This window comes from Undibacterium sp. TC4M20W (genome assembly GCF_049340245.1).
In the GTDB taxonomy this organism is placed as follows: Bacteria; Pseudomonadota; Gammaproteobacteria; order Burkholderiales; family Burkholderiaceae_D; genus Undibacterium.
In genome coordinates, this window is sequence record NZ_JBMPPI010000009.1 from 57,672 (window position 1) to 167,488 (window position 109,817).

Sequence of the window (109,817 nt, forward strand, 5' to 3'; positions counted from 1 at the left end):
ATCAACAGCCCAAACGCAAAGGGTCCATACGTCCCAAGTTGCGATATGCCCATCAGGGTGGACAAAATCCGCCTATTATTGTTATTCATGGTAATGCACTGGAAGCGGTGGGTGATGTGTATAAACGCTACCTTGAAAAGCATTTCCGTGAGACTTTCTCGCTGACCGGTACTCCTTTAAGAATAGAAATGCGTTCTGGCAAGAATCCGTTTGACAAGTCATCGAAGTAAGCTCGTTCAGGTAAGCCTGCACGCAAGTATCAAAATGTAAGAAAATGCTTGGTTGCTCTCCTTTTGCAGTGAAATTTAAGCAAGAGATATGCAATTAAGATGAAAATAGATTACATTACTTTGTAATCAACTTCTGGGAATACTTGTATTCTGATAAGTAGTCCCCAACTCCTAATCACAACAACACAATGGAGCTGTTATGAGCAATAAAGGGCAATTATTACAAGACCCATTTCTGAACGCTTTGCGTAAAGAACATATTCCTGTATCAATTTATCTGGTCAATGGCATCAAATTGCAGGGCCATATCGAATCTTTCGACCAGTATGTGGTTTTGCTGCGCAATACTGTGACGCAAATGGTTTACAAGCATGCTATTTCTACCGTAGTGCCAGCACGCGCAGTCAGCATCAACACTGAGCCAGAGGCAGAGTAATTTTTGAGTAATGAAATAAAAAAGCCGTCCATGCGCGCCGCTTTGGTCGGCGTCGATTTTGGTAAGGACGACTTTGCCGCCAGCCTGGAAGAGCTCTCTCTGCTTTCGCAATCTGCGGGAGCAGAGCCGGTTACAACCATCACTTGCAAACGATCAAGCCCTGACGCTGCTTTTTTTGTCGGTAGCGGCAAGGCTGATGAGATTGCACATGCTGTTGCCGATGCGGCGTTAGACATAGTCATTTTTAATCATGCACTCTCTCCGGCGCAACAGAGAAATCTGGAGCGCCACCTGAAGGTCAGGGTGGTTGACCGCACCAGTCTGATATTGGACATTTTTGCTCAGCGTGCCCAAAGTCATGAAGGTAAAGTCCAGGTGGAGTTGGCTCAGTTGCAACATCTGGCCACGCGCTTGATACGTGGTTGGACGCATCTGGAAAGACAAAAAGGTGGTATAGGTTTGCGTGGGCCAGGTGAGACGCAGCTTGAGACTGATCGCCGCTTGCTGGGTGAGCGTGTCAAAATGCTCAAGCAGAAGCTCGATAAGTTACATAAGCAAAGGGAAACCCAGAGACGTTCACGTGGACGTAGCAATACCTTGTCGGTTTCTTTGGTCGGTTATACCAATGCGGGCAAGTCCAGCCTGTTTAACACTATGACCAAGGCAGGTGCGTATGCCGCCAATCAATTATTTGCAACGCTGGATACGACTTCCCGCCGCTTGTACCTTGGTGATGCGGGTAATATTGTTATTTCTGATACCGTTGGTTTCATACGTGAATTGCCGCATCAACTCGTTGCAGCGTTCAGGGCAACATTGGAAGAAACCATACATGCAGATTTACTATTGCATGTCGTGGATGCAAGTAGCCCGGTAAGGTTTGATCAGATTCAACAGGTCAACCAGGTACTCGAGGAAATTGGTGCAGATCATATACCGCAGATACTGGTGTGGAATAAGATAGATCTTGCTGGCCTGGAGCCTTCGGTCGAGGTGGATGAGTGTGATAAAATTCAGAGGGTTTTTTTGAGTGCCCGCACCGGAGCAGGTATAGGTTTGTTACGCGAAGCTATCGCCGAATTCGCATTGGCAAAAACGTCTGGTATTGCACAAGTGGTAACGCCAGAGGCGGCTGATGCCCGCTTTGATTTTCAGTAGTCCAACCCACTATTCATTGGATAGCGACAGAATGCTTGTTTCATTTCTCAAAAGAATTGGTGTAACCATGTCCATAAATGATCCGCAATGGGGGCGTGGTTCGCAAAACAATAATCAAAATAACAATAAGCCTGATGGCAAAAAACCACCTGAAGGCCCACCTGATCTTGATCAGTTATGGAAAGACTTTACTCAGAAACTGGGGCGTCTGTTCGGGCAAAATGGTGGCGATAATAATGGTGGTAATTTTTCACCAGATTCGTCCGGCGCTAAAATTGGCGCATCCCTGATTGTTGCTGTAATTGCCTTGGTTTGGTTGTCGAGCGGCTTTTTTATCGTGCAAGAAGGGCAGACCGCTGTCATTACTACTTTTGGTAAATTCAGTCATCAAACTTCTGCCGGTTTTAACTGGCGTTGGCCTTACCCTGTCCAAGGACATGAGATAGTCAATCTGTCGCAAGTCAGAACAGTGGAGATAGGCTACAAAAAAGGCTCCAGAGAGCGCGAATCCCTGATGCTGACCGATGATGAAAATATTGTTGATATTCAGTTTGCTGTTCAATATAAATTAAATAATGCTGCTGACTGGTTGTATAACAACCGCGATCAGGAAGAGATGATACGTCAGGTCGCTGAAGCTGTCGTGCGTGAGATCGTCGGTAAAAGCACCATGGATTTTGTGTTGTATGAAGGCCGTGAAAAAATCGCTCTTGATGTGAATGCAGGCATGCAAAAAATCCTGGATGCTTATGGTTCAGGTGTGCAGGTCGCCCAGGTGACCATGCAAAACGTGCAGGCGCCTGAGCAGGTTCAGGCAGTCTTTGAGGACGCGCAAAAAGCCAAGCAAGATAAAGAACGTCTGAAAAATGAAGGTATAGCCTACGCCAATGACGTGATTCCCAAGGCGCGTGGTGAAGCTTCCCGCATGATACAAGAGGCAGAAGGCTATAAAGCCAGTGTTGTTGCCAATGCTCAGGGTAATGCATCGCGCTTCCAGCAAGTATTGACGGAATATCAAAAAGCACCAGCAGTGACCAGGGACAGGTTGTATATGGAGGCTATGCAACAAATATTCTCCAATACCAGCAAAGTGATGGTGGATACCAAAACTGGCAATAATATGATTTATTTGCCTCTGGATAAGATGATTAATCAGGCAGATCAATCCGCTGCAAAATCGCCTGCGCCAGCACAAATAACTGCACCGGCCGTGGAGCAGATACCTACTGTGGAAATGCGTTATGGCAAGGATGGAAGATCAAAAGATAATCGCGACACACGTGAGAGGGAGGGTAGATAATGAATAAACTAGCTACTTTCATTATTGCGCTCTGTGCAGCAATTCTGGTTGCGTATTCGACTATTTTTGTCGTTGATCAGCGTTCACATGCCATCGTATTTGCATTGGGTGAAGTCAAGTCTGTGATCAGTGAGCCAGGTTTGCACTTCAAGTTGCCTCCGCCATTCCAAAATGTGTTGTTTTTGGATAAACGTATTTTGACTATAGACACCAATTCGGCAGATCGTTTCGTAACCTCCGAAAAGAAAAATATTCTGGTTGATTCTTATGTCAAATGGCGTATCAAGGACCCACGTCTGTATTTCGTCAGTTTTAATGGCGAAGAGCGCAGGGCGCAGGATAGAATGTCGCAAATCATCAAAGCTGCCTTGAATGATGAAATAACCAAACGTAAAGTGGGTGAGGTGATCTCTACTCAGCGCGGTAAGGTGATGGATGCCATCAAGAAAAAAGTTTCTGATGAGACCAAGCATATTGGTGTTGAGATTATTGACGTTCGCCTCAAGCGTGTGGATTATGTCGAGCAGATCAATAACTCGGTATATGACCGTATGAAGGCAGAGCGTACCCGTGAAGCAAATGGCTTGCGTTCTACTGGTGCGGCAGAATCTGAAGAAATTCGTGCTGATGCTGACAAGCAAAGGCTGGTGATCAAGGCAGAAGCTAACCGTGATGCGCAAAAAATACGCGGCGCGGGTGATGCAGAGGCATCGCAGATTTATGCGCAAGCATACAGTCAAAGCCCTGAATTTTATAAGTTCTATCGCAGCCTGGAAGCGTATACTGCGTCATTCAAGAGCAAGAATGATGTTTTGGTCGTAGATCCAAATTCTGAGTTCTTTAAATATTTTAAAGGCCCATCCTCAGTAGGCGGCAGTGTTCCTGCAGTAAAGGGTAAGTAATAAGGGTGGGTAGGTGTAGGGGTAAGTGTAAATAGCACCCCGCTAAATAATTGTAGTGACCGACAGCGATCTGCGCAAATTTTGTGCAGATCGCTGTTTGTCGGATAGCCTAAACTAAATTGTTGTTTTTTTGATTGTTCTTCATGCCGAATTGGCTTTTACCTGAAAATATTGCTGATATTTTGCCGTCCGAAGCACGCAAGATAGAAGAGCTGCGCCGTGTTCTCCTGGACAATTTCAGACTGTATGGCTATGAGCTGGTCATGCCGCCTATGCTGGAATACATAGAATCCTTGCTGACCGGTGCTGGTCAGGATATGGATTTGCGTACCTTCAAACTGGTAGATCAAATCTCTGGCCGCACCATGGGGCTGCGTGCCGATATGACCACGCAAGTGGCCCGTATTGATGCGCATCTGTTAAACCGCCGTACTGTTACCCGTCTTTGCTATGCAGGCAGTGTCCTGCATACCAAGCCGTCTGGCCTGCACGCCACGCGCGAGCCTTTGCAAATCGGCGCAGAAATTTATGGTCATGCAGGCCTGGAAGCCGATGCTGAAATTCAGGAACTGGTATTAGCCTGCCTGGCCTTGGCGCATGTCAAAGATGTGCGGCTGGATATGTGTCACGTCGGAGTTTTGCGCGCCTTATTGGCTGCCGATCCGCTGGCCAAGGCAGAAGAAAATACTTTGTATGCCTTGCTTGAGTCCAAAGACTTGCCTAGCATAGATAAGCTCAGTCAGAATTTTTCACCCGAAGTGCGTGCCGCATTGATGGCTTTGCCAGGTTTATATGGCGATATTTCCATTATTCAAAAAGCACGTGCAGTATTGCCCGCATTTGAAGGTATACAAACGGCGCTGGACGAACTTGAGCATTTAGTGCGTTTGACAGGTGCGGCCCATGTCACGATAGATCTCGCTGATTTGCGTGGCTACCACTATCATAGTGGAGTGATGTTTAACGTATTTGTGCCTGGTTTGCCAAATGCGGTGGCGCGTGGTGGCCGTTACGACCATGTGGGCGAGGCTTTTGGTCGCTCACGTCCGGCTACTGGATTTTCCCTGGATTTGCGTGAGCTGGCGCGTCTGCTGCCTTCTGCTGAGAGGAAGGATGCGATTCGCGCTCCGTGGGGGAGTGACCCTGCATTGCGTGAAAAAATCGCAGAGTTGCGTGGCGAGGGTGAAATCGTGATTCAGAGCCTGCCAGGGCACGAGAACGAACAAGACGAATTTGATTGCAATCGCGCACTCACTTTCGATGCGGGTAAATGGATTCTTCAAAATGTAGGTTGAGTGATGACACAAACTAAAATTGCAAAAAACGTAGTCGTAATCGGTACCCAGTGGGGCGATGAAGGCAAGGGAAAAATCGTTGATTGGTTGACGGACCACGCCCAGGGCGTTGTCCGTTTTCAAGGTGGCCATAATGCTGGTCATACACTGGTAATCGGTGGCCAGAAAACGGCCTTGCAACTGATACCTTCCGGCATCATGCGCGCTGGTACGGCTTGCTACATCGGTAACGGTGTGGTTTTGTCTGTACCTGACCTCTTGCGTGAAATTGACAAGCTGCAGGCAAATGGCGTTGAAGTTGCTTCCCGTCTCAAAATTTCAGAAGCTTGCCCAGTTATTTTGCCGTATCACACTGCACTTGATGCAGCACGTGAAATTGCCCGTGGTGCCGCCAAGATTGGCACGACAGGCAAGGGCATAGGCCCGGCCTATGAAGACAAGGTTGCCCGCCGTGCGATCCGCGTAGCTGATTTGCTCAATGAAGAACGCTTTGCTGAAAAGCTGCGTGAAAATCTGGATTACCACAATTTTGTGTTGACCAATTACCTCAAGGCGCCTGCAGTCGAGTTCCAGAAAACCCTGGATGACACGTTGGCCAATGTGCCGCGTATCCGCCCTATGGTGGCAGACGTATCCAGTGCCTTGTATGCAGCACATAAAGCCGGTGCCAGCCTGTTGTTTGAAGGCGCGCAAGGCAGTTTGCTGGACGTTGATCATGGAACTTACCCCTTTGTTACCTCCAGCAATTGCGTGGCTGGCAATGCAGCGGCAGGTTCTGGTGTTGGTCCTAACATGTTGCATTACATCCTGGGTATCACCAAGGCGTACACGACACGTGTAGGTTCTGGCCCATTCCCATCTGAATTGCCAACTGATGCCGGCGTAGGCAAGCACCTGGCCAGCGTTGGTCATGAATTTGGTACGGTGACTGGCCGTGCCCGCCGTTGCGGCTGGTTCGATGCAGCTCTGTTGAAGCGTTCTGTGCAAATCAATGGCGTGTCTGGCATGTGCCTGACCAAGCTGGACGTGCTGGACGGTCTGGAAACATTGAAGCTGTGTACTGGCTACAAAATCGATGGCAAAGTCGTTGATATCTTCCCGGTTGGTGCTGAAGAAGCGGCGCGCTGCGAAGCCATTTATGAAGAAATGCCGGGCTGGTCTGAGACCACAGTTGGCGCGCAAAGCATGGATGCTCTGCCAGTCAATGCCCGCAATTACATCATGCGTATTCAGGAGCTGGTTGGTGTTCCTGTCGATATGGTCTCTACCGGACCAGATCGCGAAGAAACCATCGTGTTAAGGCACCCGTTTATTTAAGAAGGAAAAATAAAAATATGAATATGCCTGCATCTACAGACAAGGACTTATGGGTTTCATGGGAAGCCTATCATCGTTCCATCGAGCAGCTTGCGCTGAAAGTGCATGAGTCTGGCTGGAAGTTTGATCAAGTCCTGTGTCTTGCCCGTGGTGGCTTGCGTCCTGGTGATATTTTCTCCAGAATTTTTGATGTGCCGCTGGCGATTTTGTCGACCAGTTCATATCGCGAAGAGTCGGGCACAGTGCAGGGTACTCTGGATATAGGAAAGTATATTTCCATGACCAAGGGTGCGTTGCAAGGTAGGGTTTTGGTCGTCGATGATCTGGTTGATTCCGGCGTTACCCTGGAAAAAGTGCTCGTGCATCTGCGTGAAAACTTCCCGGCAGTGACAGAAGTAAAATCAGCCGTGATCTGGTACAAGGCATGCTCATCAGTGGCGCCAGACTATTATCTGGACCATCTGGCGAACAATCCATGGATACATCAGCCTTTTGAAGAGTATGACAGTATCAGGCCGCATCAGTTGAATGCCTGGTTGAAAAAGGGCGCAGCTTAATTGGCAGTCATGAAAACGGAAGCGATTTGCTTCCGTTTTTTTATGGCGACACTATGCGATTATCCGGTGCTTTATTGTGATGGGTGTCTCGTGTTTCACGGAAGAGTGGGGAGGGCTTGTTTGTTCCCGCCAGACTTCATTTGATTTGAATAATGCAGATATGACGCGGTTTGCGCTAATGAGGAAAGAAAATGAGGCAAATGTGGAATTGAAAAAGCCCGCTGACTTTCATCAGCGGGCTCTCAAATTTGTGGTGCCCACGGAGGGACTCGAACCCCCACATCCGAAGACACATGGACCTGAACCATGCGCGTCTACCAATTCCGCCACGTGGGCAACGGAAGGAATAATTATAGAGTATTTGACTGGCTTTGGGGAAATATTTCGGAGAAAATTTCGCATTATGGTGCTGGCAGCTAGAAAGTCGCCTGCAGCTTGGGCAGGAAGTGCGGAGTCAGGGGATTTCTTGCTTATACTTGCAAAACTGAATGTGTGGAATGTGAAATTCGAAGTGGAATTGAAAAAGCCCGCTGATTTTCATCAGCGGGCTCTCAAATTTTGGTGCCCACGGAGGGACTCGAACCCCCACACCCGAAGGCACATGGACCTGAACCATGCGCGTCTACCAATTCCGCCACGTGGGCAACGGAGAACAATATTATAAATTAATTGAAGCATTTGTCAAGGTGAGCCACCTTGCAGATACAAGAATTGTTAGGCGAAAGAGGTTTGCTACAGTAAACTATGGCCTGATAAGATTTTGGTGCGAGCCAAATTAACTTTTTTAAGAAAAAATACAAAATTTGAACAAGCATTTATACCCCATCCCCAGTCGCGAAGAGATACTGGGTGTTCTACGTACTAACACGGCAAAAATGACGGCTACTGCAATTGCAGATGCGTTGTCAGTAAAACCTGAGGAGTTAGATGGCATGACACGACGATTAAACGCGATGGAAAGAGATGGGCAAGTCAAAGTAGATAAGGGTGGAAATTATTCCATCGCCAATCAGGATAATTTCATCAGCGGCAAAGTCAGCAGTCATCGCGAAGGCTATGGTTTTCTGATCCCTGATGATGGTAGTGAAGACCTGTTTTTGCCTGAGCGCGAAATGCAGAAGGTCTTGCACGGTGACCGTGTCATGGCGCGTGTTGTTGGCACTGACAGGCGTGGTCGTCTTGAAGGCGGCATACTTGAGATACTGGACAGGGCCAATACCCATGTCATCGGGCGCCTGTTAAATGAAAACGGCGTCTGGATAGTCGCGCCTGAAGACAAGCGCTTCAGCCAGGATATTTTATTGACTGGCGCACCAGGCAAAGCCAAGGCTGGCCAGGTCGTCAGCGTTGAGTTGACTGAGCAGCCGACCCGTTATGCGCAGCCAGTTGGCAAGATCGTTGAAATACTGGGTGATGTCGATGATCCTGGTATGGAAATCGAAATCGCTGTCCGCAAATTTGGCGTACCACATGAGTTTTCTGAAGCGGTTAAAAAAGCCGCTGCCAAATTGCCGTCAGAAGTCAGGGAAAGTGATCTCACAGACCGCGTCGATCTGCGTGATATTCCACTGGTAACGATTGATGGCGAAGATGCCCGCGATTTTGATGATGCTGTGTACTGTGAACCAGTCAAGATAGGCCGCAGCAAAGGTCACAGGCTGATCGTTGCCATTGCCGATGTGAGCCACTACGTTCAACCTAATGATGTGCTTGATGAAGAGGCACTGTTGCGTAGCACGTCGGTGTATTTCCCGCGCAGGGTAATACCGATGTTGCCAGAACGCTTGTCGAATGGCCTGTGCTCGCTTAATCCTGATGTTGATCGCCTGACGCTGGTGTGCGATATGGTCATTACGCAAGACGGTGAAGTCACGGCTTACCAGTTTTATCCTGCGGTCATCCATTCTGCCGCACGCTTCACCTACACTGAAGTGGCAGCAATACTTGGTAATACCAAAGGGCCAGAAGCCGCCAAACGCCTGACCCTGGTACCGCATCTCTTGCATCTGTATGAAGTCTTCCAGTCTTTATTGAAGGCACGCCAGGTGCGTGGTGCCATCGACTTTGAAACGACAGAAACCTATATCGTTTGCAATCCATCTGGCAAGATAGAAAAAATATTGCCACGCACGCGTAATGATGCGCACAAGCTGATTGAAGAATGCATGCTGGCAGCCAATGTCTGCGCTGCAAATTTGCTGGAAACTTACAAGCATCCAGGCACATACCGTATCCATGCTGGCCCGACTAAAGAGAAACTGACCCAGGTCAGAAATTTCCTGAAGCAAGTTGGTCTGTTCCTTGGTGGTGGCGACAAGCCAGCAGCATCTGACTATGCCGAGTTGATGAAGAAGGTCAAAGGCAGGCCTGACGCAACGCTTTTGCAAACCATGTTATTGCGCTCCATGCAGCAGGCCGTTTACAGTCCGGATAATATAGGCCATTTTGGTTTGTCTTATGACGCTTATGCTCATTTCACCAGCCCGATACGCCGTTACCCTGACTTGCTGACGCACAGGGCGATCAAGGCGATTTTGCAGGGTCGTAAATATGAACCCAAGGGCATAGACCTGACGCTGTTGAATACTTCTGTATCAAACGCCACCAGAAAACAGCAGATTGCTGACAAGGCCGCAGGCAAGAAGAAGGAAGAAAAAGAACAGACTATCTGGGATGCGCTGGGTGTCCACTGTTCTGCTAATGAGCGTCGTGCTGATGAAGCTTCACGTGATGTCGAAGCCTGGCTCAAGTGCTACTTCATACGCAACAAGGTTGGTGAAGAATTCACCGGCATGATCACTGGCGTGACACAGTTTGGTATCTTTGTTCAGCTCGATGAAATTTTCATCGAAGGTCTGGTGCATATCACTGAGCTGGGTGCTGATTACTTCCAGTATGACGAGGCACGCCATGAGTTGCGCGGAGAACGTACCGGCAAACGCTATCAGTTGACAGATAAAGTCACGGTGCAAGTCAGCCGGGTTGATCTGGATGCACGCAAGATAGACTTGGCCATAGTCCAGCCTGTATCACCACGCTCAGTTGGGCTGGTGGATACACGTGGTACAGCCACGAATGAAAAAAACCGCAAAGGTGCTGCCAGTGCCAAGAAAGCCTTGCAGGTACCTGAAGAAAAAGCCGTGGCAAATTATGGCAGAGGTGGCAAAGCTGCCCCGGCCAAGAAAGTAAAAGAAGAAAGTTTTTCTGGCGGACGTCGCCAGAAATCTTCGCCTGCTGCTGCCAGTGCAAAGAAAAAAGCACCAGCTGCTGCTAGTAAGTCAGCGAAGAAAAGACGTTAGTACCTCAAAGTACCTCAAAGAAATGCATGTAAAGAAAAGAATGAAATGAAAAGTAAAATGATTTTTGGTTTCCATGCGGTGACCTCCCGGATCCGTCATGAAGCCTCTTCTGTCGAAGAAATCTATGTAGATTCTTCGCGTGTCGATGGTCGTATGAAAGACCTGTTGCAAGCAGCAAAAGCTGCTGGCGTGCGCATCATCCCGGCGGATGATCAGCGCCTCAGCAATATTGTCGGTACACGCCGCCATCAAGGTGTAGTGGCCAAAGCCAGTGAATTGTCACTGGCACGTAACCTCGATGAATTGTTGGATGCGATTGACGGTCCACCATTGTTGCTGGTGCTGGATGGTATTACTGACCCACATAACCTGGGTGCCTGCCTGCGGGTAGCCGACGGCGCGGGCGCGCACGCAGTTATCGCCCCCAAAGACAGGGCAGTGGGCTTGAATGCGACTGCAGCCAAGGTTGCCAGTGGCGCTGCTGAAACAGTGCCTTACATCACCGTCACCAATCTGGCGCGCACCCTGCGTGAATTGAAAGACCGTGATATCTGGCTGGTTGGTACCTCAGATGAAGTCGAAAAAAATATCTACGATGTGGATTTCAAAGTTGGTTGCGCCATCGTCATGGGTTCTGAAGGTGAGGGCATGCGCCGCCTGACCCGCGAAACCTGCGATATGCTGGTCAGTGTCCCCATGTTCGGTTCTGTAGAAAGCCTGAACGTCTCCGTGGCGTCAGGTGTTTGTCTGTACGAAGCCCGCCGCCAGCGTCTGTAAGCCATAGTTTCTGTAAACCTGTACGTCTGGTGCCCGGTGATTTGGGTAGCGGACGCAGCTTTTTCAGAAATACGCTACTATCTTATTCCCCTCCGTCATATCCATATAAAGTTCATGTTTAGCCGCCTGAGAGAAGATATAGCCAGTATTATCAAGAAAGATCCTGCCGCCCGTAATGCTTGGGAGGTGATCACTTGTTATCCTGGTTTTCAGGCGATTCTCATGCATGGTTGGGCGCAATGGTGCTGGAAGCGTGGTTTGAAATGGCTGGGTCGTTTCATCTCCCATATTGCCCGTGTATTGACAGGTATAGAAATCCACCCTGGTGCGACCATAGGCCGTAGAGTATTCATTGACCATGGCTTTGGCGTGGTCATTGGTGAAACGGCAGAAATCGGTGATGACTGCACGATCTATCAGGGCGTGACACTGGGTGGTACGTCCTTGTCGCGTGGTGCCAAGCGCCATCCAACCCTGGAAGCAGGCGTCATCGTCGGTGCCGGTGCCAAAGTGCTCGGCGGTTTTACTATTGGAGCAGGTGCCAAGATAGGGTCTAACTCCGTGGTGCTCAAGCCAGTGCCTGCTGGTGGTACAGCAGTTGGTAACCCTGCTCACGTCATCAAAAAAGAAGTCGCCTCGGCAGATTCAGAAACTGCGCATTTGTTCACCGCTTATGGCGTGACTCAAAACAGTGACGACCCGATTTCCAAAGTCCTTCACAAGCTGATTGATCATGCTGCTGCACAGCAAGAACAGATAGAAAAATTGTCTGCGGCTTTGGCGCAATCTGGCATCGTCTGTGATGCCCGCTCTGAAGTTGGTAAACTAATACCGGAACAGATTAATAGTCTGGTTGACTGATTCTTAATCCTTCAAAGAATTAGTCATCAGCTCTAGTCTGATAGGCCAATTGATTGATATGAAGCCGAATCTCTGGCAATAACTCACTGGCCGTCAAGCCTATCGGCCCTGTTCCACTTTTTACCAGTTCATCTGCTGCATGACCATGCACCCAGGTAGCTATTCTTGCTGTATCCATGCTATTGCCAAGCTGTGCCAGTAAGGCTCCTGCCACACCCGCCAATACATCACCAGTACCACCGCTGGCCAGGGCAGGGTTGCCAGTCGTATTGATAAACAACTTGCCACAAGGGCCGCAAATAATACTGCCGGAGCCCTTGAGTATTACTACTGCATTGAATCGACTTGCCAGTTCTTGCGCTGCAGGCAGACGATTATTCTGTATCTCGGCGACGCTCTTGTTCAATAGTCTCGCTGCTTCCAGTGGATGCGGCGTGAGTATGCATGGAGTACTTCTATTGCGTAATAAGGCCTGCAATTTGCTGTCTGCAGCAATCAGGTTCAAGGCGTCGGCATCAATGACCAGTGCCTGCGCAGTTTGAATTGCACTGCTGAGTAAGGCATGCGCAGCGTTTGACGTGCCCAGCCCTGGGCCTATGACCACAGTTGCCTCTGCCAGACTGATGTCCCCGGCATGACGAAACATGATTTCTGGGTGCAGACTATCGTAAGCGGGTGCTTCTGCCAGCATGCTGCAGTAAATCCTTCCGGCACCTGCATACTGCGCAGCCCTGGCCGCAAGGATGGCAGCGCCGGCCATGCCCTTGGCACCACCAAGTACGACAACGTCACCAAAACTGCCTTTATGACTGTTTTGCTTGCGAGGCTTTAGAATTTGCAGCAGGGAAGTGCGTTCATTCAGATAGCTGTGGCATGCAGGAAAAAAATCGTCAGAAATATTGAGTTGATTGACAATGACATGACCCGCATAGTCTTTACCTGATCCTGTATGCAAGCCAGGTTTGTTGGCTATAAAAGTAATAGTATGGCTGGCCTGAACAAGCGCGCTGTCTTGACTCACTGGCTGCCCGGTATCGGCATTCAAACCACTGGGAACATCAATCGCCAGTACCGGGATAGTCTTTTCAGATGCGAGCTGGTTGATAAAGTTGATTAGCTTGACGATGTCCGCTTCTGGTGCCCGTTTCAGACCTATGCCGAATAAGCCATCAATAATCAGGCCCCAGTTTTCTGACGGCGTATCGAGTAATGTGTGAAGCTCTGCAAACTCCATTCCAGAGCCCCGCGCTCTTTGCAGCGCAGCCTGTGCATCTGGAGGGTATTTCTCAAATGCCCCGCACATGAGACAAACAACTTTAAAGCTCTGTCTGGATAATTGATGTCCGGCTTCATAGGCATCCCCTCCGTTATTGCCTGGGCCTGCCAGTATCAATATGGGATATTGCTTGTTCACGCAAATTTTTGCTGCCAGTTCTGCCGTCGCCAGCCCGGCTTTTTGCATGAGCGTGACTTCGCCCTGGCCCTCTCCCTGATGTGCGAGTGCACGGGCCTCTATTTCACGTATCTGTTCTACGCTATATAGTCTGGCTTCCCCGGTAAATACCCCGCATGACATGACTTACCTCTTTATCGGGAGCGGCGTAGTCTGGCTTAAAGACTGTATCATCTCCAGTCCACTCTGGAACAAGTTTTGCAGTGGCAGCAGCAGGTAGGGCATGATCAGGGCGACCATCAAAAAACCTACACCTATGGTGATAGGAAAGCCTATACCAAACAAATTCAATTGAGGTGCCGCGCGCGTCAATATGCCGAGGGCGACGTTGGTCACCAGCAGGGCCGCAACAATGGGCAGCGAGAGATGCATGCCCACGCTAAAAATTTGCTCCCCCCAGATTGCCAGCTTTTGATAATTGAGACCAGATTGATAGGTGGTTGCAATGGGCATGGTATGGAAGCTCTCAACCAGCGCCGCCAGCATGGAGAGATGCACATTCAGCGTCAGCATCAGCAAAGTTGATGTCAGTACCAGAAATTGCGCAATCGCTGACGATCGTCCCTGGGTCTGTGGATCAAAAAAGGTCGCAAAGCCCAACCCCATGGTCAAGCCAGAAACCTCACCAGCCATCTCTATGGCAGAAAAGACGACGCGCATGACAAAGCCCATTGCAAATCCTATGATGAGCTGCTGTGCGAGTACCAAAATACCATTCAGTGAAACTGGATCAAGATTGGAAATGGCTGGCAGGGTAGGGGCCACGATCAGCGATAAAACCACTCCCAGCGCGATCTTGATTTGTACCGGCACAGTGTTATTGCCAAACGGCGGGGCAACCGCAATCAAGCCCAGTATCCTGGTCAGAGGCCAGATAAAGGAATTGATGAGTGCAATAAGTTCATTGCTGGAAAAAGAGATCATGGAATTGCGATGCTACGCAAATCAGGCTGCCATGGTGGCGATGCTGGAAAACATCTGGCGCATGTAATCCATCAGGACGGAAAGCATCCAGGGCCCTGCAATAATGAGTGTGACAAAGATGCCTATCAGCTTGGGAATAAAAGACAGGGTGGTTTCATTGATTTGCGTGGCTGCCTGGAAAATACTGACAATCAGGCCTATGCCCAGCGCCACCAGTAACAAGGGGGCAGACACCATTAAGGTGACTTCCATGGCCTGGCGGCCTAATGTCATTACGCTATCGGGTGTCATAGTGAGCCTCAGTAAAAACTTTGTGCGAGTGAACCTATCAACAACTGCCAGCCATCAACAAGCACAAAGAGCATGAGCTTGAAGGGCAGCGATACGATGGAAGGCGAGACCATCATCATACCCATGGACATCAGCACACTGGCAACCACCATGTCGATGATGAGGAAGGGAATGAAGATGGCAAAACTGATTTGAAAAGCAGTTTTCAGTTCACTGGTAATAAAGGCGGGGATCAAAATTCGCAAAGGTACGTCTTCCGGCCCTTGCAACTCAGGGGTATTGGATAATTTCACATACAGGGCAAGGTCAGTCTGCCTGGTTTGCTTCATCATGAATTGTTTCAACGGGGTTGCTCCCTTATCCAGAGCAACCTGCATGGTGATCTTGTTTTCAGTAAATGGCTGATAAGCTTCGGCATAGATTTTGTCAAACACAGGCCCCATGACGAACAGAGTCAGAAACAGGGACAAGCCCACCATCACCTGATTCGGTGGCGCAGACTGGGTACCCAAGGCTTGCCTGAGCAAAGACAAGACGATGATGATGCGGGTAAAACTGGTCATCATCAGCAAGGCCGCCGGCAAGAAGCTGAGTGCCGTCAGGAATAGCAGCGTCTGTATGCTGAGTGAATAGTTTTGTCCACCACCAGGTGCGGGCGTGCTGGTGATAGCTTGCAAGCCACCATTGGCCTGTGCCATGGCAGCTTCTGGCAAGGCCAGTCCGCACAACAAGAGAGCCAGCCAGATGAAGGGCAGATGAGAGCGCAAAATTTTCATGCGATGTAATTACCTGTTATCAGACGGCTCTGTAGATTGCTCAGGGGTTCGCCCAGCATTGCGTTTTTCCAGCGTGCGTTTGAGCCAGGCAGAAAAAGGATCATTTGCGGCTATTTGCGCTGATTGATTCAGCAATTCTTGCTGTTTGGGCATGCTGCCCAGATTACTGATATTGCTTGCGGTCACGCCAAGGATCAGCCATTGGTCGCCTACTTCAACTACCATCACCCGTTCGCGATTGCCTACGCTGATGCCGCCAATGATTTTGACCGGAATTTTATTTCCTGCATTCATGGGGCCCAGGCGGCGCATGAGCCAGGCGGCCATGACCACCAATCCCAGTACTAAAAGTAATGCTGTTGCAATTTGCAAAAAACCACCGCTAGGTGACACTGGAGCAGTCTCGGCAGCAACAGCAGAGCTGCCAAGTGTGGCTAATATTAGCGGTACAAAATAAGACAATTTCATCCTCATTTGTTGAGCTTGCGTATGCGTTCTGCAGGCGTCACGATATCGGTCAGGCGAATACCAAACTTGTCGTTGACCACAACTACCTCGCCCTGGGCAATCAGGCAGCCATTGACCAGCACATCCATAGGCTCACCCGCCAGGCCATCAAGTTCTACTACAGAACCCTGTGCCAGTTGCAGCAGGTTTTTGATGGCAATCTTGGTTCTGCCCAACTCTACCGTCAGTTGAACCGGGATATCCAGAATGAAGTCGATGTCATTATGAGTTTCAGGTGCGTTACTGCTCTTGCCGCTGAACTCTTTAAAAATGGCAGCACTGGCCGGTGGTGCCTCAGCCTTTTCGGCTGCCGCAGCTTCGGCTCTTTCCTGCTCTGCAATTGCAGCGCCCCAATCATCTTCACTGATGGGTGAATCGCCGTTGTCATCCATGATTTTCTCCTTGTGCTACTTCCTGTACGCTGGAGCTGATCAGCTTCTCCACACGCAAGGCATATTGCCCGTTAAACACGCCGTATTTACACTCCATGACTGGAGTGCCATCGACTTTTGCTGAAATAATTTCTGGTACTGAAAGCGGAATGATATCGCCTTCCTTCATATTCAGTATATCGCCCAGAGTGACGCGCGTGGTGCCCAGATCTGCAACTATTTCAACTTCTGCTATCTGTATCTGTTGCGTCATCAGACGCACCCAGCGTTTATCCACCTCCAGGGTTTCGCCTTGCAGGCTACTGGTCAGGATATCGCGTATGGGCTCTATGGTGGAATAGGGCATGCATAAATGCATTTCACCACTGACTGGCCCCAGTTCTATCGTGAAGGTGGTGGATACCACGACTTCATTCGGAGTCGCAATATTGGCGAACTGGGTATTCATTTCTGAGCGTATATATTCAAACTCGATGGGATAGACAGGTTCCCAGGATTTGGAATAGGTTTCAAAAATGATTTCAAGGATGCGGTGAATGATACGTTGCTCAGTCTGGGTGAAATCGCGACCTTCAACACGGGTATGGAATCGGCCATCACCACCAAACAGATTATCCACCAGCAAAAATACCAGGCCAGGATCAAGCACGATCAGGGAAGTGCCGCGCAAGGGCTTCATGTGCACCAGATTCAGATTCGTCGGTACCACCAGGTTACGGATGAATTCACTGTACTTTGATACTCGGACAGTACCAACTGATACCTCGGCACTGCGGCGCAGAAAATTGAACAAACCTATGCGCAACAAGCGGGCAAAACGTTCATTGATAATTTCCAGCGTTGGCATACGTCCACGGACGATACGCTCTTGCGTGGCAAGATTGTAGGGCCGGACACCTGAGGTATCCTCCAGGGATTGCGAGTCGTCCTGATCTCCCGTGACACCCTTCAAAAGGGCATCAACTTCTTCCTGGGAGAGAAAATTATCTGACATGATTTTATTGGACTACAAAAGACGTAAAGAAAACACCACTGACTTTTTGTGGCTCTCCCTTGGCGGTAAATGGCTGGGCAACTTTTTCGATAATGTCATTGACCAGTTTTTCCTTGCCTTCGGACGATAAAATTTCAGATGCATCCTTGCTTGACAGCAGGAGCAATAGTCGGCTGCGCACTTGCGGCATATTGGCCTTGATCAGATTGACCTGTTCTTCATCCTGCACTTGCAGTGTCATGCTGATTTGCAGGTATTTGTCGCCATCGTTTGATTGCAGGTTGACTGTAAATGGTTCGAGAGCAAGAAATACCGGGGCTTTGGCTGGTTCTGCCTTATGTTCTTTTTCTTTGTTGGCAGGGGCTTTTTTAGTCAGGAAAAAAGCTGCGCCGCCACCTGCTGCGACCAGTAAGACGACAACCGCGGCGATGATGATCAGGAGCTTTTTCTTCGACTTTCCTGCTGGAGCATCACTTGCTTCCGCTGCTTTGGCTGGTGCTTTCGCCATGGTTTTCCTCTCTGTAGGCAATAAATGCCATGATTTTTACGTATTATGCTTGATGGCAGGCATTTAACATCCGGGAAAAAGAGGGCGTATTTCAGCTTATCTCTGATGTTTGCAAATGAGTGAACTCACTGCATTGCCTGGATCAGCCTGTTCATGATCATTCTACATGCATGTACCAAGTTTTTTCCAGAGAGTAGAAGCTGATGTTGCTGCGTATGAGCAATACTTTTGTGTCAGAGCGTGAAATAAGGGCTGCAACAATGGGCCGGTGTGCAAATCCGGCCACCATTGCATGGCTTTAGCTCAAGAAAGAGTGTTACTGGCAAACATTCAGGCAAAGGTATCTACCAAGCCGTTATTTGTCTGTATCCTGGCCGGCGCTGTACTTGTTGTGCTGATTGTATTGTCTGGCAAGTCAACGCCAGTTCTTGCTGAGCCCAGGCTGCGTGGCTGTTGTTGCGCGAAATTTTGTCCCTGGCCTGCCGCCTGTGAATTAACAGAGAAACCTGTCAACTGTACGCCCGCATCGCTGAGCATTTGTTTTAAGCGCGGCAGGGCTGCTTCCAGTGCTTCCCTGACTTCTGGCTGGGCAGAAGAAAAGCTGGCGCTGGCTTGTTCATTGCTGACCTTCAGCACGACCTGCAAGGGGCCGAGGTCCGGCGGGTTCAATGTTAACTCCGCTGATTGCAAGCCTTCACCCACCATCCAGACAACTTTTTGGCCTACTGCTTTATCCCAGCCATTGCTGCCTACACGCGGTGCAATTTGCTCTGCTGCCAGCACTGCGGCATTGAATTGCGTACTACTGACTGCATTGGCTGCAATCGCAGGTGGTGCCATGACTTGCTGGGCGTCTTTGGCAGTTGCACCCGTTTTGACTTCAGATATACGTTCTGCCATGGCATTTTTTGCCTGTGCAATATCAGTGGCAAACGATTTTGGTGTGTCCGCCGCGCTTGCTACAGTGCGGGCTTCCCCAGTTTTGTCGTTGGTGGCTTTAGCCAAACTCAGGTCGCTGATCTTGGCATCACTAACTGCCGTTTCAGAAGGCGTGTTTGCGCTGACTGTAGTTGCGCCCTTGCTTGTCAATGCATCTTTTGGTGCGGGAGAGGTGAGTTCCGCCGCGCGGCTAATGGCATCCGTCAATTTGCCGGCCTCTTTATCGAGAGGTGAAACTACCGCAGTTTGCCCATTCTCTGCGAGTCTGGTCGTGGTTTTGCCATCAGCCTTGCTGGCAATCATTTGCGCAGCAATTGCTGCGACATCAGCTTTGCTGGCAGGGTCCTCAGGCTTGATCTGTTCCTTGCCCGTTGATTTGCCATCAAGCTGGGGAGCAGCCAAATCTTGATTTTCTGTGCCTGATTTTGTCAGGTTGGCGACCGTATTACTGTCGATCAGATCGCTTGCAGTTACCGCTGCGTCTGCGCTGGCGACGGCTGCAAGACTATCATTTTTACTGGTATCAACATCGCTGGCAACAGGCTTTTTGGCTATATCAGCAGCCACAGGAGCAGGATTGAGGTTGCCTACCAAGGCGAGAATTTGTTCGCTGATACTGAGTTCATCTTCTTTTTTGACATCAGTCTCGTCTTCTTTGCTGACTGTGCCATCAGTACTTGCCGCGTCTGTTTTTGCTGCACCGGGATTGTCAGGTACATTATCGTCATTCTTTGCCAACTTATTGCCGGCATTCGCCTGGTTATTGGCGTTGCCGTTGTTGTTAACGTTATTGCTGGCGTTGTTATTTGTCGCGTTATTGTTGTTCTTGTTCGTCTGGGTAGATTTGTTAGCGCTGTTGGCATTGGCAGGGCGCGGCGCCTCCATCTCTGGTCTTTTTGATCCTGAGATTTCTTTATTCAGCATTTGATTGAAGCTGTTTTCGGCATTGCCAGACGAGTTGTTTTTGCTCGTTTTGGTGGCCGCAGCAGTTTTGTCTGTCGCTGTCAGTAGTGGATTAGCTTGCATTTGCGGTACCTGTAGATAAATTAGCGCTTATAAAAGAGGGCGCGCACTGCCATTTCATCGGTTTGCTTCTGATCTCGTTTCGCTTCTTTCTTTTGTTGCGCCGTTTGTGCCCGGTTTTGCAAAGTATCATAAGAAAGGCGTTTTTTTTCGCTTGCCTGCCATTCGGTTTTTGCCATGACGATGCGATGTTCTGCATCCATGACAACTTTCTTTTGTCCGTCTATGGCTGAGTCCAGCTTGGCCAGGAAGGACAAAAAATTTGTATATTGCGACACAGTCAGGCCTTTTGCTGCACCATCCTGCAATCTTTGCGCGTAATCATCGCGGTATTGCTGCAGCAAACTCAGTTTTTTCTCAGTGTCTTCATGCGCGCGTATGGCCTTACCCAGAAGTTTGGCGGCATCGTCAACTTCTCTTTCTGTAATTTCTATCAGTGTGCTAATTGGTGATTTCAACGCCATGGTGATTTAAGTATAGTCGTTGGCAGGATTTTCTATCCGCTGAATAGAGCCTGAAGTTGGCTCAAGCTTTCTGGAATGCTGCATTTTTCGGCGATATCTTGTTGCAAAAAGGCAACTATTCGCCCATTCAGGCGAATTGCCTCATCCAGCAAAGGGTCAGAGCCAGGAGAATAAGCACCGACGCTGATCAAATCCCGGCTACGTTCATAGCGTGAATATAATTGTTTCAGTCTTCTGGCCAGAGCCTGATGTTCAGGCGTGGTGATGCCATGCATGGCGCGGCTGATCGATTGCTCAATATCGATGGCCGGGTAGTGGCCGCTCTCCGCCAGGGTGCGGTTCAGGACAATATGGCCATCCAGGATAGCCCTGGCAGAATCTGCGATAGGATCTTGCTGGTCATCACCCTCGGTCAGGACTGTATAAAAGGCCGTAATTGAACCCCCACCAGATTTGCCGTTACCGGCACGTTCAACTAACACTGGCAATTTGGCAAATACAGACGGCGGGTAGCCTTTGGTTGCCGGCGGTTCACCGATTGCCAGGGCAATTTCCCTTTGCGCCATCGCATAACGGGTCAAAGAATCCATGATCAGCAGTACGCTGCGTCCCTGATCGCGGAAATACTCGGCAATGGTGGTTGCATAGGCCGCGCCTTGCAGACGCATCAAGGGTGGGGCATCAGCAGGTGCGGCCACCACGACAGAGCGGGCCAGGCCTTCAGTGCCGAGAATTTGCTCAATAAATTCTTTCACTTCACGTCCCCGTTCACCGATCAGGCCGACGACGATAATATCAGCGGCCGTATAGCGCGCCATCATGCCCAGCAAGACACTCTTACCGACGCCTGAGCCGGCAAACAGGCCCAACCTTTGTCCCTTGCCCACACTCAGCATGCTGTTGATGGCCCGCACACCCACATCCAGAGTATCGACGATAGGCGCGCGTTCAAGCGGGTTATAGATGCGTGCGCCCAAGGGGGCAGATTCATGCGTGCCAAGCGGCCCCAGGGTATCGAGAGGGCGGCCATTACCATCCAGGACGCGGCCCAGCAATTCATAGCCTACTGGCAGATGCCGGCTTCTGTCACTGGGGCGGCGGCGTGGGTGATTGGCAATTTCATGTGCTTCAGGCTCTGCCGGGAAAACCGGCGAACCAGGTGTCACGCCGTCAAGATCACTGTGCGGCATTAAAAACAGCCTGTCACCATCAAAGCCGACCACCTCGGCTTCTATTTTTGCACCACTTTGCAGATGAATGCTGCAGGCACTGCCGACTGGCAGGCGCAAACCTACTGCCTCCATCACCAGGCCAGTGACGCGGGTGACTCTGCCTGACATGGACGTGGTCTGCACATGAGAAACCTGCTCACGACCGAGATTGAGCTTGGATTTCCAGTCGTTGATGAAGGTATCAGACATGTGCGTCAGCCTTCTTTACGATCACTGATTTGCATGCTGTCCAGCAGTTTTTGCCAGCGGCTTGGATAACTGGCATCGACAAGATTATGCTGGGTTTCGAGTTTACAGCCGCCGCGTGCCATACTGGGGTCGACGATGATGCGCCAGCCATCTTCACTCAGTGTCTCACCGAGCTGATTTTTAACCATGGCTGCGTCTTCAGGGTTCAATAAAATATGCGCTGGTTGTTGTACGTTCGCCAGTTGTGCAATGGCATCTTCAACGATAGGTAATATGACAGTCGGGTCGCTATCAAGTTTGGCCTTGAGCATGGTTTTTGCCATGTCCAGCGCAAGATACATTAATTCACTGCCCATTTGCTGGGATGCAGAATGCAATTGCTCGGAGAATGCCTGCGCCAAAACTTGCAAAGAGTGGATTTCAGTTTGCACTTGCTCCATCGTTTCAGCATACGCGGTTTCTTGGCCATCTTTAAGGCCACGCTCGTACGCTTCTTTGTAACCCGCCGCAAAACCTTCCTGCTTCGCTGCTTCCCTTGCTCTGTCGGCTTCCATCCGGCTCTGAGCAGCCAGATTTGCATTGGCCACTCTGACTTCTTCTACCTGGGCAGGCCGGTTGTCCCCAAAAGATGCCATTTCCCAGCGCTGGAATGCGGTCATGTCAGCTTTGCGGGGCGTATTATTAGACATAGGCATCTTCGCCTTTTGCACCTAACATGATCTGGCCTTCGTCTGCCAGGCGTCTGACGATGAGCAGGATTTGCTTTTGCTGCGCTTCCACTTCAGAAAGGCGTACCGGGCCTTTGGATTCCAGATCCTCGCGCATCATTTCTGCAGCGCGTTGCGACATATTCTTGAAGATTTTTTCGCGCATATCCTGATTTGCACCTTTCAGGGCGACGATCAGCGAATCAGACTGTACTTCTCTCAACAGCAACTGTATGCCCTTGTCATCAATTTCAAGGATGTTATCAAAGACAAACATCTCATCCATGATTTTTTCTGCCATGTCGCCATCGTATTTGCGCAGGTTATCCATGACAGAGGCTTCATTCTCACCACTCATGAAGTTCAGGATTTCTGCAGCAGCACGCACGCCACCGATGGATTTTTTCTTCAGGCTTTCGTTACCTGTTAACAGCTTGGTCAGCACATCATTCAGTTCACGCAGGGCGGTAGGCTGGATACCATCAAGCGTCGCGATACGCAGCACGATGTCATTGCGCAGGCGTTCAGTAAACTGGTTCAGGATTTCGCAAGCCTGATCACTTTCCAGGTGGACCAGGATGGTAGCGATAATCTGCGGATGTTCGTTCTTGATCAGCTCTGCAACTGAGGGCGAATCCATCCATTTCAGGCTCTCTATCCCACTGGCATCTTTGCCGCCCAAAATACGGTTCAATAAAGAAGCTGCCTTGTCGTCGCCCAGGGCTTTGGTCAGCACATTGCGGATGTATTCATCCGAATCCAGGCCCACCGAAGAACTGAGGTCGGCGGCTGACTTGAATTCTTCCAGAACCTTGGCGATGGCCTCATGCGGGATGGCACCGATGGCAGCCATTGCTGCACCGATTTTTTGCACTTCACGTGGGCCAAGATATTTCATGACCTCGGCAGCACCATCTTCACCCAGTGCCAACATCAGGGTGGCGGCTTTTTGGACTCCATCTTCACTCATTGCTGACCCATGCCTTTACTACGTTAGCTACAATACGGGGATCGTCTTTTGCCAGTTGTTTTGCCATTTCCAGATTCATTTCATAGCTGGAACCATGTCTCGTGTTTTGCAATTCTGCTTCTTTCGACAAATTCACAATGGCAGCATCTTCTTCCTCTTTTTCTGCTTCTTCCTGAGCGCGTTTCTCGGCTTCGATGGCTTCCAGAGTTTCTTTGTCTTTACCCATCATCTTAAGTAACATGGGTTTCAGGAAGCCAAAAAACAAGTAGGCAAGGACGATGGCAACGCCTATGTATTTGGCGATTTCCTTAGCCATTTGCAATACATCGGGTTGCTTCCACAGTGGTAAATCTACTATAGGCTCTTTTTCAGGGCTGGCAAAGGGGCTGTTGACCACGTTCAAGGTATCGCCACGGTCTTTGTTGAAACCCATGGCTTCTCTGGTCAGATCAGTGATCTGGGTTTTTTCTATATCAGTCAGAGGGCGTGTCGTGGTTTTGCCGTTTTTATCTGTTTCTGTTTTGTAATTGATGACCACCGCGACAGAAAGGCGTTTCACCCCGCCCATGGGTTGCTGCGTATAGCGTATGGTCTTATCGACTTCAAAATTCATCGTGGAGTCTTTTTGCATCAGGCCAGCGTTGGAGGCCGCAGTTTGCGTATTGGCGGCACCGCTGGCAACGATAGGTGCTGTTGCCGGAACAGGTGGCTGATTGCTCAGTGCTCCTGGTATGCCGGATGGATTGCCCGCCTTGTTGTACGACTCGCTGGTTTGCTGGCTGCGTATGGCAGAAGCTTCAGGTGGGGAATTGGGCTTGTACGTTTCAGCAGCCTGTTCAGAGCGTGAGAAATCGATGTCTGCAGTTGCTTCAGCGCGCACATTATTGGCACCAACGATAGGTGAAATAATCGACTCTATGCGTTTGATAATGTTTTGCTGATATTCCTGCACATACTTAAGTTGTGAGGGATCAAGGCTGTTGTTCGCCATCTGCTTGGTCGGATCTGACAGCAGATTGCCATTTTGATCGACGATGGTGACGTTCTTGGCAGATAACTCAGGCACGCTGCTGGCAACCAGATGAATGATGGCGCTGACTTGCTGTTGATCCAGCACACGGCTGGGGTAAAGATTCAATAAGACCGAGGCAGTCGGTTTTTGCTGATCGCGTATGAATACCTGTGATTTGGGAATGGCCAGATGTACACGTGCAGTCTGGACTGCTGAGACGGCCTGGATGGAGCGCGCCAGTTCGCCTTCCAGCGCACGTTGAAAATTCACTTGTTCCAGAAACTGTGAGATACCCAGCTTCTGGTTTTCCATCAATTCAAATCCGACATTGCCGCCCTTGGGCAGGCCCTGTGAGGCCAGTTTCAGGCGTGCATCATGCACCTGGTTGGCGGGTACGAGGATGGCATTGCCGCCTTCAGAGTATTTGTAAGGAATGTTTAACTGTTGCAACGAGGCAACGATGGCGCCGCCATCCCTGTCATTAAAGTTGGAAAACAAGACTTTGTAATCAGGTTGCTGGCTCCATAGCCATACACCCACCATGATGGCAATGGTAATTGCCGCACCGACTGACAGCATGATGTTGCGCATGGTTGGCGTCTGCGGCAAGCCAAATATGCCCGGCAGGGCAGGTCCAGGCGGGGCAATTGCTATATTTTCTGCGGTTGCCATAGTTCACCTTGTGCTAAGTAATGTGTCAGTGGATTGCATGCTTGCTGTTCCAGATATGGTTTTTTCCTTGATAGCGATTTTCCACTTAATTACCAAAATCAAACGCAGGAAAAACGATGCCTTTACAGTTCTTTTCCAAGCTCCCATTTGCCATCTGGCTGTTAATGTAGCAAATGTGAAAGTCCACAAGATAGGTGATCAAATGAAAATGGGGGGCATAGACTCCAGCCGCATAGAAGCCATGGTTGCACAATTAAAGGCAACTGCGGCGAGGATGGAGGCAAGTTCAGGCCTGGGAGTAAGCCAGGCAGATAGCGCAGCACCGCCTGGCAGGCTGGATTTCGCAGAGGCATTAAAGGCTTCGCTGGAAAGTGTGAATCAGTCGCAGGTCAGTTCACAGCAACTGGGGCAAAAGTTTGCCATGGGCGATGATAAAGTCAGTTTGTCCGATGTCATGATTTCCATGCAAAAAGCCAATATCTCATTCCAGACCACCGTGCAGGTCAGGAATAAGCTGGTATCGGCGTATCATGACATCATGAATATGCAGATATAGCTTCCTGGCAAGACTTGCAGCAGACTAGTCCCTGACGCTTGTATCTGCATGGATTTAAAAAAATAAAGCCCGATTGTTGGAAATCGGGCCTTGTTTTTGCAATTATCTGGCTAACTATTTAGCTTATTTTTTAGCGTATGCCAGTCAACTTGGCATTGCGTTCCCGCTCCAGCTTCATGATATAGCGCTGTACGCTTGCCAGGACGCTATTTGACATGTTAATGAACTGGCAGCCCAAGCGCCGGTTAGACTTGCCATTCAACAGGACCAGATCCTGAGAATTGCGGATTTGCAATATCACATCCACCAGGCCTATAGTTGGCAAATCCAGTTTGCTATGCTCATAAATGGTGCCTATGGTGCTATCAAGGACTTTTCTTTCATCCAGTATGGCTATGCCACCACAACTGATATCTACCAGGGCAAGTTTCAATGTTTCCTGCCGTTCTTCCAGATGCACTGGTATCAGCGCCCGGATAGGCGTGGATAGCGGGGTGTTGATGCGATAATATTCTCGCCTTTGCAGGCGTATCATCGTTGTCGGGATCTCAAACTGCAGTGCAGGACGGTCTTCAAATTCTATGCGTTCAAGATTCGATGCAGAAAACTGTATGCTGATCCTGTCTAGCAGGCCTTCAAACGACACCCTGGGTGCTTCAATGATGCGTTGATTTGCCAATTGACCAGGAGCGCTGTCTATGGTCACCAGATTGCTGCTGTCATCGACGTCAAGTATGGAGGTAATGAATACTTCCGAGCCACTATTGATCAACATACTGATCAATTGCTTGCTTTCTTTCAGGCCGCGCAACAAACCGATGATTTCCCGGCGGGAATCAACTTGAAACGGGCTTTGATTTTCTGTACCCAGACTCGGAGGTGTCGATGGCATATTTTTATAGTCGTATTTAAAATGGGGGCTGTTATTTTATTGTCGCCCTGAAGTCTCCGAAATTGTCTCAGACTTTTCCGTATCAATATGGTAAAGCCAAGCGAGCAGTTCTGCAACTGCCCGATACAGGGCTGGAGGAATATCTCTGTCAAGATCGACTTTCATGAGCAAAGAAACCAGCTCTTTGGACTGATGCACATGCACCCCATGCTCTTTTGCCCTGGCAATGATTTCTTCGGCAATCAAACCTTTGCCCTTGGCAACTACTTTAGGCGCTGCATCACCATTCTGGTAAGCCAGCGCAACGGCATTTTGTACTGGTTTGACTGGAGGATCAGCTGCGCTCATTTTTATTCACCACAAAAGACATCAGCGGTGAACCGGCCACCTGCATGGCAGCTGCCAGTTCACTCGCGTGATCCTTCAGGGCGGAGACAGTGCTACTTTGCTCAGCCCGTAAGGACAGGCCCAGATTACTTGACTGCAGATTGATAGTGGCCGTCACTGGCCCAAGATTGGGCAGATCAAAGCGAACCACCGATTGCCAGTTTACATTCTCAATTTCCTGCTGATGCTGATTGCCCTGGCTTTCCTTTTTTATTTCCCATTCGATTTTTTGCCCGGGGAAAAGCTCTCCTTGCCATCGTACGATATTTTGCTCCAGAACATTTAATTGCTGGTGAATTATTTGGCCCATTTCTTTGTTGAGCTGGCCTGAAGCTGTAGCGGAGTTGCCGGCAGTGATGTCTGTGGAGCCAATTTGCGCTTGGGGCTCAGCCTTGATGTCGTTGATAGGCCGTTTGCCCTGTGCCCATTCTGCAACATGGGACTCATAAAAAAGTCCGCTGGTGTTGATCTGATGTTGAAGCTTGGTGGCTGTAGTAGCGGTGTCTTTTAATTCTGCTGGTGCTGCAAGCACTGGTGTCTGGCTTGCAATGCTCAGTTTCTCGCCCTGATTTGGGGCGGTTTGCAAAATTTGTGTAATGAATTTGCCTGTGCTGCTTAATGATGTCGGTGCGCTGCTCAGATGATCAGGTGTCGTATCAATGACATTATTGTTATTGATAATGGACTTGGAATTGACTTCAGCCGATTTGGCTGTGGCTACGTCCTGGATACCGATTTTGGGCGCGCTGACACCGGTGTCATTGGTGATTTTCTTACCTGCATCATTGACCGATAAGTTGACTATACTGGCCGTATCGGCTTTACTACCGGGTTCGGTGAGGACCGTTCTGTTGGCGGTTTGGGGCGTCGGTGTCTTAACTTCGTCCGTTGCTGCGCCAAGATAATTGTTTGCAGGCAGTTGTGGACGTTTTTCTGTGCCTGCCGCGTAATTTTGCGGGAGAGGGGCAGGGAAGTGTGGATCTGCATCACGTTCCAGCAGGAAGGTCGGACGAGGTTCGGTCGCTATGAGACGCAAAGGAATCTGGTCGCCCGTCTTGCTTCCTTCCGGCAGCATCATCTTGGCAGTAATTCCTGCTACCCGCACAGTAAAGCTGCCATCCATCAACTTCGACAAAACCTCACCCTTAAGTAGCTGCCCCGTGACTAGCTGCGCAAGCTTGGGAGTGATGTCCTGTCTGGTTTCGCTAATTGATAGTGCAGCGGTAGGTGCCTCGATATTGGCGACTTGTTTTGACAGACTATCGAGTGGGGTAGCCATAAAAATCAGGCTGTATTACCTGCACCATAAGCATTGGATAGTTTTCTGTTGGTGCTGGAGTTCTTCATCAGATCAGACAACTGCGCCATCCAAGGTTCGGTAATGTCGCGAATTTCTTTGTCATCAGCAAGGATTTGCTTGATGATGCGAATTTTTTTGTCGCGCATATCAGCAGGCAAGTCAAAAGGGATTTCGCTCTCACGTATGGTTTGGACACGTGTAGAACAGTCATTTTCCAGTTTTTCCAATAACTCCCAGTCGCCTGAGCGAGCTGCTTCCAGCATGTCGCCAGTAATGGTAGCGACATTTTCATACAATGAGATTAGTTCCAGACTATTCATCTTGATTCAAGCCTCAACAAAGTTGGCAGGACGAGGGGACAATGGGTCCATATTCATTTTCGGTGCTTCTGCGACAGCTTCATTGTTTGGGGCAATGGCTTCCCATGAAGTTTTTAAATCTCGCAAGAGGTTTTTTACTTCATTGAGCATGTCTTCGTTATTATCCAGATTGGCACGGATTAAACGGGCACTCATATATTCGTAAAGGGCATCAAGATTATTGGCTATTTCACCACCGGCTTTTTTGTCCAGGCTCGCACGCAGTCCATTTTCAATAATGGCAATTGCTTTGGAAATTGACTGACCTTTTGAGGCTATTTCACCATTGCTTAAGTGCTGCGATGCATTGGAGATCGCTACGATTGCTCCTTCAAAAAGCATCACGATCAATTTATGGGGACTGGCAGCAATCACGCCAGTCTCTATGCCTACTTTTGCGTAGGCATTTGCACCACGTACTTGAGATGAGCCAAACATAGCGATTAATCCTCTCTGATATTATTGATACTGCTAACTACATTCACTTCGTACTTGACGTCAGTGCTGCCAGTTGTTGTGAAAGAAATGAACTTGTATTATTCAAACTGCTTACAATAGAGTCCAGGGCTGTAAATTGCGCCCGGTAGCGTGCTTCTGTATCGAACAGGCGGCTATTCAAAATATCTCTTTGTTTGCCTATGTCCTTGATACTGCGGTTGATACCATCTGTAGCACTCGATATCGAGCCGGAAGTGCCAACCACAGTAGATAGCAAAGACGATACCTGGGATGCGTAACCCCTGGAAAAATTCACTGTTCCGCGGGCTCCCAGAGAGCCGCCACTGACCAATATTTTCAAGCCCTCGGTATCAGAGCCAGTGGCGCCTGTCAGGAACTGACCACTGCCAGCCGCTGTAATGCCATTCAATTTGCCCGCCACATCCACGCCAGCCGAGCCGTTGAGGACGGTGCCGGTAAAACTGGCTGCACCAGTACCGGTGCCATCTGCCAGACTTACATTCGAAGCACTGCCATACTTGGTTGATTGCAATTGCAACTTGCCGCCGCTGTTAATGGTGGCGGTGACAGTTGAACCATTGTCTTTGAAAGTAGAGTTTCCGTTGATTGAGGTTTGCAGCAAGGTTGCCAGCGAAGACGCTGTGTAAGTGCCAGCGGCCAGTGACACAAGAGATGTTTTCCCATCCAGGGTGACATTGATGGCAGTGCTGGCTGCAATAGTTGTGTTGCCGGTACTCAGGTCCAGATCGCCTTGCAAGCCACCTTGCGTAGCAATGGCCGTGATTTCCAGGCCATAAGCACCTTGCTTGGTTGCACTGGTAGAGCTGCTGTAACTGACCAGGCTGTCCGTCGCTTTACCAACGGAGGCAAACAAACCGCTGATTTCATTGTAGTTCGTCGATAAGGCAGCACTGAGTTTCGTCGAATCGACCGAAAGTGTGCCATCTTTTTGAAAATTGATGCCTATGCTGGCAAGGCTGGTGATATTCCCACCCAGGCCGTTGACAGCTGTGCTGAGTGTCGATCTGACCTGGCTTTGTACGTTCCTGGCGGTAGAGTCGCCAATCAGAATGCCACCTTTTTTGGTGCTGGCATCGTAACCGGTCAAGGTTTTTAACGTTGCCTGAAAGTCATTGTAACCTTTGACAAAGCCGTTAATGGCAGATTGTATGCCACTGGTATTGGCACTCAGGCCAAGGCTGGTCGTACCTACTTTACTCAGGTTCAGGGTAGTACCCTGTATGGCACCCGTTACTGCGTTGGACGTGCTGGAAATCGCAATACCATTGACTGTCAGTGCCGCATTCTGGGCAGTGGTGGTTTCAGTAAGATTTTGTGTGCCGGCAGGGTCGTAATTAACCAGACTCTGGATGGCGGCATCGCCCGTTGCAGAAATTTTAAGGCTGGAGGTCGCTCCAGTTTTGGCAGAAGTGAGCACCAGATGGTAAGGTGTGGCACTACCGTCACCAACAATGGCGGCAGTTGCGCCTACCTTTGCGGCATTAATTGCATCACGGATGCCTTGCAAAGAATTGTTGGCACCATCAATAGTGACTGTGCCGATTGACTGCGTCGCATCCTGGGTAAAGGTAGAGCCCGTATACACACCATTAGCAGAAGTGCCGCCAGCAATGGTGCCAAATTCAAAGTTGATGGTCGTGCTGGTGCCACTTCCTATACTGGCCGTGGAACTGAGCTGACCAGCGCTGGAAATGGTTTGCGCCTGTGCCAGCTTGGTGACATTGACGTTATAGCTACCTTGAGTAGAAACGCTGGTGGTGGTGGCAGACAAAATTGAGCTGTCGCCTGCAGAAGCAGTAAGCGACTGAAAAGTGCCTAGATTGCTGAGACCGGTAACATTGGACTGAAAAACGCTGAGCGCGCTGTTAAGCGTGCCATAAGCAGACAGCTTTGCCTGAAAACTGGCTTCTTTCTTCGCCAGTGTAGTCAGAGGCTGACTCTCCACCTGCATTAATTTGGTAATGAGACCGTTGACGTCCAGATTGGCGCCTAAGCCTGTCGATTGTATGCCCACATTGTTCCCCTTGTCAGACCGTACTGTACTAAATTATCGGCAAAGACAAACCAGACTTTAGAGGGGAATTTACATGCCAATTTAAAACTTAGATGCAGGACTGACTATATGATTAGCTAATTACGCTTGTTGTTTGATCAGTAAACCCTGTAGTTTATCCAGAGAGCGCGAGATTTCAAGGGCTTCCTCGGACGGAATCTGGCGTAAAACTTCTTTGGTTTGCAGATCAACCACCTTCACGACGACTTTATTACTATGTTCTTCCACACTGAATTCGAGTGATTGTGACAGAGACTGGATTGTCTTGTTGATATCATCGACAGCTTTAGTCACTTTATCGAATTCTGGCGGTGCGGATGCAGAAGAGGTTGCCTTGACGGCATCAATGGTTTGCGTTGACGTTGCGGCAGACCTTGAAACGGGGGAGCTGGTATCGGGGCCTACTGCACGGTCAGTGATCAGTTGTCCTGATGGAGATGCACTCCCTATCGACCGGATGTCCATGATCTTTTCCTTCAAGAAAAATACCCCTGATCAAACAAATGACCAGGGGGACATGCTTTATGCTTTAAGTATAGACCTAATTTACATAAGCCTACTTCTATTAGCCACGCAACAGGGCCAGAACGCCGTTTGGTAAGCCATTAGCCTGAGCCAAAATCGCTGTACCAGCTTGTTGCAACACTTGACCACGTGTCAGAGACGCTGTTTCTTGGGCGAAATCTGCATCACGGATACGGCTGCGGGATGCTGTCAAGTTTTCAGAGTTAGTCTGCAAACTTTCGATCGCGGAAGAGAAACGGTTTTGATACGCACCCAGAGAAGCGCGGGAACTATTGATAGACTGCAAGGCCGCATCAATGGTCGTCAGCGCGGCGGTGGCCCCGGCAGCTGTACCCAGGTTCAGAGAGGAAACACCTGCACCAACGGTCACCGAAGCAGAAGTAAAGGCACCTGTCAGATTGGCAGCTGTCAAACCAGTACCAGTACCGTTAGCCAGAGTGATACCAGCAGAACTAGTGGAGGTCAGGGACAGTGTTGAAGTGCTTACGTCAGTTGCACCTGTTGCAGATACGGTAATACCTGTATTTGCAGCGGCAGCGGCAGCGTTTGTGCTGGCTGTTACAGTGATGTTACGGCCATCGGCAGCAGCCAGTGCAACTGCACCAGTTGATGTGTTGAATGTTGCTGTAACGCCTGTTTGTGTGCTGATTGCATTAACTGCAGCAGCTACTTGAGCACCACGTTGTGCGCCGGAAGTAGATGCATTCAAGGCACCCAGATTTACGCCGTTAATAGTAATGTCGCCAGAAGCAATGGCTGTTGCGGAAGTGCTTGCAGTACCTGCAATAGTTGTTGAACCAACAGTTGCTGTAACACCTGTGCTGCCGCTGATTGCATTGATTGCTGCTGCTTTGGAGATGCCGCTAGCTGTAGAGTTGGAGAAAGAAACACCATCTGCTGCAGAGGCGCCAACTTGGTAGCCATTGATGGACAAGTCACCAGCAGCCAGGGCTGTAGTAGTCACTGCACCGGCACCGGCAACTGTTGTTGCGTAGCTGGAAGATGCACCAACACCCAGGGCGCTCGATTTTGCGCTGGAGATGGAAGCGATACTGATTTGATCGTTTGCTGTACCGTTGGCACCGACTTGGAAAGTTTGTGCAGAGAAGCTACCGTCAAGCAGGTTCACGCCGTTGAAGTTAGTACTGCTGGCAACGCGGTTGATCTCAGAAATCAGCTGACTTGCTTCGTTGTTCAGAGCGGCACGATCAGAAACGCTGTTGGAGCCGTTGGCAGATTGTACGGCCAGATCACGGATACGTTGCAAGTTGGAACCGATTTGTTGTAATGCGCCCTCAGCGGTTTGCGCCAGGGAGATACCGTCGTTCGCATTACGTGCAGCTTGATTCAAGCCGCCGATTTGAGAAGACAGACGTTCGGAAATAGCCAGACCAGCAGCATCATCTTTAGCGCTATTAATACGCAGACCGGAAGACAGACGTTGCAGGGATGTGTTCAGCGCAGATTGCGATGTAGTCAAGTTACGTTGTGCATTCAGCGATGCAATATTGGTATTAATAACAGCCATGGTAATTCTCCCTAAGTTATTCAAATTGGCGTAGTAGCCTGAAACTTTGGTCTTTCGTGCTGACTATTGGACCGCCGTTGTAAAGGGTATCGGTAGAGACTAAAAAAGTTTTAGCGTGTTTCTGAAAATAAATCTTATTTTTTTCGCTCAAGTTTTTTTAGCCATTCCGCTTGTCGGCGCTTTTTTAAAATACTTTAGGGTCTAATTTGATTTAGTTTTGGGGCTTTATTTAACACATGGAAACAAAATCATTGGCTATAAAATAAGCCTGAGCATGGTGGTTTCTGGTATTTTCCAGTCTGGACATGCAGTTTTAATCATTTTGCTTACTTAATTTGTAAGTCAGATGAGGCAATTGTAAAAAAGTTTAATGATAAAAAGCTGACCTGGGGACTGGACATGGCAAAAACGAGTTTTGATGCGCGAAAAGCAATGCGCGATGTTCATCGACTTTTCGATGCTGGTTCTGTATCCGATGCCAGGCAAGGCTGCCTGACTATCATCAGGCATTTTCCGCGCCACGCGGAAGCCCTATATGCCCTGGCCAGAATGGCTGGTGACGCGGATCAGAGTGACGAAGCCATGGGATATCTGAAGCTGGCTTTTGACGTCATGCCTCATTTTCCTGACAACAGGAAGATTGCTTTCGGCATATTCAATAAATACTTACTGGCGAAACAGTACCCCCAATTGGAAGAGGCCGGCCTTTGGCTATCAACTTATTTGCCACGGGACGGTATCGTTTGGGACTATATAGGTGTAGCCAGGATAGAGCAGGCCAAGTTTCCGCAAGCACTTGACGTGTTAAGCAAGGCTATTACCTTGTTACCAAATAACCCACACATACTTGCCAATATGGGCAACGTGCTGATTGCTCTTGAGCGTTGTTCTGATGCCATCGTGTATCTGGAGAAAGCACTGGCAATTCAGCCAGAGATGGTTGTTGGCCTCAATAATCTGGGAAATGCACTGCGTTTCATAGGCAAGACAGAGGAGGCAATAGCGAGTATATCGAAAGCAGTTCAATTAGACCCAGGTTTGCCCTATCTGTACAATAATCTTGGCCTCGCTTATCGCGAGCACGGTATGTATAGCGTTGCCATCACACAATACCGGTACGCCTTGCAACTGCAGCCAGAGCTGGTGCAGGTTTATCCTAATCTGATTGATGCACTGCGTCAGAACGGGCAAGTGCAGGAGTCCATAGAGTGCGGGCAGCATGCGCTGACGCTGACCCACGATATTCCTGAAATCTGGGGGGCTTATGGTGACACCTTGCGCGAGGCAAACCACTTGGATGCGGCGATCGAAGCTTATATCAAGGCCCTGTCTTTCAAGCAGGATAGCCTGTCTTCTTTCAATCGGAAAATATACACGAACCTGTTATTTTGTCTGAATTACCATCCGGATTTAACGCCTGAGGTGATTTATAACGCTTATCATGAATTTGATTTGCGTTTTACTGCGCCGCTCAAGGCAACATGGAAGAAATTTGAAAATGCCCGAGTGCCGGGTAGGCGTCTCAAGGTAGGTTATGTGACGCAAGCTTTTTATAATCATGTTTGCAAGTATTTCCTGCTGCCGCTGATAGAAGCGCATGACAAGGATCAGGTTGAGGTCTATGCCTATGCAAATCCACCTTTCGAGGATGAGGTGACTGATTACTATAAGAAGCAGGTAGATCACTGGGTGCCAACCCGGGATTTGACGGATGAGGCGCTGGCCGAGCGTATTCGTGCCGATGGTATTGATGTTCTGGTGGATGTGGCAGGCCATACCAATGGCAATCGTTTACCGGTCTTTGCGCGCAAACCAGCTCCTGTTTCCTTGCACTGGCTGGAATATGGTTATACAACTGGCTTGAGTGCGATCGATTATTACTTGACTGACAAGCCCACAATTACGGACAATTGCGCCCATTTATTTTCAGAGAAAGTATGGTGTCTGGATGGTCCTGCCTATGTATACAGGCCCGACACGCGCAAGGCAGAACTGACACCTTCGCCTTTTGAACAGACCGGCATGGTTACCTTTGGCAGTTTGTCACGTTCCACCAGGATTAATCACCGTGTTGTGCGTGTTTGGGCAACCATATTGGATGCGATGCCCAATTCCCAATTGATTATCAATAGTGGCGACTTTAAAGATCCTCAGGTGCAGGATGAAATGGCGTCACGGTTCATGCGTTATGGTATTGAACGCTCACGTTTGCACATAGGGTTCACCACGCCCTCCTGGGAAGTGCTGAAACATATAGATATCAGTCTCGATTGTTTCCCGCATAATTCAGGAACGACCTTGCTGGAGTCCTTATATATGGGCATTCCATTCATCTCGCTGGCAGACCGGCCTTCTGTTGGCCGTATCGGTGCAAGTATTCTGACTGCGATTGGTCATGAAGAATGGCAAGCGTATACTGAAGATGAATATGCGCAAAAAGCAATTATTCTGGCGCACGACCTGGATCGTTTGCGTAGCTTAAGAGCTGGTTTGCGCCAGGAAATGGAGCAATCCTTGCTCATGAACGAACCGGCATTCGCTCGTTCAGTCGAAAAAGCTTATCGCCAGATGTGGCAAATTTATTGTGAAGGACAGTAAGAGTGAAGGCAGTTATCTTAGCCGGTGGTCTTGGTACCCGTATTTCAGAGGAAACCCACCTCAAGCCCAAGCCCATGATAGAAATTGGCGGGCACCCCATACTCTGGCACATCATGAAGTCGTACTCGGCGCATGGTGTGAATGAATTCGTCATCTGTTGTGGCTACAAGGGTTATCTGATCAAGGAATATTTCGCCAATTATTTCCTGCACATGTCAGATGTCACCTTCGATATGCAGAATAATAGTATGGAAGTGCATGAGCACCATGCTGAACCCTGGAAGGTAACCTTGGTAGATACTGGGGAAGACACCATGACCGGTGGCCGTCTCAAGCGCGTCGCCCGTTATTTGCAGGGCGAGGAAGCTTTTTGCTTTACCTATGGTGATGGCGTTGCAGATCTGGATATTGCTGCTTCCATCGCATTCCATAAGCAGCACGGCAAGCTGGCTACCGTTACAGCAGTTCTTCCGCCAGGACGCTATGGCGCACTGGAACGTGACGGCAATCAGGTTGCCGGTTTTATCGAAAAGCCGCGTGGTGATGGCGGCTGGATCAACGGCGGATATTTCGTGCTGTCTCCCAAAGTACTGGATTTTATCGATAATGATGGCGTTAGCTGGGAAGCAGCGCCACTTGCCGAATTGGCAAAGCGACAGGAATTAATGGCATTCGAGCACAGTGGATTCTGGCAGCCCATGGATACCCTGCGTGAAAAAAATCTGCTGGAAGACTTGTGGCAATCTGGAAAAGCACCTTGGCGAGTATGGTAAATCACCCCACACAAACAAGCATCGTTGAGCCCGCCTTCTGGCGCGGGCGCCGTATCTTGCTGACCGGGCACACTGGTTTTAAGGGAGCCTGGCTGGCACACTGGCTATCTGGCATGGGTGCCGTGGTACATGGTCTGGCTTTGGCTCCGGCAACCGAACCCAATCTGTTCGATTTGCTGAAGATTGAAGACAAGGTCTGCAGTCACATTGGCGATATACGCGATATTCATGCTGTGACTGCAGCGGTGAATGCATGTCAGCCAGAGTTTATATTTCATCTGGCTGCGCAGGCCCTGGTGCGAGCTAGTTACCGTGAACCCTTGGCGACTTTTGCCAGCAATATCATGGGCACCGCCAATCTGTTGGAGGCAATCAGGGGGCGCATCGATGTAAAACTTGCACTGATCGTAACGACAGATAAAGTTTATCGCAATCTTGAGCAGATCCATCCCTATCCAGAAACCGCTGAATTAGGTGGCCATGATCCTTATAGTGCGAGCAAGGCTGCAGCAGAGCTGGTGCTGGCAAGCTATCGCGCTTCATTTCTGGCCGGGCAGGGCACTGCCGTGTTGGCAGCCAGGGCCGGGAATGTGATAGGTGGGGGTGACTGGTCTGAAGACAGATTGCTGCCAGATGCCGTAAAAGCCTGGCAAAGCGGGCAGACTTTGCAGATTCGCCGCCCCGACTCTGTCCGGCCATGGCAACATGTACTGGAACCGCTGTCAGCATATCTGTGTCTTGCCCAGTACGCCCATGCTAATCCACAGGCCAGCCATGCCTGGAACATAGGCCCCGATGATGCTGCAAGTGTCAGAACAGTGGTAGAGCTGGCTCAGGCTGCTTACGGCAGTGGGCAGACTGAATTTGCCACTGATATTGTTGGCCCGCATGAAGCGGGCTTATTGGCATTGGATGCCAGCAAATTGAGGCAGACTCTGGGAATTGTCCCTCGCTGGAATCTTGAGCAGGCGGTCAGTCGCAGCATGCACTGGTACCGTGATTTTGCGCAAGGCCAGCCTGCGGCAGAATTATGTGACCAGGATATCGCCGCTTTCATGGCAGGTAATGCATGATGAAAATCTCAGCCTCAGGCCGTTTTGAAATTTTATCGACGCCTCTGGATAGCCTGTACCTGTTACAAAGAAAAGTGCTGGGTGATCAGCGCGGCTATTTTCAGCGCATGTTTTGTGCAACAGATTTGGCTGAATTGGGCTGGCATGAACCTATAGCGCAGGTAAATCATACCTATACTTCGGTGAAGGGGTCGATACGCGGCATGCACCTGCAATTGCCCCCCAGTGCAGAAATGAAATTAATTACCTGCATGAAAGGCGAGGTCTTGGATGTCGCTGTAGATTTGCGCGCTGACTCAGCCACTTTCTTGCAATGGCATGCTGTGTTGTTGTCACAAGCGAATCAGCGCTCGTTTTTGATACCTGCCGGTTTCGCCCATGGTTTTCAAACCATGTCGGATGAGGTTGAAATGCTATATTGTCATAGCAAGCCGTATGTATCGGCAGATGAAATGGGATTAAATCCATTTGATGCCCGGTTGGCAATAGAGTGGCCTTTTGGGGTAACCGAGATGTCGGATAAAGACCGTAACTGGCCCATGTTAAGCAAAGAATTTCAAGGAGTGATTGTATGAAGTGCCGGCATTGCGCGCATGAATTGACGCAAACCTTTCTCGATCTTGGTTCAGCACCACCATCGAATGCCTATTTAAAACCAGAAGCCCTGAGCCAGGCTGAAATCTGGCTGCCTTTGAAAGTAATGGTTTGTGATGCTTGCTGGCTGGCACAAACCCTGGATTTTACCGGGCGTGAAAATTTATTCGATGCCGACTACGCCTATTTCAGTTCATTTTCTTCCAGTTGGCTGGCCCATGCGAAGAAATTTGTTGAAACGATGCATCAGGATTTGAGCTTGAATTCGCAAAGCCTTGTGATGGAAGTTGCGGCAAATGACGGGTATTTATTGCAGTACGTACAGGAGGCTGGCATCCCGTGTTTTGGTGTGGAACCAACTGCCAGCACCGCCGCGGCAGCAAGGGAAAAAGGCATCAATGTCATAGAGCGCTTCTTTGGTGTGGAGTTGGCGAAGGAGATATTGGCACGTGGTCAGCGCGTTGATTTATCGGTGGCAAATAATGTATTGGCGCATGTGCCTGACATTAATGATTTTGTCGCTGGCTTTAGCTTGCTCTTAAGCGAGCAAGGTGTCGCCAGTTTTGAATTCCCACATTTGTTGAATATGGTGGAGCAAAACCAGTTTGATACTGCTTACCATGAACATTATTCTTATCTGTCACTGCATGCGGTAAGGACAGTGTTTACAAAAAATGGTTTGCATGTATTCGATGTGCAGGAGTGGCCAACGCATGGCGGCAGCCTGCGTGTACTTGCGCAGAGAATGGACATCAGATATCGAGAAGAAAAAGCCAGTGTCACGCAAATACTGCAAGCAGAGCAGGCAGCGGGTATTCTCAGTACCGGCTTTTATGAGGCAGCACAGGAAAAGGCGGAATCTGCCAAGTTTGCATTGCTGGAGTTTTTGCTCAATGCAAAACGCAATGGCAAGCGCATAGCAGCTTATGGTGCAGCGGCCAAAGGTAATACTCTGCTCAATTTTTCTGGTGTCAGGCCTGATCTCTTGCCGTATGTTGTAGATATCAACACCCATAAGCAAGGTAAATTCATGCCTGGCAGCCATATACCTATTGTTGATATTCAGCATTTGCTGGCAGATAAACCAGATTTCATCCTTATTTTGCCCTGGAATTTGCAGGCAGAAATCATGCAAGACCTGGCCCAGGCAAAAAGCTGGGGGGCGCAATTCGTCGTTGCGATTCCTCAATTAACGGTGTTGTAAGAGCTCAGCATGATAGAGATACATCCAGATGCGCGAATTTCCAAATTGGCTGATATTGAAGATTCAGTCAGGGGGACGCGCATTATCATAGGTGCTTTTTCCAGCATAGACAGCTTTGTCAAATTCAAGCCTGCCGGTGGCGTGGCTGATGTTGTGATTGGTGAGCGCAGTGTCATCAATTCTGGTTGCGTCCTGTATACGGGCAACGGCATCGTGATAGGAAATGACGTCGCGATTGCCGCCAATTGTACTTTTGCGCCAGTCAATCATGCCTATCACGACAAAAGCCGGCGCATCAATCAACAAGGGTTCTTGCCTGGCAAAGGCGGTATAGTCATTGAAGACGATGTCTGGATAGGGGCAAATTGCGTGATACTTGATGGCGCCATTTTAAGGCAGGGCTGCGTCATAGGCGCAGGTTCTATCGTCCGCTCTGAGGTTGCTGCGTACTCCATTAATGTTGGCAACCCCTTGCAACAAATCGGGATGCGCAAATGAGCGAGGCTTTGCGCGCAACCCTGATAGGTGGCAAGGGTTTTGTCGGGCGGCATCTGCACCAGGCTTTGCAAGCAAAGGGGTGGAACAGTTATGTCGCAGAACGTGATGATCCGCGGCTGACGACGGATGACCTCGGTCATGTTTTTTATTGCGCTGGCCTGACGGCCGATTTCCGGCAACGCCCCTATGCGACAGTAGATGCTCATGTGCATTTGCTATCAAGTATTTTGCAACAAGCCAAGTTTGCAAGTCTGACTTATTTGTCGAGTACCCGTGTTTATGCTGGCGCTACGAATACGCAAGAAGACGCCGCATTGACCGTCCGCTCTCACTTGTCTGGCGATTTATATAATATTTCCAAGCTTATGGGTGAAAGCCTGTGCCTGCATGGTGGTCGCAATGTGCGGGTAGTTCGTTTATCGAATGTGTACGGAACAGGGATGCCAGAGCAGAATTTCCTGGCAGATATCTTGAATGCTGCAACAAAAACCAAACGGGTGGTATTTCGCAGCAGCCCTGATTCAGAAAAAGATTACATTTCCATCACAGATGTCGTGCGTTTTTTACCCATAATTGCCACACAAGGTGAGATTGGCATATACAATTTAGCCAGGGGCAGGAATACTACGCATGCCAGAATCGCAGCATTGCTGGAACAGTTCGGCGTCAGTTGTGAATTCGAAAATCATGCGCCATGCATCAGTTTCCCGCCTATTTCCACATTAAAGCTGGAGTCCTTGTCCGGGCAGCCGGAATTGGATATAACAAGTGAATTACCAGCGCTTTTTAATCATTACACAAAAAAACCATGAATCCGATTAAACAATTTGAAGCAGAACGCGATGCCCGCATAGAGCAATTGGGCAAAGACCTTGAGTTCCAGGCGCAGTCCCGCGATTGGCTGGAGCAGAGCATGCGTCGTCAGTATGTTTATAACTTTTCATGGTTGGGCCGACCGATCATACAAAACCCGATAGACATGATGGCGATGCAAGAGCTGATCTGGACGGTGCAGCCTGATCTCATCATAGAAACCGGTATTGCTCATGGCGGTTCTATTATTTACTCCGCTTCATTGCTGGAGTTAAATGCGGCTTGCGGCGGTAATCCTGATGCTAAAGTTATTGGTATTGATATTGATATTCGCGAGCACAATAAAGAAGCAATTCTGCAACACCCTATGTCCAGGCGTATACAGATGTTGCAGGGGTCAAGCGTCGCTACCGAGATTGTGGATCAGGTGAAGGCAATTGCACAAGGCAAGCAAAAAGTCTTGGTATTCCTGGATTCCAACCACACTCACGAACATGTATTGGCTGAGCTGCAGGCTTACGCACCGCTGGTAACGAAAGACAGTTATTGCGTCGTATTTGATACTTTTGTAGAAGATGTGCCGGCAGATGTCTTTGATAACCGTCCGTGGCAGCCTGGTAATAGCCCAAAGACTGCCGTTTTCGAATATCTGAAAACCCATCCTGAATTTGTGATCGACAAGGCCATGGATTATAAATTGCAGATTACCGTTGCACCTGACGGCTTCCTTAAGCGGGTCAGCTAGAAATAAAGCTCAAAAAACACGGAGAACATCGTTTTGTCCTCCGTGTTTTTTTTGTATCCGCTTTTACTCTTTTACTGATACTGATCAGCGATATATTTCTCCTGATTTGCTGATTGCAGATATCTTGATATCAGGCCGCCTTGATGACGCGGTTTTTGCCAGACTGTTTTGCCTCGTACATGGCCTTGTCGGCACGTTTAATCGTTTCTTCTTGCAGCTCACGTGGATTGCGTAAGGCAACACCCGCACTGAAAGTAATGAACAAGCGCTGATCGTTGGCCGTGAAGAAGTGTTTGGTCAATTCTCTTTGTACGCGCATCATGGCCTGGGCAGCTTCTTCCAGCTGCGTTTCTGGCATGATGATGACAAATTCTTCGCCACCGTATCGTGCTACTACGTCTATGGATCTCAGGGTTTGCTTGACGATACGTACCAGGTGAACCAGCGCCTCATCACCAGCAGCGTGGCCGTGAGTGTCGTTGAGCTTCTTGAAGTTATCAAGATCCAGCAGGGCTACGCAAAGTGGTGTGTTACGACGGTCAGACCTGTCGGCTTCACGTTCAAATACATCGTCCATGCCCCTGCGGTTCAGGCTGCCTGTCAGTTGGTCTTCCCTGACCAGTTCGCTCATGTGGGCAAGCTTGTTTTCCAGTTCCTTGATGCGTGCTTCTGCTTCGCTGACCTCTTTTTGGGCGGCGACTATCATGTCACGCGAACGCAGGGTTTCGCTCTGGACTTCCTTGGTTTCGTTGAGGATATTCCTGATCAGGTCGCTGACCTCAGAAACATTCTTGGCTGAACTCAGTTGTTGTGAGTAGGTGCCCATTTTGTGCTGATAAGCCCCAGTGCTGTCTGCCATGGCATTCAATCTGTCGATAAACGCCGTCATCATGTTCTTGACTGAGGTTTTTGACTCGTCAATACTGGTTTTTAGCACACCTTGCTTGTAGATGACATCTTTCAGGCTACGCGTGGCTTCTTGCAGTGCACGGTGATCAATCGGGCCAGCGATAAGATTTTGTACTACCTCGATCTGGCCACGTAACCAGTTATCGTTGTCGAGCAGATCGTGGATATTGGTCAGCAGCAGATCAAACAGACGCAGCAGCAATTCCTGTTGTTCAGCGCTGTCACCACTTTGCAGTTCAATCTGAAAGCACAATTGCTTGAGCCTGCCAGCAATCAGGTTCAGCTCACCTTCATTGCCAGCAACCTTGACTGCCGTGCCCAGGCTTTCCGACTCTTCGGCAAGTTGCGGGCTAGGTTTCAACAGTGAGGTGAGGGCAAGTGTCAGGGTGCGGTACAGCAAGTCCTTAAGTATGCGCAATCTGCCATCTTCAACCGGGCCATCATCAACCAGAGAGATGCTTTTGCTGGCAACAGGCGTTGGCAGCGGATCGACGAGACTGATGTTACTGGACGGTGCTGGCGGCGGTGCTGTAATACGTTCAGCGAGTTGAGTCAGGCCCCGGCCATAATCTTGCCAGTTGCCAGTTTTGATGGCACGGCTGAAGCGTTGCCCAAAAGTGGACATCTCACCTGTCGAAATCTGCAGGCTGTTGGCAAAATTGGCCAGCAAAATCTCGGCTGGCGGAATGACCGGCGCTGCCTCCACTTCAGGCGGGGCTTCTACCGGAGTATCTGGAATGCCAGCAATGTCGTTGTATAGCTTGCGGTAGGCTTCGGGTGTTGGCGCAATACGCTGTATCGCCAATTGTTTGAATGTCTCGCGCGCAATATCTGTGGGACTTTTAAACTGCGAATTATTTGGAGTTTTCGACATTTTGCTTTGCCAATGACCTTGCTAACAAGAGTATTGCCTACGACATTAATAGTGTCGTTTAATCTACAAGCTGATTTTTTATTGCATAGTGCGTTAATTCAGCATTGTGCCGCAATTTCATCTTCAATAGAATTCTTGACCTGTATTCACTAATGGTTTTTACAGAAAGTGACAATTCTTTTGCTATATCGCTGACGGACTTGCCAGACGCAATCAGGGTCATGGTTTGGAACTCACGGTCAGACAGGGTTTTGTGCAGCGCATCTTCATGTTCCTGGTTCAGGTTGTTTGCCAGTTCCTGGGCAAGTTGCGTGCTGAGGTATTTCAAACCTCTGGCTACCTGCCGTATCGCTTCCAGGATTTGCGCGCTGCTGCATTGCTTGTTCAGAAAACCAGAGGCGCCGGCTTTCAAGGCCCGTACTGCATACTGATCTTCTCTGTGGATGGAGAACATCAGGACTGCGATATGTGGTTTTTCGGACTTGATTTGCTTTAAAACCTCGATGCCATTTCTGTCTGGCAGGGCAATGTCCAGCAACAAGACCTCAAAATCGAGCTGACGGCTCAGGCGTATCGCCTCCAGGCCTGTTTCTGCCTCTGCGATGATCGCCATATCTGTTGTGGTTGAGATAATGCTCTTTATCCCTTCCCTGACCACGGCATGATCATCGACGACGAGTACATTGATTGCTGCTTTTTCTGTCATGCAAAATCCATTTTCTTATTCAGGTAACCCGGCATTAGCAAACATCCTATCAGTACTGATATTGAATGCTAACGGCAAGCAAACTATTCTTCTATTTTATAAGCTAAGTGTGGGCTTTCGGTGCCACAAAGAAAATTATTTTGATCAACTCCATTACAATGCAGGCATGAGCAAAGCATTTATGAAAGAAGCAGACCCTGACGACGAAGAGGAATTCGGTGCGCCAGCTATTCCTGCGGGTGTAAAAAACTATATGACGCCTCAGGGGCATCAGCGTATGAAGGACGAGTTTTTACATCTCATGGACGTGGAACGGCCCGAGATTGTCAATATCGTGCACTGGGCGGCCTCCAATGGTGACCGTTCTGAGAATGGCGACTATATCTATGGCAAAAAGCGTTTGCGTGAAATTGACAGGCGCATACGGTTTTTAACCAAACGCCTTGATATTGCAGAAGTCTTCGATCCGCGTATTCATCACGGTTCTGATCAAATCTATTTTGGTGCCACTGTCACCTATGAAAACCAGCATGGTGAAGCGCATACTGTAACGATAGTCGGTGTTGATGAATTTGACCCCCTGCAAGGCAAGATCAGCTGGATTTCCCCGGTGGCCAGAGCACTTATCAAGGCCAGGGTAGATGATACGGTGACATTGCGTACGCCAGGAGGGGTAGAGGAGTTGACCATACTTGAGGTCAATTACCCGGCATAAGATTTTTAATTTCCCTTTGAATCCACATGTCCCTTGCTTACTCCAAACTTAACCATCCTTTGCGTGTACCCTTGGCAGCGGAGGTGCATTCCAGGCCTTCATTACGCTTGCATGCCCCAGAGACGCTGACCCATCTGGCGATTTTTGCCAGGAATGATGCCCATCTGGGTGGTGACAACCTGCTGACGCAACAAGTCATACTGGGCGACTTTTGCCGTCATTTTGCGGTGGCTAGCCCCTCAGGTGATGCCAAGTATTTCTTCCATGATTTTGGTCGTTTCCGCCTTAAATGGGAATGCCATACAGAGTTTGCCACCTATACCTTTGTCGAAAACCAGGCAGAGCCGCAGGATAGCGCTCCGCATGAAACCGAATTGGCACAGGTATTTGCCAATGCCCCCATCCGTCATTTGCCTCAGCAGTGGCTGTTTGAATTGCAAGAAAAGGTCATGGTTGCCACCCATGTTGCCCTTATCCCTGCAGCCCAGGAGTTTCATCCACCTTCGCCGGTAAAGCAGATATTTGAGGGTGGGGTGGCGGTAGGCAGTGAAGTCTTGAGCCGTGGTGAAGTATGGACAGATTTTCTGATACAGGCAGATGGCTTTAGCCGCTTCGTCGTCAAGGACAATGGTTTTCTGGATCAGCAGGCGGGGCGCACGGTACAGCGGCTGCTGGAGATTGAGACCTACAGGATGATGGCACTGCTGGGTTTGCCGCATGCGCAAAATGCTTCTTTTGTGTTGAACGATATAGAGAGGGAACTGGTGACCCTGACAGCAGCGATGACCATGGCGGGCAATGGTCAGGGTGAAGCAAATTCGACAGACGCTGAACAAAGCTTGCTGCGGCAAATTATTGACCTGGCTGCCCGCACTGAAAAACTGGCGCTGGAAAACAGTTATCGCTTCGCGGCATCCAAGGCTTATTTTAAGCTGGTGCAGTCGCGTATCGCCGAATTGCGTGAGTTCAGGATAGAGGGGGTGCCCACGATAGGTGAATTTATGGACAGGCGCTTGGCACCCGCCATGAATACCTGCGAAGCCATTGTGCGCAGACAGGAAACGCTGGCAGAGCGCATTGCCAATACCAATGACTTGTTACGCACCAGGGTAGGCATCGTACAGGAGCAGCAAAACCGCAAGATATTGCAAAGCATGAATGCCAGGGCGGGTCAGCAATTACGCTTGCAGCAAGCGGTCGAGGGTTTGTCTGTCGTGGCAATCAGCTATTACATGACAGGCCTGGTCTATTATGCGGGTAAGGGCCTGAAGGCGATGGGTTTGCCTATCAATCCAGATATGCTGGCAGGCTTGTCTTTACCTGTGATTGCTGGCGTGGTCTGGTGGGGCTTGCGCAAGATGCACAAGACCATACACTAGCGATAAGTGTTAGCCGTGTTCTCTGGTAATGCGGGTAACACCATTCAAATGCTTGATGTTGCGCATGATTTTTGCGAGATGAGTGCGGTCTTCGATTTGTATCGTGAAATGAATATTAGTCATGTCATTGGCATCGCCATCTTCCATATTGACATGGCTGATATTCGCATCTGATTCACCTATCTCTGCAGCGATGCGGGCGAGGGCACCACGTTCATTGGTCACCGTTACGGCGATGCGGCAATCAAAACGGCGGTTCAGGTCTTCACCCCAGTTGACGTCGATCCAGCGGTCCGGTTCTTTGATATGCAGGCGCTTGGCATGCTCGCAATCATCTGTATGCACAACCAGGCCCTGGTCGCGCTTGAGCTGACCAACTATGCCATCACCAGGTATGGGCAGGCAACACGGTGCCAATTGCACCGACAAACCCTCACTGCCATAAATAATAACGGGGTCGCGCTTGTTGTTGATCTTGTCGCCAAATTGCTGGAAGGGGATGGACGGTGAGTCATCTTCCACCAGGTCCAGTATATGCCTTGCCACCAAAGCAGCCATGCGCTTGCCTATGCCAATATCGGTATGAATTTCATCCAGTGATTTTGCGCTGGATTCATTGAGCAATTTATCGACCAGGCTATCTGGCAGGTCGGGATTCAGGTTGACCGACACCAGGGCTTGCGCCAGCAATTGTTTGCCCAGTTCTGTCGATTCATTCAGGTTGATCGTACGCAGGTAATGGCGTATTGCCGACCTGGCCTTGCCAGTACGCACATAAGTCAGCCAGTTTGGCGTAGGGCGCGAATTGGGTGAAGTGATGATTTCGACGATATCACCATTCTTCAATTCAGAACGCAGTGGCACTGGTTCGTGATTGATGCGTGTGGCAATCGCCTGATCACCAATATCGGTATGGATGGTGTAAGCAAAGTCCAAAGCTGTTGCTCCGCGGGGCAGGGCAATAATTTTGGATTTTGGCGTGAACACATAAACAGAGTCAGGGAACAAGTCAATTTTGACATGTTCGAGAAACTCGGCAGAATCACCAGTCTGTTTTTGTATGTCCAGCAAAGATTGCAGCCAGGCGTGCGTGCGCTGTTGCAAGTCAGTCAGGCTGCCTTCTTCGTTCTTGTACAGCCAGTGCGCAGCAACACCCGATTCTGCGACATGATGCATGTCACGCGTGCGTATCTGGAATTCGACTGGCGTACCGTAAGGGCCAATCAGTGTCGTATGCAAGGATTGATAGCCATTGGTCTTGGGAATGGCAATATAGTCCTTGAACTTGCCCGGCATGGGCTTGTACAGAGCATGCAAACTACCTAGCGCATAATAACTGTCACGGAAATCACTGACCACAATACGGAAGCCATACACATCCAGCACCTGGGAAAAACTCAGGTGCTTGTCATGCATCTTGCGGTAAATACCGTACAGGGTTTTTTCGCGGCCATATACTTCAGCCTTAAGGCCAGCTTCGGACAGAGCCGTCTTTACCGCATCCATGATCTTGTTGACGACTTCACGGCGATTGCCACGTGCAGCTTTGACCGCTTTGGACAAGGTACGGTAACGCATAGGGTAAAGATGCGAAAACGCCAGATCCTGTAACTCACGGTAGATATTATTCAGGCCCAGCCTGTGTGCGATAGGCACATACACGTCCATGGTCTCACGCGAGATGCGGCGTTTCTTTTCCGCAGACATGAAGTCCAGTGTACGCATGTTGTGCAAGCGATCGGCCAGCTTGACCAGGATAACGCGCACATCTCGGGCCATGGCGAGCAACATCTTGCGGAAGTTTTCTGCCTGTGCCTCGATCTGGCTCTGGAATTCTATTTTTTCCAGCTTGGAGAGACCATCAACCAAGGTAGCGACTGGAGCGCCAAAGCGCTCGATCAACTCGTCTTTTTTAACGTCCTGATCTTCCATCACGTCATGCAAGAGCGCAGCCATGATGGCTTGTACATCAAGCTTCCACTCTGCGCAGATTTCTGCAACAGCAATGGGGTGGGAGATATAGGGTTCGCCAGACTTGCGTACCTGTCCCAGATGCATTTCATCAGAAAAGCGATAGGCTTCCTTGACCAGCTTCAATTCACTGGCCGACATGTATTCGCTGATGCGGTTGGTTAATGCAGTAATGGAAGCGACACCAGTATTCGTTGACGATGCACGAATATGGTCTATTTCATCCAGATGGGAATTATGTTTGTTGATGGTGTTAATGCTGCCAGGGGTATTAACCAGAGTCGCAGGGCTGCGTACAGCAGCCAGCGCGACTGAGCTTGAATCGGCCGGTTTGTTTTCCAGAGATGAATGACTATCATTGAGGTTCATTCTGTAATTCCCGGCCGGATAAGGCGTGAAGAAGGAGCGGCTAAGAATGCAGATGCGGCGGTTTACACCGGCACTTTTTTCAACATTTCTATACCGATTTTACCTTCAGCGATTTCACGCAGGGCAATGACCGTTGGTTTGTCTTTAGAGTCAACTTTAGGCGTGTGACCTTGCAGCAATTGGCGCGCGCGATAAGTGGCGCACAGTGTCAATTGAAAGCGATTAGGGATTTGTTTCAATGCATCTTCAATGGTAATACGTGCCATATTTTTTCCTTAATACTAAAATTCACTAAATTGGGTTTGCGAATTAATTCGCATTGGCGTGAATGCCAAGTTGGGTGAACAGCTCGTAGTGGCGTGTTGCCTGTTGTGCAAATCGGCAGCGCGTGGCTTTCACAATTGCATTCAATTCTGACAAGGCTGTTGCAAAGTCTTGATTAATAATAACATATTCGAACTCTGGAGAGTGCGCCATTTCACCGCCAGCAGCCAAAATGCGCTTGGTAATGACATGGGGCTCATCCTGGCCGCGCTTCCTCAGGCGTTCTTCGAGTGCAGGTATCGATGGTGGCAAGATAAAAATGCCAACTGCACCTGGGAATTGTTTCCTGACTTGCTGCGCGCCTTGCCAGTCTATTTCTAGCAAAACATCGGTGCCTGAACGCATCTGGTCTTCTATGGTAATGCGTGAAGTGCCGTAGTAATTACCAAATACTTCTGCGGATTCGAGAAATTCACCCTGCGCCTTACGCGCCAGAAAATCTTCCGGCGTTGTGAAATGGTATTCCCGGCCATCTTGCTCGCCCGGGCGCGGTGCGCGGGTTGTGTAAGAGATTGATAATTTGATCGCAGGTTCTTGCGCCAGCAGGGCATTGACCAGTGAAGACTTGCCTGCACCGGAGGGGGCTGCGACCACAAAAAGACTGCCTGCAGTCGTATTATTGGTTTTCATGGCATTCCTCCGGTAGGTTTAATTCAGGTCATCTCAAGTCATCAACAAGACAAATTTGAGCCGATACTTCCAGCCATTTATTGTCCCGCAACATTTCCCAAGAAAAAGAGTGCGGGAGTATAAGCAAATGCGCCTGTTTATTCAAGGTTTTGCACTTGTTCGCGCATTTGCTCTATGAATAACTTCAATTCCATGGATGCATCCGACAATTCTTTGGATGCTGCTTTTGAACCAAGGGTGTTCGCTTCGCGGTTCAATTCCTGCATCATGAAATCCAATCTTTTGCCAACCTGACCACCTTTTTTCAGGATATGTCTGGTTTCTGTCAGATGGGCTGACAGGCGCGCCAGTTCTTCTGCCACATCCACACGTATGCCATACATCGTCACTTCCTGGCGGATACGGTCCAGCGCTTCTTCGCGCGTGATTGTCTGGCCAGCATTGGTGCCGCTGGACTGCAAAGCCAGGCCCAAAGCTTCTTCCAGCCTGGTAGTAGCTTTTTGCTGGAATTGCTGAACAATTTGCGGCATCAGAGGCGTGATGCGGGTGACAATTTCTTCCATCGCAGCGATGCGGCTCAGCAGTACCTGTTCCAGCGCCGCACCTTCACGTTCACGGCTGATGATAAATGCATCCAGCGTCTTGTTGATGGTGTCATTGATAGCCGCCTGCAAAGATTCTGCATTGATTTCGCTTTCTTCTATGACGCCAGGCCAGCGCAGGATTTCATTGGTGCTCAGTGCCGCCGCGTCAGGGAACTGCTGCTTCAGATTGACCTGGAAGCTGGCAAGCTGCTCAAGCAAACTGGTGTTGAGGCTTTTATTATGTGTTTCTGTCAGTTTTTTACCAAAGCTGAAGCGGCATTCCACTTTGCCGCGTGCCAGCTTACGCGTTAATGCCTCGCGAAATTGTGATTCAACTGAGCGAAACTCGTCATTAATGCGAAATTGCAGGTCCAAAAAGCGGGAATTGACGCTTTTGATCTCTATGGTAATGGTGCCGGCATCTGTTTCATTGGTGCTGCTGGCATAACCTGTCATGCTGAAAATGCTCAAGGTAATTCCTTAAAAAGGCGTGAACTGTGTATTACTGTGCATTGGATTGGCTAAATTGTGCATTAGACACTAGGATATTCTTTACAAATACCGCAATAATCAACACAATCCGTTTTGTATAGTGAATTGGACGATTGATGGCCGCACAAAATAACGCACCTCTGCCAGATGGACTGGAAATTGCCGGATACCGCATTGTAAAGAAAATTGCGTCCGGTGGCTTTAGTATTGTATATCTGGCTTCTGATGAAGATGGCAACGCAGTTGCAATTAAAGAGTATTTACCCAGCTCACTGGCCTTACGCCAGCAAGGTGAGCTGGTGCCAGCAATCTCGAATGAGAATCTGCCGATTTACCGCATAGGATTGAAGTGTTTTTTTGAAGAAGGCCGCGCCCTGGCGCGCATCTCGCATCCGAATGTGGTCAGCGTTATCAATTTCTTCCGCGCCAATGAGACTGTCTATATGGTCATGGCCTATGAATCTGGCCGCTCATTGCAGGAACATATCCTGCGCCGTCGTGACAAGGGTGAAAAGCCGTTGGTATCAGAGCGCTTTATCCGCCGTATGTTCAATCAGGTCATGAATGGCTTGCGCGAAGTGCATACCAATAAGTTGCTGCATCTGGATTTGAAGCCGGCCAATATCTACCTGCGCCTGGATGGTACGCCGATCTTGCTGGACTTTGGTGCAGCCCGCCAAACCCTCAAAACTGACATACCCAAGCTCTACCCAATGTATACTCCGGGTTTTGCTGCGCCAGAGTTGTATTTGAAGAACGGCAATCTGGGTCCCTGGACTGATATTTACAGTATCGGTGCTTCAATTTTTGCCTGTATGGTAGGTGCACCGCCGCAGCCGTCAGACCAGCGCAAGACCAGTGACAAGATGGAAGGACACTACCGCAAGCTGGAGGGTTTATACTCTTCAGAATTGATAGAAGTAGTGCGCTGGTGTTTGCAACTGGATCCGCTGGAGCGGCCGCAAAGTGTGTTTGCCCTGCAAAAAGCCCTGGCGATTCAGGCACAACCGCAGCGAGAACTGACCTTTATGGAAAAAATGACATTAAAGTTCAAGACGCTGATTGCTGGAAGAAGAAAAAAAGTCGAAAGCGACCATACGACCATACAGGAAAGCACCCTGAATTAAAGCTGAACTAAGGCTGCATTAAGCTGGTGAGGCTGTTTTGGCTGTGCATGTTCGTCTGTTCGTCGCTGGCCAGGCTCTGGAGCAAATGTATGCGCTCCCAGGCCTGTTTGTATCAATAACCATTATAAAGTTTTAAAAATCTCATGCGTTTTTCCGTTTATCAAGAAAGTCATATTGGTGGCCGCAAGGTCAACCAGGATCGTATGGGTTACAGCTTTACCCGCGATTCGATTTTGCTTTTGCTGGCGGACGGCATGGGTGGTCACATCATGGGCGAAATGGCAGCAGCCATTGCCATGCAAACCATAGGTAACCTGTTCCAGCAACAGGCTCACCCTATGATAGGGCGACCTGAACGCTTCATGGAAGACAGCTTCCTGGCGGCCCATCAAGAGATACATCGCTACCGCGCCATCAATAATTTGCCAGAAACACCACGTACGACTATCGTTGCCTGCCTGATACAAAATGGTTATGCCTATTGGGCGCACTGTGGTGATTCACGTTTGTACTGGATGCGCCAAGGCCAGATTTTACTGCGCACCAAAGATCACTCCCGTCTGGAAACCCTGATTGCCCAGGGAAAGGTCGATCCGGCAGAAAGACATACCCATCCTGATCGTAACAAGTTGTTTAACTGCCTGGGCGCACCCAATGCACCTATCGTTGAACTGTCTCGCCGTGCAGTGTTGCAGCCTGGCGATTTGCTGTTACTGTGTTCTGATGGACTGTGGTCAGTCTTGCCCGATCATATGCTGGCGCAGCGCCTGCATGATCACACCATCGTGCGTGCCGTGCCTGAGTTGATACGCTCAGCCGTTGATATCGCTGGCAAGCAAAGTGACAATGTCACAGCGCTGGCCATGATGTGGGAAGGTGACGACCGCATGGATAATTCCACCATTATCTCTACCAATACCTTGCCTATAGGATCGGTCACGACCACCATACAGGCACCAGTCGATGCAGAAATTGAAACCACCGATGGTGATGTATTCAATGACGCCGAAATTGAAAAAGCCATAGCAGAAATTCGCAACGCGATACACAAATCATCACGTATTACTTCTAAGAACTAAATCATGTCAAACTCATTTCGCCCTAGCGGGCGTTCACCGGACGCACTGCGTCCGGTGGTTATCAGCCGCCATTTCACCAAGCATGCAGAAGGTTCTGTCCTCATCGAATTTGGTGACACCCGTGTTATCTGTACAGCGAGTATAGAAGACAAGGTGCCAGGCTTTTTGAAAGGCAAAGGGCAGGGCTGGATGACTGCAGAATATGGCATGCTGCCACGCTCCACCCATAGCCGTATGGACAGGGAGGCTGCCAAGGGCAAGCAATCTGGCCGCACCCAGGAAATCCAGCGCCTCATAGGCCGCTCCCTGCGCTCTGCCTTTGACCTGGAGGCCTTTGGTGAACGTACCCTGCATATCGATTGCGACGTGATCCAGGCTGATGGTGGTACCCGTACCGCTTCCATCACCGGTGCCATGGTCGCTGCCTATGATGCATTTGCCAAACTGGTAGAGCGCGAAGTCATCCCCGCCGTACCACTCCGCCATTTTGTGGCAGCCATCTCGGTTGGAGTGTATCAGTCTCAACCCGTACTGGATCTGGATTATCCAGAAGATTCACAATGCGACACTGACATGAATGTCGTCATGACTGAACATGGCCACTTTGTTGAAGTGCAGGGCACGGCAGAAGGTGAAGCATTTGACCGCATGACCATGAATGCCTTGCTGAATCTGGCACATGACGGGATTGCCGATCTGATCGCCTTGCAAAAAGAAGTATTGGGTTTGCAGGTCAGTTGATTGGAAGTATGAGTATAAGAGTAGATGAATATGAGCAAAAACCAGAAAATAGTCCTGGCCTCGAATAATCAGGGCAAGCTCAAAGAGTTTTACCAGATACTGTCACCGCTGGGTATAGACCTCAGGGCACAATCTGAATTTGAGGTGCCTGAAGCTGAGGAGCCTTATCCCAGCTTTGTCGAGAATGCCCTGACCAAGGCCAGGCATGCATCACGCCTGACGGGTTTGCCAGCGCTGGCCGATGATTCCGGCATCTGCGTGAATGCCTTGCAAGGTGCGCCTGGTGTGCTGTCTGCCCGCTTTGCAGGTGAGCCAAAATCTGATGTGCGCAACAACCAAAAACTCATCGCAGATTTGGCTGGCATGGCAGACAAGTCCGCCTATTATTACTGTGTGCTGGTTTTCGTGCGTTCAGAATCTGACCCGCAACCGGTCATTGCTGATGGCGTCTGGGCAGGAAAAATCATTGCCGATGCCCGTGGTGAAAACGGTTTTGGCTATGACCCACATTTCTTTATTCCGAGTTTGAATAAGACCGTGGCTGAACTTGCTGCAGCAGAAAAGAATCAATTGTCGCACCGTGGGCAAGCCTTGCGCGCCCTTGTAGAAAAATTGAAATGATACCCATCAAGCCCATAGCGGCAAGCCAGCCTGTACAAAAAAAATCACCGGACTTATCGAACATACCCGGTGACGTGGCCAGCCAGTATCTTGCACCAGGCAGCCTCAATCTGACGCAATTACCGCCGCTATCGCTGTACATTCATTTCCCCTGGTGCGTACGCAAATGCCCTTATTGCGATTTCAATTCGCATGAAGTTAAAGGCAGCTTTGATGAGTTAGCTTATCTGGATGCCATGCGTGCTGATCTGGAAGCGGCCTTGCCATTGATTTGGGGCCGCAAGATATACACCATCTTCATCGGTGGTGGCACCCCCAGCCTGATGTCAGCAGCAGGCCTGGATAGATTGCTTTCTGACGTGCGTACGCTGTTGCCACTGGACGGCAATGCAGAGATCACCATGGAAGCCAATCCCGGTACGTTTGAAGCAGAAAAATTTCGCTCTTATCGCCAAAGCGGCATCAACCGATTGTCGATAGGCATACAAAGTTTCAACTCCAAACACCTGGCAGCCTTGGGCCGTATCCATGATGGTGACGAGGCACGCAGGGCCATAGAAATCGCGCAGGCAAATTTTGACAACTTCAATCTTGACCTGATGTTTGCCTTGCCAGGCCAGACCATGAATGAAGTCAGAGAAGATGTGGAAACAGCCATTTCTTTCGCACCGCCACATCTGTCGCTATACCACCTGACGCTGGAACCCAATACCTACTTCGCCAAGTTCCCGCCAGCCATACCCGATGACGACCTCAGCGCAGAAATGCAAGACCTCATCCACGGGCGCATGGCAGCAGCAGGTTACGGCAATTATGAAGTCTCTGCCTATGCGCAAGCGGGCAGGGCATCAAAACACAATCTCAATTACTGGAACTTTGGTGATTACCTCGGCATAGGTGCCGGTGCGCATTCAAAAATATCCTTCCCACACCGGGTAGTGCGCCAGGCGCGTTACAAGCAACCCAAGGCTTATATGGACGCCATGGCTGCAGGTAATTGTGTGCAAGAGTCGCATGAAATCTCTGTGGATGAAATGGGTTTTGAATTCATGTTGAACGCGCTACGCTTGCAACAAGGGTTCAAGGTCAATTTGTTCCAGGAGCGCACCGGTATGCTGCTCAACAGCATAGAAAAAGAATTGCTGATTGCTGAGAATAAAGGTCTGCTTTACCGCGACCATGAAATCATTTGCCCCACGCCGCTGGGCAAGCAATTTTTGAATGACCTGCAACAGATTTTTCTCGGCAGCGAATAATTTATTTGTCTGATGAGAGTCAGACGCGGCCCTGATGCGAGCCCAATAAGGCATGGGATTTTTACCACATGCTTTATTGGTGAAATCTAAAATATCTCCTATCCTGATAGCTGAGTATCAGCACCCATATGCCTGTTGAAAAATCAACAGCCAGGCAGTTTTAAGCTGGAATTCTGGTAATTGTGTCAGATTGCACTCATCAAGTATCAAAATACCTCACCTGTCGCTTTAAATTGTGTTGCAATTGGTTAAGTCCCAAACTAATATCTCTACCAATTTTTGTAACATTTGACGTCCTTCTTTATGACTCTGGCTCGTGGAATAGGCACTTTATTGCCCGTGATGAATAGCAAGCAACAGTTGCTTGCACTTCAAGCTGATTTTGGCGCTTTGCCAATTGGCGATGTCATTGCTTTGCTCCAGTTTTTGCATGAAAAAGAAATCTTTTCCAGACTCTCTGGCATTTCTGTTCTAGTCAAAATTGCAGACCCTCTGCTGGTCCCGGCAGACATCGATACGCGCTTGCCACTGGCGCGTATCGTCCTTGGTGTACCTGCAAAATCCGCAGAAGACAAGGAAGTGCAAACCAGACTCAAGTATTTCAACTCACATGGCGCACGCGTCATCATTGATGATTTGCAGGCGCACGACAATGCGATATGGGAAGGCGCAAAGAAAATCAGTGTCGATTGCAGCAAGGACATTCCTGCCCACATCAAACCCTTGCTGTTACGCCTGCATGGCGGAGACCACCTGGCGCAGCATCTGCCCCATGCAGCCTTGCAAGAGCAGGCGCATGAAGCCGGGTTTAAATGGTTCTCTGGCGATTATGCTTTTCACCCACCCCTCAGCAACAAGGCAGCAGATGCCACTGCCAGAACGCGCTTGTTGAAATTGCTGGGCCTGGTCGCCCGCGATGCAGAATCGCGTGAACTGGAAGAATTATTCAAGCAAGATGCAACCCTGTCCTTCATGCTGTTCAAGCTCGTCAGTTCTGCCGCCTTTGCGCAAACCGTGCGGGTGTCCAGCTTTGGCCAGGCCATTAACCTGCTGGGGCGCAGGCAGTTGCAAAGATGGCTGCAATTATTACTGTATGCGCGCCAGCAAGATCGCAGCGGCAGCCTGAACCCCTTGATGCCGCGTGCCGCATTTCGTGCAAGCCTGATGGAGGCAATTTGTCTCAAACGTGGCGGCAGCAAGGATGAGCTCGATTGTGCCTTCATGGTTGGCATGTTTTCTTTGCTCGACAAACTATTCGGCAATCCCCTGGTCGAGGTGCTGCAACCTTTAAACCTGCATACAGAAGTGCTCGATGCTTTGTTGCACAAATCAGGTGCGCTAGGTAAAAGCCTGGATCTGGTAGAAAGGGCAGACCGTCCTCTCAAAGACTTTGATTCTGGCCTGATAGAAGAATTGGGCTTGAGTGCCGATGATTATTACGACTGCATGATCACTGCATATACATGGGTGAATCAGGTTTGCCAGGATATGTAGCCAATGACCAGGCAAGCTGCGATAGACGAACTCGAAGTCGGTGCCAGTCTCGGAGAGGCTGTCTTGTGCCTGCAAGGCCAGGAGCTTGATGCTGCTTTAAATCGCATAGTCAAAGAAGTTTTTCGTGACGCCAATGCGGCATTCCGCCGTGGCAAACTCGATGAACAAAAAACACAGGCTGATGTGCTGTGCATGGCGTCACCCGAAACCTATTACATCCTGTCCGGTAAAAAAGGGCAGATCAACGAACCTGACCTGGCAAAATTGAATACCCTTGCCAGTCTCACGGCCAAGCTGTTTTCCAAACGCGCAAAGCTGGACCAGGAGTTACAGGCATCCGCCCAGGCACAATGGCAACAGACCCAGATCATTGACCAGATTCATGAGTCCGTCGTTACCATGGATCTGGCAGGCTTCATCCTCAGCTGGAACGGTGGCGCAGAAAAGCTCTTTGGCTATGCGGCGCAAGAAGTCATAGGAAAAAACATCCTGTTCCTATACGACGATGAGGGTGAGTCGGATACGCATTTGTATGACAGCTTTCTGGAGCACGGTGGCCGCGAAATGGAAGTGCGCCGCAAGAAAAAATCGGGTGAAGTATTCTGGGCCAGTCTCAGCCTGTCACCATTGTGTGATGCCCAGGGCCTGCCCATAGGCATCATAGGCTATCTCAGCGATATCACTGCCCGCAAAGAAGCAGAACAAAAAATCAATCACCTCGCTTACTACGATGCGCTGACCAATCTGCCCAATCGCAGCCTGTTCCGGCAACTCGTCGATAATGCACTGTTGCACTCACAAAGAAACAGCAGCAGCGCTGCGATTATCTTTCCTGACCTGAACCGTTTCAAACTCATCAATGACACCCTTGGTCACGACATAGGCAATGAGTTGTTGCGCCAGGTCGCAGCCCGGTTCTTGTTAACCCTGCGCGAGAATGACATCGTAGCCCGCCTCGGCAGCGACGAATTCGCCATCGCCGTACTCGACATCAACCAGCATTTCCATGCCAGTCTCGTTGTGCAAAAACTCTTGCAGGCATTGAATGACGCCTTCATCGTCTCTGGCCACGAATTGCGCGTTGGCGCCAGCATAGGCATCAGCGTCTTTCCGCAAGACGGCAATGACGCCAATGCCTTGCTGCAAAAAGCCGACATCGCCATGTACAAGGCCAAGCGCAGCGCCGGCAATGTATCCGGCAGCTTTGTGTTCTACAGCGACAGCATGAACCAGAGCATCGCTGGCAGGCTGTATCTTGAATCCAGCATGCGCAAGGCACTGGAAAACCAGGAATTCTATTTGCAGTACCAGCCCAAGGTTGATATCAAAAGCGGCAAAATCATTGGAGCAGAAGCCTTGCTGCGCTGGCAACATCCAGAAAAAGGCCTGATCTCGCCAGCAGAATTCATCCCCGTTGCAGAAGAAACCGGCCTGATCCTGCAAATCGACGCCTGGGTACTCGAAACCGCCTGCGCCCAGGCCAGGGAATGGCAAGACAGCGGCATAGCGCCGTTCCGCATCGCGGTCAATGTCACAGCGAGAGAATTTACCAACAGCCTGCCACTGCGCGTTAAAGAGGCCCTGCAACGCTACCAGATATCACCACTATGGCTGGAACTCGAAATCACCGAGAGCATGCTCATGCACAGCACCGAGAGCGTCATCGCCATCATGGAGCAAATCACCGCCCAGGACGTCGTGCTGGCCCTTGATGATTTTGGCACAGGATATTCCAGCCTCTCATACCTCAAGCGTTTCCCGATAGATACGCTAAAGATAGACCGCTCCTTCATCCTCAACATTCCCACAGACCAGAACGACTGTGCCATCGCCAGCGCCATCATCATGATGGCCAAGCAACTCAAGCACAAAGTCATCGCAGAAGGTGTAGAAACCCGCGAACAACTGGCCTTCCTCATCAACGCCGGTTGCGACGAAGTGCAGGGCTTCCTCTACTCCAGACCCGTCAGCCCCCAGCAATTTCTTGCTTTGCTAGATAAAAATTTCCATTTCGAAATTTGATCCTTGCCCAAGCCCGCCACTCAGGTTATACTGTGCGGCTCGGAAGCTTGGCAGAGCGGTTGAATGCACCAGTCTTGAAAACTGGCGAGGTGTTATAGCCTTCGTGAGTTCGAATCTCACAGCTTCCGCCAACGAATACGAAAAAGCCCTTGATAATCAAGGGCTTTTTTATTTGTCTGATAGTTTTGATCTTATATAAGAAACTACAAGAAACGGCAAAAAAAGGCTTAGTTGCGGAAGCTACTTCCGCAACCCCCATATTTAACGGGTGGGTTTTACCTCTTCACCAAGCCTGCGATAGACCTTTTTAGTGATTTCCTGCTCAGTATGTCCAAGTAATTTACTTGCGTCACTGATATCTGCGATTTCGGTGGCGGCCTTGGCGCGGATATCGCGAAATTGAAAATTTGATATTCGTGTTGATAAAGCAATATCGCCATCCGAAGCAGCCTTTTGCACTGCGTTTGACCTGGCGGCCTCAAATCTAAGCCTTAAAGTGCCTTTGTTCAAGGGTTGACCATTTGGCAGTGTCACCAGGGCGGCCACCCGCATTTCTCGCGCATTTGACATCAAGCGCTCAAGAATGGCACCTAACTGTGACTGTTTTTCATCAGCGCCAAGCACAATGCGCAAATATTTCTTTGTTTTCCCCTGGCGAATTTCAAGAGCGCCGTTCCTGACATCAGATGTTTTCATCTTCAGCACGTCTGCAGGTCGCTGGCCCGTTAAATATGCCAGATCCATCAAATCCCTAAGCTCTGGCACTGCTTGCGCGCATACGGCCGCCCAGACATCCTCATCAGCATAATAGTCCCTGGGCGACTCCTTGTTTTTTCTCACGCCACGGCAAGGGTTTTCTTTTTGAGTGAAGCCCCATTCCCGCGCCATGTTGAAAATATGAGATAGAAGGGCAATCTCGCGATTAGCGCGCACTTTTGCAGACCGGGTGTCCCTGTACCGAGCAATGATGTGCGGCGTTACTGCATCAATCGGCGCGTCGTTAAACACCTTGCGCAATTGCTTCAGTGAGTCCAGATTATCTTTCTGCGTGCTGTACGCCTTCCCAGGCAAGATATCTTTCTCATACTGGTCAAATACGTGCTTCATCAGGCTTGTATCAAGAGGCGGCTCCACGCATTCCAGCTCTGCCCACTTTCGTTTTGCAGCATTCAAGTCAGTGCCCAAGGGTATTTCCTTGCGCGCACCAAGCTCGTCATAGCCGTTGTAAAAATAAGACGTCCATTGTTTGTCTGATGTTTTTGATTTTCTGACGCGCCTTATCATCTTGGGCGGTAAATCGCGTGACGTGGTTTTTGGTCTCATAGTTTAAATCAAGATAATTTAGAAAAGTCCGGCGTCCATGGTGCCGCCGGTGCGAAATCTTTAGGGTTGACGCCAGCCAGTTTCAGCCTGGCATACAACCTACCGATGACTGGCTCCCCATTGCGCTTGAGGTGATAGACCCAGCCATTACTTTTAAGCCACACGATCTGGTCATGCCTGCGCGGGCAGCCTGTAATACTGGCCAGCTCGTCACTGGTCAGTGTTTCAGACTCCACTTTTGTTTCAAAAATTGAACTCATATAAATCAATCAGCGTGGTGCAAAGCCATTATCAGCAAGGCCATCAGCAACTTTTAACGCACCTTCCTGCATCAAATAGGCCTCATCGATAGTTGCAGCAAGCTGTTTAAATTCTGAAAATCCGACACGCTTAAAAAATTGCGCCAAAGCCTGGGCCTGATCAGCACTCATGTACGAAGTAATTTTTACTATTCTCATTTCACTGTTCTCCCACGGTCTCATTCACGATTTGCGCCACTGTTTCAGCATCAATTCCCAGCTTTTCAGCCACTTCCCTACAGCGGGCCGCGTTAGCCTTGCCAGGTGCGTAAGTGACGACATAGGCCTGCAAAATCCGATGTTTAGCAACGATCATTTGCCACCTCTTATCGGGTTCACAGTGACACCACAAGCACCGAAAAAATCATAGGCGGCATCGAAAACAGCACCGGCCTCCTGGGCGATGGCGAAGTATTCAAACTTGCCCAGGTCAGTTTTTACTTTGACTTGAAAGCTCATTATTTCAGTCCTTTCGTGGTTATTTTTCACGCTGGAAAACCCAGCACTTAACAGAAGAAGAGGGCGTGGCAACCGGCGATTGTGCGCAGCGCAGGACGCTGTTAACCACCTTGTTAGCCTCGATAAACTTGCGGCGGCTGCTCGTTTTGAGTACCTTTTTCAGGTCGCGCAAGGGCGGCACCTGCTGGCGGCGCTCTGTGGCCACCTGCAAGAAATGATTTAAATTGACGGCGATCTGGTTAGAGTCGCGTGAATGATTCAGCACCGACATATCTCCGGCGTCCAGGTAGTCAAAGGCCTCCCAGAATTCCTGCACCAGTACATGGTCGTTATTGATAACCTGCTGGCGTTCCTCTGCCATGGTCACGATCTGGGCTTTTAAGGCGGCCTGCTGTGATTCAGACAGCTTCACCACCAGCGCCAGGGCATCTGCCAGCGCCAGCATCTGCGCGTGAGTTTCCACCAGGCGCGGCATCTTGATATTCTTGTTTTGGCGCAGCTCTTTGAGGTAGGCGGGTGTATTGGTGCCCACCAGCTCCATGATGGCTTTCTCGCGCTTGGTGGCAGCCAGGATGAAGCCTGAAACCTGTTCCACAGACATATACTTCAGCTTGTCCGCCGCCTCTCCGGACGCGGCCGTTTGTGTAGAGCGGTCAAAATACAAATGGACAATGCGCGACAGAATCGCCTCAGACGCATTCACCGGGTTGTTTTGGGATATCACGATAGAACCCCGGAAAGGCGGCTCGTAAGTCTCGTTGCCACCCGTCGCCATGCCCCTGGCGCGTGTGCTGCGGCCGTTGTAGGCGGTTTTCAGCTCGTCCCAATCAAATGACTTCACATGGCTTTTTTCGTCGCCCATGCGTTCCCGGTCAGATTCAATCAGCACCACCGGCAAGCCAGATACCTGGCTGAAATTACGTGCGCGGGCGGCCAGGCTCGATTTGCTAGGGTCAAAACCTTCATAGGCGTTGCGGCCAAACAGTTTCCAAAGGAATTCAATCAGCGTCGATTTGCCCGCGCCAGCTTCGCCCACCACCTCAAGAAAGGGGTATGACGATTGCTTAGACCTGATTTGCTCCGCAAACAGCGATCCAAACCAAAAGGTGAGGGCCACCAGCCCCTTGGCACCAAAAGCCGTCCAAATCAATTCCAGCCAGTCAGTGCGGTAATCATTGCGGTCGCGGTTGATCGTCAGGTGCACCGATTTATTCAAAGACTTGATCGACAGCTTGCCAATATCAAAAAAGTCTTCGCCGTTCACTTCATTCAATACGCCGTCTTTCATCGCCACGTCACCCAGCACATAGCAGCCATGCTCAAGGCTGTAGCCAATGTAATCAATCGTGTCCACGCGCTTGATGTTGTAAAGCTGGTCCGCAAGGATGCGGTCAAGCTGCTGGCTGCTGCCGCTAAACATCGCGCCTGCAGCCATACCCAACAGACGCTTTTTAAACTCTGCTGAACTCGCTATCTGCGCGGCCGTGAACGTGTTCTTAACCGGCTTACCGTCATGCGGGAAAGACACCCGGAAGTAGTACCAGCTCTCGTTAGTGATCAGGTTTTCTTGAAAATACAGCGCCCTGGGCAAGCAATTGGCAATTTGCCGCACCATGCTCGATGTCACCAGCGCCTGGTCGCGCAGGGCATACTCTGAAAGGCTTTTTGCCTCTTCGCTGTTGTCTTGCTGCTCCCTGGCCTTGTTATACCGCTCCAGATCGAGGCGGAACCAAAACAGCCGGTTACCAAAATCAAAATAGAATTCTGTCTGGTCGCCGTCATGCTTATAGATCAGCAAGGCTTTTTCTGTCGGCGTCCTGGCTAGCAGCAAATCACCGTGATAGCGGTATTCCTCAAAATCATCATCAGTCAGCAAGCCGCGCTGGTGCGCGTCATTCCAGTCCAGCTTGCCTTTTCCTTTTTGCGGGATCTGGGCGGCCTGGCACGTCCAGCCAGATGCCTGCGCCTTTTCAACATGCTTCTTGCTAAAGCTGCGTCCGGCGTTGTCACCATCCAAAGCCCACACCAGCGTGCAGTTCTGATCGCCGCGAGATACAGCCAAATTGCGTAAAGACTCGTCAGGGTAGTTATTGCAACTGCCCAGGGCAACGGCCGCTATGCCGTGATGCATCAGCGCCAAGGCGTCAAAAACACCCTCTACGAGCCACAATTCATCCTTGCCCTCAAGCACCACATTGTCAGGCTTCCACCACAGGCCGTAATACTTAGAACCAAACTTAAAATGCGCCTTCTTTTTGCCAAAGCGGTGCGGCTGATCGATGATCCTTTCCCAATAGCCATTCGCAAACGGAAAACGCACCGTCGCGCTACCTATCTTCAATTCCTGGTCAAAGTAATACTCCTGCGTATACATCCCCTGAACCTTGGCCAACTCAAAGCCACGGCCGTGCTGCATATAAGCGTCGGCCGCAATATTCGGGTTTTGGTTCTGTGGCGTCGGCTTATAACGGTCAGACCAGTTATCAAACAGATCCGCATACAACTCTTTGACATGGAAGGTTTCGCCGCAATTGTTCAGGCGACCGCAACGTAATACCCAGGGATGCTCTGCATTCGTGTACAGCTCTTTTTTCTTGCATGCCGGGCATTCGCCGCCGCGTAGCATGCCGCTTGAGCCTGGCTTGAATTTAAATTCAGCCAGGCGCAACGTAATTTCATGATGAAGTGATGAATCCATACGATCTATTCAAAGTCGCCAGCAGCGCGGCGTTTAAAGTCAGGCACGTTGGCCTTAAGTGGTTTAGAAGAGGGCACAGCAACAGGCTTGCCAAATAAATGCGCCGGAATTTGGCCGCACCAGCAGTGCGCAACCATTTCTAAGTAGTGTCGAATAAATGGCGACATCTGCTCAAATGGCACCGAAACATGCAAAGCGGTGTGCACCTGGCGTAACTCGTCATCTGTAGGTTTGGGTATAGGCATGATTTTTTGTGACGCGTCACGAAAATTTGTGCTGTTCTTCAATCAGCAACTGGCGGCCTTCTTGCAGCAGCCGCACATTGCGTGAATATTCCTGCTCGGCCTCCACGTCCCCCAAACGCTCTGCAATTCCCTGCAGGCGTTCGTTTTCTGTGACGCCCAGGCTGATGGCACCCATCAGGGCGACGTACACTTCATTAGGCAATCTCATTACGCTGCCCCCTTAAAAAGTTGAATTTCTGTTCCCGCTGACGGTCGCGATATTCTTTGGCGCGCTGGGCTGCACTTTTGGCATTTGGCTTGCGTGGGCGGCCCCGGCCGGGCTTGTTAAAAATGTCGCGGGTAAAATCATCACCAGGCTGTTGCATGCTCACCACTCCCCGGCAAGACCGCCCAGATCGTGGATAACTTCCCCTATCAGGCTGCGGTTATACAAACGGCTCATCGTTGGGCCGCGACGAGATGACGCCAGCAGCTTGTGTATCTCTCGCGCCAATACAAAACGGGTTGCAAATGTCAAACGCATGGTGGCCTCCAAAAGTTTTAGGCAAAAAAAGTCCCTCACGCCTGAAAACAGGCATGTTCATTCATCAAAAACGGGTTAGGGTAGGGCGGCTAGATTAGCGTCACCCGACAGATAAATTCAATGACAACTGATTCAAGGCAGACTGTCTGGCATGCCTTGAAATAGGTATCCTGACCTTATAGTCAGGCGTGGCCGACAGTGACAAGGTACGCAATACCTCTAGGCCAGCCACAAAAACATGGCCGCAATCCACGTTATTGCAGCGATACGTGATTTCTTTAAACATAGGTGACATCGTGCGGCTTTTGATGGCGCGTACACCCTGGGCGCAATGAGGGCAAGGCAAACCGATTACTCTCATTCTGTCGTCCTTTCAAAATCTTCAAGTGAAACTAAATTCATGGCGCGGCCACTGCCGGTCATTCTCTGCATACCCATGCGCAAAAAACGCTTAGCCAAAAATTCAGCCGTTTCATCAAGGTCACGCAGCCCCCATTGAACACGCACTTTTTCAAGTATTTCTAATTCAGCGTCCGTGAAATCGGTATGGAGTGAAGGCATCTTCTTGTTTCGTCTACTTCAAAATGACCTGATGGTGTCTGTCAAAGTAATTACTTTGCAGATAAGATTTCTGGGACTTGCTCACCCAGTAAAGCGATGGCTTCGCGCAAGACCAGCTCACGCATGAAGGCAGCAGGTTGATCGCCCTGATAAGCGGCCATGGCTTTGATTAACTCAAATTCATAGTCATCGAAGCGGATCATCATTTTATTGGTCTTGATGCGTCTTTTATCTGCGTACATGGCGGCCTCGCTTATTTGGATTTGGCAAGTTCACGCTCGTAGTCTGCAAGGCCGCGCAAATAAACCATGCGCGCAAAAGCAGAACGGGACCGTACTTCCAGGGCGGCGTATTTGTCTGTCTTTGCCATTTCTTCAGCAGACAGCCGCAAAGCGAGAGGGAGAGCCAAAGGAATTTTTGGCGCACGACTAGCAATAGAGGGCAGGCTCATAATGTATTATTAAGAGTAGTTACAGGGTGTAGCTACTATAGTAAAGAATAATTTACATGTCAACAGATAAAAATAAAGAATTATTTGGTTTTGGGGCTAGGCTCATAGAGGAGCGTCTAAAACTTGGCTTCACGCAGAAGGCGCTCGCCGCTGTTCTCGAAAAAACTTCTATGACTCAAATTAAATATGAGTCCGAGGAAACTAAACCTGATTTATTGTATTTGGCCGGGTTGCATAAACTCGGTGCAGATATCTATTACATCGTTACGGGGATTAGATCAGCGAACGCTATTGCAAAAGACGAGATAGAAGTTTTGGATGGCTACCGAGCGCTTGATATCAGAGGAAAAGCTGGAGTGTTGGGAATGATCACTGGTTTAAGTGCTCCCCAGGCTATCAGCGGAGTCAGTAATCTAGGCAAAGTTGGGCAGCAAATTGTTGGCGATATCACAGGGTCACAGGCTGTCAATCTGATAGGGAAAAAAACAAAGAAGTAGAAGCCGATAACAGCCAGACGATAGACATAGAAGCGAGTGTCGGCCAAGCAGTTTTAGGCCAATTCAATGAGGCGCCACGATTTACAACTATCCTGCATGTCAATGTTGACTCAGAAGAAGAGTCAGCGAAGCTACAAGTCCAGGCGAAAGGTGAAAGAACAGACATTACTGTCACCGCCCCACTTGTGGTTCACAATGTCGTCTGCAATAAGAAGGTAGTACAAGATTGTGACCGGTGCCAGCCGAGGGGAGTAAAACCGGGAATTTCAAAGCAAGGCCGGACGTATTTGATAGGGTTGTGTTCAGGAATACTTTTTACTTTGATAGAAATTGCTGTTATGCCGACTTTAGCTGAGCCTAAAGAAGAAAATCAACTATTAGACAGTTGCTACATCGACGATAGCCAATATTCAATCGGTAGTGTTGAAAAAATGAAAGATGGACAATATAAAGAATGCTCTGTAGAACCAAACCAAGCACCACTCTGGCGCACAATAAAATATAACCGATTGCATTGATCTATTCCATTTTGAGCAAATATGAAACTATTTAATTTTGATCATGGGTTTTCGCAACCAATTACATTAAAAATTGGACCATTTAATATTCAAATTTCGGAAATTCATTGCGACAACTTAAAACGATTACCGAAACGTGCCATTCGTAAATTAACACACGATGACCAATGGAATAGAAAAATGGAAACTGTCCCGCGCGCTCGAGGTGAATTTGTTGAGACCGCTGTGTTGCTAGATGTCCCTGATTCGCATTCTTTATTATTTCCAAATCCAATTGGACCAACACTAATTTATGATTTAAAAATCTTCCTTTCATTTCTGACTGGTCGTCGAGTGTACACCGAGGACGAATTGGAATGGGATCCGCGTCGTGAGTATGCTGATCCGTTAATGTTACCAGAAGAAATTTTTGGACAGGCAAATATGGCTTGGAAGAAAATAGCTGAATTTTCGGAGAAAGGATTTTCAGATGCAATTTTCTGCATCGTGCAAGCAAGTTATATGACTGACGTAATAGGTAAAGGGGCATATCTAAATGCAGCATTTGAAACCTTTTGTACATCCTGGGCGAAAGAAAATCGTAAAACGACTTTTCAAGATAGGAAGCTTCAGGAGACTGCTATGCAAAAAGTTGTCTCAAAAATTGACAATTCAATGCTGAATAAGGCGAGAAATTTAATGGTTAAATTTTTCCGTATTGAGGGTGTTTCTAATGACGTTACTGATGACATATTGGCTCGTTTTAAAAGTAGCGGGGCACCATCTGCTATCTTGAAGATGACCTGGTTTTTGCAAGAGTTGGAAATGTTTCCTAAAAAACCTACTGCTGAGCAAGAAAAACGGTTGCGAAGATTAAACACTATAAGAAACTCTATCGCACATAGCGGCACAATTCGACCTGAAAATGGACTCAGTCAAGAAGTAAATCTCAGAATCAGTGGAGCCTCGGTTCTTTTGATTATGGATATTGTGAGCTTTTATTTAGCCAATAATATCTTCGGGTTTCGATCAAGAATGCTTAACGATACTCATAACGATATCAAAATATTTTTTGAGAATGGTATTTTTAGAAATCAAGAAATTATTTCTGAAGATTTCGGTGCGTACTTAGATCGAGTTGAAACGCAATGGGTTGAAGAAGGTAAAGCGATTTGGTAATCGCTTTACCTATCATTACACTTTACCGTTGGTATAGTAAAAATGAATTACTTTTCAGACTCGGGATTTACGAAAACCCAATTTTGAGGAATTTTATGATCTTCACATCTTTCACATGTGAAAGTGCCGGAAATTAAACTGAATGATAAATAGATATTTAATTCCTTAACTCTTATTTTCGTCACAGCAAAGCCTTTTCTTTGCGGGAAGTCTGGCATCTTTATATCGGTAAGGTTGTAAATCGTTTCGTTTTGTTTATTGTTGGTTTTAGCGAATCGAAGGGTTCCTGTTGATCCGTGGATTTCAATTTTCCCTATGGTATTAGAATCCGTTGTATTTAAAACGTATGTGTCCTCTTTTTCACATCCCGCAATTGTAATTACGCATGCGATGCAAAGAAGTTTGAGAAATTTCATTTTTTGCCTTTCTATTATGTTGAAATTTTTAGTGAGGTAATATCGGCAATAAATATATTGCCAGGAGAGCCTTAGTTAGGTCTAACACTCATACATTTCTAATGTTCATTGGTGATTACACACTGCTAATATCCTACGCATTGAGAATTTATTAGAATCTGCAATTCTTCAATGGTTTTCCATGGACGTATTCGGTGCAGCATGCGATGGCAATTGGCACAAACCATTGCCAGGTCATCTAACTTAGTGTTTTTAGACTCAACCAAAGTTGATAGCGCACGACGATGGTGGCACTCTATAAAACCGTCGCCAAGCGGGCCATAAAAGCGCATGAAATCAAAACCACAGCCTTCACAAGCTAGCTTGCCAGTAGCCTTTAACACGCTTTCTTTCTTTTTCTTGATTAATTTTGCATTGCGTTCACGGCGCGTATGCATTTTTGTGATGATCCGACCTTCAGGAAATTCATCAATTTTTTCTTCTGTTTCTTCTTCGATGCTCGCTGGCCTGGATATTGTCTTAGCCCCCGCAATAATTGCCTACGCCGCCTGGGTCAATAAAGTTCTGTTTGATGCAAATTCATCCCAGATTATTTTCTCTAACTTCCCACCTCGCTGAAGTCCTGTACCTGTGTAATCAGGATCAAACCGCAGGTAATTGCAGAGCTTCATATAAACGCCATTGGCGTTTCTAAAACCATGTACCTGTGATGTCGCGGCATGTATCGGCAGCAAATTTAAGACTTCACTCAAAGCATGTACTTCTGGATTGGTGTCAGATTGTAGTGGTCTAATAATAACGGACACCGAGATAGGTGGGATAATTGACCTATTGAGGAAGAAGAAATGAAAGCCAAGAGAAGAACATTCGAGATTGCATTTAAGTTGCAAGTAGTACGCATGGTGACAGAACAGGGCTTAAGCGTGGGTCAGGTGTGCAAGGAATTCGATTTGGGTGAGACAGCGGTACGTCGCTGGCTAAGTCAGATTAATGTACAGAAACTTGATCAGGTTGGTGTGGGCAAGTCTTTAACACCAGAGCAGCTACGCATACGTGAACTGGAAGCCCAGAACCGGCAGCTTCAACAGGATGTTGATATTTTAAAAAAAGCGTCGGCCTTCTTTGCCAAAGAACTGAAATGAAATATCAGATCATCCATCAGTTGCAACAGAAGGCCATCTCGATACAAGCTGCATGCAAGGCAATGGAAGTGTCACGGTCAGGCTATTACGCCCATTTGAGGAGCCAGAAAAGCGACCCGCTAATTTGCACGACCAGTGTGCATCTGAAGGCCGTATTTGAAGTCAGTGGTGGGACCTATGGCAGTCGCCGGTTGCAAACCAGCCTGCAGAACAAAGGAGTAAAGGTGGGGCGTCACCGGATACGCACTCTCATGAAACGGCATCAAATGCAGGTAGTCTGGAAACGTAAATTCATTCACACCACCAACAGCAGGCATGATTTACCGATAGCGCCAAACCAGTTGAATCGGCAGTTTGAACAGAATGAACCGAACCGTGCTTGGGTAGCTGATATCACCTATATCCGTACCCGAAGCGGATGGCTGTATCTGGCGGCAGTACTAGACCTGCATTCACGCAAGATCGTTGGCTGGGCGATGGCACCGCATATGCATGCAGAACTCGTTTGTGATGCCTTGCAAATGGCACTGATTCAACGTGCACCTGCCACGGGACTGATCATGCATTCAGACAGAGGAAGCCAGTACGCCAGCGCCTCCTATCAACGCTTGCTGAAGGAGTATGGATGTATTTGCAGCATGAGCAGAAAAGGGAATTGCTGGGACAACGCCGTCATGGAGCGATTCTTTCTGAGCTTAAAGATGGAGCGCGTTTGGCGAAAAAATTATGCCAATCACACCGAAGCAATGCATGACATTGCAGACTATATCGTGAGCTTTTACAACAACGTCCGATTGCATTCTACCCTGGGTAATCTGCCACCCAGTGTCTATGAGCAAAAAATGGCAGGAAAAGAACCTATCCCAGTGTCCGAAAATACTTGACCACTGCAGATGTGTGAATTGGATTTACCCGGAAATAGAGTTCAAGAGCAAGTATAAGTTCGTCTCTCGACCAGTTCGGATTTTTCATTGTTTGCTAACAAATTTAATTTAACGAGTCTATGTTCTTTATATTGTTTATCAAAGAATACTTCTCAATCACTTTACTTAAAGCAATTTTCCTTTGTGCTTCTGAAGAATTTTTGACGCTTGAATCATATAATATTTGTGCTGCCATATTGTCATATGGAATCGCAAATCCTCCTTCAAGAACATCAACTACACAACGTAAGTACGGTTTCAATTTGCTGAAATCAATTTTTTCATTTATCCCTGACCTATCAAAGGTCTCATAAAGTTCAAACATTTTTGTTTTGAGCAAATAATCGGTATATAGCCTATCAGAGGGGGAAATTTTAGAAATGATATCAATATCTATTTTTTGTTCGTCTAAATAAAAACTTCCAGGAACCAATCCAGACGGGCGAAGAACAGATTCAAAAAAGGATTCAATATTTCCCCTTTTCTCAATATCTGCGATTTCTTTCTCGGCATTCTCTTTATTCGAAGATTTATAAAAGCTCTTAACTATTTCCTCTAGTTTCTCGCTCGACGAACTCAACTTTTCGATTAAATTGTTTGTCGCGTCGATCTGCGCGCTTACTCCACGGGACTTTAAAAGATGAAAAATCAGTCCTGCCCATTGCTTCCTAAGATGATCTTCAATGTCTTGAAAAACATTAAAACCCTCGACCGCATTGTTTTTCATGGATCTGTGTACGTCGTCCACAAAATTAAAAATATCGATAGCATGCATTTGCTTTTCTATCGAAGGGTATTCGATATCAGAAACAAATTCTTTTTTTTTGTTTTGAGAGTAAAGATGTCTATCTGATATTACATTATTTTTTACATAAGTAAATATTGGAATCCCATGGTGCCTAGCCGCTTCATATTCGGCATTTGTAATAGACTTTTTTTTATCTTGAGTGTACGACCCACCGAAACGCCCCCCAATAATTAATATGAAAAGCTGACAATGCGAAATTTCGTGAATACAAGATTCATGCGTATGAAGTTCAGGATGATAAAAAACGTCGCCGTTTTCGCTAAGAACGGGATCGAATCCATATGAGCGAATGAAACGTTTCAGTTGCTCGCGAATCTCTCCTAAATCGAAGCACGTAGAGCTAACAAATACTTTTGGAATAGCCATGAGCATCGTCCCTGAAATTAATAATTAATCATGTATTTATTAATTCTAGCGGACTTATTTGATTTGCATGTTAATTTTATTCAGCTTTTATGTTCTCTGTGTCGTCAACTTGAGTCTTTTTGGTCTCCATCTCCAATTGCGTAGTAAACCCCTGCGCCGTGACGCTGTGTGTAGTTTTGACGATGATCCAGTCCGTATCCCCGATAGGCGCTTTTAAGCTGGGGATGCGCACGCCCATCATGGGCGTAATGTCAGGTCTGCCTAGGGCCAGGTTAAATTGCAGGGTGGCTTTGCCACGCTTTACCCGGTTCATTTCTGCTTTTGCTGCTTGTTCGGCCGCTTCTTGATTGGGGTAGGTGTGTCGCAAGCGTTTGGGGTTGTCGTCTTCGCCTATCAGTTCGCTTTTTTCCTTCGCGTCGTTGGGGTCGTGCCATTGGGCGCGCACGCCGCTGTAGGCGTCGCGGCTGGCGGTGTGGTAGCGGTGTTTGTCGCCGTCGCGGCGTTCCAGGGTGATGGTTGGCAGGCTTTCTCCTTTGCTGTTGCTACCCTCATCGATGGGCAAGAATAGCAAGGCATCTTTTTTGACGGTGGCGACTGCATCAAATCGTTTGCCCAGCCGGTTTAAAAAATTGATGTCTGATTCATTTGTCTGATCTATGTGGTCGATGATTTTACTTTGCAGGCTTTGGCTGACCTTGGGTGTTAAACCATTGTCCTTGGCAATCTGCCCCACGATATCAGCAACGGTCTTTTGATCAAAGCTGCGGTCTTTGCGGGTGCGTACGGGCTTTGCCATCTCGGCACTGCGGGCGCGTAGGACCAGCATGTCTGGTGCGCCTTCGTGTTCAACTTCATCCACCACGAAGGTGCCTTTGTCCACCATCGTGCTGCCGTGCCAGCCCAGCTGCAAAGTGATCTTGACGCCTTTACGCGGTATCGCCACGCGGCCGTCGCTGTCGTCTATGGTGATGTTGAGTTCATCAACGGCGTTTTCTCTGGCCTCGGTTAGTGTTAGGCTCACCAGGCGTGGGTAGATTTTGCTGGTAATGTCCTGGCCGTCCAGGGTGATGGCAAAGGCTGGTTTGTTGTGGCTCATTCTAAATCTACCTCTTCCCATTCAATCACGTCATCGCCCAGATCCGGGTCACCTGTGTGCGGGCCTACCTGGTCGCCCAGGTCCACCCGTTTCAAGCTGATAGAAAAATCTATCCTCTGTGGTGTACCGTCATCCAGAAAGATGGTTCTTACCTTCGTCAGATTGGTCAATAAAAATTGCCCATAGATACGCCCGGTGCCTTCCACCAGCACATAGGCGTCCCCAGCGTCGCCCATTTCTTCCAGGTCATCCAAAGACGCCGGGTCACCGGCAAAGGCTGGGGCCATCCAGCCGCTTAGGGTGATGGTGTTATCACCTGGGCCAAGGTACTGGTGCGCGTCACGCTCGCCCACGCGACTGGTGTTGGGGTGCTTCCATTCGATTTGTTGCTGGAATTCTTGGTACGCGGCGGTGGACAGGCTGAATACAAACTGGCCTAAACTCATCATCATGGTGCTTCGTCCTTTCTATGATTCATCATAGTCATGCATGGCAGACCGGCGTTGTTGTGCCTGGTGGCGCTCGCGCCTGTCCAGCTCGGCGGCCACTGCCTTGGCTATGGCTTGCGGGTCTGTGCCTGCAGCCGGGTTAATCACAATCTGGATATTGCTGGCGGCTGGTGCCGCGTTATTGCCTGCGCTGGCAGTGTTGCTGCCTTGGCTCTGCACCGGTGGGCGGCTGTCAAACTTGATAGGCTCGGCCAGGTGCGGCGGCTGTGGCTGTTGCGCTGCAAACTGCACCAGGGCGACTTGTTGAGGATTAAACAGAGGCGGCGGCACCTGCGCGAATGCCGGGTTAATTGCCGCGCTAAAGGCCAAGCCGGTGCCAATGGCCGACATTTGTTTTGTTACTCCTTGCAGCTTGTCCAATGGCAGCGCCTGGGCTTTCTCAATGCCGATAGACAAGCCTTGCATGGTGAATTGCCCCAGCTCGGCGAAGACCACGCTGGGCGAATGAATACCGAGCTTTTCTTTAAACCATGAGACAACGTTATCCGCCATGTTGCTGATGGTATCGCGCACAGTGCTGGCCGCGCTAGTGATGCCGTTCACCAGGCCGTGCATCATGAAGCTACCAAACTCGGTGAACTTGGCCGGGATGTCGATACCAAAATATCCCAGCACGCCCGCCATGGCGCGGTGGAACAGGCCTAAAGGGCTCCAGTTCAACAGCAGCGCACCCACGCCCGCTATGCCACCGTTAAAGGCCTGCTTGACCTCGCCCCATAGGCCCATGAAGAATGCGCTTACCCTGGACCAATTGCGATAGATCAGATACGCGGCCACAGCAATGGCCGTAATCGCCAGGCCTATAGGGTTCATGAGCAAAAAGCGGCCAGCCACCAGAAAGGCACGGCCCAGCCACATGACTGCATTGCCAGCCAGGCGCAAGGCGGGCAGCAATCCGCGCAGCCAGCCACCTACGCGGGCAAGGAAGGGGCCAATACGCGCAAATGCCGCACCCAGCCGGGCAAAGGTGCCAGCGAGTAAGCCACCTCTTATACCCAGCATGACCATGCCAAAGCGCAGAATGGCAAACGGGCCTATCAGGGCGGCCAAGCCCAGCGTAGCTGTACCCATTACCAGCAATACTGCTGCCAGGCCAGCAAAAGTGATAGTCAGGGCTTTGGCTACGCCCTGGTGGCGGTCAAAGAATCCCGTCAGGCTTTGTATGGTGCTGGTCAGCATTTCCAGCCCTTTATTGACCAGCGGCAGCAGGTGTTCACCTAATTGCTGTTCCAGCGTGTTGCGGCGGGCGACCAGGGCGAGGTATTGGCCGTTGACGCCACTGCCTGATTCTTTGTTTAACTGGTCAATGCCATAGGCACCTTTTGCGGCGTCACGGTGTTTTTGTATGTTGGCCCGTTCCAAATACATGGATGACATCAGGTTTGCTGCATTCCTGCTTGAGAACAAGGTCGTGATTTTGCTGATGACCTGGTTATCTGTCATGCCGGGTTTTTGGATTTTGGGTAACACATCTTCCATCAAGTATTTGAAGGGGTCAGATTTGTATTTATCAGCATTCAGCAAGGCGTCTGGTCGCATTTTGGTGATGTGGCCCGTTTTGCCGTACTTGATTGCATCCGGGTCTATCAGGCCATCTTTGTGCAGTTCTTCCGCTGTTTGCTGGGTAGTGCGGCCCACGGCCCAATTCTGATAGGCGCTCATCAAGGCGGTGCCGGTGCGGTCGCCGCCCATCTCTTGTATGTTGTGCAGCATGCCAAAGAAAAAGCTGTCATCTGATAATTGCTTGGCCGCTACGCCGCCCGTCTTGATCATGTTGAGCAGGTCTTCCGGCTTGACCAAGCCGCCCGAGGCTACATAAGCCTTGGTCGAAAAGTCCAGTACGCGCTTGAAGGTGTCCATGTCTTTTAACGCACCGCGTAGCTCTGCGACTTTGATCAGGTCCATGAACATGCGTTCTGCCGCTTCGCCGTGACCCTCGCCACCGCCACGCTGCTGCATGACGCCCTCGATACCAAACTTCATCTTTGCCAGCAGGGGCGTGACCTCTTGCGCGTGGTGGAAGTCGCGCAAGATTGATTGCGCCTCGGTCAGCAGTTTGAGGTTTTCTAAACTGCTGCTGCCCATGATGTCCATGCCTTTGGCGAATTTGACGCCTTCTTGCACCATGTGCTCACCTATGCCCAGGGCGCGCAGGCGGGACGTCTGTTGCTGGAATTGGGCGGCCTGGTCCAGACTTTTAATGACGGGTACACCCATGGCGGTACCGGCCATTGCCATGCCTGCGCCATTCATCGCCATGTTGCCCGCTACGGTGCGGGTTTTTTCCATCCGTTGTTTGGCGGCTGATACTTGTTCATGCCGCCTTGCTAGGGCTGCTAACTGGTGTTGCTGTGCCGCTATCTGAGTATTGGTGGCGGCCATGTTGTTGCGCAAGGTGCGTTCATGTGCGCTTAGTTGTTGTGTGCTGATGCCAGCAGTGTGCAAACTGCTACGCAGTGTCTGCAATTGCTGGCTTTCTCGCTGTAGTTGTTCTTTGATGAGCCTGGCCGCTTTGGTTGCCCGTTCAAACTCCCTTGTCATTGCGCGGGTGGGGTTTTGGGTGTTCTGAATTTGCTCGGCCAGCTCTTTGACCTTTTGCTGGGTAGCTCCTAGCCGCCCAGATGTTTCGCGCAAACTGGCAGACATACGCCTGAAGCCGGTAATGTTTTTTTGTTGTGCATCCATTTCCTTGAGGCGGTCACGCAATGCTTTCAAGGCTTTGCCGCTGGCAGAAGATTGAGACACGATACGTTTCAAGGGCGCTGTAACACGCTCTATCATGTTAAAAATTACCTGTAGCTTCAGGTCACGTGCTGACATAGTTACTCCGTTGAGCTTCTGACTCTGGCGCGCTCGCGCCAGTCCATTAAATCCAAAATGCTTAGTTCATTCATGGCAGAGGGCGGCCAGTGAAACACTACGGCCACGTCTGCCATGGCATCTTCTATCCTTTCAGGTATGCCATGCGGTCCGCTTTCTTGACCAAAAAAAGCGACACCTCCGAGCCGATTTCGAGCAAGTCAGCCGGGTCCAGGCTCGCCACATCTTTGGTCGTCAGGATGGGTGTTGTAATCCTTGGCAAGACTTGCTGAAGTGCGACAACACTCATATTTGCCAGATCTACCAGGGACACGCCGCGCAGTTCACCTGCAGACGGTTTGCGCAAGGTGATTTCTGTGATGAGTCCATCACCGCGTTTAATTGGTTCGTCCAGCGTGACGACTTTGTTTGTAACGGTGTTTTCTGTTGTTTGCTCTGTTGTCATTTGATGCTTTCTATTTTTGATTGGTTACTGATTGGTTAGACTGCTTGGGTGTTTTGTATTACATGCCGATGGCTGCACGCAGCTCGGCACGGCGATCGATGCCGCCGACTATTTCAACGCCGTTGATAAAGTCGATTTCGATAATGTCCTGGCCGTTGATAATCAGCTTGTAATAGCTGCAGGTGGTTTTGTATTTCTGGTCGCTCTTGTCGGCCATCTTGGCGCTGCCCATTTCGATTTCTTTATGGCGGCCACGAACGACGATTTCCACGGCGGTGACTTCTGCAGTGTCATCGTTCTGATAAGCACCGGCAAAGCGCAATTGCACGGCGTTGTGAGTGACAGCACCATATTGCAAGAGCGCATCGACCAGCAGGCCGCCTGCAGTCCAGTCGAATTCAATTTTTTCTGTGTGGTAGTCCACCTCGATAGGGCCGGACATACCGCCCGCGATGTACTCTTCCATCTTGCGCGACAGCTTGGGCAAGGTCAGCTCAGGCACCAGGCCCAAATAGTTCGCGCCGTCATTGAACAGATTGAAGTCTTTTAATTTGCTAGGTAATCCCATTTGTTGCTCCTGGTTGTTGGGGGTAATTGCCCGTCATGCTGACGGGCGGTTAGTTTTCTTAGGTGGTGATTTGCTTGGCAAAGTCAGCCAGGTATTTATCTGTAATGCGCTGCTGCAGTACCAGGTCTTCGACTGGGGGCACCGGCGTGTAATCGTAGTCAATGACCAATGAGCCGATTTTGAGACTGTCCTTGCTGTTGCTGGCCGGGTCGAACCAGGCTTTGCCGTCGATAATCAGACCGGCCGTTTTAAGTGCGCGGAATTTGGCGTTGATGGATTCAATCAGGTCACGCACCAGGGACGGGTGCATGGGCTTATCTACATAGGTGAAATGCACCTCGGCTATGGTGTCAGCCAAGACTTGCGCGGTGCGGGTGTAGTTTTCAAAGAAAAAGAATTCTGCTTCCTCGGCCGTGCGGCTGCCCCAGAAGCGGTACCCGGTTTTGTTTATCAGGGTGGTGACGCCTGCAGCGTTCAGTACGCCTGCATCTGTGGCGCTGCTTTGCAGATCCCAGAACACGTCCCGCGCAATGCCGGTCGGGCCATTCACCACGACATTGGACAGGGATTTATGCCAGCCTGTGTCATTGTCAATCTTGGCGCGCAAGCCCAGGGCATAGGCGACCGCCGGTATCGATGCGCTGGCATTGCTGGCAGTGTCGAAGTGCACAAAGTCAGGCCAAATAATCATGACCTCACGCTGGCCGAAGTGCTGGCGGTAAGCTATTGCTGCTTCCTTGGTCTGTGCGCCCCAGGCTGATGCGTACACAAAGGCGCGCAGCTTTTGAGCGACGGCGGCCAGTTCAGTGGTCACAGCTTGCGTATCGAGGCCAGGCGCGCCCAGGATGCGCGGTTTAACACCCAGCTTGGTTTGTGCAGCCAATAATGCTTTAACGCCCGTATATTGGCCGCTAGGCGTCACTGTGCCGACTACGTTCGCGGTCTGTATGGCTTCATCTTCATCAGCATCTACGCGCACCACGATGGTGACAGGGTTGGTTTGCAGGCTGATGGCGTTCAAGGCTTTTGCCAGCGTGCCGGTGTGGCCTGCCTTGGCAATGGCGGCTTGTACATTGGTGATTAACACCGGGACATTCAGGGGGAAGGCTGTAACGTCTGCATCGTCGGCCGTGGCAATCAGGCCGATGACTGCAGTAGAAACGGTACGTATCGGGCGCGTGCCTTCGTTTATTTCGATGACGCGCACGCCATGGTGGTAAGTTGTTGCGGGCATTGTGTTTGCTCCTTTTGGTGGTTGGGAGGGTTAAGCAAGGATGGCTGCAGCGCGGCCAGGCTGGATCAGCCCGGCGATTTCCAGCGCCTGCAGGCCAGTTGTGGCTTCTGCTGGTTTGATCCAGTCTGAGTTTTCAAGGCGCATTACCCAGGCTTTTAAACTTGCGTTGGCGTCTGCAGCGGCCAGAATGGCGGCGGTTTCTTCTTTGGTGAAGCGGTCAAGGAATTGGCCTCGTGTCAGGCGGTTGGGGGCAGCTACCGTCACATCCACAGACCAGGTGAAGGCCTGCACGGCTGTGACGTCGTTCAGGGCATTAACGGCCAGCTCTGCGGCGTTGCTTGATTGCCGAATGGCTTCCCGCTCGGCCAGCACGATATCGATGTCCCCCAAATTGCCCCAGCCTGCAGCATCGCGTTCCTCGGCGCGTTGCTTCTTCCAGTCTGTGGCGGCAATCAGCCTGGCCGCCTCGTCTTTGATTTGACTGCAGCGGGCAGCTTTGGCAGCCGTCAATGCTGCATCCAAGTTCAGGGTGACGGTGGTCTTACCCTTGGAGACTTTAACGATGCAATGCGCCAGCAAGGCCGCGTTAAAGCCGTCTGGAGCTGGTACCAGGCGCACGCCGTCCCAGGCCTGCAAGTTGTCGTCCTGGCTGTAGCCGGTGATTTGATTGGCGTTGTCAATGATAAGTAGTGTCATGGTGATGGTCCTTAAATTACGAGATAACCCAGCGTCATGTAATAGCTGCCGGTGCTGGCGTCAGTGAAATAAAGCGGGCCGTTTTGGCTGCCTACGGCTTTGTGTGCGGTGGTCAGAGTGATGTAGCTGGCCCCGGTGGCCGCTGCTAGTGCCTGGCTACTTGTGCCAGTAAGATAGAAGTAAGACGGCCCAGCGCCGCTATACGCGCCAGACATTGCCAGCATCAGTATCTTGCCGCCTATGGCCGCGCCGCTTTGTGCCGTGCTGGCCGCATAGGTACGCTGGAAGACGGTCATTTTGTTGGTGAACAGCCATTGATACAGGGCGGTGGCTGTCGTGTTCAACGCTGTTGTGATGCCTGTATTGCCGTGCAAGGCGGTGCGTATACCGGCATCACCAAAGAAAGTAGTTGCCAGTGTCGTGCGGCCTGCGGTGATTTCGCTCGATACAAAATTCCAGGCGTCTATAGCGGCGGTGATATCTGCAAACAGGTAGACCATGATGGTGGTCAGCTTGGTGTACATCGCATTCATGGCCACACTTGATTTAGCCAATTCGCGCAAGGCAATCAGGCTAGCCCCTATAGCATCTTGTGCCGGTGTGTTGGCTGCAATCGCGTTTAACCAGTTGGTGCTTGGATATATCAGCGTCATAGCCGCTTGAACAGATGCAAACTTGTCCATTGTCGTGCGGCTGGATGCTGTCAGGGTCAAGCAACCAGGTATCGCGGCGATGTATGGCACCAGGTAAGCGGCTTTTGTCTGTATCCATGTTTGCATGACGCTGGATGCAAGGATGTCTGTCCATGCCAGCGTGCTGCCCAAGAGTTTTGGGCGTAGTACATCGTCTTGCAGTGCCACTTGTATTGTTTTGGCTTCGTCACTGCACAAGCGCTGCCATACGCTGCGGTGGCTTGCGTCAGCCAGCCAGACATCAATGTCCGCGCTGGTCATGGCATCAAATAACGCAAGGGTGTCTCGGCCTATCAATGGGGCGTTAATGACTTTGTCCAGGCCACCAAAAACAGCGCCCGTCAGTATCAAAGTTTTGCTGTCGGCATTGGCAAGGTCAGTACCCTGCAGCAGAGTCTTGGCGCGGGCAATGTACTGATCGCGGAAATCGGCTAAGTTGGTAGAACTCATATCAGATCAATCCTGCGTAAATGAAAATTGATAGGTCGTCAATCTGCGCTTGCAAATTGGCGGTCGTGGTTTTGTCGGCCTTGGTCGTTTGCAGTTGGTTGGCCGCGCCGTTCAAGGCGTCAACGTCGGCATCTATGGCCGTGATGGTGCCGCGCAGGCGTTCCACTTCCACGGCACCGGGGTTCTGGATGTGGGGCAGGGGATAAGCCCGGTTAGCTGTCTTTTGATCGATCATGATTTGCCTTAGATGACAATGACACGCAAATTGCTGTGACGCGGACGGGCAGCGGTATTGCCGGATAGATCGAGCTTTGCCCGCAAGCGGTCAGCGGTGACGCCGTTCACTTCATAGGTCAGCTCATGCCAGTCGGCGGCTATATCACGGCTGGATACAAAGGGCGCTACTGTGTACACCGGTGTGCCTGCTGTCTCCGGTGCCACGCTCACAGCCAGGGCAGCGCCTGCAGGCAAATAACAATCCACCACGATGCGGGCGCGCACGTTTGCCCCTGCAGGAACAAGCGGGCTGATGTAGTTGCCCTGATTGGCGACCGTGCCAGCCAGCAGCGTGACGCCTGGGTGCAGCACCGGTGACAGACTGGCCGTGCCGGTCAGCTTGGCCGTAACGCTGAATTGCCCTGTCATGGGTGCAGCCAGTCGCACTGGCTGGCCGTCATCCACATTCAAGACGCTGCCGCCCGGCAAAGTGATTTGATATTCAACGCGGGTCTGTGCGCTGGGGGTTTCTACCAGGCTTAACAGCATTAAATCTGTGACGTTGGCAAGATTGGCATTGCCCAGGGAGATGGTGCGCGTGGTGGCTGTAAATTCAGCGGCCAGCAAGCGGAATGCAAGGTCACGGTCCTGGTGTGGTGTCCAGGTAGTGGCGTTGCTCGATGACAGCAACACGCCCACGGTGTAAGGTTGGCTGGCTACCCACTGGCCTTTATGGTCGTCATACTTGCCAAGCTCGGCAATGCTGGCCGCCGTGGTGGCATCGTCACATAAAATAACCAGGGCATAGTCCACACCACCGGTCAGGCTTACCGGATAGTCAAAGCTGATACGGGTAGCCTGGCCGTCCACGTTGATGGCTGCGGCTGATATACGCGCCTGGGCTATGACTTTCTGGTTAGGGATGCCCACCGATGTTTCCCGGATCTGTACGGCCAGCAAAGAACTACCCTTGGCAGTGAACCACAAATCCAGCCCGGATATCTGACGGTCAGCAGCCAGCGTAAAAGTTTGTGCAAGCGGGTCAGCCTTCAAAAAAGTCACCCAGCCGGATGCGTGCACGGTGACAAGCTGTTTAACGTCCTGAATTTCCACGCCGGTGCCGCTATAGATAGCCACGCCAAAGCTGCCATGGCTGCCCACGAATTCGACGCGCTTGCTACCTGCTGGCACCTTGGCCGGTATTTGAAACGTGCCGGTGATGGTGCCGGGCGTCGGTGTTGCAACGTTTCCCGGTATCACGGCAATGCCATCAAAGCGCAAGCTTTGTATTGTCTCGCCCGCTTCAAAACCTTTTACGGTAAAGCTGACGTTGATTTGACGGATGTATTCAGCGGCCTTACTGGTGTGGCTGATGTCGCGTGTAATCTCGTTAGTGGTGTCGTAGGCTTCGCCGTTTTCCACGATCCACAAGCCCACCCGGCGAGTAATGTTTTCTGTGATGGTCTCAGTGGTTGGGCTGTTCCATTGCGTATCTACGTCAGTCCAGCGGTCAATTGCCGGGGTCAGGGTTACATCACTTGGCAGCGGGTCGAATGCATCGTAAGGGTTGATTTTCATGCTGCCAGTGCGCCATGGCTGTTCCAGCAGCGTGACCGGGTTGAATGGCAGCGTTTGCGGCGCAGCCAGGCTTATGGATAGCAAATTGGGTTGCACAGACACAGGCAAGGTCAGCTCACCTCCGAAAATAGCGGCGGTTTGTGGCAAGCCCTGGTCGCGCACGCTGTCAGAGATAAACGGATCTACCAGCAAGCCACGCTTTGCCGTGGCATCGCGTAATTGCGTGCTGGATTCAAGGCGCTGCTGCGCTACCAGCTCGGTCAACAAATCAAGGCGTTTGCTGTAGGCGGCCAAGGTGTCCATAGGCACGGTACGCACGCTGTCTATCATGACCGTGCGCGGTACTGCGCGCCAGTTTTGCAGCACTGACGCCAGCGGCAAGAGGTTGGCAGGTACGCTGGGCGGGCGCGGGTTGCGGTCAGCGGCCACGCCTGGCAGCCAGACCAGCGCACCGGCACTATCCATGCACAGGCGATCTATACGGGGTAGCATGCGGTTATAGCTGATCAGGATAGCCGTGCCAGCCACCGCGCTGGTGACGGTGCAGCCGTCGGCGTCGATGGCGCTGGCTGGTACAGTTGCCAGATATTGATAGGTGACTTTGTATGTGCTGCCTGGTGCGGGTTCTGCACCTGGTAAAGACCAGTCTATCTGCTGGGCGGTGAATTTCCAGTCCACGTCCTTGGTGTAGATGGTTGCGCCTTGTTTTACTGACAGCACGACCAGGACAGAACCATCTTCAAGTGGGTCCAGCGCGCCGGTAAAGCCGCCGTGCGCTACATCTATGGTCTTTTGTGCTGTGATGGTCACATGCGTGACATTCGCAGCCGGGGCGCGGTCAAAGTTCACGCGATGCGCTGCTGGTCCGGTGGATTGGTGCGGCTCGTTCTCGATGTAGCGCAAGTCAGGAACAACGGCGCGTACCAGGCGGCGGCTGGTGGGCAGTTCCACCGCAAAGCCTGATACTCTGGCGCGGCCTTCACTGACTGTATAGACCTGTTCGCCAGTGAGCAAATTATCTGCTGCAGTCACATTTAAGCCGTTCACCACATAGCTACCGCCGGATGAATCGCGGTCATAGCGGGCTAGTGCCTGGGTCACGCCATCGAGCTGGGGCGGTGGTTCTTTGCTGCGGACCGTGCCGTCTTCTACTGTATAGACCGGGTAAAAATCACCAGGCTGGCCGTCACCGGCGAAGCCCCAGACCAGCAGCTTTTGCAGGCGGCCAGCACCGGCTTTATCAAAGCCACGGGTATTTTGTGCGCGGTTGCGTAGGCTGGGATCTTCCAGCTCGGTGATGATATGTGGTTGCAGGTACACGCCCACGATGACGACGCCGACCACGGCAACGGCAAGGGTTGCAGGCGGTATGCCACGCACCGCGCCATCCACATACAGCGCGCCGGATTCGCAGGTAGTCGCGCCTGTGATGGCATTGACGACAATGCGGGCATCACGGATTACTGCGCCGTCTGCTAGCAGCACATCAGCCACGCCCTTGACGCGGGCTTGCAGCAGGCTTTGTGTTTCGTTCAGTTCGTCTGACTGGATGACATGGTCTGCGCGATACAGCACCGTATCAAACTGCTTTGCTGGGTCGTGCCGGTTCAAATAGCCGGGTAAGTTGATATTTTTATCCATAGGTATCTTGTTCAGAAAGGCAAAACGTAGCGATAAACTTGTTCCGTAGCGCCAGAACGAATCAGGCGCGGGATGCGGTCAAGCATGTAGAGGCGGCCCGGCTTGTTGATTTGTTCTGGTGTGAAGTAACGTTGTCCGGCTGGCAGGCCTGCGGCTACTTCAGTGCCGACGAACAAGCCCAGCTCGCGGATGTCCTGCCCAGCGCCGTCACCATAATCAAAGACAAATTCGACTAATACCCAGCGTGATGGGGTATTGACTATACGGTAGAGGTCACCGCCTGGTACTCTGATGGTGTTCGGTGCGTTAGGGTCTAACTCAGGTACCACGAATTGCTTTTGTGATGCCACGCGGCGGCCTATTTCATCCATCAGGCCAATGGCAGTGATGGGTTCGGATAATGGCGCGGCATCCCATGCGGCCAGGCCGTGGCCCCATGCTAAGTGCAGCGGGCGGTTTTTAAATTGTTCGGCCAGCTCGATGCGGCCTTGGTCTTGCAGGACTGCCATGTCAGTGCCTTTCTACGGAATTGAAATTAAGGGGTAGCAGACGGCCCAGCCGCTGGCCCATTGGTCAGCCCAGCCATAAACAGGCAATGCCGGATTACAAACAGTGCTTGCTGTTCCTGGTGCAATGGCGGTGATAGGTGCAGGCATGGCGCGCGCCATTAGCACCGCGCAATAGGTCGCGTGGTGATTACCAATAACTGGCAGCAAAGCCGGTTGATTCACCTGGCCGGTAGTCAGGTCGCTGATGCTGACCACGCTGTTTAAGCGGATTTCACTATCCAGCACCCAGCTATCCAACTGCATCAAGGCATCGTCAACGATGGTGTTTAACTGGCGCGGGCGGTGGGCGGCAATGGGTGCCAGTACTGGCGGCACATTGACTATGCCGATGTGCGCTTCACCGAAAGACAGCTTAACGCCATCAGTTGAAGGGTCACCAGACCAGATACCAGAATCATCATCAAACAAGCATTGATCAAAGCTGGTGGCATCGGAGCGGCCAGCACGAAGGTCCAGACCGTGATACAGGCGATAAAAGCGGCTGTGAGCGGGCAAGGACGCATTCACCACCTGGCGTATACGTGCCAAGTCCAGCGCGGCCGCTGTGGTGCCTGGGTCGATGTGCAGCAAGAATTCATCTTCTTCTATTGCAACCTGGTCATAGCCCAGCCAGGACAAGGCGCGCACGACACTGGCGGCGCTGCCGCGTTCCAGCAACCAGGGCAAGCCAGCAGCGATCAGCTCGGCATTGCTGACGTAGTGCAGCGAGAATTGCGCCAGGTTCCATTCAGCGGCAAGCCAGGGCTGGAAGGCGGCGGGCATGCTGCTGGCGATGTTGGCCGGCGCGTCTGCTGCCGTGTCCAGATCCGCACGCGGGGCGATGCGTACCAGATTGCGTTCCAGCTCGCTGGCGTTGGGTGGTAGCAGCAATGCAAGATCAGTCATGCCACACCGCCATCTGTCAGGGTGATGGCGCCAGCGATGGCGTATTCATCAGCGGCTAGCACGGTATTGCTGGCGGGTTGGCCTGCGAAGGGGAATTCCACTCGGCTGATACCTTGTTGCTGTAGTTGCGCGGTCACCCAGGACTGCGGAACAGACCGGCCCAGGCTGGCATAAGTGGCAAGCGAAGCCATGAAAGAGGCAGTAATTTTTGTGACGATATCAGCCGGGGCGCTGGCTTCGCGCCATAGTGTTGCGGTGATATTCAAGACCACAGGCCGCGCAACGGCCACGGTTACATGCACACCCAACGGTCGGGCGTTGGGTGTGTTCATGGCGGCCAGCACGGCCGCGCTGGTGGCTTGCGCCTGGCTGGCGTCAATCAGCCACAGCACCACATTGATGCTGCCGGGTGTGGTGCTGGTGACGTTGGCATCGCGCGCATTGGCGCTGGCAGATAGGGCAAGCAGGCGGTATTGCTCGGTCGTGCCGTTGCCAGCCAGGGCGGCAATGCGCAACTGTATGCGGTTGCGGTAGCGGTCGTCTGCCTCGCCTGGCAAGCGGGCCAAGTTATAGAACGCGCCTTTGTGGTCCAGGTCTGTGCCGGTGGCAAACGCCAGCAGGTTGGCGCGGGCTGCATCGTTGACACGACCACGCAAGATCATTTCACGGTAGGCAAAGGCTTCTATCTGCTTGACCAGGGGTTCAGATGGCAAGGCCAGCACATTGGCGGCGCTGGGATGGCGTTGCAGCAAGTCTTGCTTGTGCACGGTAACTAGGGCTTCAAAATCCAGCTCTTCGATTACTGTAGGCGGTGGCAGCTTGGACAGATCAATCATGCTCATGCTTTCACCGTGACAGGTAAAGACAGACTAAACGCCTTTGAGGCTCGCACCAGTTGGCCCTTTAAATCAATGATTACCTTGCCTGGTGTGTCTGTGCGGTACAGTTTGACTTGCGTCAGCTTGATGCGTGGTTCCCACTTCAGCAGGGCTTCTGCCGTGGCGGCATACAGGCGCACTTGCGTGGTGCCATTGTCTGGCTGGTCGATCAGTTCAAACAACAAGCTGCCATAGTCGCGTCGCATTACGCGGGTGCCTATGGGTGTGGTCAGGATATCGGCAATGCTCTGGCGCAAATGTGCCAGGCCTGCAATACGTTCACCTGTTGAAAGATTCATGCCTGCCATTGTTTTGCCTCAATCCGGTATCAAAAACCAGCTACGGCCGGTGCTGGGGTGGGTGCAACTGGCGTGATGCCCGGCGCGGCATGCGGGTATGCCATTCAATGTCATCCAGGAGGAGCCCTGTACCATGGTTGGGTTGGCATGCGGGACCGGGCCATGCGGGACGATGCGGTCACCCAGCACAACGACAGGTACGCCTTCGACAGCAAAGAAGTCTTGCCCACCAGCGCGGTGCGGGCCGCCTGCGCGGTCCAGGGCTTTAACGGCGATGCCATAGCTCATGATTTGACGCCCTCAAACTTGGGCGTGCGCAAGGTCACGCCATCGTTGCGCAGCTCCAGCGTGGTATTGCCGACGACAAAACTAAACTTGCCCTCTGCAGGCAGTGTGATGATGTAGTGATGCTCTGCGTGGTTGTAGTCCGCCGTCGCGCCGTCTGGGTATTCAGTGCGGGTGTTGTCTGGGTTGGTGTCTGGTGCTGGGTTGTGGTTGCTGGCGATGCCTGGTAAGACCACGCCGCCAGCAAATTCACCGGAGGGTGACAGCAAAACGCATTGTTCGCCAACAGTCGGCGGGTTCCATGTCTTTGTTTTGCCAGCGCGTGCCGTTGCCATCGGCAAGAAGCCGGTTTTGATGTCGCCAATTTGCAGGCGCACTTGCGGTACGCTACCGTGTTTCACTTCGGCAATGGTGCCAAAGCGAATCAGGTTTTCTAGACGGCGGGCGATGTCGGCAAGGTTGTAGTTCATGCCGCCTATGGTGACGGCTTACCGGGTTTAGGTCACGCGCTGGAGAGTTGCTAATTCACATAACAACTTATACATCGCTATTTGATTAATTATCGCTTATTTGGCGTAATGCATTTGCGACAGTTCTATTTTTACATTCACTCGGTTCCGTGCTAGTCACGAAGGTACCATCAAGAGTTAAAATTAGCGAAGCCACTTCCAGTCCTAAGGACTGGTCGACTACAGAAGTAATCATCTCTTTACATGTGTTCATTGCAGCGAAACGGTTCATGTAACGTGCTGCTCGAATTGCAAGGTCTAATGCTAAAGTTTTTTGAACGACAGGAACATCGTCTCCCATAAAAATGGTTTTCATGTGGTTTGCTATGTCTTCGGCATAGCTCCAACTATAACTTTGATCCTCTACCATTTTCTCATACACTGACAAAAATATTGGGAGGCTATTAATCACAGATTTTTGCTTAATTACACCAAAAAATTTGTCGTGGATTTCAAAACAAATTCGAATTTGATCTGTCTCTTCTATAATTGCAAGTTGCTCTACAAATGTGATTATTTCCTTTGAAAGAAATTTACTTTCTTGTTCGCTCCTATCGCGAATAGCCATAAGCAATTGCTTTACAGTATCAACTCCTTCGGACCTCCCAAGTAGTACGTCATAAGCCGCAACTATTGATTGTTTGAGTTCGGAAAGAGATTGGTAGCGTTGTGTTTTGATGTTTCTGCAACAGCGTTCAATTATATGAAAAATTGGCGCAGGAATTCCTTCTTCGAAAAGGTGCTGCGGATCATTTTTTGTTAATAGTACATAAAATGTTTTACCCAGCATAAATACATCACCTGCAGCATCTGCGTGTTTGAATCCGCCACTTATGAATTCAGGAGGGATGTATCCTTGGGTGCCCCAGCTATTCGAGCTACTGGTGAATGCTGTATGTGATCCGGTTTCCGTGGATAAACCGAAATCTGATACGACTATTTGATTTCCGTTAACTAGGAAGTTTTGTGGCTTAATATCTCGATGAAATTTATTTCTTGAATGAAGTTCTTGAACGCAATCTATCATTTGAAGAAACACTTTTTCCTGATCAACTAACGAATACCTAAGATTGATCGCATGATGTAAAAGATCTCCATTGGGATAATATTTCATTATGAAATATGGCGGATCGTATTCAAGATTGGAGTCCACAACTTGGGCTATTTTCGAGTTATTTTTAAATTCTGAAAGCAACCGGACTTCTCTCTTAAACCGTTTGAGATGTTCATCTGAATTACCTTTGCAATACTTTAAAACGATGTCGTATTCATAGAATACCTTGACGTGCTTTACATGAAGAATTTCTCCCATTCCGCCAGATTTGCTGCACAATCCTTCGACAACATATTTATTGTCTATGAGGTCATTTTTTTTAAACATATCATCTTAAATTTTATTAAGGAAATAAATAGCAAATTGCATTGCAAATAGTGTAATGCTGATTGCCGCATACTACCTTTGCAGCATGCAATTTTGTTGTTTTTTTGTCCTTGATTTGGCGGCAATATTTATTTCTAAACATCTTAAATTTTTATCTTCTGTTTAATTTGCGATATGTCTCACAATGACCTCGCGTAATTGCTCTAGATTCGCCGTGCTGAAACCAAGCAGTTGTCGCCGGGTATACCTGACTTCTGGACCATCCTTACTTACCTTGTCCTCAAGCCCGTATTGGTGAACCCTCGCAATTCGGGCAACGCGGTCAAAGAAGCCTACAGCAATTTCGTTACCGTCGGCTTTCACTTTCAGGTGTGTGTTTGTGCGCAGTTTGGCAAACATCGCGGCCTTCTGCTTTTTTATTCGTTCCTTCTTATTGCGTAAGTCCTTGCGCGGCTTCCTGGGTGTGTATTGGAGGCCTTCCGGCGTCATTTGCGCTTTGATGCGCTGTTGCTGGGACCGTCTCAAATCCTGCGCCACTTTCAAACTGACTTTGCGCCGGTTGGCCGGATCGAGCTGGGCAAGCAGGACGCTTGCCCATTGTTCTAGCGCCTTGAGATCGTCAGCCATTGTCTTGCGCAGGGTTGAGTAACTGCCACTCTGCAAGCAGGTTGTTGCCGTTGTAGAGCTGCCAGAATGGCACGGTATAGTCCGGCGCGACGGCTATCTCGCCTGCGTGGGAAATATCAAGCTTGTTGCCGGTCTGCTTGACTATGACGCGCTCGGTAATGTCCAGCTCTAGACTGATATCAACGCTCTCATGATTATTGAAGTCAACAATAAAGCGTATGCCTTTATTACTCTTGTCTTCGTTGCCCAGCAAGTCTGCCTGGTGCACTGCCACCCAATCCAGCAATGGCACCATGAGCGCATCTTCTTCGCCACCGTAGTCGGTCACAATGACATTCAAGACATAGGCATATTCAAAAGATCGTGAAGCCGTGCGCGTGGTGCGCAAGCTGCCTTTGTCTGCAAACACAAGCAGCTTGTCTGGGTTGCGCTTTAAATCGGGCAAGGCGGCTGTTAGGTGGGCGCGCAGGCTATTTGGTTTGTACATGATTGGTAATGGCCCTGATTGCCTGGTAGCTGTCTATACAGGCGTTTAATTGCCTGATGGCGTCGTCACCGTCTGCGGCGATGGCTGCAAGAGCTGCTCCAGCCTCTGGCGTAAGTTGGGCTCGCGCTTGGTCGCTATTGCTGAATCCAGCGGCGGTATTTGTGCCGGTACGGGCGCTGCAAGCTTTGACGGGGATTGACAGGCGCACAGCACCAGTACGCACGTCATCCATAAACTTGTCGCGTTTGTCTTTTTCATCTTGCATTTCCTTTTGGTGGGTGGTGGCAATGGCGGCCAGGCTGCGGGACATGAGCTTTTCATTTTCTCGTGCGGTGGCGGTGGCTTCTGCTTTGTCCTTTTCAATCTGGGCGGTGAGTTTGTCTACCTGGTGTATGGCGTCTTTGTATTTGACGACACAGAACAGGACGGCGGCTGCTACTGCCAGGGCTATCCATGGACGTGGGTCCAGTGCTTTGATGATGTTGAGCATTCATTCACCTATGCGGGTTTGAGGCAGAGTTCACGCTCTGCGGCGCGGCGCTTGGTCAGACCTCGCAATACAATATGATTTGCTGTATTCCAGTAAGGTAATTGGTTGCATGCGCCGGTGTAGTCGCCTTTGTTGAGCAAAGTAATCATGGTGGATGGCTTGCCGTTTTCCAGCACGCAGAAACCGTCTTTGACGCCTTTGCGGCCCGGCCCCACGTTGAACACAAAGCTTGTGAATGCGGCGCGCTGGTTGTCGTTGAGTGGGACTTTCAGGCAGCTTTCCATTGATACCTTGGCTTTGAGTAGGTCTTGTACTGTCATGTCGTCGCATTGCTCTATGGTGGCAGTCTGGCCCAGCTTGACGCCACCAGTGTGGCCCCGGCAAATCGTGGGGATGCTGACTGGATCAAGGTAGGCGGTTTGCCTGGTGCCTTCAAACAGGACAATCAAGGGCAAGGCTGCAGCAATGCCGGCAACTATCAGTTTTTGTTTGATATCTGTACTCATTGTTGATTTTTTCCTTTCTGTGCATTGGCACGACGGTTCAGCCAGGGCTTTAACATCTTGTCGCGTATAAAAAACGTGATCTGCAGCACGGTATAAATAATCGTCAGAATGAATACCCATTCATTGAGGGGAATGCCTAGCAGGGTGATTGCACTGATGGCGATTGGTGGCATAGATTTCACTGTTTCCATGGGGTAATCGATCATGGTTAGTCCCACAAGTTAATCATTTGCAGCGTTGGCGCTGCAGGTGCGCGGTCTGGCAATGTGATAGCTTTGCCTATGGGCAGGAATGCGCCCAAGCTGGTAATGCCGGGGTTTAAGGCCAGCACTGCTGCGATGCCTGCTGTGCTGCCCAAGTGACGCCAGATCAGCAGGTCGAGGGTGTCGTTTTGTTGGGCGCGGACGATCATGTCTAAATCAGCTCTACCGTGACTTGGTGGCGGCCCATGAGCTTAGATATCGCCCAGGCTGCATTCCTGCGTTCTTCGTCAGGGCCATTTGCCAGAAAGCCGACCAGCTTCTTGTCATCCAGTGACGTGGCGGTGGTGTCGTAATCCTTGTAACGTTCAATCAGATCCGCTTTTGCCGTGCAATAGACAGCGCGCAGGTAGTGGGATATCAGGACGCTTTGCCGGTTGACCTGTGCCGCTGGGATAGCCGCCATGCAGCTGTGTCCTGCGCTTTGCGCTGATGCCTTCAGCTCTTTCACCTGGTCATTGACAAAGATGATGGCGTCCACGGTGGCCGCGATCAGTCTGGCATCAGTGACAGTGCCGTCCAGCCTGATGGCGTCGCGCATGGCGATGACATCCAGATCCGGGAAGAATCCATCATTGGTAATGATGTTGTCTGGCTGGTTTGGGCTGGTCTGGCCGCCTGGTGCGTTGGCAATAAATGAGGGCATAGGTCTGGGTCTTCATTGAATCAAACAAGTGGGCGGTGGGTGGGCTGTCACAGGGTAAATGGCTAGAAATCCCTGATCGGCCCACGCCGCCCGGCGCCGGAGGGTGCCTCTTACGTAGGTGGGGTGGCTTTCTCTCCACCTTCATCGCCTACGATGTTCTTGAGACGGCGTTCAAGCCGTTCTATATCTTTTTTGACGCCGATGTTTTGGAACAGGTCCAGGGCGCGGCGCAGGTTGTCCAATGCCTTGCTGGCGGCTTCTTCTGGCAACTGTTCAAAGTCAATGTCACCATTGCCCATCTTGCCTATCTGGGCATAGCCCAGCGCCTTGTACAGCTTGGCGCTGGCCTGGTCTGGAACGTCTGCATTGACGGTCAGCAGTTGCACGGCCCTGAGTGTTTCCACGGCTACGGCCGGGCTTTCAAATCGGCCTTCGAGGTATGCGCCGGGGATTTCGTCCAGCAGCATGGTAGGAACATCACGGGCGTACTGGTCTGGCAGGCTCAGGTTATGAACCAGGCAGTATTGCGCGATGTCCAGGGCGCGGGCATAGGTGCCCGCATCTATGTGCCAGACCAGGACTGTGGTTAATACCTGGTCTTGCGCGCCGTTGCCGCTTTCCAGTGCGCCGTTTATCCAGTCATCGTATTCAGGCAGAATTTCGCGCTTGAGTTCGATTTTTCGCTGGATGGACTTGATGACTTTCAGCCTTTGTTTGTCGTTGATGAGCTTGGCAAGCATCAGCTCGTAGGCGTTGCCGGTGAGTTCGCCGCCTTGGTTACTTTGTGCATTGGCCCGCTCGGCAGTGATACGGGCAAAGTGGCGCATTGCCAGGCTGGTGTGTGACATGATCAGGCCACCAGCTCAATATGTTCAATGGCTGCAGCAATGCCGTAATCTTCAACGACATAGGCATCATTCGAGGACTCATAGTTTTCTATGCGGTCCCGTTTCGGGTTTTCCATGACCTGGCGGCGGCGCGCACCTTCTTGGAAGTAGATAGACAGATTGTCATAGCGCGTGATCAGGATGCTGTTGGCCGGGAAGTAAGGCACTGTTGCTGCCTGCAGGCCGCCAATGCGTTTTTGGCTGATGATGATATCAGAGGCCAGTGTTTCGGTTGCGGCTTGATTCTTGTTCACCAGGGGGAAATACTTGTCATGCATGAGCTGGCGGCCGACGATGCAGACTAAACCGGCATCTTCGCGGAACCATGGGTCCAGCAGGTTGATGGCGTCATACACGGCGGCGTCCAGGTTAGCGAAGTCGCCGCCCTGGCCGATTTTGATCTTGTTGGCAGTGGCACCGGATGCCAGGACGCGTTCAGGGGCGTTTTCACGCATTTGCTGCAGCCAGCCTTTATTTACGTCTTGCAGCAGTGGGTAAGTAGCGATATTGGTATTGGGTGCCACGGCAGTGCCGTTAAAGCCGATGACCATGCGGTCCAGCGCCTGGCGTTTGACGATAACATCACGGATACGGGTTTGGAAATCGGCAAACTTGGCCCAGGCATCAAGCTTTGCATACGGGATATGCGTATCAAAATCAGTCTTGGCACAGCGGTAGCGGTCATTGGACAGGCTCGTCAAATCGCGTGTCTGTCTTTCTGTTTGCGTGGTATCTGTGCGGCTGGCGACCGGGCTGGTAATGCCGAGGTGCAGCTTTTCGCCTTCCATCTCGGTGACGCCGATGATGTTGATTTTGCTTAAGAACTCACTGGATTCTTGTATCTTGGTTTCCAGCTTTTGTTGCACCGTGGGTGCGATGCTAAAGGTCTTGGTGGCGTCATCAACGCCGTTGAGTTCACTCAGGCGGGCCAGCAAGGAATTGAAGGCCAGGCGGGTATTGTTTCTCATGCGTGCTTACTCCGTGTTTTGTGTGTGTTGGTGTTGTGATGCTTTGCTGTGGCTTGCAGGCTTAACAGTCGGTTTGTTCTGTGCCGTTGCCGCCTGTGGCTGTTGGGCGGGTGATCTGGTTACCGGGTTCTTTGTCGAGTTGGGTTTTCAGGCTGTTGAAATTGTCGGTTACGGTTTTGAGATTCTTTTCCAGCTCTGAAATGCGTTTGTTTGATTCGCTAAAACGCTGTTCTTGGTCTGCTGTGTGTTCCACCACGGTTTCAATTGCCTGACCGAGATCATCAAAGCGGGCATCGTCACCGCCTTTTTTGTTGTTGAATACTTTCAGCAGCTCTTTGACTTTTGCAGCCAGGCTGGTCGTTTCAGTGTTGATTTCTTCAAATTCAAGATTCACTTCGACGGCAGCAGAGAACAAGTGTGCAGGGTTGGTTTTACGGCCTGCAAAGGGGTTGGCGTTTGGATTGCTGGCCGCAAAACTCAATACTTCAGTTCCTAGGCTGGCGGGGCTGTCGGTAATGCCTAGGCCAACAAGATAGGCTTCGCCGGTGTCGGCGAATTTGTCGTTAATCTCTACGCTGGTGTAAATCTTCTGTTTGGCTTTGGACAATGCCACCAGATCAGGAGTTGGTTCGATCTGCGCATACAGGGCTAGCTTTTTGCTGCCGTCAATGGCGACTTCTTCGGCCTTGACCGCAGTTACATCGCCGTAGGCTTTGAAGGGGCTATCTGGTACCGTGCCGCGTATGTGCTCTAACCAGATGCGCGCGCCGTAGGTTTTAGGATCAAAGTTTTTTGCCATTTGTTCGATCCAGCTACGATCAATTTTGCGGCCGTCGGTGGTCGCGCCCTCGACAGCAACGCGGAAAAATTTTGATGTGAATTTTTTGGTGGACATGATGAAATAGGGGGCTTGGCGGTTGGTGAGTGCCCATAGTCTTACTTGCGCTGACTCTGTTCAACGGCAAGGGAGTTGTTAAGATTTATATCAACTTGACCGCGCTGCCTGCGCGCCCGCGATGCCCGTAATCTGGCGGCATGATTGATCTTGCCGACGACGACACGTCTGAAATTTCCCACGATAACGAATTGGATGCGCCTGCTGATGGCGCAACGGTTGCTCCTACCTACTACCTGAAGAAACACGCTCAGGCCTTGTACTGGCAGGGGTGGCGGATTTCTTCCATTGCCCGGCATCTGGAGATTGCACGCACTACGGTGCAGAGCTGGTGCGACCGTGAGAAGTGGGACGAGACCCCGTTCATAGAAAAAATTGAAGCCAGCCTTGAAACGCGCCTCGTGCAGTTGATTGCCAAGGAAGTTAAGACCGGTGGCGACTTTAAGGAAATAGATTTGCTGATGCGCCAGGCTGTGCAGACGGCGCGTGTACGCCGTTATGAGGCACCTGGCGGCAATGAAGTGGATTTGAATCCCAAACTGGCAAACCGCAATGCAGGGCCAAAGAAGAAACCCACGCGCAACGATTACAGCGACGAGCAGCGCGACCAATTGTTAGAGGCCTTCAGGGACTCACTTTTTGACTATCAAAAGGTATGGCTGCGTAATGGGCATGAGCGTACGCGGGTGATACTCAAATCACGCCAGATTGGTGCTACCTGGTATTTTGCGCGGGAGGCCTTGGCTGATGCCATTGAGACCGGGCGCAATCAGATTTTTCTGTCTGCATCCAAAGCCCAGGCGCACGTATTCAAGCAATACATAATCCAGTTTGCCAAGGAGGCGGCGGGCATTGAGCTTGCCGGTGATCCTATTGTGCTGCCGAATGGCGCACATCTTTACTTCTTGGGTACCAATGCCAGGACGGCCCAGGGCTATCACGGCAATTTTTACTTTGATGAATTTTTCTGGACGCATAAGTTTCAGGAATTGAACAAGGTGGCGTCAGGCATGGCGTTGCATAAGCAGTGGCGTAAGACTTACTTTTCTACGCCTTCCAGTATTACGCATGAGGCGTACCCGTTCTGGACGGGGGAGCTTTTCAACAAGCGGCGGCCGAAAAAAGACCAGGTGAATATTGATGTCAGCCACAAGCGGCTTGCCTCTGGCTTTACGGGCGAAGACAAAATGTGGCGGCAAATCGTCACAATCTTGGACGCTCAGGCGGGTGGCTGTGACCTGTTCGATATCGACGAGCTGCGCACTTACGAATACAGCCCTGACCAGTTTGAAAACCTGCTCATGTGTCAGTTTATTGACGACACGGCTTCAGTGTTTCCGCTGCAGGAGCTGCAAAAGTGCATGGTGGATGCCTGGGTAGATTGGACAGACTTTAAGCCATTTACGACGCGGCCTTATGGAGATAACCCGGTCTGGATAGGCTATGACCCGGCATTCACCGGCGATAGTGCCGGATTGGTGATTCTTGCACCACCGCGCACGCCAGGCGGCAAGTTTCGGGTGCTGGAGCGCATGCAGTTCAGGGGAATGGACTTTGCGGCCCAGGCTGAACAAATCAGGCAAAGCACGATTCGCTACCACGTTGCCTTTATCGGCATTGATGCCACTGGCATGGGCGAGGGCGTTCACCAGCTCGTTAAAAACTTTTATCCCAATGTAACCAAGATCAACTATGACCCGGCTGTGAAGAGCCGCATGGTCATCAAAGCCCGCGACGTGATCAGCAAGGGCCGTCTGGAATTTGACGCCGGGGCCACGGATCTGGCGCAGGCATTCATGACGATTAAAAAGACTCTGACGGCCAGCGGCCAGCATGTGACCTATGTGGCCGACCGTAGCGAAGAAACGGGGCATGCGGATCTTGCCTGGGCATGTATGCATGCGCTGGACCATGAGCCATTGGACGGCGGCATAGGCAGCAATCAATCATTTATGGAGGTGTATTCATGACGAGAAAGAAGCGACGCGAGCAGTTCAACGCCGCGTCAGAAGGCAAGGCTGAAACTGTACCGGCTTTGCCAGCATCAGCCGGTGCCGAGGTGTTCAGCTTTGGTGACCCGACGCCGGTATTAGACCGTTCTGAAATTCTGGACTATATCGAGTGCTGGACGAATGGCCGATATTACGAACCGCCTATCAGTTGGGACGGTTTGGCTAAGTCTTTCAGGGCCAGCGTGCACCATTCAACCGCGATCTATGTAAAGCGTAACTTGCTGGCGGCCACCTTTGTGCCGCATGCCTTGTTATCACGCGAGGCGTTTAGTCGCTTTGCGCTGGATTTCCTTGTTTTTGGCAATGCTTATCTGGAAAACCGTAAAAGCCGCACCGGCAAGCCTTTGCAGCTTGAGCCTGCGCTTGCCAAGTATATGCGCCGGTGCAGTGATGATCTGAATCAATACGCTTTTGTGCGTGGCTGGCAGGAAGATCATGTGTTTGAGGCGGGGGCGATTTTCCACTTGATGGAACCGGACATTAACCAGGAGGTGTACGGCCTGCCTGAGTATTTAAGTGCTCTGCATTCTGCCTGGCTTAATGAGGCGGCGACGCTGTTCAGGCGCAAGTATTACAAGAACGGCTCACACGCTGGTTTCATCTTGTACATGACCGACCCAGCTCAGAATCAAAGTGACGTCGACAACATGCGCCAGGCGCTGCGCGATAGTAAAGGGCCAGGCAATTTCCGCAATGTGTTCATGTATGCGCCGAACGGAAAGAAAGACGGCATCCAGATATTGCCGGTGTCTGAGGTGGCGGCCAAGGATGAATTCTTCAGCATCAAGAACGTAACACGCGATGACATGCTGGCCGCGCACCGGGTACCGCCCCAGCTGCTGGGCCTGGTGCCAAACAATACCGGTGGTTTCGGGGATGTAGAGAAAGCGGCCAAGGTGTTTTCTATGCATGAGCTAGAGCCGCTGCAGGCGCGTTTCAGAGAGTGCAACGAGTGGATAGGCGAGGAAGTAATCCGATTTACCCCATATTCTTTAGGTGACGCAGGAGGCACCACAAAATGAGTGATATCGCTGACAGCGCAGATGCGCGCATTAGTCTTGACCTTGAGTTTGCCTTGAATAACATGCACCGTTATGCGGTGGTTGAGCCCGACTTACATTGCTTGTTTTGTGACCAGGCTATTGAGCCTGGTGCGCTTTTCTGTAATTTAGACTGCCGTGACGATCATGAGCGTTTGCAGGCGTCAAAAAGGCGATCAGGGTTTATATGACTTGAGTCACTCGTCCTTGTTTTCTTTAGGTGCTTGCATTGTGATTACCATCTGGGCTTGATTATCTTGGATCGGTGGTTCATATGTGCTGGCGCTTGTGGAAATCCGTAAGGCGTAATTGAATTCCTCTTCGTTTATGTCGTATTCAATTGGTAGATTAGGAATAGATTTAAGTTCATCGACGATTGTGCCGACAGTTATATTTGCGTGGTTGTGGATCAGTTGCATCAAGCCCATAAATTCGTCCGGATCAATATCTTTTGGTGATATGTCTTCGAATTTCGCAACCCATTCACCTTTTTTATTGAATTTGAATTTGGGTTTATGCTTGCCCGCGTCAGAATGTGCAAGGCTGGTGTCTCTATATGTCTGGAGTTTTTCATGCAATAGCTTTTGATCTTCTGTAGCGTCATCTTCTGGAAAAATATAGTTATCACTTTTCACTTTAAAGCCATCTGCACGGTTACCAGAAAAGGGACGAATATAGGCTACTACTGCAGAATGAAGCAATGCTTCAGGGATTGCTTTTTTGTCCTGCTCAAACATGCCATCTGTGTTTTTATCTGCGATCCAGGTTCTGTACGCGCTAAGTTTTTCCATTGCCCAGTCCATGTCTTGCATGGTGCGTATTGCACGATATAGTTGGATTTGTTTTAGCTCTAGCGGATCAGGGACAGGGAGAGCATTTTTCTTTGTTGCTTGTGGTGGTGGCGTGCCTTGATTGTTTTGATTTTTGTTCGACATAATATTTATCAGTGGTGTCAAAAAATGGTTGCACTAGTGTCAGAATATGGTACTATTCTACACATGAAAAGCGCACACACAAAAACCCTGAAAATCATTTTTACTAACCCTGTTTCCATGACACTGGAATGGGCGCAAATTGAGTCTCTGTTTGTGTCGCTAGGCGCGAAAACTATCGAAGGGCGCGGCTCGCGGGTTCGTTTCTTGTTAAATGATGTGGTGGGCACTTTCCACCGGCCACATCCGCAAAAAGAAGCCAAAGCTTACCAAGTACGCGATGCGCGTGAATTTCTTCAATCAGCAGGCATCAAGCCGGAATAGGAGTAAATATGGGAATGATGACTTATAAGGGCTATGCGGCCCGCATTGAATACAGCGAAGATGATAATTGCTTCGTCGGTCACGTCGCTGGTATCCGTGATGTGGTTGGCTTCCATGGCGATTCAGTCAGTGAATTGAAAACAGCTTTTGAAGAGGCTGTCGATGATTATCTGGAGGTTGCAGAGAAGACCGGCAGGCCAGCGCAAAAACCATATTCAGGTAATATGCGCTTGAGAATTTCACCAGAGACGCATGCTAGGGCCGCCATGTACGCAGAGGCATCCGGCAAGAGTTTAAACACCTGGGTTTCTGATCTGTTGGAAACACATACACATTAGTCGCTTCGCTCCCCAGAAGCTCAATAAAGCCGCCTTGTGCGGCTTTTGTTGTCTATTAACAATAAATTATTAGTTAAAAAGAACCAAACTCTAGAGGTTGAATTCCCGTAGCAAGTATTGATGCCATTTGGCTGTAATAGCTAAAAATTTCAGCATAATTTGCTCGCACTGAAGCGCCTCCTTCTGAGACGTCAATTTCGATTGCAGGCGGCCAACGTCTATCATCAACTGTCGGCATAGATTCTTTGGCTAGTGCTAAAAGGTTATTGTAATTGCTAGCAAATGTGCTGTAAGGCCTTTGTTCGCGCTCTTTGACTGTCATCTTTTCTAAAGATTTGGCTGCTGCTTGAGTTTGCGAATGCAGTTCTTCTGCTGAAGTGGTCATATTAATTTCTCCATTGATGTGTTTTTAGTACTTATTAAGATCAAGATAAATGCTTGCTGCCTAAAAAGCAATTTGCCAATTGTTAAATTTTGCCAAATTTGCAATATCGCGCAAGTTAAATTAGTTGCATATTTAATAATTTCTAGGTCGTATGGCGGTAATAAAATGGGTTGGGTATATCTCTGCTTTATCTGAGCAACTTCATTCGAGTGTTGTATCCAACACGATCAATTAGCATATAGTTAAGGCAAAATTGTCTGACAAAGATGCACGCCACATGACTACCAACTGGCATGGCCGCCTACCCTTTGGTCTGGCAAATCCCTCAGAAAAATTTTAATACAGCAATTTTATTCCCATTTCAAGCTCTGGCGCGCAGACATCCCCCCACCACGCCTGCCCGCTAAATGGGGCTCTTTTGACTCAAATATGCGTCACCCTTGAGGGGTAAGCCCGGCTTACGTTTGCGGCCGCCCTGATGGGCCCAAAAGCTGACGCAGTTTGACGCAGATTTCATGCAAAGTCGGACCTGTCAGCATGATGGCGATAACTGTAATAGGCCATTCAAAGTGAAACACTTGGCTTTCCTGATATTTGGGGAGGCCTCGGGAAAAAGGTAACTAAGGTAACTGCATCAAATATTGTTATCTAAGTCTTTGATTTATATACGGATATATGGTTACTTTATTTGGTAACTTTAGGTAATGTAAAAGGTAATTAATTTCTAAGTTATTGATTTTTATAGATATTTGTAAATGAAGAAAATACCATTTATATAGGTAACTAGATTACCTTTACATTACCTAATTATTACCTTTTGCAATTTGCTTGAAAGCCTTATGTATCAAGGGTTTCCACGGTTTTTATAAAATAGGTTACCTAAGTTACCTTTTTCCCGAGGGGTACTTTATTTTAGAACGATCGTTTTTGCTGGCTTGAATATACCTCTGTAGTTATAATGCCCGCCAGCATAGCTACTGCCTGGCTTATGCCGGATAAATCATTTCCGCAATGGGTATTTAAGGTGTTTTGCCTCATAGGGGAAACTGATTTTATGGGGCAGGGGGCATGCGGGAACGGTTTTTAGATAGGTGTTTGATTTGATGGAAGAATTGCGAGAACTTGAAAACTGGCGAGGTGTTATAGCCTTCGTGAGTTCGAATCTCACAGCTTCCGCCAACGAATACGAAAAAGCCCTTGATGAATAATCAAGGGCTTTTTTTGTGTGTTTATATTGACTTTATTATAAGAAGTCATTAAAAATAGTAAAAAGCGGGCATGATTACGAAAGTTGCGTCTGCAACTTGAAAAGCAGCACAAAACTTTGCATCAGTTTGCAAGCAAATTTGCATTTTTTATTTTAACGTGCGAATACGATGGGCTATGCGCATCTACGCGGACTAACAATCCCATCGCAGCCCTTTATCTTGGGTAAAAATAAGGTATGGCTTCAATACGTATTCAGAATCGATTTCTATCAGCAGTTTGCTTTCAGTCTGAAAAAATGAATTTCAATATCAAGCATGTAGTTTGATGAAGGCAGGAACCGCAGATTGGTAATGGCGCAAAAAAATGAAATAAGCGGTGATGTAGGCCAGATTGTGATGGGTGATTCAAATGTCGGGCCATCGCTCAGCATTGTCATAAATTTGAACCTGAACAATGATGGAGAAAAACTTCTGACCAAAGTGCAGCGCGACGACATCACAAAAAAAAGTAAAAGAATTGTCGGCCGTGTCAGATTTGACTGCGCTCGATATTTACCGCGAATTGCTAAATAAATTTGATACTGACAAAATGGATAATTCTCCACGCAGCAAATTTAATGAAGCTTGCGAGTACATCGACAAGAAGTATGCAGAATGTATTGATGATGATTTGCAGGCAGATACAGCACAAATAGAAGCACCAGTTCAGATCAAAGAAATTCCCTGAAAAAATTGCCAGGCAAACAGCGAACTACTCAAAAAGACTAATTTCAAATTGCATGTGCTTTTTGGCTTGATGGTGTTGATGATAATCACGGAAGCAGTGTTCTTAATGTCTGCGTCACCTGCAAAAGCAAGTCAAGAGATATTAAGTAATGAAGACCTCCAGATGAAAGCTGCCACTTTGACGGCAAGGTTCATTCTATAGGCAGTACTGTACGCATGGCCGACGGGATCATACGGCAATGCATGGATGCGCCCGGTGACGCGCCTTCTTATTGGGAAGTACCAATTAAAAATCGTCATTGATTTAGTGATAAATCAATGAAGGAAAGAAAGAAAATGAAAAATTTTGACACTAGAACATAAACGAACAGAGAAACTTAATGCTAACCATTTCTGTCCCTTCAAAATGCTGGCAGATAATATTGCACACCCTAATAATTCATTTTGGATAGTCATAAAGACGTTATCAGATGCAGAATATCAATGTGTCACTCAACAGTTCTGAGCGAGGTTTTTTTCAAGAAATAGAGTCACTGCGTGGGCTAGCTGCACTAGCGGTTGTAATTGAACATTGCTTTTGGTTTTTCTTTGAAGCCAAGCCAGGCATATTCAATACGTATCCGGGCGTCCAACCAATTACACACTGGCTGATTCATACGGTGTTTAATGGGCGTGCGTCGGTCCTTCTCTTTTTCATCATGAGCGGCTTCGTCCTGGGGCTGCAACTCAAGAACGAGACCGCATCACTCCTGATTGGCTGGCCAGCCTATGTCGTCCGACGAGTCCTTCGAATCGTACCGGCAATGTGGGTTAGTGTTTTTGTTTCCTATGGCGTTGCTTTGCTAACAGGCAGTCCGTCCAATGCAGACATTGCCATGCTGGTGAGGACACTTTTTTTCTGGGATTTTTTCCTGCAGGCTCCACTGTGGTCCATCAATATCGAGATGGGATGTAGCTTGGTCTTCCCACTGCTTTATTTCATTTCCACTCGAACGGGAAAAATCACCAATCTCGCTATTTTTGTTTTGTTGATGGCGATGATCTTTATCGTGCCCATGCCACCTTGGGACCTGCGCGTCGAGTTCATGCGTTCCCTGGTCTTGTTCCATGCAGGACTAATCGTTGGCGAATATGGAACAACATGGATGACAGCGCTGGGGCGACTTCGGCGACCGTTGGTCTGGGCCGCGCTATTAGGATTCGGCCTCATTCCCCAGCTGTGGATATTCCAGTCAACATTTATGTTCTATGATGATAGAAGGTGGACACTGCTTGCAGAAATTCCCTTTTGTTTCTTCATTCTTTCGTACGTGGTCCATGAACGCGGCCAACCTGGTACTGCGCTGCTGAGACAAGCCTGGACCAGATATTTAGGAAAGGTTTCGTATAGCCTTTTCCTGTTCCATTGGCCAGTCTTGGTAATTGTCCAGTTTTACCTGCTCAATGATATGAGCCCTGCACTGTCGGAGATTGTCCAGCGATATCCACTGGCAGTCCAAGGCGCGCTGTTTGCTGTCGTCCTCATTATTTCGCTTGTAGTTGCGTCTGCAAGCTATCGATGGGTAGAAAAGCCATTCATTGAGTTAGGAAGAATATTTGGTCGATTCGTGAAAGCGAAAAGTCGTAAAAACCTTATGCCAACTGAAGCAGGAATATCGCTTGTAAAAGCGGACTGAAAAGATGCTTAATAGCAAAAACGATGCTGGACGCTTTGTTTCGAACAATAAGTGCATCAGCATCTCACCAGGCTTCTTGTATCAGTACCGGCAAGGGGTCTAACATTCATACATTTTCTAAGGGTGCGTGGTCAGATCTTACATTCATACATTTCCAACCCGGTGGGCGATTACTTGCCGCTAATCTTCAATTGGAGTCGAGTAACTGAGCTTCTCTGTGTCCCAGCCGTTAATTTCTTTCCTTCGCCAAGTCAGTTGCCCTATTAGCCCGCCCTCGCTGTCATATAAGCGAATATTGGCTGCGCTATACACTCCAGGGCCTGGTCCGTTAAATCCGCCAATACGATACCAGCCTTGTATGAAACCAAACTCGCATTCGGCATGTTTGATCAAAGGTTGCTCAACGTCGAGATATTGAAAGTTCATACCTCCACAACAGAGTACCCGTGGCGCATGGCGACGTGTCATTCTCCAGCGGAGGTAATGGCCGACTTCGCTTGCCGCGAATTGCGCGTCCATATATTCTGACCAAACAGGATATTCTATCTCTTTGCCTGCACGTGCTGCCCCATAGGCGTTTTCAAAGTCCCGTAATGGAAGTATGTCTTCGGCAGCGCACAAGGCCGCACAATCCTTGCACCAGGCAGGGCGAAGCGGTATTTTAAGTAGCTCACTATCCTCCACCTGTTGTCCCATGGCCGCTGAACCCAAATAGTAATAAGCCTCACTGAACGGTGCTCGAAAAGTTGTCTGGCAACTGGTACAGCGATATTCAGTAGGCAACGTATTTGTACTCACGAGTATTTGCTTGATCGTCGTCTGTAGGGAGGATTGATTAGCCGGATTAACTGGCAGGGCTATTGGTCGTTTAGCTTATCATTATTAATGTGACTCTTCTACTGGCTCAGCATCCTTTTCCTCCTGCCCCTTCCTCGTCTCCATCTCCAATTGCGTAGTAACCCCCTGCGCCGTGACGCTGTGGGTGGTTTTTACGATAATCCAATCCGTATCCCCGATAGGCGTTTTAGGCTGGGGATGCGCATGCCCATCATGGGTGTAATGTCTGGCCTGCCGAGGGCCAGGGTAAATTGCAGGGTCGCTTTGCCACGCTTTACCCGGTTCATCTCTGCTTTTGCTGCTCACTCTGCCGCTTCTTGATTGGGGTAGGTGTGGCGCAGGCGTTTTGGGTTGTCGTCTTCGTCTATCAGTTCGCTTTTTTCTTTTGCGTCGTTGGGGTCGTGCCATTGGGCACGCACGCCGCTGTAGGCGTCGCGGCTGGCGGTGTGGTAGCGGTGTTTGTCGCCGTCGCGGCGTTCCAGGGTGGCTATGCGTTATTTTTAGACGAAATGCGCTGTGATCATAAGGTCGACCATGTTAAGGGAGCAGATTTAGACGATGTTTGTGTTCTTCAAGATTCTGAAAAAAAATTGACGATTATCTTGCACATTATCTGTCTGGAGGAAAACCTGCTGATTTCAATTTTAGAAGTTAGGATCAAGTTGAGGGGAGGGGGCAAGCGGTCAGTTCTGACATTCATACATTTCCAACCCGGCGGGCGATTACGTGCTGCTAATTGCCCCCCCTACGCGGGCTGGTCGCTTCGCCATGCCGATCCTGCAGAATGCAAGTCGCATCGCATGACAACCCAGCTATCAATGATCATTTCAAGTCCAGTTTCGCCACAAGTCTCACAGATTGCCAGACTTCGCTCGACCACATCGCCTAAGTAGTCGGTGAACGCCGTGTCGTTGTGTGGAGCAAGATCAAATCTTAATGCCCCCATTTTTGGGGCGCACACGTTATCGATATATGTGGCGGCAAATTTTCGAAGGCTTCGTCGACTAAGGGCAGCCAGCCTTCACCACAAGTATCTCATATCGCTTCTCGCGCCTGCTGCCTAGTCAAAACATTCGCCAATTGAAGTCTCCGTAGTTTTCCGCTAAATGTCGGGTCATGTCGCAGGGTCAACTCTGACATTCATGCATTTCCAACCTGTAGGGCATTAGGTGCCGTCCCGGGCTCCTTGGGTTACAAAGCCCGGACTTAAAGGGTGTTTAGATTGTTGTCTTATTGCTCTTTCTTTGCGATCTAAATTATGTTACCCTCGCGGGCTGCTCAAAATTTAGACACATTATTTAACATGGATAAATTCGTGAGTAGAATTTTTGACAAATATTAAGGAGTGCCCGAAAATCGCCACTCTCTGTAACAATATTCCATATATTAGTTAGATAATCAGGCATCAAGTGAAATTCATACTTAAAGCTAAGGGACCTCAGTATTTTCAGAAACGAAATGCAGGTTTTACGCTATTGGAATTGTTAGTGGTCGTAGTAATCATAGGCCTGCTTGCTTCCTATGTCGGGCCTAAATACTTTGCTCAAATAGGCAAGTCTGAGGCGGCGGTTGCAAAGGCGCAAATTACTGCGTTTGAAAAGGCATTGGATACCTACCGCATTGATGTGGGGCGGTTTCCAACGACAGAAGAAGGGTTGGCTGGTTTGCTTGAAAACCCATCTGCAAATACAAAATGGAATGGACCCTATTTAAAAAAATCCATTCCTGTTGACCCATGGGGGCGCCCATATCGTTATTTGTCTCCGGCCAAGGATAAGGATTTTGAGATCATTTCTTACGGCAAAGATGGGCAAGCGGGCGGCACAGGTGATGATGCCGATATTAGTAACTAGGTGCTTTTGGCGCAAACTTTTTAAATCAAATTATGCGCTTCAAAATAAGGGCACTGACACCTGATCAGCAAATCATTGAAGAAATCATCGAGGCACGCACTGAAGCCGAAGCGCGTCTGGTGATAAAGAGTCGTGGCTGGGTGATATCTTCGCTGCAGCAAATTGGTGCTCTGTCGTTATTGAAGGCCGGCCACTCCGGTTTAAAGCCTGCAAAATTTTCATTGTTACTGTTCAGCCAGGAGTTACTGGCTTTGCTTAATGCTGGCCTGACTATTGTAGAGGCACTGGAAGCTTTGCTTGAAAAAGAGCAAAACCAGGAAATTCGTAGTGTATTGTCTGGCATTCTGACAGGTCTGCAGGAAGGTAAGCGCTTTTCACAAGTGCTGGCTGAGCAAGAGGAATACTTTCCGGATTTATTTGTCGGCATTGTCCAGGCATCAGAAAGTGCCAGTACTTTACCGCCATCATTGGCGCGGTTTATTGAATACCAGCAGCGTATTGATGTCGTCCGGAATAAAATTATCAGCTCCCTTATTTACCCCGCCATCCTGTTTTTGGTCGGTGGCGCCGTTACATTTTTTTTGCTTGTATATGTTGTTCCCCGTTTTGCTGAAGTTTATCGCGGTACTGGACGTTCTCTGCCTTGGTCGTCTCAGTTACTGTTGAATTGGGGGGCGTTCGTGACAGAACATGCCTCAGTATTTACCCTGGTTTGTCTGGCTGGCGCTTTGTTGTCAGGTATCTTCATCAAAGGTATCTGGCAAAGAAATGGTGCCCTGGGTCTGATTGCCAAATTTCCCGGGTTTAACGAATCTATTCGTATTTATTCATTATCCAGGCTGTATATGACTCTGGGTATGTTGTTGGATGGAGGTATCCCCATCGTTGCCGCCTTGAACACGGCGGCCAGCATGGCAAGGGGTAATATGCAAGCCGCCTTGCTTCAGGCAACTGCTTCGATTGAATCCGGTGTCATGCTGTCTGAGGCTTTTGAAAGCTATGAATTGACGACACCGATTTCCCAGCGGCTGTTAAGAGTGGGTGAACGCACTGGTGAATTAGGGAAGATGCTTACGCAATCAGCCAATTTTTATGAAGGCGAAATCACGCGCTGGATAGACCGTTTCATCCGTAGTTTTGAACCAATTTTGATGGCTGTCATTGGTCTGATTGTCGGCACTATCGTGGTGCTTTTGTATATGCCTATATTTGATCTGGCCGATGGTCTCTCATGAATACAACTTCCGATAATATGACCAGCGTCCTGGTTACGCCTGAGTTGTTGCAACAAGCCAGAGACTATGCCAATCAACATCATGTCAGTATGTGGCTTGCCCTGCATAACCTGACTCAGGTTGAGCCAAGGAAGCTGCTGCAAATGCTGGGTCACTATTGCGATATGCCTGTGATGGAGACGATGGAGTTGCAGGCATATGTGCCCGCTTTTGATTTGTTGCCGCTGAATCGTGCCATGCAAAAGCAAAGCCTGATACTGCGTGATACACAAAATTGCTTATTTGCTGTTATATCTGATCCTTTTGATCCTGATGCCCAGATATGGCTTGGTTCAATCGCTAAATCGCCAATACAATTCCGGCTGGCATTGAATACCGACATACAGGCATACCTGTCACGTCATGAGGATACTACCCGCACTACGGATAGTCTGGCAAATATTGCGCCCCATGATACTGCCGCCAAGCGTGAAAGCAAAGCTGCCACCAGGCTGTCATTTGAATCTGTTTCCGAAGCAGCCAGCCCTGCGGTCAAGTTGGTCAATACCACCTTGTATGATGCTTTAAAAGTTGGCGCTTCAGATATTCATCTGGAGAGCACGGCACATGGGTTGAGCGTCAAATACCGGATTGATGGTGTGCTTGATCACATCACTTCTACAACTGGTATCGCCGATGCGGAACAGGTGATTTCCCGGCTTAAGGTATTGGCTGAGCTTGATATTTCAGAACGTCGTGTACCGCAAGACGGCAGTTTTTGTATTGAGGTCAATGACAGGGAAATCGATTTACGGCTTTCCATCATGCCCAGCATACATGGCGAAGATGCGGTTATCCGTATTCTCGACAAGCGCGCAATGGTAGAGGCCTATGGTGCTCTTAGTCTGGAAGCATTGGGCTTTGATGAAGCCTCACTGGTTACCTTGCGCATGTTGACCGAAGAGCCGTATGGCATGTTGCTGGTGACTGGGCCTACCGGCTCGGGTAAAACCACTACGCTATATGCAGCGCTGTCAGAAATCAATAGCGGACGCGAAAAGATCATCACCATTGAAGACCCGGTCGAATATCAATTGCCCGGCATTCTGCAAATCCCGGTGAATGAGAAAAAAGGGCTTACCTTTGCCAAGGGCTTGCGTTCTATCCTGCGTCACGACCCCGACAAGATCATGGTGGGTGAAATCCGTGACCAGGAGACGGCAGAAATAGCCGTGCAGTCTGCATTGACGGGTCATCTGGTGCTCACCACCGTGCACGCCAATAATGTATTCGATGTATTTGGGCGCTTTGCTCATATGGGTATAGATCCTTATGCCTTTGTGTCTGCGTTGAACGGCATATGGGCACAACGTCTGGTCCGTATCAATTGCCCACATTGTTCGACAGAGATCGCTGTCGATGAACATATGTTGAAGCGTGTGAACCTGACTGCAGAAAATGTGCAGGATTTTAATTTCCGGCAGGGGCAGGGTTGTGGTGATTGCCGCGGAACCGGTTATAAAGGCAGGCGCGCCATCGCAGAGATACTGACTTTGACTGATGAAATCCGTGAAATGATTATCGAAAAACGTCCTATCAGGCAAATCAAGGATGCTGCAAAACGAAATGGCACAACTACCTTGCGTGAAGCTGCGCTGGAAATGGTCAGGCGCGGCGATACCACGCTGGAAGAAATAAAAAGGATTACGCTACATGCTTAAATTCTTTTGTTCTTCCTTGTTGGTTGATATCAACACCAGCCATTTTTATATCAGCCGACAAACAGCAAAACTCCGCCGTACGACAGCACTTGAGGCTACAGCGCCAGTTCCATTCGACATAGAGCAGGATATCAATCATTTTTGCGCGAATTGGAAGTCGGTATTTGCCAGCTATCCAGATAGAAAATTGTTGCTCGAATTGATAGTGGACGATGTTTTGGTCAAGTATTTTGTGCTGGCACCACCGACGCAGGCACGATCTTTAAAAGATCTTCATGCCGCAGCGCAGATGCGTCTGGAGACTTTGTTTGGCGTGCCTGGAGATGACTGGCTCATTAGCGCTGACTGGCAGGGTAATCAAGCTTCTTTGGTCTGTGCCGTTCCCAAGGTGCTTCTGGAAAAAATAGGCGTTGCAAGTAAGCAATCAGGTCAAAAGATATTGAGTTTGCAGCCCCGCTTTGTGTGGTTATGGAATCAATGCAAGCAAAGACTTGCTGCCGATGGCTGGTTTGCGTCTGTCGATGAGCAAGCCATGACATTGGCTGCATGCCAGGATGGAAGTCTGCATATGGTCACCAGCATACTGTTGCCCAAGGATAGTGACAACACATGGTTGCACACCCAATTGCAAAGACAGGCAATGCTGCATCATTTGACCCCGCCTGCGCAATTGTTGCTTGCTGGTCGAATTCCGGCGGCATGGCAAACGAGCCAGTTGCATCGTACTCATCAGTATCAAATCGCAAAAACAGACTTCGCAAATAAAATAACTACTGCCAAAGCCTCATCAGTAAGCATGGCGGAGGTTGCTTCATGAGATTACTACAAATAGAATTTGCTCCAGATTCCATAGCAAAGCGCTTGCATTACACTTCATTTCCAGTGCTGTTACTGGCAGTATTCACCTTGATCCTGCTTTGTGGCCTGGTGTGGCGTGGCAAACAATTGATGCAAACCAGCATGCATGTTACTGAAAAAGTACAGGCCTTGAAAGCCGATATCGAGAGGGTAGAGAAAAGACAAATCAAGGCGCCAACTGCCAAGCTAGCTCAGGAGCAAGTGATTGTGATCAATCAGGCCGTTGCCAAACTCAATCTGCCCTGGACGGATGTGTTTGATGCGCTCGAAAAAGCCAGTTCTGACAAAGTCGCTTTATTACAAGTAACACCGAATAGTCAAAAAGCCAGCTTGAAAGCAATTGCAGAGACAAAGAATGGCGGCGATATGATTGCGTATATTGAAGTCTTGAAGCAGCAAAAGTTGTTCACCACCGTGGTTCTTGAAAAACATGAGATCAACGAGCAAGACCAGAACAAACCATACAGGTTTCAATTTGAAGTGCAATGGCGTGACGGAGTCAGGCAATGACGACAACTCTACAACATGCCCCCGGTTCACCAAGACAAATTCGACTCGCCATTGCGCTTTTGGCGCACAGATTGGGTTGGTTTACATTGCTGTTGTTTAGTCTGTTGCTTGCTGCCAGTGCAGCCTGGTGGTGTGGAGTACCTTATGTGCAAAAGCAAATCTATAGCATGGAAGAGCAACTGGCTGATTTGCAGGCCAGGCGCCAGCAATTGAACGTTGCAAAGCAAACACCTGCACCGGATGATAATTTACAACGCCTGAACGCGTTTTATGAATTGCTGGGTGAAAAGAAGCATGTAGAACAGCAAGTTAAAACCATACTGTATCTGGCCAATGAGGCAGGTGTCAGTCTGAAAGCTGGCGAGTATCAGCTGGCAGAAAATAGTGCAGGTAAATTTTATACCTATAAGGTGCAATTACCCG

General features: G+C 49.8%; 125 protein-coding genes and 3 tRNA genes (2 of these 128 cut by a window edge). 49 read left to right on the forward strand and 79 right to left on the reverse strand.

The genetic code is table 11. The features are described 5' to 3' along the window. The 8 genes from der to ACO0LL_RS13275 form a co-directional block, all read left to right on the forward strand. Positions 1-230, forward strand: the final stretch of a protein-coding gene (gene der / locus ACO0LL_RS13240; protein ID WP_422951325.1) for a ribosome biogenesis GTPase Der. 1,114 nt of this gene lie to the left of the window's left edge; 230 of the gene's 1,344 nt are visible here — the last part of the coding sequence; the start codon falls outside the window, past its left edge; the stop codon is at positions 228-230. A gap of 199 nt (positions 231-429) precedes the next feature. Further along, a complete protein-coding gene (hfq, locus tag ACO0LL_RS13245; protein ID WP_162041076.1) occupies positions 430-666 on the forward strand; it encodes an RNA chaperone Hfq in 237 nt (78 codons plus the stop codon). Between the two features lie 30 nt (positions 667-696). Next, positions 697-1,824, forward strand: coding sequence for a GTPase HflX (gene hflX / locus ACO0LL_RS13250; RefSeq protein WP_422951450.1), 1,128 nt, complete (start codon positions 697-699; stop codon positions 1,822-1,824). Positions 1,825-1,855: 31 nt separating this feature from the next. Continuing rightward, positions 1,856-3,124: an FtsH protease activity modulator HflK gene (gene hflK / locus ACO0LL_RS13255; protein ID WP_422951326.1), complete on the forward strand. Its 1,269-nt coding sequence runs from the start codon at positions 1,856-1,858 to the stop codon at positions 3,122-3,124. Continuing rightward, complete coding sequence (gene hflC / locus ACO0LL_RS13260) at positions 3,124-4,026, forward strand: protease modulator HflC (RefSeq protein ID WP_422951327.1); 903 nt, start codon at positions 3,124-3,126, stop codon at positions 4,024-4,026. The genes hflK and hflC overlap by 1 nt, the downstream gene beginning before the upstream one ends. Positions 4,027-4,169: 143 nt before the next feature. After that, positions 4,170-5,321, forward strand: a complete 1,152-nt coding sequence (locus ACO0LL_RS13265) for an ATP phosphoribosyltransferase regulatory subunit (RefSeq protein WP_422951328.1) — start codon at positions 4,170-4,172, stop codon at positions 5,319-5,321. A 3-nt stretch (positions 5,322-5,324) separates the two neighbouring features. Beyond that, entirely contained in the window at positions 5,325-6,638 is a 1,314-nt protein-coding gene (locus ACO0LL_RS13270; protein ID WP_110253174.1) for an adenylosuccinate synthase, read from the forward strand. Positions 6,639-6,661: 23 nt separating this feature from the next. Continuing rightward, positions 6,662-7,195 (forward strand): phosphoribosyltransferase, encoded by a 534-nt coding sequence (locus ACO0LL_RS13275; RefSeq protein WP_422951451.1) that lies wholly within the window; start codon positions 6,662-6,664, stop codon positions 7,193-7,195. Positions 7,196-7,446: 251 nt separating this feature from the next. On the opposite strand, the gene ACO0LL_RS13280 is transcribed toward ACO0LL_RS13275, so the two are convergent. Both ACO0LL_RS13280 and ACO0LL_RS13285 read right to left on the reverse strand, forming a co-directional pair. After that, a tRNA-Leu gene (locus ACO0LL_RS13280) sits at positions 7,447-7,531 on the reverse strand. Positions 7,532-7,754: 223 nt separating this feature from the next. After that, positions 7,755-7,839: transfer RNA gene (locus tag ACO0LL_RS13285), tRNA-Leu, on the reverse strand. A gap of 159 nt (positions 7,840-7,998) precedes the next feature. On the opposite strand from ACO0LL_RS13285, the gene rnr reads away from it, so the two are divergent. The 3 genes from rnr (at position 7,999) to cysE (ending at position 12,132) form a co-directional block, all read left to right on the forward strand. After that, positions 7,999-10,494 carry a ribonuclease R gene (gene rnr / locus ACO0LL_RS13290; RefSeq protein WP_422951329.1) on the forward strand — a complete coding sequence of 832 codons (2,496 nt, stop codon included), beginning with the start codon at positions 7,999-8,001 and terminating at the stop codon, positions 10,492-10,494. Between the two features lie 45 nt (positions 10,495-10,539). Next, the gene (gene rlmB, locus ACO0LL_RS13295; protein ID WP_162041083.1) at positions 10,540-11,271 is read left to right on the forward strand and encodes a 23S rRNA (guanosine(2251)-2'-O)-methyltransferase RlmB; all 732 of its coding nucleotides are present in this window, start codon (positions 10,540-10,542) and stop codon (positions 11,269-11,271) included. Between the two features lie 114 nt (positions 11,272-11,385). Continuing rightward, positions 11,386-12,132, forward strand: a complete 747-nt coding sequence (cysE, locus tag ACO0LL_RS13300; protein ID WP_422951330.1) for a serine O-acetyltransferase — start codon at positions 11,386-11,388, stop codon at positions 12,130-12,132. A 19-nt stretch (positions 12,133-12,151) separates the two neighbouring features. Here cysE and ACO0LL_RS13305 read toward each other — a convergent pair whose 3' ends face one another. From ACO0LL_RS13305 to fliF, 14 genes are all read right to left on the reverse strand, one after another. After that, positions 12,152-13,708: an NAD(P)H-hydrate dehydratase gene (locus tag ACO0LL_RS13305; RefSeq protein ID WP_422951331.1), complete on the reverse strand. Its 1,557-nt coding sequence runs from the start codon at positions 13,706-13,708 to the stop codon at positions 12,152-12,154. Between the two features lie 3 nt (positions 13,709-13,711). Continuing rightward, the gene (gene fliR, locus ACO0LL_RS13310) at positions 13,712-14,509 is read right to left on the reverse strand and encodes a flagellar biosynthetic protein FliR (protein WP_422951332.1); all 798 of its coding nucleotides are present in this window, start codon (positions 14,507-14,509) and stop codon (positions 13,712-13,714) included. Between the two features lie 21 nt (positions 14,510-14,530). Then, complete coding sequence (gene fliQ / locus ACO0LL_RS13315) at positions 14,531-14,800, reverse strand: flagellar biosynthesis protein FliQ (RefSeq protein WP_162041086.1); 270 nt, start codon at positions 14,798-14,800, stop codon at positions 14,531-14,533. 8 nt (positions 14,801-14,808) lie between these two features. Then, on the reverse strand, positions 14,809-15,576 hold the full coding sequence (gene fliP, locus ACO0LL_RS13320; RefSeq protein WP_422951333.1) for a flagellar type III secretion system pore protein FliP: 768 nt from the start codon (positions 15,574-15,576) through the stop codon (positions 14,809-14,811). 9 nt (positions 15,577-15,585) lie between these two features. Next, on the reverse strand, positions 15,586-16,044 hold the full coding sequence (gene fliO / locus ACO0LL_RS13325; protein ID WP_422951334.1) for a flagellar biosynthetic protein FliO: 459 nt from the start codon (positions 16,042-16,044) through the stop codon (positions 15,586-15,588). Between the two features lie 2 nt (positions 16,045-16,046). Further along, on the reverse strand, positions 16,047-16,475 hold the full coding sequence (fliN, locus tag ACO0LL_RS13330; protein ID WP_162041089.1) for a flagellar motor switch protein FliN: 429 nt from the start codon (positions 16,473-16,475) through the stop codon (positions 16,047-16,049). Beyond that, positions 16,468-17,469: a flagellar motor switch protein FliM gene (gene fliM, locus ACO0LL_RS13335; protein ID WP_162041090.1), complete on the reverse strand. Its 1,002-nt coding sequence runs from the start codon at positions 17,467-17,469 to the stop codon at positions 16,468-16,470. The genes fliN and fliM overlap by 8 nt, the downstream gene beginning before the upstream one ends. Positions 17,470-17,473: 4 nt before the next feature. Then, on the reverse strand, positions 17,474-17,977 hold the full coding sequence (gene fliL, locus ACO0LL_RS13340; protein WP_162058738.1) for a flagellar basal body-associated protein FliL: 504 nt from the start codon (positions 17,975-17,977) through the stop codon (positions 17,474-17,476). A 330-nt stretch (positions 17,978-18,307) separates the two neighbouring features. Continuing rightward, on the reverse strand, positions 18,308-19,942 hold the full coding sequence (locus ACO0LL_RS13345; protein ID WP_422951335.1) for a flagellar hook-length control protein FliK: 1,635 nt from the start codon (positions 19,940-19,942) through the stop codon (positions 18,308-18,310). Between the two features lie 20 nt (positions 19,943-19,962). After that, the gene (gene fliJ / locus ACO0LL_RS13350) at positions 19,963-20,403 is read right to left on the reverse strand and encodes a flagellar export protein FliJ (protein ID WP_422951336.1); all 441 of its coding nucleotides are present in this window, start codon (positions 20,401-20,403) and stop codon (positions 19,963-19,965) included. A 32-nt stretch (positions 20,404-20,435) separates the two neighbouring features. Then, entirely contained in the window at positions 20,436-21,824 is a 1,389-nt protein-coding gene (gene fliI / locus ACO0LL_RS13355; protein WP_422951337.1) for a flagellar protein export ATPase FliI, read from the reverse strand. Positions 21,825-21,829: 5 nt separating this feature from the next. Continuing rightward, positions 21,830-22,513, reverse strand: coding sequence for a flagellar assembly protein FliH (locus tag ACO0LL_RS13360; RefSeq protein ID WP_422951338.1), 684 nt, complete (start codon positions 22,511-22,513; stop codon positions 21,830-21,832). After that, positions 22,506-23,501 (reverse strand): flagellar motor switch protein FliG, encoded by a 996-nt coding sequence (gene fliG, locus ACO0LL_RS13365; protein WP_110253190.1) that lies wholly within the window; start codon positions 23,499-23,501, stop codon positions 22,506-22,508. The genes ACO0LL_RS13360 and fliG overlap by 8 nt, the downstream gene beginning before the upstream one ends. Next, complete coding sequence (fliF, locus tag ACO0LL_RS13370; RefSeq protein WP_422951339.1) at positions 23,494-25,185, reverse strand: flagellar basal-body MS-ring/collar protein FliF; 1,692 nt, start codon at positions 25,183-25,185, stop codon at positions 23,494-23,496. Before fliF ends, fliG begins: the two co-directional genes overlap by 8 nt. 202 nt (positions 25,186-25,387) lie before the next feature. Here fliF and fliE point away from each other — a divergent pair, with 202 nt between their 5' ends. After that, positions 25,388-25,741 carry a flagellar hook-basal body complex protein FliE gene (gene fliE, locus ACO0LL_RS13375; RefSeq protein WP_422951340.1) on the forward strand — a complete coding sequence of 118 codons (354 nt, stop codon included), beginning with the start codon at positions 25,388-25,390 and terminating at the stop codon, positions 25,739-25,741. A gap of 130 nt (positions 25,742-25,871) precedes the next feature. On the opposite strand, the gene ACO0LL_RS13380 is transcribed toward fliE, so the two are convergent. From ACO0LL_RS13380 to ACO0LL_RS13415, 8 genes are all read right to left on the reverse strand, one after another. Then, positions 25,872-26,633 carry a flagellar brake protein gene (locus tag ACO0LL_RS13380; protein WP_422951341.1) on the reverse strand — a complete coding sequence of 254 codons (762 nt, stop codon included), beginning with the start codon at positions 26,631-26,633 and terminating at the stop codon, positions 25,872-25,874. A gap of 36 nt (positions 26,634-26,669) precedes the next feature. After that, entirely contained in the window at positions 26,670-26,981 is a 312-nt protein-coding gene (locus tag ACO0LL_RS13385; protein ID WP_162058745.1) for an EscU/YscU/HrcU family type III secretion system export apparatus switch protein, read from the reverse strand. Beyond that, positions 26,968-28,299 (reverse strand): flagellar hook-length control protein FliK, encoded by a 1,332-nt coding sequence (locus ACO0LL_RS13390; RefSeq protein WP_422951342.1) that lies wholly within the window; start codon positions 28,297-28,299, stop codon positions 26,968-26,970. The genes ACO0LL_RS13385 and ACO0LL_RS13390 overlap by 14 nt, the downstream gene beginning before the upstream one ends. Before the next feature lie 5 nt (positions 28,300-28,304). Beyond that, on the reverse strand, positions 28,305-28,640 hold the full coding sequence (locus ACO0LL_RS13395; RefSeq protein WP_422951343.1) for a flagellar protein FliT: 336 nt from the start codon (positions 28,638-28,640) through the stop codon (positions 28,305-28,307). A 6-nt stretch (positions 28,641-28,646) separates the two neighbouring features. Further along, positions 28,647-29,117 (reverse strand): flagellar export chaperone FliS, encoded by a 471-nt coding sequence (gene fliS, locus ACO0LL_RS13400; protein ID WP_422951344.1) that lies wholly within the window; start codon positions 29,115-29,117, stop codon positions 28,647-28,649. 43 nt (positions 29,118-29,160) lie between these two features. Continuing rightward, positions 29,161-31,173, reverse strand: coding sequence for a flagellar filament capping protein FliD (fliD, locus tag ACO0LL_RS13405; protein ID WP_422951345.1), 2,013 nt, complete (start codon positions 31,171-31,173; stop codon positions 29,161-29,163). Between the two features lie 120 nt (positions 31,174-31,293). Then, complete coding sequence (locus ACO0LL_RS13410) at positions 31,294-31,677, reverse strand: flagellar protein FlaG (RefSeq protein ID WP_422951346.1); 384 nt, start codon at positions 31,675-31,677, stop codon at positions 31,294-31,296. Positions 31,678-31,777: 100 nt separating this feature from the next. Then, entirely contained in the window at positions 31,778-33,265 is a 1,488-nt protein-coding gene (locus ACO0LL_RS13415; protein WP_422951347.1) for a flagellin, read from the reverse strand. A gap of 399 nt (positions 33,266-33,664) precedes the next feature. On the opposite strand from ACO0LL_RS13415, the gene ACO0LL_RS13420 reads away from it, so the two are divergent. The 8 genes from ACO0LL_RS13420 to ACO0LL_RS13455 are packed head-to-tail and all read left to right on the forward strand — an operon-like array spanning position 33,665 to position 41,563. Then, entirely contained in the window at positions 33,665-35,863 is a 2,199-nt protein-coding gene (locus ACO0LL_RS13420; protein ID WP_422951348.1) for a tetratricopeptide repeat protein, read from the forward strand. 2 nt (positions 35,864-35,865) lie between these two features. Continuing rightward, positions 35,866-36,636, forward strand: coding sequence for a glucose-1-phosphate cytidylyltransferase (gene rfbF, locus ACO0LL_RS13425; protein ID WP_422951350.1), 771 nt, complete (start codon positions 35,866-35,868; stop codon positions 36,634-36,636). Further along, positions 36,630-37,709: a CDP-glucose 4,6-dehydratase gene (rfbG, locus tag ACO0LL_RS13430; protein ID WP_422951452.1), complete on the forward strand. Its 1,080-nt coding sequence runs from the start codon at positions 36,630-36,632 to the stop codon at positions 37,707-37,709. Before rfbF ends, rfbG begins: the two co-directional genes overlap by 7 nt. Continuing rightward, a complete protein-coding gene (locus ACO0LL_RS13435) occupies positions 37,706-38,284 on the forward strand; it encodes a dTDP-4-dehydrorhamnose 3,5-epimerase family protein (RefSeq protein WP_422951351.1) in 579 nt (192 codons plus the stop codon). Before rfbG ends, ACO0LL_RS13435 begins: the two co-directional genes overlap by 4 nt. Further along, positions 38,281-39,507 carry a methyltransferase domain-containing protein gene (locus tag ACO0LL_RS13440; protein WP_422951352.1) on the forward strand — a complete coding sequence of 409 codons (1,227 nt, stop codon included), beginning with the start codon at positions 38,281-38,283 and terminating at the stop codon, positions 39,505-39,507. Before ACO0LL_RS13435 ends, ACO0LL_RS13440 begins: the two co-directional genes overlap by 4 nt. 9 nt (positions 39,508-39,516) lie before the next feature. Then, positions 39,517-40,005, forward strand: a complete 489-nt coding sequence (locus tag ACO0LL_RS13445) for an acyltransferase (protein ID WP_422951353.1) — start codon at positions 39,517-39,519, stop codon at positions 40,003-40,005. Continuing rightward, on the forward strand, positions 40,002-40,817 hold the full coding sequence (locus tag ACO0LL_RS13450) for an NAD-dependent epimerase/dehydratase family protein (protein ID WP_422951354.1): 816 nt from the start codon (positions 40,002-40,004) through the stop codon (positions 40,815-40,817). Before ACO0LL_RS13445 ends, ACO0LL_RS13450 begins: the two co-directional genes overlap by 4 nt. Further along, on the forward strand, positions 40,814-41,563 hold the full coding sequence (locus ACO0LL_RS13455; protein ID WP_422951355.1) for a cephalosporin hydroxylase family protein: 750 nt from the start codon (positions 40,814-40,816) through the stop codon (positions 41,561-41,563). The genes ACO0LL_RS13450 and ACO0LL_RS13455 overlap by 4 nt, the downstream gene beginning before the upstream one ends. 130 nt (positions 41,564-41,693) lie before the next feature. Here ACO0LL_RS13455 and ACO0LL_RS13460 read toward each other — a convergent pair whose 3' ends face one another. Continuing rightward, positions 41,694-43,346 (reverse strand): GGDEF domain-containing protein, encoded by a 1,653-nt coding sequence (locus ACO0LL_RS13460; RefSeq protein ID WP_422951356.1) that lies wholly within the window; start codon positions 43,344-43,346, stop codon positions 41,694-41,696. Between the two features lie 58 nt (positions 43,347-43,404). Continuing rightward, entirely contained in the window at positions 43,405-44,052 is a 648-nt protein-coding gene (locus tag ACO0LL_RS13465) for a response regulator (protein WP_422951357.1), read from the reverse strand. Between the two features lie 166 nt (positions 44,053-44,218). Here ACO0LL_RS13465 and greB point away from each other — a divergent pair, with 166 nt between their 5' ends. Together greB and ACO0LL_RS13475 are read left to right on the forward strand one after the other, a co-directional pair. Next, entirely contained in the window at positions 44,219-44,767 is a 549-nt protein-coding gene (gene greB / locus ACO0LL_RS13470) for a transcription elongation factor GreB (protein ID WP_422951358.1), read from the forward strand. Positions 44,768-44,793: 26 nt separating this feature from the next. Next, positions 44,794-46,146, forward strand: coding sequence for a DUF3422 family protein (locus tag ACO0LL_RS13475; RefSeq protein WP_422951359.1), 1,353 nt, complete (start codon positions 44,794-44,796; stop codon positions 46,144-46,146). A gap of 9 nt (positions 46,147-46,155) precedes the next feature. Here the strand turns inward: ACO0LL_RS13475 and ACO0LL_RS13480 are convergent, their stop codons facing one another. From ACO0LL_RS13480 to ACO0LL_RS13495, 4 genes are all read right to left on the reverse strand, one after another. Then, positions 46,156-48,258 (reverse strand): RelA/SpoT family protein, encoded by a 2,103-nt coding sequence (locus tag ACO0LL_RS13480; protein WP_422951453.1) that lies wholly within the window; start codon positions 48,256-48,258, stop codon positions 46,156-46,158. Positions 48,259-48,548: 290 nt separating this feature from the next. Then, the gene (gene rpoZ / locus ACO0LL_RS13485; RefSeq protein WP_186946559.1) at positions 48,549-48,752 is read right to left on the reverse strand and encodes a DNA-directed RNA polymerase subunit omega; all 204 of its coding nucleotides are present in this window, start codon (positions 48,750-48,752) and stop codon (positions 48,549-48,551) included. 43 nt (positions 48,753-48,795) lie between these two features. Then, positions 48,796-49,440 (reverse strand): guanylate kinase, encoded by a 645-nt coding sequence (gene gmk / locus ACO0LL_RS13490; protein WP_422951360.1) that lies wholly within the window; start codon positions 49,438-49,440, stop codon positions 48,796-48,798. 137 nt (positions 49,441-49,577) lie between these two features. Beyond that, positions 49,578-50,495 carry a YicC/YloC family endoribonuclease gene (locus ACO0LL_RS13495; protein ID WP_422951361.1) on the reverse strand — a complete coding sequence of 306 codons (918 nt, stop codon included), beginning with the start codon at positions 50,493-50,495 and terminating at the stop codon, positions 49,578-49,580. Between the two features lie 137 nt (positions 50,496-50,632). Here ACO0LL_RS13495 and ACO0LL_RS13500 point away from each other — a divergent pair, with 137 nt between their 5' ends. The 8 genes from ACO0LL_RS13500 (at position 50,633) to ACO0LL_RS13535 (ending at position 58,987) form a co-directional block, all read left to right on the forward strand. Continuing rightward, complete coding sequence (locus tag ACO0LL_RS13500) at positions 50,633-51,643, forward strand: serine/threonine protein kinase (RefSeq protein ID WP_422951362.1); 1,011 nt, start codon at positions 50,633-50,635, stop codon at positions 51,641-51,643. A 143-nt stretch (positions 51,644-51,786) separates the two neighbouring features. Further along, a complete protein-coding gene (locus tag ACO0LL_RS13505; RefSeq protein ID WP_162041117.1) occupies positions 51,787-52,722 on the forward strand; it encodes a PP2C family protein-serine/threonine phosphatase in 936 nt (311 codons plus the stop codon). Between the two features lie 3 nt (positions 52,723-52,725). Further along, positions 52,726-53,463, forward strand: a complete 738-nt coding sequence (rph, locus tag ACO0LL_RS13510) for a ribonuclease PH (protein ID WP_162041118.1) — start codon at positions 52,726-52,728, stop codon at positions 53,461-53,463. Between the two features lie 30 nt (positions 53,464-53,493). Beyond that, positions 53,494-54,084, forward strand: coding sequence for an RdgB/HAM1 family non-canonical purine NTP pyrophosphatase (gene rdgB, locus ACO0LL_RS13515; protein ID WP_422951363.1), 591 nt, complete (start codon positions 53,494-53,496; stop codon positions 54,082-54,084). After that, a complete protein-coding gene (gene hemW / locus ACO0LL_RS13520; protein ID WP_422951364.1) occupies positions 54,081-55,340 on the forward strand; it encodes a radical SAM family heme chaperone HemW in 1,260 nt (419 codons plus the stop codon). Before rdgB ends, hemW begins: the two co-directional genes overlap by 4 nt. A gap of 342 nt (positions 55,341-55,682) precedes the next feature. Then, the gene (locus ACO0LL_RS13525) at positions 55,683-56,834 is read left to right on the forward strand and encodes an EAL and HDOD domain-containing protein (protein ID WP_422951365.1); all 1,152 of its coding nucleotides are present in this window, start codon (positions 55,683-55,685) and stop codon (positions 56,832-56,834) included. Positions 56,835-56,837: 3 nt separating this feature from the next. Continuing rightward, on the forward strand, positions 56,838-58,856 hold the full coding sequence (locus ACO0LL_RS13530; RefSeq protein WP_422951366.1) for a putative bifunctional diguanylate cyclase/phosphodiesterase: 2,019 nt from the start codon (positions 56,838-56,840) through the stop codon (positions 58,854-58,856). A gap of 41 nt (positions 58,857-58,897) precedes the next feature. Then, a tRNA-Ser gene (locus ACO0LL_RS13535) sits at positions 58,898-58,987 on the forward strand. A gap of 130 nt (positions 58,988-59,117) precedes the next feature. Here ACO0LL_RS13535 and ACO0LL_RS13540 read toward each other — a convergent pair. The 14 genes from ACO0LL_RS13540 to ACO0LL_RS13605 form a co-directional block, all read right to left on the reverse strand. Beyond that, entirely contained in the window at positions 59,118-60,179 is a 1,062-nt protein-coding gene (locus ACO0LL_RS13540; protein WP_422951367.1) for a phage integrase, read from the reverse strand. 8 nt (positions 60,180-60,187) lie between these two features. Beyond that, positions 60,188-60,439 carry a DUF4224 domain-containing protein gene (locus ACO0LL_RS13545; RefSeq protein ID WP_422951368.1) on the reverse strand — a complete coding sequence of 84 codons (252 nt, stop codon included), beginning with the start codon at positions 60,437-60,439 and terminating at the stop codon, positions 60,188-60,190. Positions 60,440-60,448: 9 nt separating this feature from the next. Next, entirely contained in the window at positions 60,449-60,637 is a 189-nt protein-coding gene (locus ACO0LL_RS13550; RefSeq protein ID WP_422951369.1) for a DUF7706 family protein, read from the reverse strand. A 1-nt stretch (position 60,638) separates the two neighbouring features. Further along, positions 60,639-60,794, reverse strand: coding sequence for a hypothetical protein (locus tag ACO0LL_RS13555; RefSeq protein WP_422951370.1), 156 nt, complete (start codon positions 60,792-60,794; stop codon positions 60,639-60,641). Further along, entirely contained in the window at positions 60,791-60,937 is a 147-nt protein-coding gene (locus tag ACO0LL_RS13560; RefSeq protein ID WP_422951371.1) for a hypothetical protein, read from the reverse strand. The genes ACO0LL_RS13555 and ACO0LL_RS13560 overlap by 4 nt, the downstream gene beginning before the upstream one ends. A gap of 19 nt (positions 60,938-60,956) precedes the next feature. Next, positions 60,957-63,440, reverse strand: a complete 2,484-nt coding sequence (locus ACO0LL_RS13565; protein WP_422951372.1) for a toprim domain-containing protein — start codon at positions 63,438-63,440, stop codon at positions 60,957-60,959. A gap of 200 nt (positions 63,441-63,640) precedes the next feature. After that, on the reverse strand, positions 63,641-63,880 hold the full coding sequence (locus ACO0LL_RS13570) for a hypothetical protein (RefSeq protein ID WP_422951373.1): 240 nt from the start codon (positions 63,878-63,880) through the stop codon (positions 63,641-63,643). A 16-nt stretch (positions 63,881-63,896) separates the two neighbouring features. Next, a complete protein-coding gene (locus ACO0LL_RS13575) occupies positions 63,897-64,088 on the reverse strand; it encodes a hypothetical protein (protein WP_422951374.1) in 192 nt (63 codons plus the stop codon). Further along, on the reverse strand, positions 64,075-64,245 hold the full coding sequence (locus tag ACO0LL_RS13580) for a hypothetical protein (RefSeq protein ID WP_422951375.1): 171 nt from the start codon (positions 64,243-64,245) through the stop codon (positions 64,075-64,077). The genes ACO0LL_RS13575 and ACO0LL_RS13580 overlap by 14 nt, the downstream gene beginning before the upstream one ends. A 2-nt stretch (positions 64,246-64,247) precedes the next feature. After that, entirely contained in the window at positions 64,248-64,403 is a 156-nt protein-coding gene (locus ACO0LL_RS13585) for a hypothetical protein (protein WP_422951376.1), read from the reverse strand. Positions 64,404-64,503: 100 nt separating this feature from the next. Beyond that, entirely contained in the window at positions 64,504-64,764 is a 261-nt protein-coding gene (locus tag ACO0LL_RS13590; protein WP_422951377.1) for an ogr/Delta-like zinc finger family protein, read from the reverse strand. Next, the gene (locus tag ACO0LL_RS13595; RefSeq protein ID WP_422951378.1) at positions 64,761-64,964 is read right to left on the reverse strand and encodes a hypothetical protein; all 204 of its coding nucleotides are present in this window, start codon (positions 64,962-64,964) and stop codon (positions 64,761-64,763) included. Before ACO0LL_RS13595 ends, ACO0LL_RS13590 begins: the two co-directional genes overlap by 4 nt. A 50-nt stretch (positions 64,965-65,014) precedes the next feature. Beyond that, entirely contained in the window at positions 65,015-65,206 is a 192-nt protein-coding gene (locus ACO0LL_RS13600) for a hypothetical protein (protein WP_422951379.1), read from the reverse strand. 11 nt (positions 65,207-65,217) lie between these two features. Continuing rightward, positions 65,218-65,415, reverse strand: coding sequence for a hypothetical protein (locus ACO0LL_RS13605; RefSeq protein WP_422951380.1), 198 nt, complete (start codon positions 65,413-65,415; stop codon positions 65,218-65,220). Positions 65,416-65,471: 56 nt separating this feature from the next. Between ACO0LL_RS13605 and ACO0LL_RS13610 the strand changes: the two genes are divergently transcribed. The 3 genes from ACO0LL_RS13610 (at position 65,472) to ACO0LL_RS13620 (ending at position 67,588) form a co-directional block, all read left to right on the forward strand. Then, positions 65,472-65,912, forward strand: coding sequence for a helix-turn-helix domain-containing protein (locus tag ACO0LL_RS13610; RefSeq protein ID WP_422951381.1), 441 nt, complete (start codon positions 65,472-65,474; stop codon positions 65,910-65,912). A gap of 320 nt (positions 65,913-66,232) precedes the next feature. After that, entirely contained in the window at positions 66,233-66,430 is a 198-nt protein-coding gene (locus ACO0LL_RS13615) for a hypothetical protein (protein ID WP_422951382.1), read from the forward strand. Positions 66,431-66,451: 21 nt separating this feature from the next. After that, positions 66,452-67,588 (forward strand): hypothetical protein, encoded by a 1,137-nt coding sequence (locus tag ACO0LL_RS13620; RefSeq protein ID WP_422951383.1) that lies wholly within the window; start codon positions 66,452-66,454, stop codon positions 67,586-67,588. Positions 67,589-67,635: 47 nt separating this feature from the next. Here ACO0LL_RS13620 and ACO0LL_RS13625 read toward each other — a convergent pair whose 3' ends face one another. Together ACO0LL_RS13625 and ACO0LL_RS13630 are read right to left on the reverse strand one after the other, a co-directional pair. Beyond that, entirely contained in the window at positions 67,636-68,004 is a 369-nt protein-coding gene (locus ACO0LL_RS13625; RefSeq protein WP_422951384.1) for a hypothetical protein, read from the reverse strand. A 125-nt stretch (positions 68,005-68,129) separates the two neighbouring features. Further along, the gene (locus tag ACO0LL_RS13630; protein ID WP_422951385.1) at positions 68,130-68,441 is read right to left on the reverse strand and encodes an HNH endonuclease; all 312 of its coding nucleotides are present in this window, start codon (positions 68,439-68,441) and stop codon (positions 68,130-68,132) included. Between the two features lie 408 nt (positions 68,442-68,849). Here ACO0LL_RS13630 and ACO0LL_RS13635 point away from each other — a divergent pair. Next, positions 68,850-70,030 (forward strand): IS3 family transposase gene (locus ACO0LL_RS13635; protein ID WP_422951386.1). Its coding sequence is split into 2 segments (ribosomal slippage): positions 68,850-69,117 and positions 69,117-70,030, totalling 1,182 coding nucleotides; the frame shifts between segments, so codons are not numbered across the junction. A 103-nt stretch (positions 70,031-70,133) separates the two neighbouring features. On the opposite strand, the gene ACO0LL_RS13640 is transcribed toward ACO0LL_RS13635, so the two are convergent. The 29 genes from ACO0LL_RS13640 to ACO0LL_RS13780 all read right to left on the reverse strand — a co-directional run bounded on the left by ACO0LL_RS13640 (position 70,134) and on the right by ACO0LL_RS13780 (position 93,760). Further along, positions 70,134-71,243 (reverse strand): DUF4062 domain-containing protein, encoded by a 1,110-nt coding sequence (locus ACO0LL_RS13640; RefSeq protein WP_422951387.1) that lies wholly within the window; start codon positions 71,241-71,243, stop codon positions 70,134-70,136. A gap of 76 nt (positions 71,244-71,319) precedes the next feature. Next, a complete protein-coding gene (locus ACO0LL_RS13645; RefSeq protein ID WP_422951388.1) occupies positions 71,320-72,339 on the reverse strand; it encodes a contractile injection system protein, VgrG/Pvc8 family in 1,020 nt (339 codons plus the stop codon). Continuing rightward, complete coding sequence (locus ACO0LL_RS13650; RefSeq protein WP_422951389.1) at positions 72,336-72,791, reverse strand: phage tail protein; 456 nt, start codon at positions 72,789-72,791, stop codon at positions 72,336-72,338. Before ACO0LL_RS13650 ends, ACO0LL_RS13645 begins: the two co-directional genes overlap by 4 nt. A 15-nt stretch (positions 72,792-72,806) precedes the next feature. After that, the gene (locus ACO0LL_RS13655; RefSeq protein ID WP_422951390.1) at positions 72,807-75,668 is read right to left on the reverse strand and encodes a phage tail tape measure protein; all 2,862 of its coding nucleotides are present in this window, start codon (positions 75,666-75,668) and stop codon (positions 72,807-72,809) included. A 2-nt stretch (positions 75,669-75,670) separates the two neighbouring features. Continuing rightward, entirely contained in the window at positions 75,671-75,784 is a 114-nt protein-coding gene (locus ACO0LL_RS13660) for a GpE family phage tail protein (RefSeq protein ID WP_422951391.1), read from the reverse strand. A gap of 8 nt (positions 75,785-75,792) precedes the next feature. Further along, positions 75,793-76,113 (reverse strand): phage tail assembly protein, encoded by a 321-nt coding sequence (locus ACO0LL_RS13665; RefSeq protein WP_422951392.1) that lies wholly within the window; start codon positions 76,111-76,113, stop codon positions 75,793-75,795. 58 nt (positions 76,114-76,171) lie between these two features. Continuing rightward, complete coding sequence (locus ACO0LL_RS13670) at positions 76,172-76,681, reverse strand: phage major tail tube protein (RefSeq protein ID WP_422951393.1); 510 nt, start codon at positions 76,679-76,681, stop codon at positions 76,172-76,174. 58 nt (positions 76,682-76,739) lie between these two features. Next, complete coding sequence (locus ACO0LL_RS13675) at positions 76,740-77,915, reverse strand: phage tail sheath protein (protein WP_422951395.1); 1,176 nt, start codon at positions 77,913-77,915, stop codon at positions 76,740-76,742. Between the two features lie 30 nt (positions 77,916-77,945). Next, a complete protein-coding gene (locus ACO0LL_RS13680) occupies positions 77,946-78,611 on the reverse strand; it encodes a hypothetical protein (RefSeq protein WP_422951396.1) in 666 nt (221 codons plus the stop codon). An 11-nt stretch (positions 78,612-78,622) separates the two neighbouring features. Continuing rightward, entirely contained in the window at positions 78,623-79,753 is a 1,131-nt protein-coding gene (locus tag ACO0LL_RS13685; RefSeq protein WP_422951397.1) for a hypothetical protein, read from the reverse strand. A gap of 1 nt (position 79,754) precedes the next feature. Then, positions 79,755-79,988 carry a hypothetical protein gene (locus ACO0LL_RS13690; protein WP_422951399.1) on the reverse strand — a complete coding sequence of 78 codons (234 nt, stop codon included), beginning with the start codon at positions 79,986-79,988 and terminating at the stop codon, positions 79,755-79,757. A gap of 8 nt (positions 79,989-79,996) precedes the next feature. Next, positions 79,997-83,188: a DUF4815 domain-containing protein gene (locus tag ACO0LL_RS13695; RefSeq protein ID WP_422951400.1), complete on the reverse strand. Its 3,192-nt coding sequence runs from the start codon at positions 83,186-83,188 to the stop codon at positions 79,997-79,999. Between the two features lie 11 nt (positions 83,189-83,199). Further along, positions 83,200-83,697, reverse strand: coding sequence for a hypothetical protein (locus ACO0LL_RS13700; protein WP_422951401.1), 498 nt, complete (start codon positions 83,695-83,697; stop codon positions 83,200-83,202). Positions 83,698-83,709: 12 nt separating this feature from the next. Continuing rightward, entirely contained in the window at positions 83,710-84,642 is a 933-nt protein-coding gene (locus tag ACO0LL_RS13705; protein ID WP_422951403.1) for a phage tail protein, read from the reverse strand. Continuing rightward, a complete protein-coding gene (locus ACO0LL_RS13710; protein ID WP_422951404.1) occupies positions 84,639-85,484 on the reverse strand; it encodes a baseplate assembly protein in 846 nt (281 codons plus the stop codon). The genes ACO0LL_RS13705 and ACO0LL_RS13710 overlap by 4 nt, the downstream gene beginning before the upstream one ends. After that, complete coding sequence (locus ACO0LL_RS13715; RefSeq protein WP_422951405.1) at positions 85,481-85,819, reverse strand: GPW/gp25 family protein; 339 nt, start codon at positions 85,817-85,819, stop codon at positions 85,481-85,483. The genes ACO0LL_RS13710 and ACO0LL_RS13715 overlap by 4 nt, the downstream gene beginning before the upstream one ends. Positions 85,820-85,837: 18 nt before the next feature. Next, positions 85,838-86,107: a PAAR domain-containing protein gene (locus ACO0LL_RS13720; protein ID WP_422951406.1), complete on the reverse strand. Its 270-nt coding sequence runs from the start codon at positions 86,105-86,107 to the stop codon at positions 85,838-85,840. After that, a complete protein-coding gene (locus tag ACO0LL_RS13725; RefSeq protein ID WP_422951407.1) occupies positions 86,104-86,574 on the reverse strand; it encodes a phage baseplate assembly protein V in 471 nt (156 codons plus the stop codon). Before ACO0LL_RS13725 ends, ACO0LL_RS13720 begins: the two co-directional genes overlap by 4 nt. Before the next feature lie 85 nt (positions 86,575-86,659). Continuing rightward, positions 86,660-87,994, reverse strand: a complete 1,335-nt coding sequence (locus ACO0LL_RS13730) for a protein kinase domain-containing protein (RefSeq protein WP_422951408.1) — start codon at positions 87,992-87,994, stop codon at positions 86,660-86,662. Between the two features lie 162 nt (positions 87,995-88,156). Beyond that, complete coding sequence (locus tag ACO0LL_RS13735) at positions 88,157-88,621, reverse strand: phage virion morphogenesis protein (RefSeq protein ID WP_422951409.1); 465 nt, start codon at positions 88,619-88,621, stop codon at positions 88,157-88,159. After that, positions 88,614-89,108: a phage tail protein gene (locus tag ACO0LL_RS13740; protein WP_422951410.1), complete on the reverse strand. Its 495-nt coding sequence runs from the start codon at positions 89,106-89,108 to the stop codon at positions 88,614-88,616. The genes ACO0LL_RS13735 and ACO0LL_RS13740 overlap by 8 nt, the downstream gene beginning before the upstream one ends. Beyond that, a complete protein-coding gene (locus ACO0LL_RS13745; RefSeq protein ID WP_422951411.1) occupies positions 89,092-89,598 on the reverse strand; it encodes a lysis system i-spanin subunit Rz in 507 nt (168 codons plus the stop codon). Before ACO0LL_RS13745 ends, ACO0LL_RS13740 begins: the two co-directional genes overlap by 17 nt. An 8-nt stretch (positions 89,599-89,606) precedes the next feature. After that, positions 89,607-90,104 (reverse strand): lysozyme, encoded by a 498-nt coding sequence (locus ACO0LL_RS13750; RefSeq protein WP_422951412.1) that lies wholly within the window; start codon positions 90,102-90,104, stop codon positions 89,607-89,609. Then, complete coding sequence (locus tag ACO0LL_RS13755; RefSeq protein WP_422951413.1) at positions 90,101-90,310, reverse strand: hypothetical protein; 210 nt, start codon at positions 90,308-90,310, stop codon at positions 90,101-90,103. Before ACO0LL_RS13755 ends, ACO0LL_RS13750 begins: the two co-directional genes overlap by 4 nt. A 2-nt stretch (positions 90,311-90,312) precedes the next feature. After that, entirely contained in the window at positions 90,313-90,516 is a 204-nt protein-coding gene (locus ACO0LL_RS13760) for a tail protein X (RefSeq protein WP_422951414.1), read from the reverse strand. Positions 90,517-90,518: 2 nt separating this feature from the next. Further along, a complete protein-coding gene (locus ACO0LL_RS13765) occupies positions 90,519-91,010 on the reverse strand; it encodes a head completion/stabilization protein (RefSeq protein WP_422951415.1) in 492 nt (163 codons plus the stop codon). Positions 91,011-91,120: 110 nt separating this feature from the next. Continuing rightward, positions 91,121-91,858, reverse strand: coding sequence for a phage terminase small subunit (gpM, locus tag ACO0LL_RS13770; protein ID WP_422951416.1), 738 nt, complete (start codon positions 91,856-91,858; stop codon positions 91,121-91,123). A 2-nt stretch (positions 91,859-91,860) separates the two neighbouring features. Further along, complete coding sequence (locus ACO0LL_RS13775) at positions 91,861-92,865, reverse strand: phage major capsid protein, P2 family (RefSeq protein WP_422951417.1); 1,005 nt, start codon at positions 92,863-92,865, stop codon at positions 91,861-91,863. A gap of 61 nt (positions 92,866-92,926) precedes the next feature. Beyond that, positions 92,927-93,760, reverse strand: a complete 834-nt coding sequence (locus tag ACO0LL_RS13780) for a GPO family capsid scaffolding protein (protein ID WP_422951418.1) — start codon at positions 93,758-93,760, stop codon at positions 92,927-92,929. Between the two features lie 140 nt (positions 93,761-93,900). Between ACO0LL_RS13780 and ACO0LL_RS13785 the strand changes: the two genes are divergently transcribed. Genes ACO0LL_RS13785 through ACO0LL_RS13795 form a run of 3 tightly spaced genes read left to right on the forward strand, consistent with a single transcriptional unit; the run spans position 93,901 to position 97,003 of the window. Then, positions 93,901-95,730 (forward strand): terminase ATPase subunit family protein, encoded by a 1,830-nt coding sequence (locus ACO0LL_RS13785; RefSeq protein WP_422951419.1) that lies wholly within the window; start codon positions 93,901-93,903, stop codon positions 95,728-95,730. Then, positions 95,727-96,794, forward strand: coding sequence for a phage portal protein (locus ACO0LL_RS13790; RefSeq protein ID WP_422951420.1), 1,068 nt, complete (start codon positions 95,727-95,729; stop codon positions 96,792-96,794). Before ACO0LL_RS13785 ends, ACO0LL_RS13790 begins: the two co-directional genes overlap by 4 nt. After that, positions 96,791-97,003 (forward strand): hypothetical protein, encoded by a 213-nt coding sequence (locus ACO0LL_RS13795; protein WP_422951421.1) that lies wholly within the window; start codon positions 96,791-96,793, stop codon positions 97,001-97,003. The genes ACO0LL_RS13790 and ACO0LL_RS13795 overlap by 4 nt, the downstream gene beginning before the upstream one ends. A gap of 6 nt (positions 97,004-97,009) precedes the next feature. Here the strand turns inward: ACO0LL_RS13795 and ACO0LL_RS13800 are convergent, their stop codons facing one another. Continuing rightward, positions 97,010-97,747: a hypothetical protein gene (locus ACO0LL_RS13800; RefSeq protein ID WP_422951422.1), complete on the reverse strand. Its 738-nt coding sequence runs from the start codon at positions 97,745-97,747 to the stop codon at positions 97,010-97,012. Positions 97,748-97,810: 63 nt separating this feature from the next. On the opposite strand from ACO0LL_RS13800, the gene ACO0LL_RS13805 reads away from it, so the two are divergent. Further along, complete coding sequence (locus tag ACO0LL_RS13805; RefSeq protein WP_422951423.1) at positions 97,811-98,068, forward strand: type II toxin-antitoxin system HicA family toxin; 258 nt, start codon at positions 97,811-97,813, stop codon at positions 98,066-98,068. Positions 98,069-98,082: 14 nt separating this feature from the next. Beyond that, positions 98,083-98,406, forward strand: a complete 324-nt coding sequence (locus ACO0LL_RS13810; RefSeq protein WP_422951424.1) for a type II toxin-antitoxin system HicB family antitoxin — start codon at positions 98,083-98,085, stop codon at positions 98,404-98,406. Between the two features lie 73 nt (positions 98,407-98,479). Here the strand turns inward: ACO0LL_RS13810 and ACO0LL_RS13815 are convergent, their stop codons facing one another. Next, positions 98,480-98,791, reverse strand: coding sequence for a hypothetical protein (locus tag ACO0LL_RS13815; RefSeq protein WP_422951425.1), 312 nt, complete (start codon positions 98,789-98,791; stop codon positions 98,480-98,482). A 1,559-nt stretch (positions 98,792-100,350) separates the two neighbouring features. Here ACO0LL_RS13815 and ACO0LL_RS13820 point away from each other — a divergent pair. The 3 genes from ACO0LL_RS13820 to ACO0LL_RS13830 all read left to right on the forward strand — a co-directional run bounded on the left by ACO0LL_RS13820 (position 100,351) and on the right by ACO0LL_RS13830 (position 102,401). Further along, a complete protein-coding gene (locus tag ACO0LL_RS13820; protein ID WP_422951426.1) occupies positions 100,351-100,572 on the forward strand; it encodes a hypothetical protein in 222 nt (73 codons plus the stop codon). Between the two features lie 16 nt (positions 100,573-100,588). Next, positions 100,589-100,726 carry a hypothetical protein gene (locus ACO0LL_RS13825; RefSeq protein WP_422951427.1) on the forward strand — a complete coding sequence of 46 codons (138 nt, stop codon included), beginning with the start codon at positions 100,589-100,591 and terminating at the stop codon, positions 100,724-100,726. 469 nt (positions 100,727-101,195) lie between these two features. Then, a complete protein-coding gene (locus ACO0LL_RS13830; protein ID WP_422951428.1) occupies positions 101,196-102,401 on the forward strand; it encodes an acyltransferase family protein in 1,206 nt (401 codons plus the stop codon). Between the two features lie 180 nt (positions 102,402-102,581). Here ACO0LL_RS13830 and ACO0LL_RS13835 read toward each other — a convergent pair whose 3' ends face one another. Continuing rightward, positions 102,582-103,199, reverse strand: a complete 618-nt coding sequence (locus tag ACO0LL_RS13835; RefSeq protein WP_422951429.1) for a hypothetical protein — start codon at positions 103,197-103,199, stop codon at positions 102,582-102,584. A 191-nt stretch (positions 103,200-103,390) separates the two neighbouring features. Then, a complete protein-coding gene (locus tag ACO0LL_RS13840) occupies positions 103,391-103,525 on the reverse strand; it encodes a hypothetical protein (RefSeq protein ID WP_422951430.1) in 135 nt (44 codons plus the stop codon). A 45-nt stretch (positions 103,526-103,570) separates the two neighbouring features. On the opposite strand from ACO0LL_RS13840, the gene ACO0LL_RS13845 reads away from it, so the two are divergent. The 7 genes from ACO0LL_RS13845 to ACO0LL_RS13875 all read left to right on the forward strand — a co-directional run. After that, a complete protein-coding gene (locus ACO0LL_RS13845) occupies positions 103,571-104,131 on the forward strand; it encodes a hypothetical protein (RefSeq protein WP_422951431.1) in 561 nt (186 codons plus the stop codon). Positions 104,132-104,656: 525 nt separating this feature from the next. After that, positions 104,657-105,091: a type II secretion system major pseudopilin GspG gene (gene gspG, locus ACO0LL_RS13850; RefSeq protein ID WP_422951454.1), complete on the forward strand. Its 435-nt coding sequence runs from the start codon at positions 104,657-104,659 to the stop codon at positions 105,089-105,091. A gap of 32 nt (positions 105,092-105,123) precedes the next feature. After that, complete coding sequence (locus ACO0LL_RS13855; protein ID WP_422951432.1) at positions 105,124-106,326, forward strand: type II secretion system F family protein; 1,203 nt, start codon at positions 105,124-105,126, stop codon at positions 106,324-106,326. Continuing rightward, positions 106,323-108,026, forward strand: a complete 1,704-nt coding sequence (locus ACO0LL_RS13860; RefSeq protein WP_422951433.1) for a GspE/PulE family protein — start codon at positions 106,323-106,325, stop codon at positions 108,024-108,026. The genes ACO0LL_RS13855 and ACO0LL_RS13860 overlap by 4 nt, the downstream gene beginning before the upstream one ends. Further along, positions 108,019-108,843: a hypothetical protein gene (locus ACO0LL_RS13865; protein ID WP_422951434.1), complete on the forward strand. Its 825-nt coding sequence runs from the start codon at positions 108,019-108,021 to the stop codon at positions 108,841-108,843. The genes ACO0LL_RS13860 and ACO0LL_RS13865 overlap by 8 nt, the downstream gene beginning before the upstream one ends. Next, the gene (locus ACO0LL_RS13870; RefSeq protein WP_422951435.1) at positions 108,840-109,394 is read left to right on the forward strand and encodes a PilN domain-containing protein; all 555 of its coding nucleotides are present in this window, start codon (positions 108,840-108,842) and stop codon (positions 109,392-109,394) included. Before ACO0LL_RS13865 ends, ACO0LL_RS13870 begins: the two co-directional genes overlap by 4 nt. Further along, on the forward strand, positions 109,391-109,817 hold the 5' portion of the coding sequence (locus ACO0LL_RS13875; RefSeq protein ID WP_422951436.1) for a hypothetical protein. It continues 185 nt past the right edge of the window; only the first 427 of its 612 coding nucleotides appear in the window; it begins with the start codon at positions 109,391-109,393; its stop codon lies off the right edge, out of view. Before ACO0LL_RS13870 ends, ACO0LL_RS13875 begins: the two co-directional genes overlap by 4 nt.

Excerpts from the sequence above, each read along its gene's own strand:
- ACO0LL_RS13570 (WP_422951373.1), bottom strand. The coding sequence starts at position 63,880 with ATGCCTATACCCAAACCTACAGATGACGAGTTACGCCAGGTGCACACC.
- ACO0LL_RS13705 (WP_422951403.1), bottom strand. The coding sequence starts at position 84,642 with ATGACTGATCTTGCATTGCTGCTACCACCCAACGCCAGCGAGCTGGAA.
- ACO0LL_RS13460 (WP_422951356.1), bottom strand. The coding sequence starts at position 43,346 with ATGTCGAAAACTCCAAATAATTCGCAGTTTAAAAGTCCCACAGATATT.
- ACO0LL_RS13525 (WP_422951365.1), top strand. The coding sequence starts at position 55,683 with ATGAATAGCAAGCAACAGTTGCTTGCACTTCAAGCTGATTTTGGCGCT.
- ACO0LL_RS13600 (WP_422951379.1), bottom strand. The coding sequence starts at position 65,206 with ATGTACGCAGATAAAAGACGCATCAAGACCAATAAAATGATGATCCGC.
- fliR (WP_422951332.1), bottom strand. The coding sequence starts at position 14,509 with ATGATCTCTTTTTCCAGCAATGAACTTATTGCACTCATCAATTCCTTT.
- fliO (WP_422951334.1), bottom strand. The coding sequence starts at position 16,044 with ATGAAATTGTCTTATTTTGTACCGCTAATATTAGCCACACTTGGCAGC.
- ACO0LL_RS13455 (WP_422951355.1), top strand. The coding sequence starts at position 40,814 with ATGAATCCGATTAAACAATTTGAAGCAGAACGCGATGCCCGCATAGAG.
- greB (WP_422951358.1), top strand. The coding sequence starts at position 44,219 with ATGAGCAAAGCATTTATGAAAGAAGCAGACCCTGACGACGAAGAGGAA.
- ACO0LL_RS13360 (WP_422951338.1), bottom strand. The coding sequence starts at position 22,513 with ATGTCTAATAATACGCCCCGCAAAGCTGACATGACCGCATTCCAGCGC.
- cysE (WP_422951330.1), top strand. The coding sequence starts at position 11,386 with ATGTTTAGCCGCCTGAGAGAAGATATAGCCAGTATTATCAAGAAAGAT.
- ACO0LL_RS13620 (WP_422951383.1), top strand. The coding sequence starts at position 66,452 with ATGAAACTATTTAATTTTGATCATGGGTTTTCGCAACCAATTACATTA.
- ACO0LL_RS13480 (WP_422951453.1), bottom strand. The coding sequence starts at position 48,258 with ATGTCGGCCAGTGAATTGAAGCTGGTCAAGGAAGCCTATCGCTTTTCT.
- ACO0LL_RS13740 (WP_422951410.1), bottom strand. The coding sequence starts at position 89,108 with ATGTACAAACCAAATAGCCTGCGCGCCCACCTAACAGCCGCCTTGCCC.
- ACO0LL_RS13755 (WP_422951413.1), bottom strand. The coding sequence starts at position 90,310 with ATGATCGATTACCCCATGGAAACAGTGAAATCTATGCCACCAATCGCC.
- ACO0LL_RS13730 (WP_422951408.1), bottom strand. The coding sequence starts at position 87,994 with ATGTTTAAAAAAAATGACCTCATAGACAATAAATATGTTGTCGAAGGA.
- rdgB (WP_422951363.1), top strand. The coding sequence starts at position 53,494 with ATGAGCAAAAACCAGAAAATAGTCCTGGCCTCGAATAATCAGGGCAAG.
- ACO0LL_RS13825 (WP_422951427.1), top strand. The coding sequence starts at position 100,589 with ATGGATAATTCTCCACGCAGCAAATTTAATGAAGCTTGCGAGTACATC.
- ACO0LL_RS13785 (WP_422951419.1), top strand. The coding sequence starts at position 93,901 with ATGATTGATCTTGCCGACGACGACACGTCTGAAATTTCCCACGATAAC.
- ACO0LL_RS13715 (WP_422951405.1), bottom strand. The coding sequence starts at position 85,819 with ATGAATCTTTCAACAGGTGAACGTATTGCAGGCCTGGCACATTTGCGC.
- hflC (WP_422951327.1), top strand. The coding sequence starts at position 3,124 with ATGAATAAACTAGCTACTTTCATTATTGCGCTCTGTGCAGCAATTCTG.
- ACO0LL_RS13630 (WP_422951385.1), bottom strand. The coding sequence starts at position 68,441 with ATGCATACGCGCCGTGAACGCAATGCAAAATTAATCAAGAAAAAGAAA.
- hflK (WP_422951326.1), top strand. The coding sequence starts at position 1,856 with ATGCTTGTTTCATTTCTCAAAAGAATTGGTGTAACCATGTCCATAAAT.
- ACO0LL_RS13820 (WP_422951426.1), top strand. The coding sequence starts at position 100,351 with ATGGCGCAAAAAAATGAAATAAGCGGTGATGTAGGCCAGATTGTGATG.
- rph (WP_162041118.1), top strand. The coding sequence starts at position 52,726 with ATGTCAAACTCATTTCGCCCTAGCGGGCGTTCACCGGACGCACTGCGT.
- ACO0LL_RS13685 (WP_422951397.1), bottom strand. The coding sequence starts at position 79,753 with ATGAGTTCTACCAACTTAGCCGATTTCCGCGATCAGTACATTGCCCGC.
- ACO0LL_RS13675 (WP_422951395.1), bottom strand. The coding sequence starts at position 77,915 with ATGCCCGCAACAACTTACCACCATGGCGTGCGCGTCATCGAAATAAAC.
- ACO0LL_RS13585 (WP_422951376.1), bottom strand. The coding sequence starts at position 64,403 with ATGCGTTTGACATTTGCAACCCGTTTTGTATTGGCGCGAGAGATACAC.
- ACO0LL_RS13725 (WP_422951407.1), bottom strand. The coding sequence starts at position 86,574 with ATGAACTACAACCTTGCCGACATCGCCCGCCGTCTAGAAAACCTGATT.
- ACO0LL_RS13735 (WP_422951409.1), bottom strand. The coding sequence starts at position 88,621 with ATGGCTGACGATCTCAAGGCGCTAGAACAATGGGCAAGCGTCCTGCTT.
- fliI (WP_422951337.1), bottom strand. The coding sequence starts at position 21,824 with ATGTCTGATACCTTCATCAACGACTGGAAATCCAAGCTCAATCTCGGT.
- ACO0LL_RS13855 (WP_422951432.1), top strand. The coding sequence starts at position 105,124 with ATGCGCTTCAAAATAAGGGCACTGACACCTGATCAGCAAATCATTGAA.
- ACO0LL_RS13645 (WP_422951388.1), bottom strand. The coding sequence starts at position 72,339 with ATGAGCCACAACAAACCAGCCTTTGCCATCACCCTGGACGGCCAGGAC.
- gmk (WP_422951360.1), bottom strand. The coding sequence starts at position 49,440 with ATGAAAACCAATAATACGACTGCAGGCAGTCTTTTTGTGGTCGCAGCC.
- fliP (WP_422951333.1), bottom strand. The coding sequence starts at position 15,576 with ATGAAAATTTTGCGCTCTCATCTGCCCTTCATCTGGCTGGCTCTCTTG.
- ACO0LL_RS13450 (WP_422951354.1), top strand. The coding sequence starts at position 40,002 with ATGAGCGAGGCTTTGCGCGCAACCCTGATAGGTGGCAAGGGTTTTGTC.
- ACO0LL_RS13395 (WP_422951343.1), bottom strand. The coding sequence starts at position 28,640 with ATGAATAGTCTGGAACTAATCTCATTGTATGAAAATGTCGCTACCATT.
- ACO0LL_RS13830 (WP_422951428.1), top strand. The coding sequence starts at position 101,196 with ATGCAGAATATCAATGTGTCACTCAACAGTTCTGAGCGAGGTTTTTTT.
- ACO0LL_RS13840 (WP_422951430.1), bottom strand. The coding sequence starts at position 103,525 with ATGAACCGGGTAAAGCGTGGCAAAGCGACCCTGCAATTTACCCTGGCC.
- ACO0LL_RS13415 (WP_422951347.1), bottom strand. The coding sequence starts at position 33,265 with ATGGCTGTTATTAATACCAATATTGCATCGCTGAATGCACAACGTAAC.
- ACO0LL_RS13275 (WP_422951451.1), top strand. The coding sequence starts at position 6,662 with ATGCCTGCATCTACAGACAAGGACTTATGGGTTTCATGGGAAGCCTAT.
- ACO0LL_RS13475 (WP_422951359.1), top strand. The coding sequence starts at position 44,794 with ATGTCCCTTGCTTACTCCAAACTTAACCATCCTTTGCGTGTACCCTTG.
- ACO0LL_RS13665 (WP_422951392.1), bottom strand. The coding sequence starts at position 76,113 with ATGACAACAGAGCAAACAACAGAAAACACCGTTACAAACAAAGTCGTC.
- ACO0LL_RS13660 (WP_422951391.1), bottom strand. The coding sequence starts at position 75,784 with ATGGCAGACGTGGCCGTAGTGTTTCACTGGCCGCCCTCTGCCATGAAT.
- ACO0LL_RS13745 (WP_422951411.1), bottom strand. The coding sequence starts at position 89,598 with ATGCTCAACATCATCAAAGCACTGGACCCACGTCCATGGATAGCCCTG.
- rfbG (WP_422951452.1), top strand. The coding sequence starts at position 36,630 with ATGGTAAATCACCCCACACAAACAAGCATCGTTGAGCCCGCCTTCTGG.
- ACO0LL_RS13595 (WP_422951378.1), bottom strand. The coding sequence starts at position 64,964 with ATGCCTTCACTCCATACCGATTTCACGGACGCTGAATTAGAAATACTT.
- ACO0LL_RS13605 (WP_422951380.1), bottom strand. The coding sequence starts at position 65,415 with ATGAGCCTGCCCTCTATTGCTAGTCGTGCGCCAAAAATTCCTTTGGCT.
- ACO0LL_RS13815 (WP_422951425.1), bottom strand. The coding sequence starts at position 98,791 with ATGACCACTTCAGCAGAAGAACTGCATTCGCAAACTCAAGCAGCAGCC.
- ACO0LL_RS13610 (WP_422951381.1), top strand. The coding sequence starts at position 65,472 with ATGTCAACAGATAAAAATAAAGAATTATTTGGTTTTGGGGCTAGGCTC.
- ACO0LL_RS13345 (WP_422951335.1), bottom strand. The coding sequence starts at position 19,942 with ATGCAAGCTAATCCACTACTGACAGCGACAGACAAAACTGCTGCGGCC.
- ACO0LL_RS13550 (WP_422951369.1), bottom strand. The coding sequence starts at position 60,637 with ATGAGAATAGTAAAAATTACTTCGTACATGAGTGCTGATCAGGCCCAG.
- ACO0LL_RS13560 (WP_422951371.1), bottom strand. The coding sequence starts at position 60,937 with ATGAGCTTTCAAGTCAAAGTAAAAACTGACCTGGGCAAGTTTGAATAC.
- ACO0LL_RS13795 (WP_422951421.1), top strand. The coding sequence starts at position 96,791 with ATGAGTGATATCGCTGACAGCGCAGATGCGCGCATTAGTCTTGACCTT.
- rlmB (WP_162041083.1), top strand. The coding sequence starts at position 10,540 with ATGAAAAGTAAAATGATTTTTGGTTTCCATGCGGTGACCTCCCGGATC.
- ACO0LL_RS13765 (WP_422951415.1), bottom strand. The coding sequence starts at position 91,010 with ATGCCCTCATTTATTGCCAACGCACCAGGCGGCCAGACCAGCCCAAAC.
- fliJ (WP_422951336.1), bottom strand. The coding sequence starts at position 20,403 with ATGGCGTTGAAATCACCAATTAGCACACTGATAGAAATTACAGAAAGA.
- ACO0LL_RS13860 (WP_422951433.1), top strand. The coding sequence starts at position 106,323 with ATGAATACAACTTCCGATAATATGACCAGCGTCCTGGTTACGCCTGAG.
- ACO0LL_RS13805 (WP_422951423.1), top strand. The coding sequence starts at position 97,811 with ATGAAAAGCGCACACACAAAAACCCTGAAAATCATTTTTACTAACCCT.
- ACO0LL_RS13540 (WP_422951367.1), bottom strand. The coding sequence starts at position 60,179 with ATGAGACCAAAAACCACGTCACGCGATTTACCGCCCAAGATGATAAGG.
- ACO0LL_RS13680 (WP_422951396.1), bottom strand. The coding sequence starts at position 78,611 with ATGACACTACTTATCATTGACAACGCCAATCAAATCACCGGCTACAGC.
- fliE (WP_422951340.1), top strand. The coding sequence starts at position 25,388 with ATGAAAATGGGGGGCATAGACTCCAGCCGCATAGAAGCCATGGTTGCA.
- ACO0LL_RS13695 (WP_422951400.1), bottom strand. The coding sequence starts at position 83,188 with ATGGATAAAAATATCAACTTACCCGGCTATTTGAACCGGCACGACCCA.
- hflX (WP_422951450.1), top strand. The coding sequence starts at position 697 with ATGCGCGCCGCTTTGGTCGGCGTCGATTTTGGTAAGGACGACTTTGCC.
- ACO0LL_RS13465 (WP_422951357.1), bottom strand. The coding sequence starts at position 44,052 with ATGACAGAAAAAGCAGCAATCAATGTACTCGTCGTCGATGATCATGCC.
- ACO0LL_RS13445 (WP_422951353.1), top strand. The coding sequence starts at position 39,517 with ATGATAGAGATACATCCAGATGCGCGAATTTCCAAATTGGCTGATATT.
- ACO0LL_RS13810 (WP_422951424.1), top strand. The coding sequence starts at position 98,083 with ATGATGACTTATAAGGGCTATGCGGCCCGCATTGAATACAGCGAAGAT.
- ACO0LL_RS13640 (WP_422951387.1), bottom strand. The coding sequence starts at position 71,243 with ATGGCTATTCCAAAAGTATTTGTTAGCTCTACGTGCTTCGATTTAGGA.
- ACO0LL_RS13505 (WP_162041117.1), top strand. The coding sequence starts at position 51,787 with ATGCGTTTTTCCGTTTATCAAGAAAGTCATATTGGTGGCCGCAAGGTC.
- ACO0LL_RS13750 (WP_422951412.1), bottom strand. The coding sequence starts at position 90,104 with ATGAGTACAGATATCAAACAAAAACTGATAGTTGCCGGCATTGCTGCA.
- ACO0LL_RS13440 (WP_422951352.1), top strand. The coding sequence starts at position 38,281 with ATGAAGTGCCGGCATTGCGCGCATGAATTGACGCAAACCTTTCTCGAT.
- ACO0LL_RS13700 (WP_422951401.1), bottom strand. The coding sequence starts at position 83,697 with ATGGCAGTCCTGCAAGACCAAGGCCGCATCGAGCTGGCCGAACAATTT.
- ACO0LL_RS13625 (WP_422951384.1), bottom strand. The coding sequence starts at position 68,004 with ATGAAATTTCTCAAACTTCTTTGCATCGCATGCGTAATTACAATTGCG.
- ACO0LL_RS13270 (WP_110253174.1), top strand. The coding sequence starts at position 5,325 with ATGACACAAACTAAAATTGCAAAAAACGTAGTCGTAATCGGTACCCAG.
- fliN (WP_162041089.1), bottom strand. The coding sequence starts at position 16,475 with ATGGATGACAACGGCGATTCACCCATCAGTGAAGATGATTGGGGCGCT.
- ACO0LL_RS13670 (WP_422951393.1), bottom strand. The coding sequence starts at position 76,681 with ATGGGATTACCTAGCAAATTAAAAGACTTCAATCTGTTCAATGACGGC.
- ACO0LL_RS13780 (WP_422951418.1), bottom strand. The coding sequence starts at position 93,760 with ATGTCCACCAAAAAATTCACATCAAAATTTTTCCGCGTTGCTGTCGAG.
- ACO0LL_RS13775 (WP_422951417.1), bottom strand. The coding sequence starts at position 92,865 with ATGAGAAACAATACCCGCCTGGCCTTCAATTCCTTGCTGGCCCGCCTG.
- ACO0LL_RS13530 (WP_422951366.1), top strand. The coding sequence starts at position 56,838 with ATGACCAGGCAAGCTGCGATAGACGAACTCGAAGTCGGTGCCAGTCTC.
- ACO0LL_RS13385 (WP_162058745.1), bottom strand. The coding sequence starts at position 26,981 with ATGAGCGCAGCTGATCCTCCAGTCAAACCAGTACAAAATGCCGTTGCG.
- fliF (WP_422951339.1), bottom strand. The coding sequence starts at position 25,185 with ATGGCAACCGCAGAAAATATAGCAATTGCCCCGCCTGGACCTGCCCTG.
- ACO0LL_RS13720 (WP_422951406.1), bottom strand. The coding sequence starts at position 86,107 with ATGAGCTATGGCATCGCCGTTAAAGCCCTGGACCGCGCAGGCGGCCCG.
- ACO0LL_RS13500 (WP_422951362.1), top strand. The coding sequence starts at position 50,633 with ATGGCCGCACAAAATAACGCACCTCTGCCAGATGGACTGGAAATTGCC.
- ACO0LL_RS13555 (WP_422951370.1), bottom strand. The coding sequence starts at position 60,794 with ATGATCGTTGCTAAACATCGGATTTTGCAGGCCTATGTCGTCACTTAC.
- ACO0LL_RS13800 (WP_422951422.1), bottom strand. The coding sequence starts at position 97,747 with ATGTCGAACAAAAATCAAAACAATCAAGGCACGCCACCACCACAAGCA.
- gpM (WP_422951416.1), bottom strand. The coding sequence starts at position 91,858 with ATGTCACACACCAGCCTGGCAATGCGCCACTTTGCCCGTATCACTGCC.
- ACO0LL_RS13710 (WP_422951404.1), bottom strand. The coding sequence starts at position 85,484 with ATGAGCATGATTGATCTGTCCAAGCTGCCACCGCCTACAGTAATCGAA.
- ACO0LL_RS13760 (WP_422951414.1), bottom strand. The coding sequence starts at position 90,516 with ATGATCGTCCGCGCCCAACAAAACGACACCCTCGACCTGCTGATCTGG.
- ACO0LL_RS13435 (WP_422951351.1), top strand. The coding sequence starts at position 37,706 with ATGATGAAAATCTCAGCCTCAGGCCGTTTTGAAATTTTATCGACGCCT.
- ACO0LL_RS13410 (WP_422951346.1), bottom strand. The coding sequence starts at position 31,677 with ATGGACATCCGGTCGATAGGGAGTGCATCTCCATCAGGACAACTGATC.
- rpoZ (WP_186946559.1), bottom strand. The coding sequence starts at position 48,752 with ATGGCACGTATTACCATTGAAGATGCATTGAAACAAATCCCTAATCGC.
- ACO0LL_RS13690 (WP_422951399.1), bottom strand. The coding sequence starts at position 79,988 with ATGATCGATCAAAAGACAGCTAACCGGGCTTATCCCCTGCCCCACATC.
- ACO0LL_RS13380 (WP_422951341.1), bottom strand. The coding sequence starts at position 26,633 with ATGCCATCGACACCTCCGAGTCTGGGTACAGAAAATCAAAGCCCGTTT.
- ACO0LL_RS13420 (WP_422951348.1), top strand. The coding sequence starts at position 33,665 with ATGGCAAAAACGAGTTTTGATGCGCGAAAAGCAATGCGCGATGTTCAT.
- ACO0LL_RS13580 (WP_422951375.1), bottom strand. The coding sequence starts at position 64,245 with ATGCAACAGCCTGGTGATGATTTTACCCGCGACATTTTTAACAAGCCC.
- ACO0LL_RS13590 (WP_422951377.1), bottom strand. The coding sequence starts at position 64,764 with ATGAGAGTAATCGGTTTGCCTTGCCCTCATTGCGCCCAGGGTGTACGC.
- ACO0LL_RS13650 (WP_422951389.1), bottom strand. The coding sequence starts at position 72,791 with ATGATGATGAGTTTAGGCCAGTTTGTATTCAGCCTGTCCACCGCCGCG.
- hemW (WP_422951364.1), top strand. The coding sequence starts at position 54,081 with ATGATACCCATCAAGCCCATAGCGGCAAGCCAGCCTGTACAAAAAAAA.
- ACO0LL_RS13655 (WP_422951390.1), bottom strand. The coding sequence starts at position 75,668 with ATGTCAGCACGTGACCTGAAGCTACAGGTAATTTTTAACATGATAGAG.
- ACO0LL_RS13390 (WP_422951342.1), bottom strand. The coding sequence starts at position 28,299 with ATGGCTACCCCACTCGATAGTCTGTCAAAACAAGTCGCCAATATCGAG.
- fliM (WP_162041090.1), bottom strand. The coding sequence starts at position 17,469 with ATGTCAGATAATTTTCTCTCCCAGGAAGAAGTTGATGCCCTTTTGAAG.
- fliL (WP_162058738.1), bottom strand. The coding sequence starts at position 17,977 with ATGGCGAAAGCACCAGCCAAAGCAGCGGAAGCAAGTGATGCTCCAGCA.
- ACO0LL_RS13865 (WP_422951434.1), top strand. The coding sequence starts at position 108,019 with ATGCTTAAATTCTTTTGTTCTTCCTTGTTGGTTGATATCAACACCAGC.
- ACO0LL_RS13545 (WP_422951368.1), bottom strand. The coding sequence starts at position 60,439 with ATGAGTTCAATTTTTGAAACAAAAGTGGAGTCTGAAACACTGACCAGT.
- hfq (WP_162041076.1), top strand. The coding sequence starts at position 430 with ATGAGCAATAAAGGGCAATTATTACAAGACCCATTTCTGAACGCTTTG.
- ACO0LL_RS13870 (WP_422951435.1), top strand. The coding sequence starts at position 108,840 with ATGAGATTACTACAAATAGAATTTGCTCCAGATTCCATAGCAAAGCGC.
- ACO0LL_RS13265 (WP_422951328.1), top strand. The coding sequence starts at position 4,170 with ATGCCGAATTGGCTTTTACCTGAAAATATTGCTGATATTTTGCCGTCC.
- fliS (WP_422951344.1), bottom strand. The coding sequence starts at position 29,117 with ATGTTTGGCTCATCTCAAGTACGTGGTGCAAATGCCTACGCAAAAGTA.
- ACO0LL_RS13305 (WP_422951331.1), bottom strand. The coding sequence starts at position 13,708 with ATGTCATGCGGGGTATTTACCGGGGAAGCCAGACTATATAGCGTAGAA.
- ACO0LL_RS13790 (WP_422951420.1), top strand. The coding sequence starts at position 95,727 with ATGACGAGAAAGAAGCGACGCGAGCAGTTCAACGCCGCGTCAGAAGGC.
- ACO0LL_RS13575 (WP_422951374.1), bottom strand. The coding sequence starts at position 64,088 with ATGAGATTGCCTAATGAAGTGTACGTCGCCCTGATGGGTGCCATCAGC.
- fliG (WP_110253190.1), bottom strand. The coding sequence starts at position 23,501 with ATGAGTGAAGATGGAGTCCAAAAAGCCGCCACCCTGATGTTGGCACTG.
- fliQ (WP_162041086.1), bottom strand. The coding sequence starts at position 14,800 with ATGACACCCGATAGCGTAATGACATTAGGCCGCCAGGCCATGGAAGTC.